We start from the raw sequence: 114,388 nt of genomic DNA, 5'->3' as shown, positions 1-114,388 counted from the left end.
AGATCTCTCCGACGACCGCGTCAAGACCCTCGCCATCCTTTCCGGGATGGTGGAAGGGGTTCTGGTTCTGGACGACAAAGGGAAGATCGTCCTGACCAACACCTCTTTCGAGAAGATGTTCGGTCTTGCGGGCGAGCCGTGGATCGGCCGGTACCATTACGAGCGCCTGCGCCATCATCCGCTCAATGCTTTGATCAAGGAGGTCATTCAGACCGGTCGGTCCCTCTCGCAGGAGCTCCGGCTCGAAACGGCTTACCGGCCCCATCTCCAGGTCCAAGCCTCCGTGACGGAGCAACCCCCCCGATCAGTCGTTCTCGTCTTTCACGATATCACCGAGATCAAGCGGCTGGAGCGGATGCGGAAGGATTTCGTCGCCAACGTCTCGCACGAGCTGCGCACTCCGCTGGCGGCGATCAAAGGCTATCTGGAAACCCTGGCCGACGGTGGACTGGAGAATCGGGAAGAAGCGAGGGAGTTTCTCGCCATCCTTCAGAAGAATACCGACCGGATGGCCAACATCGTCCGCGATCTGCTCCAGCTCTCCCGGATCGAATCGGGACTCGATCCGATCCGGCCGGCCCGGATCGACCTTCGCGAGGCGGTCGATAAAAATCTCTTGTTGCTCAAGCCGCTTGCGGAGAAGAAAGGACAGACGCTCGCCGTCTCTATCGAACCGGGGCTCTCGCTTTCGGCCGATCCCGAAAAATTAAACCAGGTCTTCATCAACCTGTTGGACAATGCGATCAAATATACGCCGGAGAAGGGGACGATCGCCGTGACCGCTTCCGGGACCGGCGAGGGGGTCGCGATTGAGATCCGGGACAGCGGCATCGGCATCCCGCGGGAAGATCTCGGCCGGATCTTCGAGCGCTTCTACCGGGTCGATCGGACCCGCTCGCGGGAGCTCGGCGGGACCGGCCTGGGGCTCTCGATCGTGAAACATATTGTCGAAGCGCACGGCGGGAAAATCACGGTCGAAAGCGAGATCGGAAAGGGGTCGCGGTTCATCTTGTTCCTCCCGAACCAGACCCCGGCCGGCGCGGTCGGGGCCGGTCTCTAACGGCCTCGACGATTGTCATTTCCGGGCGGCTGTGGTATATAAGCCCTGTCAGCCTTCTTGAGAGCAAGCATGCGCCGCCCAGGAAAACATCTCATTCTTTTAACGACCCTCCTCCTGATCATCTTCTCGATCGGGACGGTCTACGATCCTTGCGCTGCAGAGTGGCGGTTGGAAAGCGTCTCGCCTTCCGGCCCCTTCTCCCTCTCGGAAGGTTCTGCGGACTCCTCCCGTTCCTCCGATGTGGAGACGGCCGACTGCCACTGTCTTTGTCACTTTTCCTTCCGGCCGGCAATGGAGATCGGCTTTGAAAGATCGATCGCCAACCAACCCCTCCTTTCAACGTTCAAGGAATTCGCCAAAGCGCCGCCGATCGACGGTCTCCTCAGACCGCCCATCCTCCGTCTTTAGAATCCAATCCGATAGAATAATCGCTTCTTTTCATTTTTTTACCCTGTAGGGGCGTATTGCAATACGCCCCTACAACGCCCCGATGTGTGGTCAATGCGACGCAACCGGGCCGTAAAACATATTTGCGGAGAAATTTTATGAACCGAAAGACGGCCCTCTTTTGGGGGATGCTGGTGTTCGGACTGATCGGATGCGCCGCTTCCCGCCCGGATCGGACCTTTCCGGCGCCTCGTCCCCTTGGAAGCGACCTTCCCACATTCCGCGCCCACGCCGAGCCGACGACGGGACCGGAACCGTCGGCCATTGAGGAACCGGCCGATACGTTGACCCTACGGCAGGCCCTCGCGCTGGCCCTGATGAAAAATCCGGAGCTGTCGGCCTTCTCCTCGGAGATCCGCGCGCGGGAGGCGGCCGCCCTTCAGGCGGGGCGGCTCCCCAATCCGCATCTCGGGGCCGAGATGGAAGATATCGGCGTTGGAACCGAAACGACCCTCCGGCTCAGCCGGCTGATTGAAACGGGTGGAAAACGCGCTGCAAGAATCGAGGCGGCCTCCCTGAATCGCGACCTGGCGGGGTGGGATTATGAAACCAAACGGATCGATGTTTTGACGCGGGTGTCGCAAACCTTTATCGAAGTGTTGAGCGACCAGCAAAACATCACCCTCGCCGAAGAGCGCGGGCGCCTTGCGGAAGAGGTGGCGCGGGTGGTTTCGGAAAGGGTGCGCGCGGGGAAGGTCTCCCCGATTGAAGAGACCCGGGCGAACGTAGGGCTTTCTTCCGCCAAAATCGAGCTGGAGCGGGCCGGACGAAGTCTGGATCTCTCACGTAAGCGCCTGGCCGCCGCCTGGGGAAGCACGATCCCTCAATTTGAAAAGGTGGAGGGGAACCTCGGTTCTCTCCCTGCGATTCCTCCGGTGGAGCAACTGGCTCAACGCCTCTCCCAAAATCCGGACCTCGCCCGTTGGGCGACGGAAATTTCTCAGCGCCGGGCGGTCATCGATCTGGAAAGATCCCGAACGCTTCCGGACATCACCCTCAGCGGCGGCGTTCGGCGATTCGACGAAACAGAGGAGACCGCGTTTGTCGTCGGTGTAACGATCCCGCTGCCGATCTTCGATCGAAATCAAGGCGCCATTCAGGAAGCGCAACATCGACTGCAGCGGGCGAAACAGGAGCGCCGGGCCGCCGAAGTCCGCGTCGCCACCGCATTGAGCGAAGCCTACGGGGCCCTCTCTCGTGCGCACAGCGAGGCGCAGGCCCTTCGGGATCATCTGCTTCCCGGCGCAGAGAGCGCCTTCGAGGCGGCGAACGAAGGATATCGGCTCGGCAAGTTCGGCCTGCTGGATGTGCTCGATGCGCAGCGGACCTTCTTCAGCGCCCGCGCGCAACATCTGCGCGCGCTGGCCGACTACCACCAGGCGGCGGCCGAAGTCGAACGGTTGATCGGGGCGCCGCTGGATAGCGTCGAAAACAGCCCCCTTCAAAAAGAGACCGGTCAAAACAACGGAGTCCTCAAATGAAAGTGAAAAATATCATCGCCGTCGGCGCCATTCTCCTGGTGGGAATCGTCCTGGCGTTGGCGATCGTGCGAACGGAGAAAAAGTCACAGGGGGGCGAATTCCATGAAGAGGAAAAGGGGGATCCCGGTGAGGGGATGAAAGGGCCTCACGGAGGGAGGCTTTTGTCGGACGGCGATTTTCAAATCGAGCTGACCCTCTATGAGCGCGGTGTGCCGCCGCAATTTCGGGCCTATGCCTATGAAAAGGGAAAGCAGATCGATCCGAGCGAAGTGCATCTGACGGCGGCGCTGCACCGGCTCGGGGGACGGGTGGAAGAGATCGGCTTTCAAAAGGAGGGGGACTTCCTTCGCGGCGATAAAACCATCGAAGAGCCGCACTCGTTCGACGTGAAAGTCGCCGCGGAGCGCCACGGCCGGACCCATCGCTGGGAATACGCGCAGGTCGAAGGGCGGGTGGAGATGGCCCCGGAGGTCGCGGAGGCGGCCGGAATCGAAATCGGGACCGCCGGCCCGATCCGGATGAAGACGATTCTCGAACTTCCCGGCGAGATCCGGCTCAACCAAAACAAGGTGGCTCATGTTGTCCCACGGCTATCCGGGGTTGTCACGGAGGTCCGTAAAAACCTGGGAGAGAACGTCAAGAAGGGGGAGGTCATCGCAACACTCGACAGCCGGGAATTGGCGGAGGCAAAAACGGAGTACATCGAATCGGTGCACCGTTTAGAATTTGCGCAGGCCGCTTTTGTTCGGGAGGAAAGTCTCTGGAAAAAGAAGATCTCGCCCGAACAGGATTATCTCGCCAGCCGTCACGCGCTGGAAGAGGCCGAAATTGCCAGGCAATCCTCGGAGCAGAAACTGTTGGCCTTGGGACTTTCGCATGCGGACCTCACGTCATTGGCGATTGAGCCGGAAGGGGCGGTGGTGGAGCGGGAGGTCCGGGCCCCCTTCGTTTCGAAAGCGCTGACACGCTATGAAGTCAAATCGCCGCTCGACGGAATGATCATCGAAAAACGGATTTCAACCGGTGAGGCCGTGAAAGGGGACGCCGAACTCTTCGTCATCGCCGATCTCTCGACCGTTTGGGGAGAGATGACGGTCTATCCGAAGGATCTGCGCGCCGTCCGGGTGGGACAAAAAGTGACAGTGCGATCGAAGGAGCTTGAATTGGAAACAACAGGGAAGGTCTCCTTCATCGGATCCCTCGTCGGGGAGCAGACACGGACCGCTTCGGCCCATGTCGACATCCCGAACCCAAACGGACTCTGGCGGCCGGGCCTCTTCGTAACGGTCGAACTGGTTCAAGAAGAGGCGCCTGTTCCGGTTGCGGTTTCATCCGAGGCAATCCAGACCTTTCGGGACTGGAGCGTCGTCTTCATACAGCATGGAGATCAGTTCGAAGCACGGCCTCTGGAATTAGGGCGAAGCGACGGGAATTGGGTGGAAGTGATCTCGGGCCTCTCTCCGGGAGAGAAATATGCCGCGAAGAACAGCTTTGTCCTGAAGGCCGAACTTGGTAAGACGGGGGCGTCCCACGATCATTAAGGAGATGGAACATGCTTGAAGGAATCTTAAAATTTTCCATCCGCCGGCGGTGGGGCATTCTGATGGCGACCTTGGCCGTCGCCGCCCTCGGCGTCTATCATTATCAGCAGCTCCCGATCGACGCCGTCCCCGACATCACCAACGTCCAGGTCCAGATCAACACCGAGGCCCCCGGCTTCTCCCCGCTGGAAGCCGAGCAGCGGATCACCTTCCCGGTCGAAACGGTCATGGCGGGGCTCCCCCATCTGAAAGAGACCCGCTCCCTCTCCCGGTATGGACTCTCCCAGGTGACCGTTATTTTCGAAGACGGCACCGACATTTATTTCGCCCGGCAACTGGTGAACGAGCGGATTCAAGAAGCGAAGGGAAAGTTGCCTCCGGGAATCGAACCGACGATGGGGCCGATCGCCACCGGCCTCGGCGAGATTTACATGTGGACCGTCGAAGCGGAGGAAGGGGCAAAAAGACCCGACGGCGGCGCCTATACGCCGACCGACTTGAGAACGATCCAGGACTGGGTCGTCAAACCGCAGCTTCGGAACGTGAAGGGGGTGACCGAGGTCAACACCATCGGCGGCTATGAGAAGCAGTTTCATGTCACCCCCCATCCGGAAAAATTGATCGCCTATGGACTCACCTTCCAGGACATTCTGGAGGCGCTCGCCCGGAACAACAACAATATCGGCGCAGGCTATATCGAGCACCGGGGAGAGCAATACCTGATTCGGGCCCCCGGGCAGGTGGCCGACCCGGAAGAGATCGGGCAGATCGCGGTGGGAAATCATCACGGCGTTTCGGTTTACATCAAAGATGTGGCGGAAGTTCTCCTGGGGAAAGAGCTGCGGACCGGCGCGGCCACGGAAAACGGCAATGAAGTTGTTCTCGGCACCGTCTTCATGTTGATGGGAGAGAACAGCCGCGTGGTTTCCCGAAAAGTCGCCGATCAACTGGTCGAGATCAACCGGACCCTTCCGGAGGGGGTCGTCGCGAAGACGGTTTATGATCGAACCACGCTCGTCGATGCAACGATTGAAACGGTTCAGAAGAACCTGATGGAAGGGGCCCTTCTGGTCATTGCGACCCTGTTTCTTTTTCTCGGAAACATCAAAGCCGCCCTGATTACCGCGCTGGTCATTCCCCTGTCGATGCTCTTCACCATCACCGGGATGGTCCAAAACAAAATCAGCGCAAACTTGATGAGCCTCGGCGCGCTCGATTTCGGGCTGATCGTCGACGGCGCCGTGATCATCGTCGAGAACTGCATCCGCAGACTGGCCGAAGAACAACATCGCGCAGGAAGGCTTCTCACCCGCGCCGAACGCTTCAAAACGGTTTTCGACGCCTCGAAAGAGGTCCGGCGGGCGACGATGTTCGGGGAGCTGATCATCATGATCGTCTACCTCCCGATCCTGACACTGAGCGGCGTCGAAGGAAAGATGTTCATCCCGATGGCGTTCACCGTCATCGCCGCGCTGCTCGGCGCGATGATCCTCTCTGTGACGTTTGTTCCCGCGGCGGTGGCGCTCCTTCTTTCCGGACCGATCTCCGAGAAAGAGATTTTTCTCGTCCGATGGGCCAAGAAAATGTATACCCCCTTGCTGAATCACGCCCTCGCAAACAGGGTTCCGGTGGTCGTCGCGGCCGCGGTTCTCGTGATCTTGAGCGGGCTGCTCGCCACCCGGATGGGAAGCGAATTCATTCCAAGCCTCGACGAGGGGGACATCGCCCTGCACGCCCTCCGTATTCCGGGGACCAGTCTGACCCAGGCGATTGAAATGCAGCACCTGCTGGAAACCAGGATCAAAGCATTTCCGGAGGTGGAGACGGTCTTTGCCAAGCTTGGAACGGCGGAGATCGCCACCGACCCGATGCCCCCCAGCGTCGCCGACAATTTCGTGATGCTCAAGCCGAGATCGGAGTGGCCCGACCCCAAGCGCCCCAAAGCCGACCTGGTTCATGCGATTGAAGCAGCGGTCAAGAAAATCCCCGGAAACAACTATGAGTTCACACAGCCGATCCAGATGCGCTTCAACGAGTTGATCGCCGGGGTGAGAAGCGACGTGGCGGTGAAGGTCTTCGGCGACGACATGGACGTTCTTTTTGAGACCGGCGAAAAGATCTCGGAGGTGATGGAGAAGATTCCCGGCGCGTCGGATGTGAAGGTGGAGCAGGTGACCGGCCTTCCGATGCTGACGATTCAGATCAACCGGAAAGAGATCGCGCGATACGGCCTCAACGTCTCCGATGTTCAGGAAGCGATCGAAATCGCCGTCGGGGGGAAAAGCGCGGGCCGGATTTTTGAGGGGGACCGGCGGTTCGAATTAATTGTGCGCCTCCCCGAGGAGATTCGAGGCAACCTTCAAGCGATCAAGCGCATCCCGATTCCCCTTCCCCCGGCCGAACCAAACACCCGGGCCGTTCGGGCCGAGTCGCGGCCCCATTTTCTCCCCCTCGCCGCCGTCGCCGAATTCAACATCGCCCCCGGACCCAATCAGATCAGCCGGGAGAACGGCAAGCGGCGGGTCGTTGTGACGGCGAATGTCCGGGGCCGCGACATCGGATCATTCGTGGAAGAGACGGAGCGGACCCTCAAAGAGCGGGTCAAGATTCCGGCGGGCTACTGGACCGCCTGGGGCGGACAGTTCGAGCAGATGATCTCCGCCGCCAACCGGCTGAAGAGGGTCGTTCCGGTCGCGCTCCTTCTGGTTTTTCTCCTTCTGCTCGTCACCTTCGGAAATCTGAAAGACTCCCTCCTGGTCTTCACCGGCGTCCCGCTGGCGCTCACCGGCGGAATCGGGGCCCTCTGGTTAAGAGGGATCCCGCTGTCGATCTCGGCGGGGGTCGGATTTATCGCCCTTTCCGGCGTCGCGGTCCTCAACGGGCTGGTGATGATTACGTTCATCAATAAGCTCCGCTCCGAGGGGCAAGCGTTAGATGAAGCGATCTTCCACGGCGCGATCACGCGCCTTCGGCCGGTCTTGATGACCGCTTTGGTCGCGTCATTGGGATTCGTTCCGATGGCGCTGGCGATCGGGCGGGGAGCGGAGGTCCAACGTCCGCTGGCAACCGTTGTCATCGGGGGAATTCTCTCCTCCACCGCGCTGACGCTGCTGGTCCTTCCGGTGCTTTATCGGATCTTTCATGCAAAGGAAACGGCGGAAGAGGCCGCAGAGGAGACGAAACCGGCCGATAAAGCTGAAATGCCGGAGCGGGCGTGAAGAGCGATTAGTTATCTGAAGGAATGTTATGATGAATGACTATCTGATTACGCTCGCCTTGGCCGCCCTCCCCGCGCTCGGCAATTTCTTGGGGGGGCTGCTCGCCGAGTTCTTCCGGACCTCTCAGCGGACGCTCAGCATCGCCTTGCATGGGGCGGCCGGCGTCGTCCTCGCCGTCGTGGCGGTGGAGCTGATGCCTCAGGCGTTAAAGGCGGCGGCGCCCTGGATCATCATTCTGGCTTTTCTCGCCGGGGGAGGTCTCTTCATGGTCGTCGATGCACTGCTCGATGTCGTCGGCAGCCGCTACGGCGGTGAAAAAGGCCAAGCGGGTCCCTGGATGATCTTCTTCGGCGTCTCGGTCGATCTCTTCAGCGACGGGATCATGATCGGCGCAGGCTCCACCCTGAGCTTCGGTTTGGGACTGCTCCTGGCACTGGGCCAGGTGCCGGCCGACATCCCCGAGGGATTCGCGACCATCGCCGCATTCAAAGCACGGGGCGTTCCGAGGCGGACCCGCCTTTTGGCCGCCGCCGCCTTTGCCCTGCCGATTTTCCTCGGCACCACGATCGGCTACTTTGGGGTGCGCGGCCGGCCGGAAGTGGTGAAGCTGGCGCTGCTGGCGTTTACGGCGGGGATGTTGACCACGGTGACGGTCGAGGAGATCGTCCCCCAGGCGCATCAGGGAAAGGAGACGAAGCAGGCGACCTTCGCCTTTATCATCGGTTTTGCGCTCTTTACCTTCCTCTCCGTCTATCTCGATTAAAGGCACCTGGTTTAAGCGCCACGCCGGGAGAGTGGACCAACAAAGGAAAAGAGAAAGGGATGAAAGAATGGATTCAACACTTCAGCAGAGAGCGTTGCGGCTGTCCTATTTTACGGTGGGATATAACCTGATCGAAGGAATCGTCTCGATCGCAGCCGGGCTTCTTGCCGGAAGCGTCGCCCTGGTGGGGTTCGGCCTCGACAGCTTTGTAGAGTCTTTGTCCGGGGCGGTCATGATTTGGCGGTTCAGCAACCATCAGACGCTCAGCCCGGAAGAACAGGAGCGGCGCGAAGCAAAGGCTGTTCGGCTAGTCGGCTGTTCGTTCCTGATCCTCGGCGCGTATGTGACGTATGAGTCGATTGAGAAATTGGTCCGCCGTGAGGCGCCTGATCCGAGTTTTCCAGGCCTGATCATCGCCCTCTTGTCGATCGTCATGATGCCGATCCTCTTTTATCTCAAGTACAAAACCGGCAAGGCGCTCGGCAGCCGCAGCGCGGTCGCCGACTCCAAACAGACGCTCGCCTGCGTTTTCTTATCGGTCGCGTTGCTGATCGGGTTGGGGCTCAACTATCTCTATGGACTCTGGTGGGCCGATCCGATCGCCGGCTTGGTGATCGTCCTCTTTGTGGTTCGAGAGGGCTATGAGGCCTTGAGAGAAGAAAAATTATGCTGTTGAAACCAATCTGAATGGGAGGAAAACCGTTTCTGGATTTCAAACGCCTTCAAGGTTCCTGTGAACTCTTTCAGACGGATTAGTCCCTGTGAGGAATAGACACGTCCGAATTCAGGCGATAGATTAGAGATAAGAGACGCGGATACTTTTGCTATGAAGGGGATCAATGTCTATTCGAGAGGGCATCAACAACGTCTCGACATGGGACCTGCTCAAAGGGGCCGGAATCGGCGTGATCAATGCCGTTCTGTTATCGGCGATCATGGTTCCGCTCTTTCGAGCCGGCGTTTCGCCGCTGCCGGAACCGCTCGGCCTGGCTTTCGCCGAGACCCTCCTCAACCGGCCGCTTCCCCTTCCGATCGGCCTTCTCTTCCACATCGCATGGGTCACCCTCTGGTCGATGGTTTATGTTGCGCTCTTCCGGGATCGGCTCACCTTCGGCAACGCCCTGCTCGTGGCGTTGATTCTCTGGGCGTCGGTCCTCTTCTTCTTTTTCCCGTTCGTCGGGTGGGGGTTCCTCGGCCTCAAGATCGGCCCGATGTTGATCGCGGCCTCGGCCGTCCCCCACTTTCTCTTCGCCCTCTTTCTCTGGGCGTTGTCGAAGTTTTCCTTCGGAAAACCGACGGAGGAGGAGCGGGCGGCGCGGCGGCGCCAGGCCTATGCCTAGCATAGAGGCCGCGCATCCTGGAGGCTCTTGAGTAAAATCTCCGATCACTCTTTGACGGTTCCCGATAATATGACCGAACTCTCCTCGGGTCGCTCTCTGCGCTCTCTTCCGAGCCCCGGTTTTCTCCAGAGGAGATAAATCACCGGCAACACCAGAAGCTCCAGGATCGCGGCGCTGACCATCCCCCCGACCATCGGGGCGGCGATCCGCTTCATCACATCGGCACCGGTGCCGGTGCTCCAGAGGATCGGAACCAAACCTGCGATCGTGGTGGAGATCGTCATCAGCTTCGGGCGGACCCGCTGAACCGCCCCGTCCATGACAGCTGCATAAAGATCCGAGAGGGTTGTCATCTTCCCCTCCTTTCTTCTTCGGTCAAAAGCCTCATCCAGATAGAGGACCATCACCACGCCGGTCTCGGCATCGACCCCCGCGAGCGCGATGATCCCGACCCAGACCGCGACGCTCATGTTGTATCCGAGCAGATAGACGATCCAGGTGGCGCCGATCAATGAGAAGGGGATCGCCAGGAAGATGATCAGGCTCTTTTGGACCGACTTGAAGTGAAAATAGAGGAGCAAAAAAACAATGAGGAGGGTCAGCGGCACGACATACATCAACTGCGCCTTGGCCCGCTCCAGGTACTCGTACTGTCCGGCCCAGACCAGGGCATATCCCGGCGGCATCTTTACCTTTTCCGAGACGACCTTTTTGGCCTCTTGAACAAAACCGCCGAGGTCCCTCCCCGCCACATCGACAAAGACAGTGCCGGAGAGCATCCCGTTTTCATTCTTGATCATCGGCGGCCCTTCCGTATACCCGATCTCGGCCACCTGCGCCAGCGGGATCTGCGCGCCAGATGGCGCGGCGACGAAGACCCGCTTGAGCTTCTCCAGATCATCCCGGTATTCTCTGGAATAGCGGACATTGATCGGATAACGCGCGCGGCCTGCGATCACCTGCGAGATGTTTTTTCCGCCGACGGCCGATTCGATCACCTCTTCGATCTCTTCCACAGTCAGCCCATATCGGGCCGCCTGCCGGCGATCGATTTTAAAATCGAGGTAATATCCGCCGGTGACCCGTTCGAAGAAGGCGGAGCGGGTTCCGGGGACCGTTCCCATGATCCCCTCGATCTGCAGACCGATCTCTTCGATCTCGTTTAAATCGGATCCGAGGATCTTGACGCCGACGCTGCTCCGGACCCCGGTCGCCAACATCTCGGTCCTCGTCTGGATCGGCATCCACCAGATGTTCGGCATCCCGGGGAACTGAAGTTTTTTGTCCATCTCGTCAATCAGCTTCTCCCAGGTCATGCCGGGCCGCCACTGCTCTTTCGGCTTTAAGGTGACGGTGGTCTCCGTCATCGACAGCGGCGCGGGGTCGGTCGGGGTCTGCGCCTGGCCGATCTTGCCGAAGACGCGCTCCACTTCCGGGATCTCTTTGAGCATCCGATCCTGAAGGCTCAAGATCCGCGTCGCCTCGGTGATCGAAATCCCGGGGAGGGTCGTCGGCATATAGAGAATCGATCCTTCATTCAAAGGGGGCATAAATTCAGACCCTAATTTTAGAAAGATCGGAATCGTGGAGAGAAGAAGCAATACCGTCAGCGCCAGCATCGTCTTCGGCCATCGGAGGGCCGACCGGAGAGCCGGATCGTAAACCGCAATTAAAAAGCGGCTGATCGGATTTTGCGCCTCCGGCCGGATCTTTCCCCGAACGAACAGAACCATCAATGCCGGGGTGAGGGTGATCGCCAGGAACGCGGCAAAGAGCATGGCGAAGATCTTGGTATAGGCGAGCGGGCTGAAGAGCCTCCCTTCCTGCCCCTGCAGGACAAAGATCGGAAGAAAAGCGACGGAGATGATCAGGAGGGCGAAGAAAAGCGCCGGCCCGACCTCTTTGGCCGCGGAGACGATCACCTCGTTCCGGCTTCCGACGCTTCCCTCGGCTTCCCACCGCTCCAGCCTCTTATGGGCATTCTCGACCATTACGATCGAGGAGTCGACCATTGCCCCAATGGCGATGGCGATCCCTCCGAGCGACATGATGTTGGAGGTGATCCCGAGGTAATACATCAAAATAAAAGAGATCAGGATCGCCACCGGCAGGGTGATGATTGCGACAAAGGCGCTAGGAAGGTGAAACAGGAAGACCGCCGTCACCACGCTGACGACAGCGGCCAGCTTGATCAATTCCTCTTTCAATGTATCGATCGAAGCACGGATCAGCTCCGAGCGGTCATACGTCGGGATAATTTTCATCCCCTCCGGCAGGGACGGTTCGATCTCGCGGAGCTTCGCCTTGACCCCTTCGATCACCTCCAGGGCATTGGCGCCGTAGCGCATCACGACGATTCCGCCGACCGCCTCTCCTTTTCCATTCAATTCGACCACCCCTCTGCGGATGTCGGGGCCGAAGCTCACCCGCGCCACATCGGACACACGAATGGGGGTTCCTTGCGGGTTGGTCCCCAACACAACGCTTCGGAGGTCGTCCAGAGACTGAATGTATCCTCGGCCGCGGACCATATACTCCCGGCCCGCCTGCTCGATGACCCGTCCTCCCACATCGTCGTTGCTCATCCGGATCTTTTCGGTCACCTCGCGAAGGGAGAGATTGTAGGCCGACAGCTTGTTTGGGTCGATGTTCACCTGGTATTGCTTCACGAAACCGCCGATCGACGCGATTTCGGCCACGCCCGGCACCGACTGAAGCCAATAGCGAAGGGTCCAGTCCTGAAAGGATCGGAGGTCGGCGAGATCGTGCCGGCCGGTCTCGTCGATCAGGGCATATTGATAGACCCAGCCGACGCCGGTGGCATCGGGACCGAGCCTCGGCGTGACCCCCTCCGGGAGCTTGTCGGCGACCCCCTGCAGATACTCCAGCACTCGGCTTCGCGCCCAGTACAGATCGGTGTCGTCCTCGAAAATAACGTAGACGAACGAAAAACCGAGCATCGACTGTCCCCGGACATCTTTGACCTTTGGGGCGGCGATCATGGAGGTGACCACCGGATAGGTGATCTGGTCTTCGACCAGATCGGGGCTTCGTCCGGGCCATTCAGTATAGATGATCACCTGAACATCGGAGAGATCGGGAATCGCATCGAGCGGAACCTTTCGCATTGCCCAGATCCCCCAGGCCGAGAGAAAGAAGATCATTAATAAGACGAGGAATTTATTCTTTGCGCTGTATTCGATGATTTTTGCAAGCATCGTTGTCTCTCGGGTTGGAATAGCCTATAGGGCAGGTTTACCCCCCCCTACCCTCCATTACATTCATTTACATTCCTTCCATGTCGCTGCCGACCTCCAGGATGAACTTTTCCTGAACCTCCGGTTTTCCCGGCTGGCTGATCAACGCGGTGACCTCCCAGATCCCGGCCATCCCAAAGTTGACCTTCGATTCATAGTGACCCTCCTTAAACGAGGCTGTCCTTCTCGCCACCTTCATTCCCGGCATCGGCATCGTGTAGACAAAGGTGACCTTCGCATTCTCCACCGGCTTTCCCGAAGCGTCGACAATCTTCAAACGGAGGAGGCTCTCCCCCTCCTTTGGAGAGGCGGGCTCGGTCGATAAGGTCAGGGTGAGACCGCCTGCCTTTCTGGTCTGAGGTCCTGCGGGCGCTTTTTCTCCTTCCATCCCTTCCATGTTCATCTCCATCTCGCCCATCCGGGCCTGCTCCATTTTGATGCCGGCCATCCCGAGCGCCCCCATCATATTGGCCGAGGCCATCAGCTTGCTCTCCGAGTCGATCAGAAAGTTGGCCGAGGTGACGATCCGCTCGCCGGGGTTCAATCCCTCCTGGATGAGGTAGGCCCCATCGATCCGGCGCGCCTTGACCTCCTTCGGCACATACATCTGCATCCCCCGATCGATGAAGACGATCTGTCGCAGGCCCGAGTCGAGGAGAGCCGACTCCGGAACCAGGAGTCCCCTCCCGAGGCGGGATTTCAGTTCGACCTCAGCGAACATCTCCGGTTTGAGCCGACGACCCGGATTGGGAAGCGCCAGCCGCACCCGGACGGTCCGGGTCTGAGGATTGAGGAAGGGATCGACATAGGCGACCTTTCCGTGAAAGGTCTCGGCGGGATAGGCGTCCACGGTGACGGCGGCCTCCTGTCCCTCTTTGACATACGAAAGATCCGATTCGTAGACTTCTGCGATTACCCAGACGGTCGAGAGGTCGGCGATTTCATAGAGGGTCTCCTCCGGCGTGATCCGCATCCCTTGGGTCCCTTCTCGACGGGTGACGACGCCGTTGATCGGGGAGGTGATTGTGATCGCCGTCTGCGGCTTCCCCCGCTCCTCCAGCGCTTGAATCTGCTCTTCGGTAATGCCGAAGAGAAGCAGTCTTCTTCGCGCCGAGGCGAGAAGCGTGCTTCCGGTCTCCCGCACCTCGGCGATCGGACTGGCCCCCAACTTTTCCTGTCCACGCAGGGCCAGCAGGTACTCCTGCTGGGTGGAGAGAAGATTGGGTGAGTAGAGGGTCAGAAGCGGCTCTCCTTTCCTCACTTCCTGGCCGGTAAAATTGACGAAGAGATCCTGAATCCAACCGTCGACCCTCAAGTTGATTCGGGCGAGCTTTCGTTCGTCATACGCCACCCGTCCGGCGGCCCGGATCACCTTCTCGATCTCTTTTTCCTGAACCTCGGCCACTTTCACCCCGATCCGCTCTTTTTTCTCCGATGTCAGCATCGCCGTCGCCTGACCCGTTTCATCCACCCTCATTCTCATCCCTTCCATTCCGGACATGTCGGCGGTTTCTTCGACCGTCTCCGTGACGCTCATCGCCTGATAGTAAGTGATCTGTAAGGCCCGGAGCGCAATCCCCGCAATGAAGACGATCAGGAAAACGCCCTTGATGCCGATCCCTGTTTTTTTAATATTTTTCATGTCGATTCTCCTCAATTATGTTTTAAAATTCTCTTCCGACCATCTCTTCGAGTTCGGCCAAGCGCTTGTCTGCATCGGCCAGAGCGCGGAAGTAGGTCGTCTCCGCCTCTTTTAAATTCCTCTGTGCATCAATGAGCGTTAAAAAATCGTTTTTTCCGGTCTGATAGCCGATCAGCGCACTCTCCAATGACTGCTCCGCCAACGGCAGAATCCCATCTTGATAGAGATCGGCGAGGCGCTTTGATGCTTCAAATCGGGTCCAAAGGTCTTTGATCTTGAAGCGGCTCTCGTTGACGGCGGACCGATAGGCCGCCTCCGCGCGGGATTGCTCCGCCTCGTTTTCGCGAATTCGGGCGTCATACTTTTTCCTGTTGACCCACGGAATGTTGATCCGGACGGTCGCCATCCAGGCATTGTGTTCTCGGTCATGCATGTCCATAAATCCCACCTCCGCCGTCAGATCGGGGAACCGATCCCGCTTGGCCAGCTTGATCGCCTCCTCTCCTCGCTGGACGGCCAGCGCTCCGATTCGATTTTCAGAGCGGGTTTCTTCCGCGTCGCCTTGCAGCGCTTCCATCTCCGGAATCGAGGAAGGAAGGGTCGGCGCCTGCGGGACGCCGAGTAAACCGGAAACGGGACGATTCATGAGGATGTTCAGCCGCGCAGCGGCGCTCTCCCGCTCTTGCTCCAACGTGATCACGGCATTGGAGAGGTTGAGCAGCTCCATCCGGGCGCGGAGGAGATCCTGCTGGCCAGCCTCGCCGACCGCGAATTTCTCCTGGGCGATTTGAGAGAATTTCCGGGCCAGATCTACCTGGTCGTGGTGGATTTCCAAAAGCTTGCGGGCGAGGAAGAGATCATCATAGGCCTGTTTGGCCAGGCGGACGGTTCTCAGAGAGACGGCGCGAAATTCCTCATCGGCTGCGGCGCGCTCCAGATCGGCCATCTTTCCGCGTAGCCCCCTTTTCCCGAAAAAGGGGAACTGTTGGGAGAGGGTATACCAGGTCTCGTTCGCCTTCAGAATGTTGAAGTTGGCCGGGAACTCCCATCGGGTGATCCCGAATTGCGGATCATCCAGGGCCCAGGCCTGCGGAATCCGCTCCCGTGCGGCAAGGCTCCGCCCTTTGGCGGCTAAGATTTCGGGGTTTTGCGCGACGACCTCTCTTAGAACTTCTTCCAAGAGCAAAGCATCGGCGCTCTCTTCGGCTGCAGAGAATCCCATCGACATTCCGACGGCGCCAAAGATGAAAACAAAAACGAAGAGAAGGCGTTTCATAAGGAACTCCCTTCGGTATATTTGGATGTATGGGCAAAATAAGATGTGCAATCGCCCTATTGGGTTTTCAGGAGCGCGGGCGATTGCATGTAATCGACGTTTGGAGAGAAAATTTAAAGCAGAAGGGTGCGGTGGAGGATATAGAGATCCCCTTGGGGCTGTAGTGAGGAACAATCCAGGTCAAATTGGGATGAAAAAACGAGCGGAGGGGCCTTGAGCGACTGGGCGATCAGCGCCAGCCCATCTTCCACAAGAACCGCCGGCGCGGGAAGTTGAGGGCCGGCATGCAGGGAGCGCTGCTGCGTGGAAAGATGACAGAAGCTTTTTGCAAGCTCCGGAGAAGAGACGTTTCGGCAGGGAATGGCGCAGCAATCGTCGGCTTTCGGCGCCCAATCGGGAATCATACAGGCGCTGGCGAGTGAGAGGGTGAGGAACGAAAGGCCTAAGATGATTAAGACGAGCCACTTGCATTTTCGATGAAATCGCATCGGTCTCTCCGCGTATGGGTAAAATACAGGCTCCGCTTCAAAAAGTCAAACAGGACGATCCCGACCGGCTTTTCGCAACAACGCAACGCTCCGTCTCGATTTTTAAATGACGCTCAATCCTGCCGGATCGGATTGTACGCATAGGGCCCGCGTGGTATCATTATCGCCATGTACACTGATCGAGGCTTCTGAATGTTTGATGAATCCAAAAATCCGCCGCCGCGCAATCGGCTTGACCGGTTCATCCGTCAGTTTCGATATCCGGCCTATTTCATTGCGCTGATCACCCTTTACACGATCGCCTCAACCGCCATCGGCCTGGCGCTCGCCCCTGCCCTCTGGATTTTGAGCCACTGGGTTCCCTGGTCCGCATCCTTCCCCGGTTGGCTCCGCTGGCCGCTCCTCGGCACCGGCCTGGGGTTTTCCTTCTTTCTCTCCGGCTTTACCCTCCTGGTCGTGATTCCGATTTACAACCGGTTGCTGCCGACCCGAATCAAGCCGTTCAAGGGGACCTACTTCACCCTGGCGGCCCTTCCCTGGTTTCTTCACAACGGCCTTTTCTACCTTGTCCGATATACCTTTCTTCAATACGTGACCCTCACCCCGCCCGGCCTCTGGTTTCTCCGGGCGATGGGGATGAAGATCGGCGAGCGGGCCTTTATCAATACCTACCTTATCTCCGATCCCTGCATGCTTACCGTCGAGGACGACGTCGTTTTGGGGGGAAGCGTTCGGATCTTCGCCCACTACGGCGGCGGGGGAAAACTCGTGATTGCGCCTACCTTTATCGGCAACAAAGCGACCATCGGCTTGAACGCGACGGTCATGGGAGATGTGCAGGTCGGCGCCGGCGCGACGATCCTGGCCCACTCGGTTCTCCTCCCCGGCTCCCGTGTCGGCGAGGGAGAAACCTGGGGAGGCGTTCCGGCCCGGCGGATCTCCCGGGAAGAGATGGACCGAATCAAGCAGGAGATCCAGGGACTCCCGGCAGACGGCGTCTCCCCCAAATCTCAGAGCGTTCGTTAGTTTAGAAACCCTCCCTTTTCCCCTCCTCGGTTCCGGCTCTCATCCGGAGAACTTTCTCTCCATCCGCCGGTCATCGACTCAAACCCGAAAGCGGTATCCCCCTAGAACAAACTCGTTAACAGATTTTTTACATCACTTTTATTTCCCCGCAACAACGTTCTGTTTTAATAAATCGGGTAGACTAAAACAGTTGATCTTTACAGTCGATGAGGAGAAAAGAGCATGACCGACCGATTTCAGCCGTCCGATCTCTGCGGAATCATTCTTGCCGCCGGCGAGGGAAAACGCCTTCAGCCGCTGATCCGCCGATGGCGGGGAGATGACCTCCCCAAACAGTATGTTCAATTTACGGAGAGCCGCTCCCTGTTGCAGCAAACGATCGACCGCGCCCGGCGGCTGATCCCTTCCGACCGTCTTTTTACCATTGTGGATCGGAAGCACTTGGGGTACGCCGAAGTCTGGCGCCAGATCGAAAACCGCCCCCGCGGCACCGTCATCCTCCAGCCTGAGAATAAAGAGACCGGGCCCGGCGTGCTCCTGCCGCTGATGCGGATCTATAAATACCACCCGAATTCCACCGTCGTCATCTTTCCGTCGGACCATTTTATCCGCCAGGAGAATCTCTTCATCGATCATGTCGATCTGGCCTGCCGTCTCGTCGCGGAAGACCCCTCTCGCCTGATCCTGCTCGGAATGCAGCCGACCGGCCCCGACCCCGAATATGGTTACATCTTGCCGGGAGGGGAGATCGGCCATCTGAACCCGTCGGGAGTGCTGGAGGCGATTCGTTTTATCGAAAAACCGGAGGCGCGGGCCGCATCGGAACTGGTTCGGCGGGGCGGACTTTGGAACACCATGGTCATGGTGGTCAAGACGAAACGGCTTTTGGCGTTGGCGAGAGCGGTCGCCCCCGAGCTTCTCGGTTCTTTCGATACGCTTTTAGACGCCATCGGGACACCCGAAGAGGTAGAAGCCGCCCAAGCGATTTATCAAAATATTCCATCCATCAATTTTTCGAAGGACCTTCTGGAGCGGTTTCCGCTCCGGGACCCCTCCTCCCTCGCCGTCCTCCCGGTTCGGGGGGTCTACTGGAGCGATTGGGGATCGGTCCACCGGGTGGTGAGCGACCTTCGAAAAATGGGCCAGATCAGCCCGCTGCTGTCGATGGAAACGGACGAATCGTTGCTGGTCGGTCAGAGCCGGTAATCTCCTGGGACGACAAAACCCGGTTGGGTCAAACCTCCCGATGCAATCTTCATTTGACGAATCGGGCAGGTTGCAAGTACAATCGAACCGGGAGGTTTTGTTCTCGGCATGATGGATCTGCTCAACGCGGCCATTCTCGGCATCGTGGAGGGGGTGACCGAATTTCTACCGGTCTCTTCGACCGGTCATCTGATCATCGCCGGACACCTCCTCGGCTTCGTGGGAGACAAAGCCTCGACATTTGAAGTCTTCATCCAACTCGGCGCGATCCTCGCCGTCGTCGTCCTCTACAAAGAACGCTTCTTCCACCTCTTCGATTTCTCTCGGACCCGCGGCTTCGCCGGATTCAACGGGATGGTCCTTCTGGGGCTGACGACCGTTCCGGCGCTGCTCTTCGGCTTTCTCGCCCACGGTTTTATCAAAGAACATCTCTTCAACACCACGACGGTGGCGATCGGGCTGGGAATCGGCGGGATCGGCATTCTCCTCGCCGAGCGCTTCCTCCCCAAGGCGGATAAACACGGTCTCGATTCGCTGGGGCCGAAAGACGCCCTGCTGATCGGCCTCTTCCAATGCCTCGCCCTCTGGCCCGGCATCTCCCGCGCCGGCGCGACGATCCTGGGGGGAATGATCATCGGGACCGAACGGAAAACGGCGGCCGAATATTCCTTCCTCGCCGCCGTCCCGGTGATGTTCGCCGCCACCGGCTACGACCTTCTCAAAAGCCGCTCCTTCCTTGAGGCCGCCGATATCCCTTTTTTTGCCATGGGATTCGTCGTCTCCTTCATCGCCGCTTGGCTCGCCGTAAAAACCTTCATTCAGCTCCTCTCCCGCTACACCCTGAGCCCCTTCGGGTGGTATCGCATTGCGGCGGCGATTTTGTTATTGCTGATTTTGGGATAGCGGCTTCGTATCATTCTTCCACAAGTTCACTTCTCATTAGGCTCCATACCATTTTGATCTTGCAAAAACCGACCAAAATGTCTATCTTCTGCCTGCCACTTCTTGCGCCGGCCATTTGCGCCGGCCATTCCGGCGCAACATCAGGTTAATAAATCTCGTAACACTGTTTTCAAAACGTACGATCCCGTGATTTTACAGACAGGGGATTTCCTATTTATCCACATCAACAGCGGCCAAAAAACATGCGAAAGGAGACAAAAACAGATGCGACGATTCATGGTAATTGGGTTCATCGCGTTGGGGATTCTGAGTGCATCGAACAACCTGCTTTTCGCGGAAGAGCCCAAAACACTCGAGGAACTCTTGATTGAAAAAGGAACGATTACAAAAGAGGAAGCCGCCTCCGTTCAGGAGACCAAACTTTCAAAGTGGGTGGATCGATTCTCCTTTGCAGGAGATCTTCGCCTCCGGCACGACTCAACCATTAGAGAAGCTCCCAACCGCGACCGGCATCGTCAACGACTTCGCCTGCGGCTGGGAAGTACGCTTAAGATCGACAATTTTCTCGTCGGCATCCAGCTCGCATCCGGAGACGGCAGCCAGACGTCGAACAATCAGAGCTTCGATAGTCTTTTCAGCCAAAAACCGATCTGGATCCGACAGGCATACCTGCAATGGAAAGCAGCCTCGTGGCTGGCGCTGACCGGAGGGAAGATGCCGAACCCCTTTTTCCGGGTCACGGAACTGGTTTGGGACGATGACTTGGCCCCGGAGGGATTTGCCGAGAACGTCACCTTTAAGGTCACAGAAATGATCGTTCTCTTCATCAACGCCGGGCAGTTGGTCCTCGACGAAGATTCCACCGACAATAACGACCAATGGCTCTTCGCCGAGCAGGTGGGAACCCGGATCGGTCTTGGAAAGGACACGTCGGTCACCCTGGCCGGCGCATTTTACAATTTCAAAAATGCGACGGAGGGGAGTTTTGGTCAGGTGACCGTCCAAGATGGAAACACCCGGGTCCCGGTCGCCACCGGAACCCCGACCGCCCTGGTGAATAACTACCGGGTTCTTAATATCACGGCCCAGTTCGGCATCAAGGTGGCCGACCTTCCCCTGGCCCTCTATGGAGATTACATCAAAAACCTCGCCGATACGACCACCGATCAGGATACGGGATATCAAGCCGGTCTCCAAATCGGCAAAGCCTCTAATCCTCGGACATGGGAAGTGGCTTACTTCTACAGGATCACCGAAACGGATGCCACTGTTGCCGATATCGCCGATTCGGACTTTGGCCCCAACGGCGGGACAAACCACAGAGGACATGTCGCCTGGATCGGTTATAGCCCGACGAAAGCACTCCAGCTGAAAGCCAAATACGTGGTGACCGAGGTGGAGGACGAAACCCTCCCACCGGGAGAGGACGATACCAAACGGCTTTTCTTGGACATGGTCGTGAAGTTCTAAGCAATTTCCAAAAAAACACAAAGAGCGCCCCCTCCGTTGTCGAGTTTGAGCAATGAGAGGGGGCGCTCGCGTCTTGGAGGGAAGTTGTAACAAAAATTTAACATTGTATTAACACCGGCGAAACTTGGTTCCTTCATTAATAGGTGAGGAGAAATTTATATGAAGAAATGGATTTTCGTGGGCCTTCTGGGGATCGGAATTGCTTCTGCCCAGACGGCTTGGGCCAAATCGACCCTTATCAAGATCGACGGCTCCAGTACCGTTTTCCCGATCACCGAAGCGGTGGCCGAGGAATTTCAGGCAGCCCACCGGGGAGAAAGGGTCACGGTCGGCATCTCAGGCACCGGCGGCGGCTTCAAGAAATTCTGCACCGGGGAAACCGACATCTCCGACGCCTCCCGCCCCATCAAGCGCTCCGAAGTGGAAATGTGCGTCGATAACAAGATCCAATATATCGAGCTGCCGGTGGCGTACGACGGCATTGCCGTCATCGTCAACTTAAAAAACGACTGGGTCGATTACCTGACGGTAAAAGAGCTAAAAAAGATCTGGGAGCCGGCCGCTCAGGGCAAAATCAAAAAGTGGAACCAGATCCGGCCGAACTGGCCCGACAAGGAAATCCATCTCTACGGCGCGGGGGCCGATTCCGGAACGTACGACTACTTTACCGAAGCGATCGTCGGGAAAGAGCACGCCAGCCGGGGCGACTTCACAGCGAGTGAAGACGACAACGTTCTCGTTCAGGGAGTCGCTTCCGATCAATATGCCCTCGGTTTCTTCGGGGTGGCATATTACCAGGAAAACAAAGAGCGTCTCAAACTGGTTCCGATCGATGATGAAAACGACGCCAACGGCAAGGGCCCGATTTTCCCGGAGTACGATAACGTCGTCAAAGGAACTTATCAGCCGCTCGCCCGGCCGGTCTTCATCTATGTCAGCCTCAAATCGGCCGACAGGCCTGAAGTGCGAAACTTCATCGATTTCTACATGAAGAATGGAGCCACCCTTACCAAAGAAGTCGGGTACATCGCTCTGCCGGATCGGGCTTATGCGCTCGGCGCCGGCCGGTTCCAAAAAAGGATGACCGGTTCGGTCTTTGAAGGAAAATCACAGGTCGGCGTCAGTATCGAAGATCTTTTACAAAAAGAAGGGAAGTAACCGCTGTACGCAAGACGTCTCCAGAAAGCAGGCGAAAGTGTGATCGAAGGGGCGCTCCTCTTGAGCGCCCTCTTGTCGGTTTTCATCACCCTCGGGATTATCGGTGTCCTCCTCTTCGAGACCCTCTCCTTTTTCGGCGAAGTTTCGATTATCGATTTCCTCACCGACACGCAGTGGACCCCCCTCTTCGCCGAAAAACACTTCGGCATTCTTCCCCTTTTTGCAGGGACGTTCTTGACAACATTCATCGCGATGGCGGTTTCCCTCCCGATCGGGTTGATCAGCGCCATTTATTTAAGCGAGTACGCCTCCGACCGGGTCCGGACAACGATCAAGCCCTTCTTGGAGATCCTGGCCGCGGTTCCGACCGTCGTGTACGGTTATTTCGCCCTCCTCTTCGTCACGCCGTTGCTTCAGAAATTTTTCCCGGAGATCTCCGGCTTTAATGCCTTGAGCCCCGGAATCGTCATGGGAATTATGATTATCCCGATTATCTCCTCTCTCAGCGAAGATGCGATGCACGCGGTCCCGATCGGACTGCGGGAGGGGGGATATGCCCTCGGCTCCACCCGGCTTCAGGTCGCGCTTCGCGTGGTGCTTCCCGCCGCCTTCTCCGGGGTCGCCGCGTCGTTCATCCTCGGCATTTCGCGCGCGGTGGGGGAGACGATGATCGTGGCGGTCGCCGCCGGCTTGCAGCCGAGGCTGACCCTCAACCCCTTCGTTCCGATCGAAACGGTCACCGCCTACATCGTTCAGGTCAGCCTGGGAGACACCCCCTACGGAACCATCGAATACAGGACCATCTTCGCCGCGGGGATGAGCCTTTTTGTCGTGACCTTTGTCTTGAATATGATCAGTTATTCGCTCCGAAAACGGTTTAGGGAAGTCTACGAATGAGTGTGCCGGAAGCAGCACGACCCGAAGCGGTACGAATCGAAATCAGCAATCGGAAACGAGGCCGGCTTGCCGATCGGGCCTTCTCGATCCTCGGCCTCTTTGCAACGACCATCGGTCTGCTCGTTCTCCTTGTTCTGCTGATCGACGTCATGATCGACGGCCTCCCGAGGCTCGGCTGGGATTTTCTGACGAGCTATCCGTCGCGAAAACCGGAGCGGGCCGGCATTCTCTCCGCCTGGGTCGGGACCGCCTGGCTGATGGTGTTGACGGCGCTGATCACCTTTCCGCTCGGGGTCGCCTCCGCCACCTACCTGGAAGAATACAGCCGGAAGAGCTGGCTGACCGGATTCATCGAGATCAACATTGCGAATCTCGCCGGCGTCCCTTCGATCATATACGGTCTCTTGGGGCTGGGGCTCTTTGTCCGCTGGATGAATCTCGACCGGAGCGTCCTGGCGGGGGCAATGACATTGGCGATTCTGGTCCTTCCGATCGTCATCCTCGCCTCCCGCGAGTCGATCCGGGCGATCCCCGCCTCGATTCGAGAAGCCTCTTACGCCCTCGGAGCGAGCAAGTGGCAGACGATCCGGCATCAGGTTTTGCCGGCGGCGATGCCGGGGATTCTCACCGGGACCATCCTCGCCATGTCGCGGGCGATCGGGGAGACCGCCCCGCTGATCACAATCGGGGCGTTGACCTATGTCGCCTTCGTTCCGACCCTGCCGATCTCGCCGGAGCCTCCTTTCATCAACCCGCAGGGTCTTTTCGATCCCTTCACCGCGCTGCCGATTCAGATTTTCAACTGGGTCTCGCGCCCTCAAAGGGGCTTTTCGATCAATGCGGCGGCGGGGATTTTGGTTCTGTTGTTCATCACCTTTGTCATGAACGGGATTGCCGTTTATTTAAGACACCGCTATCAAAAACAGATCAGGTGGTAATCATGGATGCCGCGATTCACGTTCAAAAACTGAATGTCTTTTACGGAAAAAAACAGGCGCTGCGGGACGTCAACATGGAGATCCCCTATAAAGGGGTCACGGCGCTGATCGGTCCTTCCGGCTGCGGCAAGAGCACTTTTATCCGCTGCCTGAATCGGATGAACGACCTGGTCCCGGGATTCCGAGCGGAGGGGACCGTTCTCTACCAGGGCAAGAACATCTATTCCAGAGGGATGGACGTGATCGATGTTCGAAGAAAGATCGGGATGGTCTTTCAAAAACCGAACCCCTTCCCCAAGAGCATCTATGAAAATATCGCCTACGGATTGCGGATCCAAGGGATTAAGGACAAGACAAAAATCGATGCAATCGTGGAAGAGAGCCTGAAGAAAGCGGCGATTTGGGAAGAGGTCAAAGATCGCCTCCCGCAATCGGCCCTTTCCCTCTCGGGAGGCCAGCAGCAGCGGCTCTGCATCGCGCGGGCCCTCGCCGTGGCGCCCGATGTGCTCCTGCTCGACGAGCCGACCTCGGCCATCGATCCGATCGCCACCGGACGGATCGAGGAGTTATTGCGGGAATTGAAAGAAAGTTATACCATTGCGATTGTAACGCACAACATGCAGCAGGCGGCCCGGATTTCGGATAAAACCGGGTTCTTCCTGCTCGGAGAGTTGGTGGAATTCGATTCCACCTCTCGGATTTTCACCAACCCGAAAGATTCCCGAACGGAAGATTACATCACGGGAAGATTCGGATAATGTCCGCTATTCTCTTATAAGTAGTAGTAGAAGATAAAGAAAGGAAGGTATCATGATGAGACTCCGTCATATCGGAAGGTATGTAAAACAAGCGGTGAAGATTTATCGGCTCGCGCTGAAGAACGCGCGAATCCCCCTTCGCGCCAAGTTGTTTCTGACCCTGGCGCTCGGCTACCTCTTGCTCCCCTTCGATCTCATTCCCGATTTTCTGCTGGGAATCGGGCAGGTGGATGATCTCCTCATCGTCCTCTCTTTACTGATGTCGGCCATGCGGTTGATCCCCAAAGACATTTTTGATCAATATCGCAGACAGGCCACTGAGATTGACGTCACCCCTTAAAGGAGAACCATGCACCGCCATTTTGAAGAAGAGCTCACCCGGTTAAAAGAAAAGATCCTGAAGATGGGAGCGTTGGTAGAAACACAGATCGCCGCCTCCATCAAAGCCCTTGTCGAACGGGATGGTCCGCTGGCCAAACAGACGATCCAGAACGATCACCTCGTCAACGCGATGGACGTCGAGATCGACGAAGAATGTATCCGCCTGCTCGCCCTCTACCAGCCGGCGGCCCGCGACCTTCGCTTCATCACCACCGCCATGAAGATCACAACCGACCTGGAACGGATGAGCGATCTTGCCGAAGATATCTGCGAGCGGTCGATCGAGCTGGCGGAGGAGCCGCTCCTCAAACCGTACATCGACATCCCGCGCATGGCAGACGCGGCGCAGAAGATGGTCCGGGAGGCGCTCGACGCCTTCGTCAACAAAGACGCCAAGCTCGCCCGGAAGGTCTGCTCCGAAGATCAGTTCATCGACGAGCTGACCCACCAGATCTTCCGAGAGCTCCTCTCCTTCATGGTCGAAGACCCCACGACCATCACCCGCGCCGTCCGGGTCAGCTTCATCGCCAAATACATCGAACGAATCGGCGACCACGCCACCAACATCGCCGAGATGGTGGTCTACCTGGTGGAAGGGAAGATCATTCGACACACGAAGGTGTGAACGGGGAGAATCTTGACAGCTTCCCCATCCTCCGCTACGATTAATCCCAGTCCCTTCCAAACCCACCAGCGAGGTCACGCCCGATGCGCCCCGTTTACATGATTACCGGCGGAATCACCAAATTCAAGAAAGCCAATCCCGAAAAAGATTTCCGCTACATGGTCAAAGAGGCGTTCGACTACGCCCTGGATGATCTGCCGAAATTAAAAATGGAGATGATCGACGGCGCCGTCGGATCTTATTTCTCCGACCACTTCACCCGGCAATTGAAAGCCGCCAGCATGGTCCAGGACTATCTCGGTCTCTGCCCCAAGCCGTCGAAGCGGATCGAGGGGGGAGGGGCCACCGGCGGCCTCTGCTTCCAGAGCGCCTGGGAGGCGGTCTCCTCGGGCCGGATGAACGTCTGCCTCGCCTTCGGCTTTGAGACGATGTCGCGGGTCAACACCTGGAAAGGAAATGAATTCATCGCGCTCGCCTCGGACACCAATTTCGACTTCCCCGTCGGCGGCTTCTACACCGGCTACTACGCCATGATGGTTCAGCGGCACATGCACGAGTTCGGGACCACCCCGGAGCAGCTGGCGTTGGTTTCGATTAAAAACCACGCCAACGCCCTCTACAATCCCTACGCCCAACGTCCCGGAAAGCTGACCGTCGCCGACGTCCGGAGTTCCCAGATGGTCGCCACCCCATTGACAATGCTCGACATCTGCACCATGTCGGACGGCGCCGCGGTCTGCGTTCTCGCCTCGGAGGAGGTCGCCCACAAACTCTCCCCGAATCCGGTGAAGATCACCGGGGTCGGCTCGGGAAGCGACGCCATGCGGATGGCCGACCGGCCGCACGGAAAGGTCTTGCTCCTGCCGCACGAAAAAGCGAGCGACTACCGGAATCTCAAATATCCCGGTGTCCACTCCTTCCGGGGAGGACGCGCGGCGGCGAAGCAGGCGTATGAGATGGCGGGGGTTCGAAAGCCGATCGACGATTTCGATTTTATCGAGCTCCACGACGCCTACACCTCTTCGGAAGTCCAGACCTACGAAGATCTCGGCCTCTGCAAATACGGCGAAGGGGGGCGATTCGCCGAGGAGGGAAACCCCTTCATGCCGGGAATCGACTACGGCCTGAACCTTCCGAAGCAGGGACGCATCCCGGTCAACCCGAGCGGCGGGCTGCTCGCCTGCGGCCATCCGGTCGGCGCCACCGGCCTGATGCAGGCGGTTTTTGCCTTTTGGCAGTTGCAGGGGACGATCAAAAAACACCTTGGAAGCGGAAAACTTCAGATTAAAAACCCGAAACGCGGATTGATCCACAGCCACGCCGGCACCGGCACCTACATCACCGTCAGCATCCTGGAACGAACCTAAGGAGCGGTTCTCAGTTCAAGATCGCCGCGTAATGAAAAAAATGATTGCCTCTCCCCTTTTTTTTCTTTTATAATAGGCTCATCAAATTAACCCTCTCACCCGATCATTCTATGTTGCCTGAAGAGCCAGATTTGAGCGGCATTCATCCCGGCGTCTTCATCGCCGCGATGGTGGCGATTATGATCATCCTCGTCGTCGTTATTTTGGCGCTTTAGATAAATTCCCCCCGAAAAGCGCCTCCTCATTCCCGATAGTCGCATCCGACCGTCTATTTCAGATATGATAGTCGTATCTGGGAAGCATTTGCTCCCGAACCGTAAAGAGGGACGAGCCCATGAGAGGAGCGCGATACGTCGGAGCGGCGGAGAAATATCCGCCCAATCCTCCGTCGCCGAAATTTGACCCCGGCACTTTCACAAAAAAGACACTCATTGCCGTCGGCATCACGGCGGCCGTCGCCGTTCTGCTGTTGCTGGTCGCGGTTTCCGCCGACGTCCTCCTCCTCGTCTTTGCCGGCGTCCTCTTGACCGTTCTCCTCCGAAGCCTGAGCGACCGGCTTGCAGCGCATACCCCCCTCTCGGAGGGCTGGTCGCTCGCGATCGTCATCCTCCTCCTGACCGGAATGTTGGGGTTGGGGGGCTGGCTCCTCGCCCCCGAAGTCGCCAGACAGGCCGACCAACTCATTCAAAGCTTGCCGCGGATGGTTGACCAGCTCACACAGCGCCTCGAGCAGTACGAGTGGGGACGCAGAATCCTGGCGCAGACCCCGCAGGCGGCGGAACAGTTCGCCAGACCGGGGGGAATCATCAGCCGGGTGACCGGCTTCTTCTCCACCGCCCTCGGAATGATCGCAAATCTTGTCATCGTCCTCTTCATCGGCCTCTACATGGCGATCAACCCTTCGCTCTATAAACGGGGGGTGATCCGCCTGGTCCCCAAAGAAAAGCGCGGCCGCGCCGAGACGGTGTTGAATCGGGTCGGCTACATCCTCCAGTGGTGGCTGATCGGGCGGGTGATCGCCATGATCGTCATCGGCCTCCTCACCGCCGTCGGCCTCGGGTTGATCGGTATTCAGCCCGCGATGGCCCTCGGCATCCTGGCCGGCATTTTGAACTTCATTCCCTACATCGGCCCGATCCTCTCGATTATTCCTCCCCTTCTGATCGCCGTCGGCCAAGGCCTCATGCCGACGCTTTATGTAGCGATCCTCTATTCGATTATCCAAGGGTTCGAGAGCTATCTTCTCACCCCTGTGATCGAGCGGCAGGTCGTCCTCCTTCCGCCGGCGTTGACAATCGCGGTGCAGGTTCTCCTCGGCATCCTCCTCGGCATCCCGGGGATCATGCTCGCCTCCCCGCTCACCGCGACGATCATGGTTCTCGTCCAAATGCTCTATGTTGAAGATATTCTTGGGGATCGGGGGGAATCCGGCGCCTAACGTCGGCGCTTCAATCGAATCTTCAGGCGGCCATTTTTCTTGTTCAATCGGCCTCATTCTGGTATATTTCCGGTACTGTACTTTGTGTGCGACCTGAACACCCCAACCGGAGGAGTAAGTGCAGGGACTACGGGATGCGATCGGGAACCTTGCCGGGATTCTCATCGGTCTTCTGGAAGTCATCGGCGCCGCCCTGGCGCTCCTGGCCGTCGTCCTTCTCGCCGCCGTAATATTGCGGTCGGTCGGGCGCGCCGTCTGGGGCCGGGCAACACTGGTCCTCCCCTTTCGCGGGGCCGACAAGGCGGGCCTTTGCCTGAACGAGATCCTGGCCCAACAGCTCGGCGAGATCGAAACGGCCTGGCAGGGGCTGAGCCGGCAGGTCCGGGAGGCGCAGGCGGCAGCCAAGGCGGGGAACATGGCGATGCTGGTCGATCTCGGCCGGAGCGAGCCTGACGCCTTTCTCGACTCCCAGCAGGAGCTCTTGATCCTCTCCGACCCGATGGAGGGACAGGCGATCGGCGCCATCGGCTTCGGCTCCTTCAGCTTCTCGCCGGACAGCCTCTTTGCCCTCTCTTATAAAACGCGAACCCTCCTGGCGCGCCGGACCATCCGGGGGGGGATCGATCAGGTCGGCGACACCGTCCGGCTCTCCACCACGCTGACGACCGATCGGGACGGGCCGACCACGATGGTCCTGGTCCGGTCGATCGAGCGGCCCGATCAGCTCCTGGAGCTGGTCGACGACATGGCCTTTGAAATCGTCAAACGCCGCTGGGGACTGTCGAGCGAAGCGAAGACCTGGCGCGGATATCGGGCCTTCATGCAGGGGTACACCCACCATATCCGTTATATCCGGACCGGAAACACCGCCGAGCGGGAGGCGGCGATCGACAAGTACCGGCAGTCGGTCACGATTGAGCCCGGTTACGCCCTTGCCCACTACAATCTTGGAACCCTGCTCTACAACCGGTTCACCGCGACCGACAATGACCGGGCGATCGAGCACCTGCGGAAAGCGGCCGAGGCGAGTGAAGCGACCCTCAAGGCGCTCTCCCTCGGCGTTCTCTCACGCGCCTATTGCCAGCAGGTTCACCGCTACGGACATGAGAAGATGCCCTGGATGGCGTGGGCCGAAGAGGCGAGCGCCATGGCGGTTCAACTGGGACCCGACCTCGAAGAGACCTGGCTGGCGCACGGCTTTGCCCTTCAGTTCCTTGGAAAGCCGCGCGAGGCGATTGAAGCTTATTGGCGCGTCATGGCCCTTCCCGGCGACTCTCCTGAGGAGCTCCGCTTGAAATCATCCGCCGAGAACAACCGGGCGTATATCGCGATGACCGAGTTCAACGACCTCAAGGAGGCCGAAGTTCTCTTCAAACATGCGTTGGCCCTCGACCCCCATAACAAGTTTTGCTATGCGAACCTCGGCGAGATCTACAAGCGTCAGAACAACTACTCCGCCGCGCTGGTGGCGTTCGAGCAGGCGGTCCGTCTCGATCCGCGTTACACCAACGGAACCAACGAATTGGGGATGCTCTACATCGCCATCGCGGCCGACGCCCGCGATTCCGGAAAGCAGAAAGAGATGGCGGAAGCCCTCCAAACGGCGGCGCACTGGCACGAGCGCGCCCTCTCCATCGTCCCTGAAGAAGAAGCGCGCCACCGCGCCGAGATCCGAAAGCGTTTTGCGAAGGCCTATCGAGAGAAGGGGTTTCATCAGGAAGCGGAGTGGGTCGCGACGCCGGGCGACGGCAAACACTTCGCCCGTCAAAACGGAGATTAAAAATAATACCGGGCTGGAAAGATTCCCTTTGGCCGGGGGGTTGAAACAAGAAGTCGGAAACGACCCTCAGAAATCGACGCGAATCAGATCGGCCGACCAGCGCGGTTGAAAATCGTTGCCGACCGGCTCCAGATCGAAGCGGAGGGTCGGCATCTGGACGGTGAGCCTGCCGTCTTCAATCTCGGCGAAGGCGCGCGCCGCCCTCCCGATGCCATAGAGCGTTCCGGCGATCACCCCGACCCCCGCCCCGATGGCAATGTCGTCCAGATGATCCCCCGGATTCTCTTTGAAGGCCATAAAGGCCGCCCCCACGAGCGCTCCCGCCAGCCCGCCGTAGAAACCGTCGATGAGGACCTCCTCCATGGCATTCTCCCGTCTCGCTTCCGCTACTCCCGGAACAAGGGAGACCAGCATGAGCAGCAGAAGAACGGTTCCAATCGCTCTTTTCATTGATCCTCCTCTGTTGATTAGGAATCCCGATCGAATAGCTGTCAAAACGGGGCGATGGTACACCAGACCGCCGCAGAATGCAACAAAATGGCGCATGACCCGCCGCGCGGCGTCCCGAACTGGAATCAGCCCCCTTGACAACACTCCCCGCCAAGGGCGACATTAGAAAAAAACTTCTCCTTTCCAAGGGATGTCTTTTCATGAAACCGGTTGTCGTCCTCAGCAAATGTCTTGAATTTGCGCCCTGCCGATATAACGGCGCGATGATTGCCGATCGCTTCGTGAAGCGGTTGGAGCCGCATGTGACCTTTTTGCCGATCTGCCCGGAGGTTGAGATCGGATTGGGCGTTCCCCGCGATCCGATCCGGCTCGTTTCGGAGGACGGGGAGTTGCATCTCCTCCAGCCGGCCACCGGCAAAGCTCTCTCGGAGAAGATGCGGCGTTTCTCGAATTCGTTTTTGACCTCTTTGAACGAGGTCGATGGGTTCATTCTAAAGAACCGCTCCCCTTCCTGCGGCATCAAGGATGTGAAGCGCTTCCCGAAAATGGAAGCCGAGGCTCCCGCCGGCAAAGGGGCCGGGTTCTTTGCGGGAGAGGTCCTCGAACGTTTTCCCGGTCTCGCGATCGAAGATGAGGGACGGCTGAATCATCCCAAGATCCGGGACCACTTTCTGACGAAGCTCTTCACCTTGGCCCGTTTTCGAGAAGCAAAGAAGACAAACCGCCTGGACACCCTGGTCCACTTTCACGCCACCCACAAGCTCCTCCTGATGGCCTACAACCAGAAGCTGATGCGCCTACTCGGACGGATTGTCGGCAATGCGGAGAGACGGACGGCCGCCGATCTCTTCAACGAATACGCGCCTCACCTCCAGCAAGCGCTCTCCCGCCCTCCCCGATCCGCCTCCAACATCAACGTTCTGATGCACGCCCTCGGCTATTTTTCCGACGATCTCTCCAAAAAGGAAAAGGCCCTTTTTCTCCGGACCTTGGAGAGCTACCGGAAAGGATACCTCCCGCGGAGCGCAGCCTTGAGCATCCTCAAAGCCTGGGTCGTCCGATTCCGAAACGGGTATCTCGAAGATCAGACCTTCTTCGAACCCTATCCGGAATCGCTGATTGAAACAGAGGAAAGAGATCGAACGGAAAGGAAGTAGGGGTTCAACACGTCGAACCCCGATGAAGAAGGGAAAAATCCCCCTTGACCCGGTTTTCCGAAACGGTTATTCTCGCCGAGAAACCCTTTCCCTTCATCCGGAGGTCCGTATGCTCGGCACCCCCCTTTCGAAGAATGCCTTCCGGCTGATGCTCCTCGGCTCGGGCGAGCTGGGCAAAGAGGTCGCCATCGAAGCCCAGCGGCTCGGCGTCGAGGTGATCGCCGTCGACCGCTATCCGAACGCCCCCGCCATGCAGGTGGCCCATCGCCACTATATTATCGACATGCTCGATCCGCGCGCCGTCGATCAGGTGGTTCACCGGGAGCGGCCCGATCTGATCGTTCCGGAGATCGAAGCGATCGCCACCGATTATCTGGTCAAGGCGGAAAAACATTTTACCGTCATCCCGACCGCCCGCGCCGCGCGGCTGACGATGAACCGGGAAGGGATCCGGCGCCTTGCGGCGGAGGAATTGAAACTTCCGACGAGCCAATTCCGGTTCATCGACCGGCCCGAGCAGTTGAAAGAGGCGGCCGGCGCCGTCGGATACCCCTGCGTGATGAAGCCGATTATGTCATCGTCCGGGAAGGGGCAGTCGGTCGTCCGCTCCGAAGCGGATCTTCTGAAAGCATGGGAGTACGCGATGACGGCCGCTCGGGCCAAGGGAGGCCGTGTCATCCTCGAATCGTTCATCGCGTTTGACTATGAAATCACCCTCCTGACGGTCCGCGCCGTCAACGGCACCTTCTTCTGTCCCCCCATCGGCCACATCCAGATCGACGGCGACTACCGCCAGTCGTGGCAGCCGCATCCGATGTCGGAGACCGCTCTCAAACGCTCCAAGGAGATCGCGGCGGCGGTGACGGAGAATCTCGGCGGGCGGGGCATCTTCGGCGTGGAGCTGTTTGTGAAGGGGGAGGAAGTTTATTTTTCCGAAGTCTCCCCCCGGCCCCACGACACCGGATTGGTCACGCTGATCAGCCAGGATCTCTCCGAGTTCGCCCTCCATGTCCGGGCGATCCTCGGCTTCCCGGTCCATCCCCCCGTGATCCGCACCCCCGGCGCTTCCGCCGTGATTCTGGCCGAAAAAGAGGCGATCGCTCCGACATTCGAGATCGGCCCGGCGCTGTCGGAGCCGGAGATCCAGATCCGCCTTTTCGGAAAACCCGACTGCCGGAAAAATCGGCGGATGGGGGTGGTCCTCGCCGCCGCGAAAGAGCCGTTCGAAGCCCGCGACCGCGCCGTAAAAGCGGCATCGCAGGTGAAAGTAAATTACACCGGTTAGGCACGTCCCTTTCACTGAGATCGACCTGGATCACGCGGGAATGACAGCCCCTTATTCATGCTGGAGTCTCGATGAGCGGCCTTCTTGAAAATCAAGTCGCTCTGATCACCGGCGCAAGCCGGGGGATCGGCTATGCCGTGGCCGAGGCCTATCTCCGCGAAGGGGCCAAGGTCGTCATCTGCGGGCGGGATGAAGCGCAGTTGAAGAAGGCGGAGACCGATCTGGCCCCTCTCGGCGAGGTGATGGCGGTGCATTGCGACGTTTCGGATCTCGACCAGGTCGATGCCATGGTCGAGCGGGTCATCGCCCGCTTCGGCCGGATCGACATCCTCATCAACAACGCCGGAATCAGCATGACCTTCGGCCGTGTCGGCGACATCGACCCGAAGCGATGGGCCTACGTCATCGCCGTCAACCTGGTCGGCACCTTCAACTGCTGCCACGCCGTCATTCCCCACATGATGAAACAAGGAAAGGGGAAAATCTTCAACCTGAAAGGGTACGGCGCCGATTTCCCCTCCCCGCGCGTCACCGCCTACGGCGCGACGAAGGCGGCGCTCGTCGCCTTCACCCGCTCTCTCGCCCGCGAATACAAGGGAACCGGGATCACCGCCAACATCTTCTCCCCCGGGATGGTGAGGACCGATCTGCTGATGAGCGGCGAAGCCACCGAGGAGGGGCGCCCCCACCGGGAAAAGGTCGGCTGGTTCATCGACATGTTGGCCAACCCGGTCGAAGTACCGGCGGCGCTGGCGGTGAAAATGGTCTCCCCCGAAAACGAAGGGGCCACCGGAAAACTCTTCCAGGTCATGACGAAGCGGAAATTTATCTTCCGGGCGATGACGTACGGCCTGAAGCGGCTGATCGGCCGTTCGGCCCCTTCCTGACCCCCGGCCCCTTTCCTTCAGACAGATCTCCCGAAACAACCGCTCAAAAAAGCGCTTGACAAGATTTTCTTATTTCTATATATTTGGAAATATGAAATCAAAAAACAAACATTCCTTGCAAGCCGAACAGGCCCACGTCGAAGCGCTCAAAGCCTTGGCCCACCTCGATCGCCTTCGTCTTTTCTTTTTTCTGGTTCAAGCCGGCGGAGAGGTCTCCGCCGGGGAGATTCAGAAAGGGCTCGACCTGCCGGGGCCGACCCTGTCGCATCATCTGAACCTGCTCCGCCGGGCCGGCCTCATTCAAAGCCGGCGGGAAGCACGGTTCATTTATTATTCCATCCAGCGGGAGATGGTCTCGGAGCTGATCCGGCTTCTGAGCGCCTGCTGCTGAAAATCCAAGGAGGACGACATGACCGACACCGACATCAAAAAAATCGTGAAAGAAAAATATGGCCGGGCCGCGTTGCAGGCGGGAAGCGGCAAGAGCTCCTGCTGCGGCGGCACCGCCGAGTGGAACCCGATCACGTCGAACCTTTACGGCGATCAGGAAACCGCCGAACTTCCGACCGAAGCGCTCCTCGCCTCGCTCGGCTGCGGCAACCCGACGGCGCTCGCCGAGCTTCACCCCGGCGAGAAGGTCCTCGATTTGGGCTCCGGCGGCGGGATCGACGTCCTCCTCTCGGCCCGGCGGGTCGGCCCGGCCGGCCACGCCTACGGCCTCGATATGACCGACGAGATGCTCGCCCTGGCGCGGGAGAATCAGAAAAAAGCGGGGGCTGAAAATGTCACCTTCTTGAAGGGGGAGATCGAACAGATCCCCCTCCCCGACCGGTCGGTCGATGTCATCATCTCCAACTGCGTCATCAATCTCTCCGCCGACAAGGAGCAGACCCTCGCGGAGGCCTTCCGCGTCTTGAAACCGGGCGGCCGTTTCGCCGTCTCGGACATTGTCGTCCGGGGGGCCGTTCCCGACGAGATCCGCCGCAACGTGGAGCTTTGGATCGGCTGTGTGGCGGGGGCGCTGGAAGAAGAGCGGTATCGTTCGATCTTGAAAAAGGTCGGATTTGAAGCGATCGAAATCGTTCCGACCCGGATCTACACGATGAAGGAGGCCCGGGAGCTATTGGTCGACTCGTGCGTCACGCCGGAAGCGATTGAATCGATCGCCGCGGCGACGGGGGGGAAATTCATGAGCGCCTTCGTCCGGGCGCGAAAGCCGAACGGGTAACGTCTTGCGCCCCTGGAGTGAATCGGTTTAAAATCGACTCACTCAAATCCCATCGATCCAGTCAACCGTAGAGAGGAGGGCGCCATGTACGTGATCACAGGAGCCACCGGACATACCGGAAGAGTGATTGTCGAAAAACTGCTGGCCGAGGGGAAACCGGTCCGGGCGGTCGCGCGGAGCGCCGAGCATCTGAAGCCGTTGGCGGCGAAGGGGGCCGAGCCGTTCGTCGGCTCTTTGGAAGAGACGGCGATGGCCCGGGCCTTCTCCGGCGCCGAGGCGGTCTATACGCTGGTCCCGACGCCCCTGACCGCGCCGAATGTCCGGGCCTCCCAGAACCGCATCGGCGAGGCGCTGGCGACGGCGATTGCGAAGGCACGCGTCCCTTTTGTCGTGAATCTCAGCAGCGTCGGCGCGCAGCTCTCGGAAAAAGTCGGGCCGGTGACGGGGCTTCACGACGTGGAGCAGCGGTTGAACCGGCTGGAGGGGGTGAATGTCCTCCATCTTCGGCCCGCCTTCTTCATGGAAAATCTGATGATGAACATTCCGATGATCAAGAACATGGGGATCAACGGCACCCCGATGAAGGGGGACGTTGCTACCCCGATGATCGCCACGAAAGATATCGCCGCCGAAGCGGCCGAACGGCTCCTCCGTCTCGACTTCAAGGGCAAATCGGTGAAGGAGCTGCTGGGGCCGCGCGAGTTGACGATGACCGAGGCGACGGCGATCTTGGGACGCGCGATCGGCAAGCCGTCGCTCCCCTACGTCCAATTTCCGTATGGGGAGGCCGAGAAGGCGATGATCGGGATGGGGCTCTCTCCCGACGTGGCGCGCGGCTATATCGAGATGTACCGTGCCTTCAACGACGGGATCATGAAGCCGACCGAGCAACGCTCCGCAAAGAACACGACGCCGACCTCGTTCGAAGCCTTCGCGGAGGAGTTCGCGGCGGTTTACAAACAATGATCATGCTGATATGACGTGGAACCCCTCCCGCTACGATGAGAAGCATGCCTATGTCTGGAATCTTGCCGCCGACCTGATCGATCTCCTCTCGCCGAAGCCGGGGGAGCGGATTCTCGACCTCGGCTGCGGGACGGGGCATCTCACCGGCCGGATCGCCGCGCTGGGAGCGGAGGGGGTCGGGATCGACGCCTCCGCGGAGATGATCGCGCAGGCGCGGAAGAATTATCCCGATCTCCGGTTTGAGATCCAAGACGCCAGAGTGTTCCGATTCAACCTCCCCTTCGACGCCGTCTTCTCCAACGCTGCGCTGCACTGGGTGAAAGAACCGGAGCGGGTGATCGCCTGCATCGATCGGGCGTTGAAACCGGGCGGGCGCTTTGTGGCGGAGTTCGGCGGCAAAGGGAATATCGCGCGGATCGTCGGCGCGATCAAAGCGGCCTGCCAAGCGGTTGGTTCTCCCCTGAAAGAGGAAAGCATCCCCTGGTACTTCCCAAGCCTCGGCGAATATGCCGCCTTGCTGGAAAGAAACGGTCTTGCGGTCAACGAAGCCTTTCTCTTCGAGCGTCCCACCCCGCTCGAAGGGGGAGAAGCCGGTCTGCGCGATTGGATCGAGACCTTTGCTACAAACCTTCTACAACACGTCCCTTCCGATCGGCGGCCCGCCGTCATTCAAAAAACTGAAGAGATCCTTCGTCCCGCCCTGTTCCAAAACGGGGTCTGGCAAGCCGATTACAAGCGGCTTCGTCTGAAGGCGATCAAGGAGGGAAAGCCGGTATGATTTCATATCAAGTCGAACGGGAGATCGATCCTGCCGCGGTCGCCGATCTGTTCCGACGGTCCGGCATCCGCCGCCCGGTGGAGGACCTTGATCGAATCGGCCGGATGATTCATCATGCCAATCTGATCCTCTGTGCCTGGGACGGTGAAAAGCTGGTGGCGATTGCACGCGCCCTCACCGACTTCAGCTACTGCTGTTATCTCTCCGATCTCGCCGTCGACCGCGCCTATCAAAAACAGGGAATCGGGAAAGGGCTGGTCGATCGAATCAAAGACATCGTCGGCGAAGAGGTGATGATTCTTCTTCTGTCGGCCCCGGAGGCGGAGAGCTATTATCCCCATCTTGGCTTCGAGAAGGCGGAGAACGCTTGGCGCATTCCGCGCAGGCGGTGATTCTTTCTCGGATGACCGAACCGTCTCGTTGAGGGGTCCGAACCGAGGGAGAACCCTCCCTACGGTATTGCTTTTAATGTCCCTCCTGTGGTATACCCGTTTCGTTTCATATTTCAAAACATAAAATTTCCTGTCAATCCCCGAGCCGGTCTTTGACCGGTTCATTTTTTCAATTGCTTGGGATGATGTACAGGAGATAGACAGAAAAAGTCTGTAAAAAAAGGCGGAAATATTTCTGCCTATTTAGATGCTGGGTGGTATTGGCATTCTCTGCTTAAAATTCAATGTGGGCTAAAACAGGAGTGGGGCAGATGTCGAGAGGCATTGTGGCAATCGCATTAATGGGGTTTCTGTCTCTTGTTCAAACAGGCTGTGCAGGTAAGGTCACTTCCATTCTCCCATTTTCAGCCCAAGGCAGCGGCGGTTCAGGTTCCGAAACTCAATGCCCCGGCCACAGCTGAGGTGGGTGAAGCAATGATTGCTACGGAAAATATTTATACACGGCCCGCAATCGAACTGGCCGAACCTGTAATCCACAGTGTGATGTTGACTCCGCTTGATCCACGCACGCTGAAAATTCCAGTTGGAAAACTAGTGGCAGCAGGTTACACAGAGGATGGTTCCGGCGTGTTCTACCAATCACTTACGCCTCCTACATTGGAAAATACAGGAGATATTCGAGAGCTCTTCTCAAAACAAAAACCCATCATTCGTGGCGGGATATTGGTCCAGGGGCAGGATAAACCTCCTGCGTATTATTATCACTCGCCGTTCTCGGATCTGCCAGTAGCAGAGCCGGATCCTTCAATCAAGTACATCACTGCAACCAAAGTTGAATGGGAACAAGGCAGTTTCAGAAAGGAATTGATCTACAATGGACGATCAGGCAACTCTATCAAGTTGCTATATCGGGAGTTCAAGGACGATTTTGCACGGCCGGCCTATTCACAAGAGGTAACCTACGACTTCTCAGAAGGAGAGACCTTTGGATTCAAGGGGGCGCGCTTCAAGGTCACCGATGCGAGTAATATCGGTATTTCCTATGTCGTTCTCAAACATCTTGATTGAGATATTATTCAACGGTGAGTCGGCGATTGAGACAGGCTGAAAGTAGTATCAGCCAAGAGGGTAGAAACCGTACGAGGTAAAAAAGAGACAAAATGGGACACCCATTAAGGAGATACAAAGAAAATGGCTTCTTCGATCGAGTTTGTTCGTCCCGTTAGTTCAGCTCCCTCAGAACTTAGAGCAGCTTGTGAGCAAATCGGCATAGTCATTACGGGCGAAGAGGAAGTGAACCAGGGCACAGGCCTCAAACTTCATGGCACAGCGGACAACCAAGCGATAGCAATCGTGTTGTACTATAACCGTAAGAGGGGTCTATCGTCGAAGATCGTTATTGAAAAAATGCCCGAGGATAAGAAAACATCTCTTATGAAGCTTCTTTCATCGACCAAGAGCCCCAGCGCGAAACTCATTCCAATCCACGCATCAATTACAGTAGCGGACAAGAACGCACGACAAGCAATTAAGGATTCTCTCAACGTAGAAAAATTTACTTTGACGGAATATCCCAAGCAAAGCCATATGGATTATCTCGTAAAAATCCTCTTTGACGGAAATGAGCTCACGATTACTCAATTTTCCACAGGTACTTTATTACTGCAAGGCGGCTATTCTGATCTGGTAGATCGAGTTGTTGACATTATCGATGAGATAAAACCGCTTTCTCCCGAAGAGCGAGCATTGCTTTACGTACCCGAAGGCAGCCAGGAAATGGTTCAGAACGAAATCATCAAAGATAGCGGTGTACTCGAAAAGGCGCTCGCTGCCGCAGAAGCAAAACCTAATGAATACTTTCATTACCTTTCTAAGAATGATCAACAATCGTTTATTACTGGAGATGCCCTTACAGAGATTTTAGAGGGTCAGTCCAAAACGCTTCCAGAATACAACTTTCTTGTTGCGATCTATGCGAAAGTTTTTGAAGGTTTTGTAATTAAACTGATGATTGAAAAAAAGTTCTTTACACTAGAAGAATATAGAGACGATCCGAATATATCAAAAATAGGAAATGCTCTCCGGAATAGGAAATTTGAGAAATATATTAAAGACAAACTCCGATCCGGGTACGTGATAGAGAAACTAATTTCGATATGGGATGGCATCAGGTGCAAGGAAATGCACTCCGATCCTGTTGCTGAGCAGGGCATCATCTCTGTCCGCTCATTAAGTGATGCAAAAAATAGGATCGGTGAAATTAAGTCCTGCATGAAGGATGCTTATAACATTCTCGTCAAATATGGCTATACAGACCAGAATCTTCCCCAAAAGCCATCCACCAAACAATCTATATCGAGTGCCGTTCATGTAGAGGCAAAGAGCCCGGAACACAACGGCTACATAGGAACGGATGAATCTGGCAAGGGAGACTACTTTGGTCCACTAGTTGTCGCAGGTGTGTTTCTTGACCCAGTTACCGAGAAAAAACTTGCTGATGCCGGCGTTCGAGATAGCAAAAAAATCTCCGATAATCGCATTCACGAGTTCGCCGAAATGATTCGGTCTTATCTTAGCAAGACACAGTATTCCGTGGTGACGGTTGGCCCTGAGAAATACAATGAGCTATATGCGAAGATCGGCAACTTGAACAAACTGCTTGCATGGGGACACGCTCGATCAATCGAGAATATACTCCATGGGGTAGACTGCACAAAAGCTATCGCTGACCAATTCGGAGATGAATCCTATATCAAGAAAGCACTGTTGGACAAGGGAAAAGGTATTGAACTACTCCAAATGCCTAAGGCGGAGCAGTACACTGCCGTAGCAGCTGCATCCGTTCTCGCGCGTGAAGCATTCCTATTGCGCTTGGCGGAACTAAGTAGAGAATTTGGTATCACTTTTCCTAAAGGCGCTTCAGCTGAAGTTGAGGCTGTGGGTAAGCGCTTTATTGAAAAATACGGAACGACCACCCTAGCTAAATGCGCAAAGCTGCATTTTAAAACTACGGAGAAGCTGCAAAAGTAATCGTGATAAACCTAAAGTTGACGATCCTATGAGTCATCATTTTGATAAAAGTCGGGAAGCAAATGAACTCAGGAAGAGCGGGCAGTACCAAGAGGCGCTTGTCCTATATCGAGAATTGTCCAAGGACTATTTCGACTCATTTACCGCGGCAGGTCTGCTCCATTGTTTAAGAAAATTAGGCTTGTTTGAGGAAGCCTTACCACTTTGCACTGAAACACTACAGCGGCACAGAGCATTCGATTGGTGCAGAAATGAGGTGATCTGGACTCTGATTCAGGGCAAGCTCGAAAAACTTGACGAATCAGCATCAATAGAAGAAACAGTGTCGGTTGCAGAATCCATTCTCGCACTGAAGCCCAAGGAGAACGCAACAAAATGGCGCATAGCACGTCAGGTCCTAAAAGCAGCAAAGTCTTACAGTAGGTGGGAGATCATTTCGCAATGGCTTGACAGAGTGAATCCGGATGAATTGTCTATGGAACCGATGAAGGATGCTCAGGGTAAGGAAGGCTGGTGCGATCAGGCCATATGGAATAATTATCGGATCCGCTCCATGGTAGAGACCGGCGACAAAGAGCAAGCGATTTCACTCGCCCAAGTTGCGATTAGTCGTTTTCCCCGCCAAAGCAAGTTCTTCAAACGCCTAGAAGCTCTTGCTACTGTCCGCTTAACAAGATTAGCCGACGCTGAAAAAATTTACAGCGCCATTTGTAGTACCGGGAAGCCAGATTGGTGGATCCTTCATGAACATGCCCAAGTCATGCGAGAACTCGGAAAACTTGAAGACGCTCTGCGCCTGATGTGTAGAGCCGCTGTCTCCCATAAAAAGCTTGAGTCGCTTGTTTCTCTCTTTTCCGACATCGGATTTCTTTGTAGTGAGTTGAAGCTAAGAGAAGATGCAAGAAATCACCTGCTCTTGTGCAAGTACGTTAGGGAGGAACAGGGATGGTCAATACCTCGTTCAATTGAAATAGCTCTTTCAAATTTAGGCAACGAAGGGTCGGAACAGATTTCTCCTACTAACCTTAAAGATTCTCTAAGGAAATGCAGGACTTTCTGGTTTCGTACAATTGGGGTACAGGATGATCCTCGCGCACAATCCATCAGAAGCAAAAAAATTAAGCAGACACTCCAAGGCAAACTTATATTAGGTCATTCTGAAAGACCATTCAGCTTTATTTCTTCAGCTAATGGCAACTCGTATTTCTGTTTAAAGAGCGACTTGCCCAAAGGCATCACCGATGGAGCGAGCCTTGTCTTTGATGCAATCCCTTCTCTTGATAAGAAGAAGCAAAAGGAATCATGGAAAGCTGTCAATATCCGATCCGCATAAGAAAGCCGTTCCACATTATCAGATGGAAGTGCTTCGCCTTCATGAGCGGACAGGGCAACCTCTGAGGGCCGAAGGATTTGTAGCCAAGCTTGAAAAGGGATTGGGCCGTATTTTTACCGGGACCGAAGCAAAAACTGAATTGAGTATGGTGTCCCCGGAATTGAGGCATACGTGAATAGACAATGCGGACGAATCTTCTGAAACTTGCCGTGGTTGCCATGGTTCTCTCCTTCTTTGGATGTGCCTTGCTGCTGAAGGATCCTCCTAATAAAGAGCTGTTTTCCTGGAGATATCCTAAGGCTGATGTGAATTCCATCAAAGCGTTGATTTTGAACGAGGGCTACGTCGCATGGGGCGAAGAAAAGGTTCATTGCGTTGACTACTCCACATTTGTTGACTGCTATACACTGAACCGATATGTAAGGGAAGCTATAGATACGGAAAAGAATACGTACCTGACCATACTCTTCAGTTTTAAAGAAACCACTCCTCCCAGCGATTACTATCGGAATTTGGCCATTAATATAGGCGCTCCAGTTGATTCCCCTGGAATCAAAACGGAAATTGAGAGAATCGAAAACATACTATATGTAAAGCTTGTTGAAATTGCAGGCACTGCCAACGTTGTGAGGGGAAAGAGGTGAAACCTTATACCCCATCATTGCACCGGACGTGGCAGGATTTCGGGCTAGGTTCATCCTGTTTCCCGGTTTCGATTCCCATACGAAAACCGGGAGGTCCTTGGGTGGCGAGGCATTCGTGAAGATAGTGGAAAAGATGTTGGAGCGAAGTCTTCCCTTAAGGCCCCGTAGCCGGCCGCGAAAGAGCCGTTGATTATTTGGGATGTGTCCCGGTTTTATCCGTGGGACAAGAGGAAAGGAGATGGATTTTTTTTCTTTTTTGATTTAAGGAGGGACAGATGAACTTAATCGTTGGCGCCTCGATAGGAGTAGCTCTTTTTTCGATAGGTTTCTCAATGCGGTTTTTTCTTGCAAATCAAGCCCTCAAGAATCGCTTCGCTAAAATAATAGATATAGAATCTGAAGTAGAAGCCCAAAAAGCATCTCTTGCACAACTTAAAAAGAATGAGGAGGACGCACGCACGAAGCACGAGCATACTCGGCTAGCTCTTGCCGAGGAATACAGTAGAGCAAAGCAAATTTTTGACCGACTAAAGAAGGAACTCTCTTTACTTGAAGAGCATGCTGAGGACATCTCGTTTGGAGTTTACAACCCTCACTTTAGCTTTCAAACTTCAGAAGGATACAGAACCCGTCTAGAGGCTGCACGTGCTGAGCGGAAACGCCTAATTAAGGAAGGAAAGGCTACAGACTGTTTGGTCGAATGGAATGTGGGCGGTAGCAAAAAGGAAGGTGCCCGCATGACTAAACAGTACACTAAACTGATGCTTCGTGCTTTCAACGGCGAAACAGAGGCTGCAATTGCAAGGGTTCGATGGAATAATGTTACCAAAATGGAGGAAAGAATAAAAAAGGCCTTTGAAGCAATCAATGATCTCGGATCTATCATGAAGATGTCTATCACGTCAGAGTATTTAAAAGTGTGCCTCGATGAACTTCGCCTTGAATACGAACTAGAAGAGAAAAAATATCAGGAGCAAGAAGAACAACGTGCTATTCGGGAGCGCTTGAGAGAAGAGGAAAAGGCACAGTGGGAGTTCGAGAAAGCGCAACGGGAAGCAGAGCAAGACGAACTCCGATATCAGAAGTCGCTCGATAAGGCACGCGCTGAAGTTGCTTCCGCTACAGGAAAAGAGCTGGCAGATCTTAATGAGAAAATACTTCTCTTAGAAAAACAGATCGAGAAAGCAGAAGAAACCAAACAAAGAGCGATGTCTATGGCTCAGCAAACTCGTTGTGGCTATTTGTATGTTATCTCAAATATGGGCTCGCTTGGTGAAGAAATTCTCAAGATCGGAATGACAAGGCGCCTTGATCCGATGGAAAGAGTGCGTGAATTAGGTGATGCCTCTGTACCCTTTGGATTCGATGTGCACGCCATGGTTTACACGGAGGATGCTCCGGCTCTGGAGGCAGAAATTCACTCCATCTTCGCCAATAAAAGAGTAAATCGCATAAATCTAAAAAGAGAGTTTTTTAGAGTTTCTCTTTCAGAGGTTGAGAAATTTATTCTAAGCAAGGGACTTAAAATTGAGATGGTCAGTCTTGCCGAAGCTAAGGAGTACCGAGAAACTCTTGCCTTACTTAAAAGCCTCGAAACAGCTCCAACCCCAACAGTGGACAAGACACCTGAGTTCCCGGATTCCCTTAACTTATTACAAAAAGCAATATAAACCCTAAACGTGAAACAATGGGGGTCAGCCCTTAACATGTGACCATAGACGGTTGTGAGTCGTGGGTATGGATTGAGCCGGGGAGAATGGCGCAGCCATCGAGGGTCAATAATCCGAATACCTTTGCAAGTGAGCTGAAGTGCAACGAGCAGAAGCGACGCTGCAGGGCAGCCGAAGATCAAAGAAACCGCAAGAAAGGTGAAGCGATTCCGTGGAAGTCAAAAGTAAATATGCGACACCATAACGACAGGCTGCGCACGTCACAGGTAGGAATAGGCGAGAACGTCGCGCGGGACACGCGGACAATTTGGTCAATTCGAGCTGAGCTGAGGTAACCGCAATGTTGGATCACGTTTTTGTGTCAGTCAGCGATCTGGACCGATCGATCGAGTTCTACGAGAGGGCCCTGGCCCCACTCGGCATTCGCCATGCCGTCGACTACGACGGCGCCAACGGCCCCGAGGGCCATCCGGACCTGAAGGGCTTCGGTCGCGACGGCCGTGTGTTTTTCTGGCTGCGGCACGGCAGCGCCGATGCCCGGGCGGTTCATGTCGGGTTTGTCGCCAAGAGCGAGGCGGAGGTGGATGCGTTCTACGCCGCGGCTATCTCGGCCGGCGCCACCGACAACGGTAAGCCGGGCGCCCGTCTCTACTACGACCCGCGCTACTACGCTGCCAACGTTTTGGATCCCGATAGCTACAGCATCGAGGTAGTCTACAAGAGCTGGCAGCATCCGCAGCCCTAGCAGGATGTTGAAAAACTCATTTTATGTATTCTAATAAAGTATTCCGCGTGGTATCTTGTCGAGAAACAATCCTGGAGGATTCACGACCATAAAACAGAAAAACAGGGACAGACACTATTTGTTTGGTTTTCATTAGCCTCTCAGTTGATAAATAGTGTCTGTCCCTGTTTTCGAACACGGCGCTGAACTCGGACGCGCGAACAGCGTTCGCCGGTTAGCTGTAGCGTTAGCTCGCATGGACACGCAGCGGTGAAGAGAACAACACACATCCGGAGTGAAACGGAATCGCTCGATGACATCGCATCCGCGCTTGAAGGCCGCGTCTTTCACGTCACGAAGCTGCTGTATCTGGACACCATCCTGGCTGACGCTGAAATAAGGCCGAATCCCGACGGCCATCTGTCAACAACCTTCGGGCACGTGCCTAATGCGTTCTTCCGCAAGCGCAACTGCGTCTCCGTTTTCGACTACCGCGCTGCGCCGACCGACCAGATCAGAGATTTTCGAAATCGCTGCTCTCCGTTTCAGCCAGCTCGCCCGCCGAGCGAAGGGATCGCTATTCTTCTGTTGAAGCCGTACATCCACGCTTCCCTCATCGACTGGACGCAATGGAAAGAGGAGAAGATGTGGCGTGATATGGTGGTGCCATACGTGGAAGCGGGTTATCCGGGGCCAATCCCAATTGATGCGATTGAGGAAGTGATCTGTCTGAAACTCAACGAAGACCCCAATTCATTCACGGCTCGTATTCGTAACATAAAGAAACAAACAGGGCCAGATCTACAAATTTGACTATAAGCGACGCTTGGGGCCCATCTCATCTCCCGCCTTGCAGAAAGATTGAATCCAAAGTAAACTATTTCCTATCGATCACTTCAACCGCCCCGCTTTTGGAGAGACCCATGGCCAAAAAAGTCCGGCTTCCGGAAACAGACGAAGGAACCATCCTCTACAAAACCGATCCAATTATCATGAAGTGGCACTACGAAATCGACTACATCCACTCCTATGCCCAAGACTCCCCCTTCTTCGACGGACTTTCGAAAGGAAAGCTCCTCGGGAGCGCCTGCAAAAAATGCAAGAGGAAATACGCCACCCCCCGCGCCCACTGCATGGAGTGCGGCGCCAAGACCGATTGGATTGCGCTGCCGCTCGAAGGGAAAGTCCACACCCACACCACCTGCTACTTCGGCGGCGAGGCCTTTTTGAAAGAGACGCCGTTCACGCTGATCCTGGTGGAGTTTCGCGGGATCGACACCCTCTTCCTCTCCCGGCTGGTCGGCGTGGAGCCCGATCAGGCGCGGATCGGCATGCCGGTGCAGGCGCAGTTTCTTCGGAACAGCAAATTTAAAGCGACCGACGTTTACTTCGTCCCGAAGGAGTAAGTTCGAGGGAGGAAAAACCCATTCATAAAGTGATCCTATTTTTAGAAAAACGATCGACTTCCTTTCTACTGACGCTCGGATTTCTCCTCGTTGTCCTCTTTGGGTTCCTCGATCATCTCACCGGCCCTGAGGTCGCCTTTTCGATTTTTTACTTGATCCCCATCTCGATGATCGCTTGGTTCCTGGGCAGGTGGAAGGGGGCCCTCTTTTCGATTGCAAGCGCGATTACCTGGCTGATCGCGGATACAAGCGCCGGCCACCTCTATTCTCATCCGCTGATCCCCTACTGGAACATGCTCGCCCGCCTCGGCTTTTTCTTGATCGTCTCGCATATTCTGGGTGTGTTAAAAACCGCGCTCGAATATGAAAAAGAGCTCTCCAGGACCGACCCCCTGACCCAGGCCGCCAACCGGAGGAGTTTTCACGAAAAGCTTGAGCACGAAGTGAATCGAGCCCGGCGCTACCGCCGCCCTTTGACGGTCGGCTTTATGGATCTGGACCATTTCAAAGAGGTCAATGATCGCTTCGGACATGATGTCGGCGACCTGGTCTTGCAAAAGGTAGCCGAGGCGACCCGGAAGCATCTGCGCGCAACCGACCAGGTCGCGCGGATGGGGGGAGACGAATTCGCCATTCTCCTGCCTGAGACCACCCCTGCGTCGGCCCAAGGGGTCATTGAAAAGATCCGAAGAGAGCTTCTTAAATTGATGCAAGAGAACAACTGGCCGGTGACCTTCAGCATCGGGGTCATCACCTTTCTTCTCCTACCGGACAAAGTGGAAGAAATCATCAAAAGGGCCGATCGTTTAATGTACTCGGTCAAAAAGAGCGGAAAAAATGCGGTCAAGTATGAGGTCCTCGAAGCCGGCGTTCTGTTTGGCTAACATCGGCCGACCGGATCGGTAAGGATGAAAGATGATCGATTTTGATTTGACCGAAGAGCAAAAACTTCTTCAGCAGACGATCCGGGAGTTCGCCGCCGTCGAGATCGCGCCGGGCGCGGCGGAGCGGGATGAATCGTGCGCGTTCCCGCACGAGCTGATCCCGAAGCTGGCGGCGCTCAAACTCCTTGGGATCGCCATCCCGGAAGAGTACGGCGGGGCGGGCCTCGGCGCCATGGAGGTGGCGATCATTCTGGAAGAGATCGCTCGCATCGATGGGGCGACGGCGCTGATCGTCGCCTCGCACAACTCCCTCTGCACGATGCACCTCTACCGCTTCGGGAATGAAGCGCAGCGGCAGAAATATGTCGTTCCGCTGGCCAAAGGGGAGAAACTCGGCGCCTGGGCTCTGACCGAGCCGGGATCGGGCTCCGACGCGGCGGCGATGCAGACGAGGGCGACCCTGGAGGGGGATCACTGGGTGATCAACGGAAGCAAGCTTTTTATCACACAGGGGTCGGTCGCGGGTGTTTATGTGATCATGGCCTCGACCGATCCAGGCAAGGGGGCGGAGGGGATCTCCGCCTTCGTCGTTGAGAGGGGAACCCCCGGCCTGGTCGTTGGAAAAGTTGAAAAGAAGCTCGGCGTTCGGGCCTCCGACACGGCGGCGCTTCATTTCGATCAGCTCAAAATTCCGAAAGAGAACCTGATCGGGACCCTCCATCACGGCTTCCAAGACGTTATCCAGATTCTCGACGGGGGCCGGATCGGCATCGGCGGGTTGTCGGTGGGTCTCGCGCGCGCCGCGCTGGAAGATTCGATCAAATATGCCAAAGAGCGAGAGCAGTTCGGCCGGCCGATCGGCGACTTCCAATCGATCCAGTGGAAGCTCTCCGACATGGCGACCGAGATCGACGCCGCGCGGCTTCTCGTCTATCGGGCCGCGCTTCTCAAAGACGCGGGGGAAGAGCACAAGCAGGCCGCCTCGGAGGCGAAGCTCTTCGCGTCCGAAGTCGCCATGCGGGCGACGACCGAGGCGATCCAGATCCACGGCGGCTCCGGCTATCTGAAAGATTATCCGGTGGAGCGCTACTTCCGCGATGCCAAGCTCTGCGAGATCGGCGAAGGAACCTCTGAGATTCAGAGGAGGGTCATTGCAAAAACCCTCCTCCAGTGACGCCCCAAGGAGCAGGCTCCTTGGGGACCCCGGAGTTCGAGTGAAAAATCGAGAGGCCTGGGTTCGGAAGATCTTAGAGGGGGATGTCCGATCGGCCTCCCGTCTTCTCACCCTCGTTGAGAATCAAGATCCCACCGCGATTCCCCTTTTGAAGACTCTCTTCCGTCATACCGGAAATGCCAACCTCATCGGGATCACCGGTCCGGCCGGGGCCGGAAAGAGCACCCTGATCAACCAATTGATTACCGCGCTCCGTAAAGAGAAGCGATCGGTCGGCGTCTTGGCGGTCGATCCGACCAGCCCCTTCTCCGGCGGAGCGATTCTGGGCGACCGCCTCCGGATGCATCCTCATTTCCTCGACCGCGAGGTTTTTATTCGAAGTCTCGCCACCCGCGGCGCCTGGGGCGGAATCAGCCCCGCTCTCTTTAACGCGATTCATATTCTCGATGCGATGGGTAAAGAGCGGATTCTGATTGAGACGGTCGGCGTCGGCCAAGACGAGGTGGAGATCGCCGATCTGGCCGATGTGGTGGTCCTGGTCCTCTCCCCCGGCATGGGGGACGAGGTGCAGCTGATGAAGGCGGGTCTTCTCGAAATTGGGGACATCCTTGTTGTGAACAAAGGGGACTTGAAGGAATCGCAGCAACTCTACTATCAGCTCAAGGAGATGATCCCCGATCGGCCGATTTTGAAGATCGCCGCGGAAAAAGGAGAAGGCCTTCCGGCCCTCCTTTCCGAGATCGGAAAACAGCTCTCTAAAATAGAGACGCACGGTGCAAAGCGCAAAAGCTTCATCATGGAGGAGCTTCGCACCCTGCTGAGAGAAGAAATCGGGCAGACGGTTCTGCAGGCTTCTTTTGACGAGCGGGCGGTCGAGGCCGTTCTTCTTCGAAAGCGGGATCCGTATCGGTTGATTCAGTCGTGGTTGAAACGGAGAGGCTAGGCCTTCTTCTTTAATTCCATGATGACCAGCTTGGCAAGCTCTTTGAGCGTGTCGAACACCCCTTTTCCGGTGGCGGCGACCGCTTCGTAGGAGGGAACGTTCCGGGGATTGAGAACGCGATTGAGCTCTTCGATGGGGACCACATTCGGGAGATCGCGCTTATTGTATTGGATGATAAAGGGCATGGCATCCAGATTCAGCCCCTGGTCCTTTAGATTCTTCCGAAGATTTTCCATGCTCTCGATGTTCGCTTCCATCCGTTCCACCTGAGAATCGGCGACGAAGATGACCCCGTCGACCCCCCGCAAAATCAGCTTTCTGCTTGCATCGTAAAAGACCTGCCCGGGAACGGTATAGAGGTGGAACCGGACCTTGAAGCCTTTAATGTTTCCCAGCGCCAACGGGAGAAAATCGAAGAAGAGGGTCCGCTCGGTTTCGGTGGCAAGCGAGATCATCTTTCCTTTGCTGTCGGGATTCGTCTTTTTGTAGATGTAGATCAGATTGGTGGTCTTTCCGCACAGACCGGGGCCGTAGTAGACGATCTTGCAGTTGATCTCACGGGCCGAGTAATTAATAAACGACATGCTGAGTCCTTAACGAATGATCAGTCATGATGCAGCGCGTTGGAAGATCGATAACACACCGCGAGGAGCCGACGGCGCTCACGGGAAAATCACCCGAACAACCGGTCAATGTCATCTTCCGTAATTTCCGCAAAGGGAGATCTGCTGTTTTTGGTTTCTTTTTCTTTCTCTACTTTATCGATAATTTTCGAGAAGATTTGCGTGAAGACTTCGGAGCTCTTCTTCACCCGCAAACGAACCAGACCCAATGAGGAACGTTGATCGAAGACAACCACCAAAATCACCCGATCGCCGATCAGGGAGATATGGACATTATCTCTCTCCCCTTCATGGAAGAGGATGGAGAATTCTTTCTCGCCGAGGAGCTTTGCCATTCCCCCCGTCGCGGCGATATTTCCCGCCGTGAGAGAGGCAAGCGACGTCGTATCGAGATTTTGGGTCTCTCCGACGCTTGCGATGAGTTGTCCATTTTTATCTACAAGGAAGGTGACTTTGGCGTTCGCCAGTTGATGCAGCTTTGAGAGCTCCGCATCAACCTGCTTAAACTCTTCCTCGTACATGACCAAACCGGAATCGGGCATCGACCTATCCTGGGCGGGGTGCGCTTCTCCGAACACATTATTTTATACCACGGAGTCCACTTTTGCGCAATGTTGGCAGGCGATTTTTGATGGGAAAGAGCGAAGGCTGATCAAATTCCTTAAGGAAAGTTTATTCCTCGACGATGATCGATTCCTCGTCTTCCGGCTCCAGTCCCTCCGTTTGGACAAGCCGCTCGATAAAATGGTTGGCCCAGGAGAGGTAGATTCCGCTGGCATCTTTCATCGCCATGGCGCCTTTGACGAGCTTCTGCAGCTCTTCCTCATCTTTGCCGTTCTGCCGAAGCGTTTCTATTTGATCCTCGAAATTTTTATTCAAAAGCTCCATCGCCCCGATTACATTGGCCAACGATTCCTTGACTTTGCTCGACATAGTTCCTCCTGATTCGTTTAAAAGGCTGAAAGGCGCATTATAACAAAATATAACAAAAAACCCCATCGCTGAGAAACGATGGGGTTTTTAAAACGAGGTCAAGCGTTATCGATGAACAAGTCGGATGGCATTGTGTTTTGCCGCAGAACAGACGACCACGCAGAGCTCACACCCCTTGCAACGCTGCTCGACAACCACCGCGACCTTTTTTGTTTTATCAAAGAGAATCGTATCGGCCTCCGGGCAGTACATAATACACAACCGGCATCCCTTGTGGGCGACACACGCTTCGTCAACTACTTCGGCAACTGCATACATCGAGTCACTTCCTCCGTTGTACCTTAGACCAACATGGGGGTCTTGATTGTTTCAGCCCAGGCGACACCGAGATCAAAACCCTTTCGGATCGTTTCCATATTCTTCGCCAAAAGCTGCTCTTTCTTGGCGAACTTCTTCTTGATTGCCTCATCCAACGTGGCCGTTCCTCCGGATGCGACATACTTCTTACCGAACCGATCTTGCAGCGCCGCTTCCATCGCTTCCATCGCGACGATCCGGGTCGCTCCCATCAACGCGCCGAGCATCGCCATGTTTGTGGCCAACTCCGTCCCCGCAATTTCGACCGCCAAGGTCGTCGCCGGAACGGTGAAAATGGGAACGTTCTGTTTGTCCAAGAAGGAGAGATCATCATCAGACAGGGGAATCGGCTCATCCGAGTTGATCATCAAAATACCGCCCGCCTTGATTCCCGAGTAGAACGGCATCGTGTAGCACTTTCCGAGGGTGATCACCTGGGGATGGAAGACCATGATCACGTCGGGATAAACCAACTCGCCCCGATCATAGATCCGCTCGCCGGCGATCCGGACATAACTTTCGGCCGGAGCCATTCTCTTTTCAGCGCCAAAGAAGGGATTTGAAATCGCATGTTTTCCCTCTTTGGAAGCCGCCGTCGCCAAGACATGGGCGGAGGTCACCACTCCCTGACCCCCCAAACCGGACATCCGAATATTAACGCGCTTTCTCATGGCTGACTCCTTATGCTTGGGTCGACGAGATCGCCGCGGGTTTCTTTTCCTTCTCCAAACTTGCCAAGTAGGCTTTCGCTTCCTCGGAGATATACTCTTTGAAGGCGAACCGCTCATTGGGGCCTTCGGAGTCTCTCATCTCCTGGAGTCCTTCCATCGCCTGCTTTCCGATCTCAAGGATACATGGCGTGTAGAGCTGGATATAGGTCGGGCCGACTTCGCGGGCAATCAGGACCGCTTGGCGAATCGCCTTCTCCACGCGGTTCGGCTTGCTGACCGTGAGTGTCGCAACATAGTGACAGCCCGACTCCTGGGCAATCTCCGGGAGTTTGACCTTGTCAAACTTCTTTCCGGCGGGGGCCATCTTGGAGACAAACCCCTTCTGCATCAATCCGCTCTCCTGACCGCCGGTATTGGCGTAGAGCTCGTTGTCGAAGCAGATCGTCACGAACTTCTCCTGACGGAACCATGACTGAAGGGTCATATCGAGCCCGATGTCGACCGTGGCGCCGTCACCGGCCAGAACCACCACATCCTTTATCTTTCCGGGAAAGCGGTGAGCGAGGGCGCGCTTTAGACCTGAGGCGACGGCGTTTTGGTTTCCAAACAAGGAGTGAATATTGTGAACGGCCACATGGGGGAAGACCAGGCTGGTGCAACCGGTGGAGCCGACCATCACAGTATCTTCCGGGTTCGGGAGACAGGCCAAAACATACCGGAAGGCGATCGATTCGGGACATCCCGCACATAGCGAATGCTCCTCGATCAGCTCCTTGGCAACCCCGACATCTTTCCAGCCGCGTCCCTCTTTGCCATACGTCGCGCTGTCAACCAGCTCGCGATACTCGGGAGGCATGATGTCATAAAATTCATCGCAAATTTTAATCTTCTCTTTACCCACGGACCACCTCCTTTTTACCGGCCAGCACTTTTTTAATCTCTTCCACGATCACTTCAGGGGGCATCGTCATACCGCCGGCCACATGCGGCCCTTCGATAACGCGGTGGTTATCAGGAATAACCGCTTTGATCTCGCGCGCCATCCACCCGACCACGTTGAACTCCGGCACAAAAATCAATTTGGCATTCTTTGTCGCCTGACGAATCTCTTCATGGGGGAACGGACGCAGGGTCTTCACTTTCACGATCCCAACGCGGATTCCCTCCTCCGCCAAGAGACGAATCGCCTCCCGCCCTTGCGCTACGGCGGTCCCCGACGAAACAATCAAGATATCCGCATCGCTGTTTTCTTCCTCGATCAATCCCCCGATTAGACGGATGGTGTGCTTCCTGGACCGTTCGATGGCGGCGCGGATCTCCTGCTGCCAGCTTGCATGCGTCGCATAGCTGATGTAGTTGCTCTTCATCACGAAGGGATCCCGCATCATCCGGACCGGCGGAACTTCCATATCCATGCAAGGCACCGGGGAGCGGTATGGGTTGTAGGGAGGAAGCGCCAAATCGGCCGAAGGGATCATGACCATATCTTTGGTATGGCTGACGAAAAATCCGTCGATGACAACAGCGATCGGGAGATGAACATCGGGCTCTTCTGCAACGATATAACCTTTGAGGAGATAATCCAAAAGCTCCTGAGCGGTCTCCGCGTGCCAGATGAGCATCCCGGTATCGAGAATCATCCCGAGCTCGAGCGTGTCCGGCTGAATGTTGAGGGGAGAGTTGATCCCCCGGACCATCACGTTGATCAGGATCGGGAGACGGGAGCCAGCCCACATCGGGAAATTCTCATAAGCACGGAGGGTTCCCGGTCCCGAGGTAGTCGTGAAGACGCGCGCTCCACCGAAGGAGGCGCCGGCGCACTGCGACATCACGGCGAATTCGCTCTCTCCTCGGAAATAATCCCCGACATAACCTTCCACATAGAGATCGCCGACCATCGCCGCCGCCTCGCTCTGAGGGGTGATCGGATAGGCCACAGAGATATCGACGCTTGCCCGACGGATCGCCTCTCGAACGACCTCGCTCCCTGTCATGAAATACTGCTGCCGAGGGGCTTCAAAAAAGAGGTACTCCGGCTCAACAATTTTCTGGCCCTTCTTATTTACGGTACCGATGATCGTATTCGCTTCCATTGGGTCCCCTCCTTATAGGATTTAGGGTCTTACCACTTTTAAGCTTTTGAAACGGCCACCCCGCCCCGGCTTGCGTAAACACCGGATGCCTTCGCCTTCCGAACCACCTCCACCAACTTCCAGATTTTATCGGGCGTCGCATCACGGAAGGAGAGCATTGCATCTTCATGGCCTGCTTGGGCGCACATCGCAATCGTATAACAATTGGTTCCCCCCCGGATAATCTTCAGGGAGAGATTTGCCTGGTGACAGTGGACGCCGACAAACATGCATGCATCGATTTTATTATGCCAGATGGTCAGATTTGGATGGTTGGGGTTAATTTCGACTTCAGGATTAATCTTGGGGTACTTCGGCCGGTAGTCGGGCATCGGAATCAGCAACGCCCCGGCGTTATGAGATTTGAGTTCATCATAGAGGGCCTTGATCGCGGTCGCTTTTTTGGCCGCCTTCTCATTCCAGTTCCAAAGAACCAGCGGACCGGGAAAGATCGTCGGCACCTTCGCCGTCAAGAGCTGCTTAGCGGCCTCCTCCATTGCGATATCTTCGTGGACAATCTCTCCATGAATGTGGCCCTGGCCCGGGTCGGGAAGGACGACACCCGCGCAGGCAGCTGAAGGGGGCAAGAAAGCTTCCGGACCCGGTAAGACGCGATATTTTGGCATCAGTAGAACTCCCTTTGAGAATCTGATAAACCGGCGAATAGAAAGAGCCTATTTGCCCATTCGGGCCGAAGAGGCCTGCAGTTTTCTGCAGGCCTCTTCAAAATCCTAAAAACTTCTGAAAATACAAATAATAACGCCAGAAGGTATTTTTAAAAGATAACATACCCCTATTTAACTCGTCAAGGGAATTTTATCCGATCTCGCGCCGGCCTTCGAGCGATTTGGCGAGGGTCACTTCGTCGGCATATTCCAGATCGACACCGACGGGAATACCGCAGGCAATCCGGGTGACCTTGATGTGGAGCGGCTTGATGAGGCGGGTCAGGTAAATGGCGGTCGCTTCCCCTTCGATGTTGGGGTTGGTGGCGATAATGACCTCCGAAATCCCTCCCTTTTCAAGCCGTTCGATGAGATTTTTGATGGTGAGCTCCGTGCCGTTCGTCTCCGATAAAGGAGAAAGGGCACCGAGCAAGACGTGGTAGAGCCCTTTATATTCTCCCGTTCTCTCGATCGCATAAAGGGTGCTCGGCTCTTCCACAACAACCACCCTTTGACTGTCCCGATTGGGGCTGGCGCAGATGGCACAGATTTCCCCTTCTGAAATATTATTGCAGATCTTACAAAAGGAGAGCATGTCTTTGACGTCGATAATCGCCTGGCCGATTTTTTTTGCCGATTCGGCCGGCATCTTTAAGATGTAAAAAGCCATCCGCTGCGCCGATTTCCTTCCGACGCCGGGGAGTTCCATCAGCTGTTCAATTAAATATGCGAATCTTCCCTTCTGGTCCATCTATTTTTTATGCGGGCCCGCGTCCGGAAGAACTCTGTCGATTCCAGCTCTTCACACCAGGTGCGCGATGCCCCACACCCTATCTCTCCTAAATTTAAAACAATCCCGGAATGTTTAACCCCCCGGTCATTCCTTTCATTTCTTCTGCCATCAGCTCTTGGCTCTTTCGAAGCCCTTCGTTGACGGCGGCCATGATGAGGTCTTGAAGCATCTCGACATCCCCCGACTTGATGATCTCGGGGTCGATCGCGACCGACAGAACCTGTTGTCTCCCGCTCACCTTCACCGTCACCATCCCCCCTCCGGAAGAGGCCTCGACCGTCTTCTTCGCCGCCTCTTCCTGAAGCTTCGCCATCCGCTCCTGGAGCGCCTGCGCCTGCTTCATGATATCCCCGAGCATTTTTTTATTCGACATGATCACTCCTCATCAGAATATCTTCCCTTGCTTGGTCTCGATCACCTCTCCCCCCAGCACCCGCAGCGCCTCTTGGACGAAGGGATGCGGTGTCGGTAAATGCTGCGTGGTGTCCTTCCCGGAAGGAGGGGAGGAGACCGCCGCCCCATGCAAATCAACCAGCTCCAAGGCCATTTCCCTTTGGAAATGGGTCTTGAACAAAGCGCTCATTAATTTCTGATTCTCTTCTTTTTGAATCAGCGGGATTAAAAACGACTCCGAATAGCCTATCTTAACCCTTTGCTCTGTGATTTCCAAGAGGGTTCCCTGCTCTAAAAACGATCCGAGACTCGGCCGCTTTTCCTTAATTTCCGAGATCACCTGCAGCCATACCTTCTTTTTATCGGAGGGGGTCGGAGAAGACGCAGGCCTTGGGACCTCCTGAGCTCTTTGAATGGAAGGGGACGCAGGGGCTCCTTTTTCCGGCACTTTCGACGGAACGACGTTTACCGGAGGGGCTGGAGAACCTCCCCCTCCCAACGTTTCCAGCCGCTCCAGAATTTTCTCCACCGGCTGAAGATGGGCCAGTGAAATCCCCTTCATCAAGGCAACCTCGAAGAGAAGATGCGGATGCGGCGCGGTGCGAATCTCACCCTGAAGGCGGGCAAAGAGGGAGAAAAGGCGTTGCAGCTCTTCATCGGTAAAGAGGGCCGCTTCCGCGCGGATCTCATCGATCTCCTCTTTTGGAAGATCGATCCAGGCCTCGGCTCCTTCTACATTGCGCGCGACGATCAGGTGCCGCAGATGCTCCAGCCAGTCGGCCAGGAACTGCCGGAGGTCATATCCCTGATCGGCGATCTCTCTCGCCAACCCCAGCGCCGCGGAGGCATTCCGATCGTGGATCGCCCGAACCAAGGAGTGAAACCGCGCCTCCCCCATCCGTCCAAGAAGGGTAAAGAGATCCTCTTCGCTGACCTCTTGACCGCCATAAGAGATCGCCTGATCGAGAAGACTCAATGCATCCCGCATGCTCCCCTCGGCCGCTTTTGCGATGAGGACCAAGCCCCGCTCGGCGAAGCGGACCTTCCGCTCATCCGCCACGCGCTGCAGCTGTGCGATGATCTCTTGTCGCGAGATCCGGCGGAAAACAAAATGCTGACAGCGGGAGAGAATCGTCGCCGGAATTTTGTGGGATTCGGTCGTGGCGAAAATAAAGACCAAATGAAGCGGCGGCTCTTCGAGCGTTTTTAGCAGCGCATTAAAGGCGGCATTCGAGAGCATATGCACTTCATCGATGATGTAAATTTTCAATTTCCCGCGAAGCGGAAGGTACTTCACCTTCTCGCGCAGTTCGCGGACATCATCCACCCCGGTGTTCGACGCGCCGTCGATCTCAACCACATCGACCGAACGCCCCTCGGTGATCTCCCGGCACGAATCGCACTGATTGCAAGGGCTCGCCCCCTGCGGTGTGGCGCAGTTCAGCGCCTTGGCAAGCAGCCGGGCCATGGTCGTTTTGCCGACCCCCCTGATTCCGGAGAAGAGATAGGCCTGCGCAACCTTCCCCCGGGAAACGGCATTGATCAGGGTGGTCGCCACATGGCGCTGACCGATGACCTCTTCAAAGGTCTGCGGTCGCCACTTTCTTGCCGATACCTGATAATCGCTCGCCATGTGACCGATGATCCCCCGACGATCTGGACGTTGAAGTAGGGGCGTATTGCAATACGCCCCTACGCATATAAATCTGCGCCGTAAAGATGTGTTTGATGGAGAGACCAGGTGAACCTGCGGCACATAGGAGGGCCTATTTACCGTTGCTTCCTTCCGGACCTGGCGGGGTTCATAGGTTCCTATTGCACAGGGCCCGGTCCCTCCATCAAGCACATCTTTGTGGAATAAATTGGCGGAGAGAGGGGGATTTGAACCCCCGAGGCGACTTTTGGCCGCCTACACGATTTCCAGTCGTGCTCCTTCAGCCGCTCGGACATCTCTCCGGAGATTAAAACTTTGAATTATCCGCGGTCAGCACTTATTTTTAATATGACGCTGCGTGCTGACCGCGATTGAACTGGCGGAGAGAGAGGGATTCGAACCCCCGGTGGAGTTACCCCCACATCTGATTTCGAGTCAGACGCCTTCAACCGAACTCGGCCATCTCTCCGTTATTCGTTACGCGTTAAACGTTATTCGTCAAACGGTCGGCAGAACCACATTAACGAATAACGACTAACGTTTAACGATCTCTCGGCCCCGCAGACGATCGAAAAAACGCTGGAGCAGATGTTCCGACTCACCCGAGAGAACCCCGCCGAGCACCTCCATCCGATGGTTGAACCGAGGCTCCCGCGCCACTTCGATCACCGACCCGCAGGCGCCGGCCTTGGGATCGGCCGCGCCGTAGACCAGGCGATCGATCCGGGCCTGGATCAAGGCCCCGGCACACATGGCGCAGGGCTCCAACGTCACATAAAGGGTCCCGCCCAACCGCCAGCGCCCCCACATCTCTCCCCCTTTCCGGAGGACCAGCATCTCGGCATGTGCCGTCGGATCATGCCGGCGCTCTTTCAGGTTGTAAGCGGTTATGGTTGCATCCTTGCCGACCAGGACGGCGCCGACCGGAACTTCCCCTTCGGCGAAGGCCGCTTCCGCAGCCTTCAGGGCCAGCCGCATGTACAGCTCATCCTGATCAGTGGGGCGCATGCAAGTGAGGTTGAATTGTGAGGACCATCCGGTGGATTCTAGGGAATTCGACCCGAATTGTCAAGGTGAACTCCCTTCCATTTTCACTCTGCCGCGGGCTTCGATCGGATGCACGCCGGATCGCTAAGCGTTCACGATGATCTCCCGCCCGATCCGGCTCAAAGACTTGCCCGATTTCGATGATTCCTGTATAGTACGGACGAATTCTCTAACGATGGGAGAAAACCTTGGGCTGGCTTGATGCCTTATTCCAGCGTAAACCGACCGCCAATCCCGCCGTAAAATCACTCCGTCGAAACCAAGGAACACTCGACCCCAAAATCGAAGAGATCATCACCCTTCTTCCCAAGATGGGGGAGACGGTCCGCCAAGGAGCCGATTACCTCTTTATGAAAGTCCTTCAGGAGCAGATCCGCAATTACGATGCCCGGTTTGGAAGCAAGGTCGTCGATCAGATCGACGATTCAAAGAAGTCGGCAATCCTACGCAAGCTGACGGGCCTCATGCTCGTCGCTTTATTTAATGAGCTTTCCGAACAGTATCCCGACTCCCCCATTCCATCGGCGCTCACCGATGCCGTTCATTACGAGATCTACCGGGCCCTTCCTTCCAAAGACAGCTTCATCGACTATCTCACCTATCGCAATCCCAACTTCGAGGATCCGCGATTGGCGCCCGCGTTCAAGTTCGGCAACGACATCGCGGAGATCATGCAGACGCTCGATCTTTCTTTTTCTTTCACGATCTCTCAGCAAACGATGATCATCTCCGATATTTCTCGAAAACTCATCCGGCTGGTCCTCTTCGATGAACCGATCGAGACCGCCCCTCAATCGCCATGAAATATTTCCTCGGCCCGATGCTTTGGATGGGGTTGATGTTCCTCTTCTCCACCGATGTCGGATCGATGGACAATACCAACGCCTTTATCGCTCCCTTCATTAAAATTTTTGCTCCCGAGATCTCCCGAAGAAACCTGGTCATCACGTTGATCGCCATCCGAAAGTTGGCGCATGTGGTGGAATACGCCATTCTCTCGATCTTATGGCTTTATGCCCTCAAACAAGGTAAACAGGGCTGGTCGTGGCGGGCGGCTCTCGGCGCCGTCGGCATCTGCGTCGTTTATGCCGGGATCGACGAGTTTCACCAGGGATTTGTCCTCTCCCGCACCGGCACCTTTCAAGATGTCGGCATCGATACCTTCGGCGCGGCCTTGGGAGTCGGGCTCTGGAGTCTTTTCCGCGGCGAAATCTCAGCCCTTCGGGCCAAATTTTTCGGCTGGTGGTTCGCCTGGGGTGTTTTCTCCGCAATCATGGTGCTGATCGTTTTAAAGGGAGGAACCCTCTCTTTTTGGAAGATGCTGCTGATCATTCTGAGCACCGGCGTCCTCTCCGGCGCCGCGGGGGTGATTTATTATGCCCGGCATCGCTGACCGTCGGTCCCGTTTTTTGAGGAAGCTCCTCGATTTAATTTATCCCCGCGCCTGCAGTCATTGCGATCTCCCGATTTCAGATGAAAGATCGGACCTCCCTTATTGCCCCGGCTGCTGGGAAACGATCCGGCCGTTGACAGGGCCCCAATGCCCCGTTTGCGCGACCCCATTCCCTTCGTCCTCGGCCCTTTCACACAGCCCCGACCACTATTGCGCGGAGTGCCGGGAAGATCTCCCGGCCTTCTCGCGCGCCTTTACCCCCTACCCCTATGAAGGAATCCTCGCCGATGCGATACAACGCTTCAAATACCAAAAGCAGACTTCCCTGGCCGCCCCATTGGCAGATCTGATCATGGAAAGGCTGACACCCGTTCAGTTTGATCTGGTGGCGGCCGTCCCGCTGCATCCGGCCCGACTTCGAACGCGGGAGTTCAACCAATCGCTCCTGCTGGCGCAGAGAATCGCCTGTCTCACCCGGGTTCCGCTCCTGATCGACGCGTTGAACCGCTCCCGGGACACCCTCCCCCAGGTCGGTCTTTCGCGGAGAGAGCGGGCGCAGAACGTCCGGCGGGCTTTTCATCTATCGGATCCGGCGCCGATCGAAGGAAAGCGCATCCTGCTGGTGGATGACGTCTACACCACCGGCGCCACCCTGCGGGAAGGGTCAAAGATCCTCCTGAAGGGCGGGGCGCGGGAGGTGATCGTCGCTACGGTGGCACGGATGGTATAGATGAGACAACCCCTTGTTTTTTTCTCCAGACCCCGTTATGATATGTCTCCACATTCACTTAATAACCCAGGAAAATAACTATGCAACAACATGTGGAGCAACAAATTCAGGTTCCAACCCGGGAAGCGGTCGTTGATAAAAAAGATCTGGGCGCTCTCTGGGCGGTCGGGGTCGTTCTCTCTCTGATTCTTGCCCTCGCCGGATACGCCTGGAACCCGCCCCGGTATGAAGCCCTCGTCAGCAGCAGCGTCGATCCCACCGAGGCGCAGGTTGAAAACAGCCAGAACAAAATCGTCACGGACGCCCTCAACGAGGGGAGAATCGAATACCATCCGAGCATGGTCAAACTGGTCCGCCTCCGCGCCGGCTACGAAATCTTCTTCATCGACCTCGTCCGGGTTCTTCTCTTCCCCGCCGCTCCCATCATTATCATCGGGAGTCTGACCCGAAAGAGCATCCAACAAGCAAAAGAGAGGAGATAAGAACCGAATCCTCCTGCCCGCCGTTGATCCGATTCGATAAAGGCTCGCCCCGTGCAGATTCAAAGCAATCCTTCTCTCCGCCGCATCCTCGGTTTTACCCGCCCGCATTGGGGGACGATGGCGCTGGCGACCTTCTTTCTCCTCTTATCCTCACTCATCAGCCTGGGCCTTCCCTGGATCGTTCGCCGACAGGTCGATTCGATCTTGGTCGACCGCCAAATGGTGACGCTGACCCTCTTGCTCGGCCTGATCTCCCTCTTTCTGATCCAAGCCTTCTTTTCGTTCGGCCATAACTATCTTCTCGGAGCGGTCGGCCAACGGGTCTTGGCGGAGCTTCGAGCCTCCCTCTTCTCGCACCTTCAAACCCTCTCCCTCTCCTTCTTCACCCGACGGAGGACGGGAGAACTCCTCTCTCGATTAACCAATGATCTGGCGGTCATTCAGACCCTCTCGACGGAGATGCCGGTGAACCTCACCCGGCAGGCATTGACCTTGATCGGCGGCGTCGCCATTCTCCTCTATATGAACTGGCGGCTTACATTCCTGGTTCTCCTTTTAATTCCGATCGTGGTCGCGATCGCCCGATGGATGGGGAAGCGGTTGAAGCAATTTTCAATCTCGGTGCAGGACCATCTGGCCGACACCACCACCCTGATGGAGGAGATGATCTCCGGCATCCGGACGATCAAATCATTCGGCCGAGAGTCGTATGAGCAGATCCGATTTTCACGGCAGATCGAAAAGACACTGGCCGTCACCCTGGCGCGGCTCCGGATCTCGGCCGCTTTCGGCCCGGTCATGATTTTTTTGGGGTTCAGCGCGGCGGCCGGAATCCTCTGGTACGGCGCGCGGGAGATTCTTCTCGGAAAAATCACGCCGGGGGAAATCATCGCCTTTATCATTTATGCGATGATCATCACCGGACCAATCGGGAGTTTTGCCCGCCTCTTCTCGCAGCTGCAGGAAGGATTAGGGTCGAGCCAACGGGTCTTCGAAATTCTCGATACCAAACCGCTGGTGACCGACGCCCCGAACGCCCGGCCGCTTCCGCCGATTCGGGGGGAGGTCCGGTTCAGGGAGGTCTCATTCCATTATCTAGCCGATCAACCGGTGTTGCAGGAAATTTCCTTTGCCGTTCAACCGGGAGAAAAAGTCGCCCTCATCGGCCCCAGCGGCGCCGGCAAGAGCACCCTGATCCACCTCCTTCACCGCTTCTACGATCCGGTCTCCGGATCAATCGAGGTGGACGGCCGTCCGCTGAAGGAGGTCACAATCAAAAGTTATTACGACCAGATCGCCTTCGTTCCGCAGGAGGTCATCCTCTTCGGGGGGACGCTGCGCGAGAATATCCTCTACGGAAAACCGGACGCGACCGAGGCGGAGCTGCTCGCCGCCTCCCGCGCCGCGCACGCGCACGATTTCATCACCGCTTTCCCTCACGGATACCAGACGCAGGTCGGCGAGAAGGGCCTGACCCTCTCGGGAGGCCAACGCCAGCGGATCGCGATTGCCCGCGCCTTTTTGAAAAATCCCCGGCTGCTGATCTTGGACGAGGCGACCGCCTATCTCGATAATGAATCGGAGTTGTTCGTTCAAGAGGCATTGGAAAGACTGATGGCGGGAAAAACAACCTTTGTGATCGCCCATCGGCTGACGACCATCCAAAAGGCCGACCGGATCTTGGTCTTGAACAAAGGATGCCTGGCCGAACAGGGGACCCATCCGGAGCTGATCGAGCGGCGGGGGCTCTATTATCACCTCTACACGCTCAAAATAGTCGGGGCGGAAGCCTCCCTCCCGGAACAAGAGACCTCCTAATTTGCTTCGTCTTCATCCTCCTCAGATTCTTATTTTCCTCATCGCCCTTTAACGATGCTTGAATCACCCAAAACGGATTGGCTAGAATAAAAAAAGGAGGTGATTATCTATGAGCCCGACATTAAAGAACTACTTGGATGAGAATCAGGTTCCCTATGAGGTGACGGCCCATCCGGAGGCGTACACTTCTCAAGAAATTGCGGCGACACTCCACAAGACGGGAAAACGGCTCGGGAAGGTCGTGATGGTGAAGGCGGGAGATCGGTTGGTGATGTGCGTCCTGCCGGCCCATGAACTGATCGACATCGGCCGACTGGAGACGATACTCGGGAGCAAACAGGTCCGCCTCGCGACGGAGGAGGAGTTTAAAAACATCTTTCCCGATTGTGACGTCGGCGCCATGCCCCCCTTCGGCAATCTCTATCACGTTCCCGTCTACCTCGATGAACGGCTTGCCCAGTACGACAAATTCTATTTTGAGGCGGGAAGCCACACAGAGATCGTCACGATGTCGATAGACGACTACCGCCGGCTGGTCTCTCCCCAGGTCGCCCTGTTCGGGAAGTTCTCGAGACCCAAGGCGGCCTAGGCCGCTTCGTAGAGATCTGCGGCGAGCGCGCTGATGGCCGGACCAGGGCCGCTTACTTCTTTCCGAAGGGATACCATCGCGCCAACCTTCCGGGGGAAACGCCTCCGAAATAGAGAGCCAACAAAACAAGATTGCGAAGAGTGACGTAATAAATCCCCTCCCGGAGCCACCGCCGGGGAGAGGTCGCGATCTCCTCCGCGAGCAGGACGACTTCCCCCTCCCTCTTCAAACGGCGGATGAAATCGACATCTTCCATGAGAGGCAACTCTGCATATCCCCCCAAACGTTCGAAGAGATCCCTTCGAACAAAGATCCCCTGGTCGCCATAAGGGAGTTTGAGAAACCGGGACCTCAGATTCGCCAGCTTCTCGACGATTCTTAAAAAGAAAGCCTCGGAATCGATCTTCAATCGAAATGCGCCGCCGGCCACGGCAGGCGAGCGGACCGCTTCCGCAACCGCATCGATCGCTCCTGCAGGAAGGAGGGAGTCGGCATGGAGAAAAAGGAGGATCTCTCCCGTGGCCCGCTCCGCCCCGGCGTTCATCTGCCGCGCCCGGCCTCGTTCACCATAAAGGACACTCCGCGTTTGGGTGGAATGCCGATCAGACCAGGCTTGAAGGAGGGGCACCGTTTCATCGGTGCTCCCTCCATCGACGACGATCATCTCGACCTCTGTGAATTGCTCCAATCGATCGAGCGTCCGGCGGAGCGCCTCTTCTTCGTTAAGCACCGGGATGACGATGGAAGTTTTTTTCATTGAAGGAAATACGAGAAGAAAAACACGATCGGGAAGCGATCAGTGATCTCTTCGGACAACGTAGTCGGCGACGGTGCAGAGGGCTTGGCGATGGAGGGAGTCGCTAAAAATAGAAAGATCGCTCTTCGCGCGGTTGGCATAATCTTGCGCTTTTTTACGGGCATACGCGATGGAGCCGTATTGCTCCATCAATCCGGTCACGAAAGAGAGATCTCTCTTGAGAAGGGCGGCCTTCTTGATAACCTTCTTGAGCTCTCTTTTGTCTTTTGAAGAACAATGTTGAAGCAGATGAAGGAGCGGGAGGGTCACCTTTCCTTCTTTGATATCTTTCCCCGGAGATTTTCCGAGGCGCGCCCGATCGGCGACATAATCGAGGGTATCATCCGCCACTTGGAAGGCGATTCCCAAATTCCGGCCATACCGGGAAAGCGCCTCCTTTTTCTCATCCGATTCATTCCCGATAATCCCCCCCAATTTGCAAGCGGCGGACAGGAGCGCCGCCGTTTTGTATTCGATGATCTGGAGATAAGTCGCTTCGGTCAAATCAAGATCGCGGCTGTGAACCAATTGAAGCGTTTCCCCTTCGGACATTCTCCGGCAGGTGGTGGAGAGAAGATAGTTGATCTCAAAATTCTCCATCTTCACCGCCTGGCAGACGGCCAGGGTATAGAGATAATCTCCGACCAGAATACTCGCTTGGTTTCCCCAGAGAAGGCGGGCGGCGGGGATACCGCGGCGGACCTCCGCATTGTCCAAAACATCGTCGTGCAAAAGTGTCGCCGTGTGGATGAACTCGACCATCCCGGCCAGGTGGATATGGCGTTTATCGACCGATTGGCAAAGCTGGGCGCTGATGATTAAGAGGAGGGGGCGAATCCGCTTGCCGCCGCTGCTCAAGATATGGTAGGCGACTTTGTTGATGAGCGTGACCTCGGAATCGAGGCCCTTTTTGATCTGCTCTTCGACCTCGTCGAGGGCTTCTTTATAATTGGACCAGACCTGATCCATCTCCACCGCATCTGACCTAAAGAGGAATAAAGTTGAGTGTAAAAAAATAGTAGGCTAAGCCACAACCTAAGTCAAGCTAAAAACGATTTTAGGTCCGAAACCGGGAGAATTGCATCTCAAGAAAGCTTATGTTATTTTCAGATCATGATCACGGCCGATTCCATTCATCCGATCATGGCGATCCTGAAAAAAGAGGTGCGCCGGTTGAAAACGCCGGCGGTCGGCCTGATCGCGCAGCGGACCCAAGATCCCTTTCGGGTCTTAATCTCCTGTCTTCTGAGCCTGCGAACGCGGGATGAAACGACCGAGGCCGCCTCGGCCCGTCTCTTCCAATTGGCCGCGACACCCGGCCGGATGCGCTGCCTGCGGGCCGCTCAGATTGAGTCGGCGATCTATCCCGTCTCTTTTTACAGGAACAAAACCCAGCAAATTCTCGGGATTTGCCGCGACCTGATGGAGAAATTCGACGGCCATGTTCCCGATTCCATCGATGCCCTGCTCACCCTCCCCGGCGTCGGGAGGAAAACGGCCAATCTCGTCGTGACCGCGGCCTTTCGGAAGCCGGGGATCTGCGTCGATACACATGTTCATCGGATCTCAAACCGGATCGGCTATATCCGGACGAAGAGTCCTGAAGAGAGCGAAACGGCCCTCCGGGAAAAACTTCCCAAGCGTTACTGGATCATTTATAACGATCTCCTCGTCCCCTATGGGCAGTTCATCTGCAAACCGATCTCGCCGATCTGCAGCCGATGCGAGATTTCTCCCTATTGCAAGCAGGTGGGCGTCGAGAAAAAGCGTTGAGTCTTTACTTTCTCTCATTCTATGATAGACTCGAAGAACGTATGGAACCGACCCCCTCCCCTCAAAGCGGCCCCGTGACACTACAGATAACCCTTCAAGGAAAAGTTTGTCATGTCCAGGAGGACAACCTCATCTGGATCTTCCAGGAGATGGGACTGATTCGCTTTTCCAATAAATTTTGCTGGAATGGGGAATGCAAAAATTGTACGGTGAGCTTCAAGTTGGGTCCGGAGGGAGAAACGGTGACCGAACGGGCCTGCAGAACGCCGGCGCAAGAAGGAATGATCATTACCGAAATGCCGTCGCCGTTCTATAAAAAGCTCTAGGCTTTAGGAACGGCGCGCCATCTGAACCGGCCGGTCCTTTTCAGGAACATTTTTTCCACTCCCCCCTAAATTCAAAAACTTTTGATAGTAGTCGAGCACTTTTTCCGAATAATTCGTCGGTATTTTTTGGCCTGCTTTCAACCACCGGACCACCTTTCCGGGACCATAATTGTACGCGGTCAGGGCAATATGGATGTCTCCAAATTTTAGATAGAGCATCCATAAATAGTGAATACCGAGGCGAATATTCAAGAACGGATCGAATAAAAGATCTTTCCCGTGCCAGACGATATCGTTTCTCTCCGCGACTTCTTTCCCGGTCGTCGGAATCAGCTGCATCAATCCGACGGCCCCCTTGGGAGAGATCGCCCAATTATAAAATGAACTTTCCGTAGAGATCACGGCGACGATCAGCTCGGGATCAAACCCGTACCGGCGGCTTTCCTGATGAATGAAGCTCGCCAGCTTCTTCTCCTGATGTTTATCGAGCCCGGTTTCAAATCCGGAGAGAATCTCGAAGATTTTCTTCTCTTTCCGGAAATGTCCGCCCTCAGAATGGGGAGAACCTTGCTTTGCTGAACCTTCATGAGGAACAGGATCCGCCGGCAGGTGGAGCGGCATGTTGTGCGGGTCCGACAGGGAGACGTCGGATGAGAAAGGGTGAAAAAGAAAGAACCCGAGTGTTCCGGTTAATATCCAATATCGCCTGTACCTTTGCTTTACCGACATCGGATCCGCCCCAATCATTCCAACAACGGAACGCTTTTTTTGCAAATCCGAGACCGTCTTGAAAGAACAATTTAAATGACTCCTTTCGGCGGCAGACATAGAGTTTCCGTGGGATATTCCACGAAATGATGCAACCCGATTGCATACGATTGCACAAAAGATTCCTTTCGGAATCGTTGCCGTCGACTGATTTATACTATTGTCCGGGCTGGAGTGTGACTTCTTGAATCGGCGACTGAAGCTGCATCAGGTTGATTCGGGGGAGGTCCCACTGGGGACGGAACCGTAATGCCAGCTGGTATTCAAGGCGGGCGAGATCAACAAGACCTTTCTGCTGATAAAGATAGCCGAGGTTATTATGGGCCTCGGCCAATTCCGGCTGAAGCCGCATCGCTTCGAGAAAGGCCTTCATAGAGAATTCGAGCTGATTCTCCTTCTGATAATCGACCCCGAGGTTGATGTATGCCTCCACCATTTTGGGATTTAGCTCTATGGCCTTTTGATAGGCCCGAATGGCCTCTCTCCACTCTTTTTTCTGATCCAAAACCGTCCCGAGTTGATAGTAGGTCGTGGGGCTCGGGGCAAGCTGGGCCGCTTTTTCAAACTCCCGCAGCGCCAGATCGAACAGTTTCTGTTTTTTATAGAGGGAGCCCATTACGCGATGGATGGCAGGGTCCTCCGGTCGGATCCGGGCGGCCTCCTGATAATGGTGCAGCGCCTCGCCGATCTGCTCTTCCTGGAGATATAGCGCCGCAAGGTTCTTGTGGCTTTCAACCAGATCATTTTCTTGTCGGATCGCTTCCAAATATTCGTGAATGGCCTCCTGACGCATCCCCTTTCGATTCAACGCGTACGCGAGATTATGTCGAATCATCGTCTTGTCTGGAAGGATCTCGATCGCTTTTTCGTAAGCCTCGATCGCGTCATCCCATCTTTCCCGGTCGGTAAAAATATTGGCCAAGTTGTAATAGGCCAGTGCGTCCCGTTTGTTGATTTCAATCGCCCTTTTTAATTCCGAAATCGCCTGTTCTATTTTTCCCTTCTTGTAATAAGCGACCCCCAAATTGGTATGGACCTTGGCATCCTTTTCGTTCAACCGCAACGCTGTCAGGAAAACCTGAATGGCCTCATCGAACCGCCCTTGTTCGGCGAAGGCCGCTCCGAGCGCCTCATAGGGGCGGGCTTTCCGGGGAGATTTCGATATGGTATCTTGCCAGAGGGTGATCTCCTCTCTCCAGACCTGGTTCCGTTCAAACGTCCAGAATGCCTGAACGGAAATCAGACCGGCCAGGAGAAGGGAAATAAAAATGGAGACCCATTCCGGAGCGGGAGCCGATGCCCATCGGAGTAATCCGAGGGTGATGCAGACAAAAAAAGCGACGGACGGAAGATAAAGACGGTGCTCGAACACCAAATCGAGCTGTAAAACAGTCGATTCGAGCAGAAGATTTCCAAAATACCAAAAAACGAAAAAAACGAGAAGGGGCTTTTTCTTCCAGGAAACAGCGGCGAAGAAGAGGAGCCCGATCAATACAACGGCCGAAAGGAGGGTGGTCGGCGGATTCAAGAGTGAATAGGAGAGCGGAAAATCATAGTCCAAATTCAGGCGGGACGGATGCGGGAAAAAAAGCAGGGAAAGATAATAGACCAGGACCCGCGCGCCGGTCATTAACCGAAGATCCCAAGGGATATAATCGACACCATACTGCTTCGAAACCCCTTCTTGAAGCGCGCCGAACGCGCCTGTCGCCCCCCAAAGATAAAGGAGTGCGATCAGACCTGTTCCAATCCACAGCGCCAGATAAATTGGAACGGCCTTTTTAACCCTCTTCCGATCTTCGCCGGTGAAAAAAAGAAAGTCATAAAGGACGATCATCATCGGAAGGGTAATCGCCGTCTCTTTGCTCCCGAAACTCAACAAGGCGGCCAGTCCGGAGCCGAGATACCAATAACCGGACCGCGATTGGAAACCGGAAAGCCGCTTCGCTTCCATCCCCTTTCTACCTTGTAGATAGAGGACAAAGGCAAGCAGGTAAAAAAAAGCGGAGAGGCTGGTCATCCGTTGTACAATATACGTTACCGACTGAGTCTGAATGGGATGGATCGCCCAAAGAAGGGCGGCGACGGCCGCCGCCTCGCCGGGAAAGGAGATCGATCGGCGCAGCCGTTGGAGCAAAAAGGTCTGATAAAGGAAAAAATAGAGCAGCAAAGCCGCGCCGAGATGGATCAGCGTGTTGATCCAGTGGTATCCGAAAACGTGAAGTCCCCCAAAATAATAGTTCAATGCAAACGACATGTTCGCGACAAATCGGTTCGGCAAAGGACTTCGGAATCCCGCCTGGATCAAGCTTGAGAGATCGAGGCTTTTGATCCGGATCGCCCGGTTCTCGACGATGTTGATATCATCATCCAGATGAAAACTCGCATCCCATGTGTTTGAATAAATCAGGAGGGTAAAAACGGGAAGCAGCCAAAGAAGCCACCGTCTAAAAACAAAACCGGAAAATGTCGGGAGAGAGAGTGTGAAATGCCGCGCCATGCTAGTGTTCCCTACGTCATGTAATTTAGGGATACCCCAACTCTGGTTACTTGTCAAGGAAGAGAAAATAAAGGAAAACCATGGAAGAGGAAAAGAAAATTGCAATAGTAGGAGCCTCCCGCCACCGCGCAAAATTTGGGAATAAGGCGGTTCGGGCCTTTATGGAGAAGGGATATCACGTCTTCCCGGTCCATCCTTCTGAAAAAGAGATCGAAGGACGACCGGTCTATCGATCGGTTCTAGAGATTCCCGACCAGGTTGCGCTTGCCAGCTTTTATATTCCCTCATCGATCGGGCTGAAGGTCATCGAAGAGGTGGGGCAAAAAGAGGGAATGCGGATCGTTTATCTGAATCCCGGCTCTGAAAGCGAGGAATTGATTCGGAAAGGACGCGCTCTAGGACTTGAAATTCGGGACACCTGCAGCATCGTCGCGATTGGAGCCGATCCAAGCAGGTATTAGGCGGTCGGGTGGTGGTTATACGAAGGTCAGCCATTCCGGATGGGCCTTCTCTTTGCCGCGGACGATATCAAAGAAGGCCTTTTGAAGCTCAAGCGTCACCGGTCCCGGCTCCCCCTTGCCGATCGTTCGACCGTCCACTTCACGGATCGGCGTCACCTCGGCGGCTGTTCCCGTAAAAAATGCTTCGTCGGCCAAGTAGAGGTCGTCGCGCGTGAACCGCTCTTGAACGACTTTGATCTTCCGTTCATGGGCCAATTGCATGATCGTGTCCCGTGTGATTCCTTCAAGGATCGAAGTCAGCGGCGTCGTCTTCAAAACCCCTTTTCGAACGATGAAGATATTCTCCCCCGGCCCCTCTGCAACGAACCCTTCGGTGTCGAGAAGAACCGCTTCATCATAACCGGCTTCCTTCGCTTCTCGTTTCGCCAGTTGAGAATTGACGTAATAACCGGCGACCTTCGCGCGGGTCATGCTGATGTTCACATGGTGCCTTGCAAAGGAAGAGACGGCGACCCGAATGCCGCGTCGGATCCCCTCTTCCCCAAGATACGTCCCCCAGGGCCAGGCGGCGATCGAGAGACGAATGGGATTTTCCTTCACATAAAGCCCCATCTCCCCGTAGCCGATATAGGCCAGCGGACGGATATAACCTTCTTCCAAACGATTGACACGAACGGTTTCAACAATCGCCTGCTCAATCTCCTTTTGGGCAAAAGGGATCTTCATCCGAACGATGTGAGCCGATCCGAAAAGACGCTCGACATGTTCCGCCAATCGGAACACGGCCGTGCCCGAGTTCCCCTTGTAGCAACGGATCCCTTCAAAAACGGCCAGACCGTAATGAAGGCTGTGGGTCAGCACATGGACGGTCGCCTCTTTCCAGGGAACCAGTTTTCCATCCATCCAAATAAAGGGGGTCTCTTTCAGCACACCTTCTCCTTTCGTCAAATCAGATCTTTTTACCTGATGGAGTATATAGAACAAAATCCGGGCCTGTCAATGTCTTTGTCATCGACAAGCCGCTCATCATCTGTTGGTTTATACTGGGGATTTTTGAAAGAATCGGCCGCTCATCGCGGCAAGCGGATGACCTTCCGCAGAGGCGGAAGAAGATTATTCTGGAATCGGGGAGAATTGTCCGAACCGTCGTAGATCGCTCAAATTCAAGGTCGATCCGCCTCGGCGGTTTTCGATCCGAGGCGGATCGACCGTAAGCAGGCTGACAGAAGTTGCGCGGAAGAAGAGCTACTTTCTCTTGGCCTGACGCAGGCTCCGAGCTCCTCGGGCCGCCTGGGGAGGCGTCGCGCGCCCCGCGCCCTTCTTTCCGGTGAGCAGCCAGTCGATGCTCACCCTTCCCATCTCGGCGATACGGACCAAAAGATCCGGAGAGGGAATGCGTCCTCGTTCATATCGACTGATGTAGTTTTGTTTCTTCACCCCGAGCGCTTTTGCAAACTCGGTTTGAGTTCTGTTGCCGCGCACCGCTCTGATCCGCTCGCCGACTTTTTGCGGAGATACTTTTTCCATTGTTGACCCCCTTCTCATGATCGATGATCTCTTTATGGTTGAATAAATACTATGGATGGTTCTACATCCAGAGGCGGGATACCACTTTCTATTTTCTAAAAGTATACGTGAGTTAAAATTTAAAAGTCAAGCACCTTGCGATGAAAAACTTCCGATGGAGATATATATGTCTGGTAGATGACATTGGGGCGCGCGCTTCCACGCCCAGGCGCATCCTCTATTGACTCTGCCACCACCAGTCGACGCTGAAGAGGACCGGCCGCGTCGATCGTTCCAGATAAATCACCGAATAATTTTTATTCTCCGCTTCAAAAATAAAATATTTCTGGTCGATTCGAAACCGCCGAACCATCATCCCCCCTTTCGCCGGCCAGAGGACCACCAGTTTCCCCTCCCATTTTTTCGACGGCGTCGAAATTGGAATCGCGCCGACCAGGGCTCCCTGCCGCAGAAGCGGCGACATGGCGTCGTCGCGAAGGTAGAAACAGAACATCCCCTTCTGAAAGATCGTCCCCCACACCGGAAGATAAGCGGCAATGTCGGCCTCGGAGATCGGATGAGGAGAACCCGAGACGGCGCGATCATCGAGGAGCGGGACGGTGGGATAGGCGCTCTGCTTCTCCGGGGGAGAAGCGTATCCGGAAGCGGACTCCACGGCGACAAACTCGGCCGGCCGCTCCCCGGCCGCGCCGATCAGGAGCCAATGCGGATCGATCTGAAAGCGGGTCACGATCCCGATCAGCGCCTCGACGGACGGCTTGACCTTTCCCGCCTCGATTTCCGAGAGAAAGCTGCGGGAAACCCCGATTTGCGCCGCGAACTCCTTTTGAGTCAGCCCGATCCGCTCTCGGATCTGCTTCACGCGCTTGTTGATCTCTGTCGCCTTAGCGAATTTTCTCATTGACAATGTCGCTTTAACGAATTAAACTAAGGATGATTCTACAATCTTAATCGGGAGAGCACTAATATTCATAAGTCCTTTTCTCAAAAAAAGAGAGAACGCGGCCTGAAAATCTGTTTTGAGCTGAAACGGCGGGGCTGGACACAGACGCGCATTGCCCGCTCGCTCGGCGTCACCCAGTCGGCCGTGCACCAAATTATTTTTAACCGGGCCCGTTCGAAACGGATTCGAAACTTCATTGCATCCATTCTTCAGAAAGAGGTAACTGAAATTTGGCGCGATCGCGCGAAACATTTTTATCATTAGCATAGCTCTGTAGAAAAGACAATCCCTTTTATGGATGGAACCCCGATTAAACGCCACGAGAGATCGTTGTTGTTTTTCGAATCGTCGCCGAATCTCCTCCCGATCAAGGGGGAGCTTCGGAAGAGCGGCTTTCTGATTTTCGAATGCCGGACGCCGGCGGAGGTGCGCTTCGCGGTCGCTTGGTTTCCGATCAACTTAATTCTGATCGATCTGTTGATTCCGGGAGAGCCAAGCGGCTACGAGGTATGCAGACAATTGCGGGAGGAGCGTCGGATCGGATCGGTCCCCGTTTTTCTTTTCTGTGATCATCCGCTCCCGGTGCAGGTGACCCGGAGTTACTGCCATGAATTAAAGGCGGAGCGTCTCATCCTTCCGCCGCTTGATCCGGTTTACATCGCGCGGCAGATCGATCTCACCCTCCAGCGCCGCGACGACCCTTCCCACCCGCCCCGCTCATCCCGGTAGAAGAAGCCCCCTGGCTCTCCTTCTCTGCGCGAAGCGCTAAGAGGAGGGCCTGCATATCGGCCGGCATCGATGCGGTGAAAATCATCGGCTCGCCGGTCGTCGGATGAACAAAACCGAGCCGCTCCGCATGGAGCATCTGCCGCTCCACGTTGATCTCGAACATCCGCGCCGTCCGGCCGCCGTAAATTTTATCCCCCACCACAGGATGCCCGAGATGGGCCATGTGGACCCGAATCTGATGCGTCCGCCCCGTCTGAGGATAGACCTCCAACAGCGTGGCGATTCGGAAGCGCTCCCGAACGGCGTAGTGCGTCTCCGCCTCGCGCGGGCGGGCGGTTCGGGCGGAGATTTTTTTTCGATCGATCCGATCCCGGCCGATCGAAAGCTGAATCTTGCCGGAATTCTTCGCCACTTTCCCGGAAACAATCGTCAAATAACGCCGATCAATCGTATGCTGCTTGAATTGTTTCGAGAGGCGTTGATGCGCTTGGTCGGTCTTTGCGACGACCAACACGCCGGAGGTCTCTTTATCCAACCGGTGAACGATTCCAGGTCTTTCCCTCCCCCCGATTCCCGGAAGGGCCCGACAGTGATGGAGGAGGGCATGAACCAGCGTTCCCCGATCGTGACCGGGGGCGGGATGAACCACCATCCCCGCTTCTTTATTAATGACGAGGAGCACGTCATCCTCATAGAGAACATCGAGCGGAACTTCTTCCGGGATCAGCTCCAACGGAGCGGGGGGGGGAATCTGTAAATCGATCCGGTCCCCTTCGCGAACCCGATAGCTGGCCCGGATCGGATGGCCGTTGACAAGAATCTGACCCTCCTCGATCAGCTTTTGAATCCGGGATCGGGAAAGAGAAATACCCCTTCTGATCAGATAGAGATCGATCCGTTCGGGGGGGGTCTGGGATGAGACCACCAAAGAGGGGGGAGGGGAAAAGGACATGCAGTGCGACTCCAAACGGCTCCTCAAAAGGTGCTTTGGGGAGTCACCGTTCTCCTTTTTTCTCCTGTTTCATTTTTTTCTCGTACAGGCGGGCTTGGGACAAAAACTTGTGGATGAGTTTATTGTTCGGATCATATTGGCGAACCCACTCCCACTCGGCAATCGCCTCTTTAAATTGCATCTGCCCCATGAAGACGGCGCCGAGATCGATCCGGGCCTGAATATTCTGCGGGTTGACTTCAAGCGCTTTCCGAAGGAAGCTGACCGCCTCTTCCTCCTCGCCGATCATGTTGAACGCCCAGCCGAGCTCGCGCATCGCCTCGTCCGTTTCGGGCGCCAAATTGAGGACCGTCTTCCACTCGCCGATCGCGTCGTCCCATTTCAATTCTTTTGAATAGATGATGCCGAGCATGTGGTGCGCATTCAGATGCCCCGGATCGATATCGATGATCTTCTCGAACGCCTGTTTGGCGCCGGGCAGATCCTTCCGCTCAAAGAGGATCTTCCCCATCAGCTCATACGCTTCCGTATAGGCGGTATCTTCATCAAGCGCCTGTCGAAGGTACCGAAGGGCCCGGGCCATTTGGTTCTTCGCGTGATACGCTAAGGCGATGTTGAAGAAGAGATCGGTCACCTCCTGCTCGTCACACCGGAGCTTCTCCAGCCGCCGATAGATGCCGAGCGCTTGATCCGGTTTGTTCTGCACGAGGAGAATGTTGGCGAGAATAAAGCTGCTCTGATAGTCTTGCGGGAAGACTTGGACCGCTCTTTGAATCACTTCCAGCGCGGCGTCGAAATGACCGAGGTGGAGATAGATATCGGCCAGCTCGTGATAGGCCGGGAGGTGGTTTGGATCGGCGGCGAGGACCTTCTTGAGGAATTGCACGGCCAACAGCCAGTTTCCCCGGTCCAACGCCATGACCGCCTTATTTACGAACTTCTCTGATTCTTTCCGCATACGGATCGAACTCCCTCGAAAACCTCCTGGCGCTTTTTCATTCGATCGGCCCCCTCGCTTCGAGGAATCTGGGCGGCATCTTTCTTTTCGATCGATCTGACCCTATCGCTTCTCTTCTCTATTTCCGACCGGCGAGGCCGCCGGTCCGTCCTTCATTCACAACCTCTGAGATTGGCCGTCGGAATCTCTTTTTTGAGCCAAAAGAGATTGAACATCAGCAGTGAGATTCCGATTGTAATCGCCGAATCTGCGACATTAAACGCAGGCCAGTGGAATTGGCCGACATAAAAATCGAGAAAGTCGACCACCTCTCCCATCCGAACGCGATCGATCAGGTTGCCGATCGCCCCGCCGAACAAAAGGGAGATTGCAACCAAGCTCGATTTATCTTCTTTGGGGGTCTGCGCGAGAAAATAAAGGAGAATGGAAAGGGCCACAATGGAGACGACAAGGAAGAAGATCGATCGGAAGCCGGCACTCTGATCCGCGAATAAACCGAAGGCGGCTCCCGGATTTCGGATGTAGGTCAGAGAAAAAAAGTCTTGAATCACAACCACGGATTCATGAAGACGAAAGGCATTTTGAATAAGAAGCTTGGTAATTTGATCCAGAATGATAGTCCCGCCCCCGATCAATGTCAAGAAAATAAGCTTAATTTGGCCCAGCAGCATCGGCACCCACCACTCCGGCACATCGCCCGCAGAGGGTCGGATAACCGGCATCGGCCCCGACGTCCTCTCGATAGATCCAACAGCGTTCACATTTTGCTCCCCGAGCCGGTTGAACCTGAATTGCAAGGGACGCTTCCTTCATTTGAACGGTCGATACACCTTCCGGCTTTCTCTCCCACGGGAGAAGATCGACCTGCGAGACGATAAAAAGGGTTGAGAGAAACGCTTTCTTCTCCTGGAGAAGCGGATAAAGCGGCTCCCCCTCTTTTGCGAAGAGGGTGACGCCGGCTTCAAGCGAGCTTCCGATTTTCTTTTCTCTGCGTTGTTGTTCCAGGAGACGGGATACTTCTTCTCTAACTTCGATAAGTTTACCCCATGTTTCTAAAAATGTCTTATTACTTTCCTCTTTTTCAGAAAATTTTTGTTCCGGCGGCCGCCCCATTTTTAAGGCCGTCGGGAAGGTCGTCAGAAGAACACTCTCCTTCTCTTTCAAATCGGCCGGCATATACCCCCAAATCTCCTCCGCCGTAAACGACAGAACCGGCGCCATCAAACGAACCAGCGTCGTGAGCGTTTCCAGCAGCACCGATTGGGCCGCGCGCCGCTCGGGCGATTTGGCCGCAGAGGCATAGAGTCGATCCTTCAAGATATCGAGATAAAAAGAGGAGAGATCGACGGCGCAAAAATTATTCAACGCATGGAAGATCGTGTGGAACTCCGCCTCGCGATAGGCCCGCTGCACTTTCTCGTTGAGGATCTGAAGGCGATAGAGCGCCCATCGATCGATCTCCTGCAGATCGGCTTCGCCCACCGGTCCGTCGGAAGGATGAAAATCATAGAGATTGCTGAGAAGGAACCGGCAGGTGTTCCGGATCTTTCGATACGCTTCGACCAGCTGAACGAGGATATCCTGTGAGATCCGGACATCTTCCCTGAAGTCGGTCGCCGAGACCCAAAGGCGCAAAATCTCCGCGCCGTATTTGTTGATGACCTCTTGCGGCGCGACGACATTCCCCGCCGACTTCGACATCTTCTTTCCGGCGCCGTCGACGACGAACCCGTGGGTGAGGACCGCCTTATATGGGGGACGGCCGTCGGTTTCGAGCGCCGCGAGCAGACTGCTGTGAAACCAGCCGCGGTGCTGGTCGGAGCCTTCGAGATAAAGATCGGCCGGCCAGGTCAGCTCCGGCCACCTTCTCGTATTTTTCAAAACGGCGGCGTGGCTCACCCCCGACTCGAACCAGACGTCGAGAATATCGTTCTCTTGCTGGAGGCGGCTCCCGCCGCATTTTTTGCAGGCGGTCCCCTTCGGAAGGAGTTCGGCGGCGGCCCTGGAAAACCAGACGTCGCTCCCCCCCTCTTTCTCCATCAGATCGGCGACAAAATCGGCGATCTCCTTCGAGACCAAAATCTCGTTGCAGTCGAGGCAGGCGAAGGCGACGATCGGCACCCCCCAGACCCGCTGGCGCGAGATGCACCAATCGGGACGGCTCTGCATCATCCCCAAGATCCGGTCTTTTCCCCACTTCGGAATCCACTGGATCTCCTGCTCGATCGCCTTGATCGCCCGCTCGCGCAGGTGGTGTTTCTCCATCGAGATGAACCACTGCTCGGTGGCGCGGAAGATCACCGGATTCTTGCAGCGCCAGCAGTGCGGATAGGAGTGGCTGATCGTCTCCTTCTTCAGGAGCGTCCCGCGCTGATTCAGAAGGGCGATGATCGCCTCGTTGGCCTCGAAGACTTTTTGTCCGGCGAACTCCCCCGCCTCATTCGTGAAGCGGCCCCGATGATCGACCGGCGCATAGACCGGCAGTCCGTAGCGGAGACCGACCTCGTAGTCTTCCTGTCCGTGACCGGGGGCGGTGTGAACGCAGCCGGTCCCCTGCTCCAGGGTGACATGCTCGCCGAGAATGATCGGCGCGTCGCGATCGAGCCATGGATGACGGCAGACGATTCCTTCAAGCTCGCTCCCGGTCCAGCCCCCGGGAGCCACTTCATAGGAACCGGGGGCGAAACCGAACGCCTTCATGCAAGCTTCGATCAGGTTCTGCGCCAAGATCAGATCCCCGGCGGGTGTCTTCACAAGACGATAGTGAAAATGCGGATGGACCGCAATCGCCTGGTTGGCGACGAGGGTCCAGGGGGTCGTCGTCCAGATCGCAACAGACGTCTGTCCATCCGGGCGGATGGAAAACTTTTCCTTCGGATCTTTGACCGGGAATTTGACATAGATCGACGGCGAGGCATGATCGGCATATTCGACCTCCGCCTCGGCGAGCGCCGTCTCATCGTTCGGGCACCAGAGGACCGGCTTCTTTCCTTTATAGACGTCCCCGGTCGCAACAACCTTCCCGAACTCACGGACGATCGCCGCCTCGTAGTCGGGGGTCATCGTCAGGTAGGGATGCTCCCAGTCGCCGAGGACGCCGAGCCGCTTGAACTCGTCGCGCTGGATGTTGACGAACTTGTCGGCGTAGTCCCGGCAGCGCTTTCGGATCTCCCCCTTGCTCATCCCCTGCTTCTTCGGACCGAGGTCCTTCAACACCTGATGCTCGATCGGAAGGCCATGACAGTCCCAGCCGGGGACGTAGGGGGCGGCATCGCCGCTCATCGATCTTGATTTGACGACGAAGTCTTTCAGGATTTTATTGAGGGCATGCCCGATGTGGATATGACCGTTTGCGTAGGGGGGCCCATCATGAAGGATGTACTTCTCCCGGCCCCCACGCTCATGGAGCACTTTCTGGTAGAGTCCGCTCTCTTCCCATCGCGCCAGCTGTTCCACTTCACGCTGGGTGAGGTTGGCCCGCATCGGGAAATCGGTCTTCGGAAGATTCAGGGTCTGCTTATAATCGGCTTTATTTTCCATAAGAAAGATGATCGATAGTAACATTCGACTTTTCGGATGTCAACGATTCTTCTCCCGGAAAGACGGGCCATTCCGCAGGAATTTCAGGGCCTCCGGCGCTCATGCCGGCCCGGTCCGCTGCTTCTTCAGGAAGGCGATCGCTCCCTCTCGATCGGTCAACCGACCGGAGAGTTGTTCTTCCCGAACCAGAGCGAGAACGCTTCCCACCTCCGGCCCCGGGGGGATCCCCAAAAGCGCCATCACCTCTTCTCCGGAGAGAAGCGGCGCCGGAATGCGCGCGCGCGACGCGGCCATCGCTTCCATCCCGGTGATCCGCTCCCGCAGCCGGCGATACGAAACCAATTGCGGGCTCCCGGAGGGCGGAACCGTGGCGCTCCCGTCACAGAAGATCAGATGTAGAAGTTTGTGTCCGGGCCGCTGCGGATTGAGAAAGTGTTTCTCGATCGTGGCGGCGCGCATCTGATCGACCTCTCCCTGGACCAGGATCAGATGTTTCTCGATCAGCCAGGCGAGCGCCTCCTCGTTCACATGATAGCGGCTCCCTTTCGTAAAGGTCGAGAGCTTGAGACGGGCCGCGATCTCGCGCGCGAGACGCGCCCCGATTTGATCATGCCCGTTGAAGCGGATCCGATCGACCCCGTCCCGCTCCGGCGTCTGGAGGGTATACGGCTTTCCGATGTCGTGGAAGAGGACCGCCAGCGCCGTCTCCGCATCGTACGGCTGCTGAAACTCCGCCTGGAAAACGGGCGAGGCAAGAACGGAGAGGGCCAAACGGGTGTGGATCCAGACGTCTCCTTCGGTGTGATAGATCTCCGGCTGGGGACATCCCTTCATCCGGAGCAGCTCCGGAATCAGCTCGGCGAAGGCGCCGCTCTCGTCCCAGAGATCGAACGCCCGGACCGGATCGGAGACGATCGCCTTGATGAGCTCCTTCGCGATGATCTCGCGTGGGACGATCTCGCTCCCATCCTCCCGTTTGGCATTGAGCGCGCCGATGGCGGCGCGCAGCGCCGTCCAGGTTTTCTCCTCGAAGCGAAATTGAAACTGGCAGGCAAAGCGCAGGGCGCGTAAGAGTCTCGATGAATCTTCGGCAAACCGTTGCGCCGGATCGCCGACCGCCCGGAGCAGGCCCGCTTTGAGATCGTTCCCCCCGCCGAAGGGGTCGACCAGCGACTTTTTCCTCAGATCGGCGGCGATGGCGTTGACGGTGAAATCGCGCCGGCGGAGGTCCTCCTCGACGGGAAGGGCGGCATCGCTTTGCACTTCAAAGTCGCGGCGCCCTCCTCCCCCCTTCAAGAAAGCGCGCTCCGTTCTGGGAAGGGCGATGTCGATCTGCTCTTCCAGGACCGCCCCGTGCGGCGCGAATTTGTAGACCCCGAAATTCTTTCCGACCCAGTTGACCTTGCCGTGCAGCTTCAAAAAATCTCTCAGCTTCTCGGCGGGAATCCCCCGGACCAAAAAGTCGAAATCTTTCGTCTCGCGCCCCAGGAGAAGGTCCCGGACCGCCCCCCCGACGAGGTAAATTTCCCCTTCCGGAAAACGCGTTTCCAGCGCGGCCAGGAAGGGAAACGCCGCCCGGCTCTGATCGATTTTACGCCACAGATGATCGACGAAAAGCGCCATGCCTTTCACTATAGAGGCCTCTTCTTTTTTGCGCAAGCTGATTTCGTCTCTCGGAATTAAACTCTTTTATTTCACCGAATCTCTGTGTTATAATCCGATCGTTTTTCATGGTGAGTGGTGGGTGTAGCTCAAGGGTAGAGCACTGGATTGTGGATCCAGGGGTTGGGGGTTCGAAACCCCTCATCCACCCCAACCAAAACTGCATTTATCGATATATTCCCCGCTTTATTCAAGCCCCAAGATAGCAGCAACTCTCCAGGATGCGTCCGATTCAGATAAGGAGGAGATCACAATGCAGACAGAAACCATCCATCCCAAGGTAACGGCGCTTCTCGCATTGGAAGCGATGATGATTGAAAATCAGCCCGACGTTTACCGGATCGAGAGTTATATCTATCAAACCTTCAACCAAATCGAAAAGATCCTCTCCGCGGAACAACCGGAGCGTCTTTTGAACCGGGACGAGCTGAAGACCTTTCAAGACCTCGTCCTCGGCTATAACGGAGGAGAGCGGCGGCGGGGAGACCGCCGGCGCGAGCAGCTCCCCACTTCAACGGACCGGCGGAGAAACGATCGCCGCTGGGCGGCTTAATGGTTTGTGATGGAAGTTAATAATCGATGACGGCTGAAATCAAAGCAGACAAGGTGCTCGATTGCAAAGGGATGAAGTGCCCCATGCCGGTTTTGAAAACCAAATTGGCGATGGAAACGCTCCAGGTGGGACAGGTCTTGGAAATGATCGCCACCGATAAAGGATCGAAACCCGATATGGCCGCCTTCGCCCAGCAGACAGGCCACACGTTGCTCTCGATGAAAGAGAGCGACGGGATCTATACCTATTACATCCGGAAAACAAAATAATAAGGAACAGATGGAACAGAAGTTAAAAGAAGGGATCGACCCGGCGCTGGAAGAACGGCTTCGATCGTTGATTGACGAGCGGATCGAGGCAAAACTGGGGTCGATTCTTGAGAAGCAACCCGCGCGGAAGAAAAAGCTGGCGGTGATCGTTTCGAAAGGGACGCTGGAGGCGGCCTATCCGCCGCTGATCCTGGCGACCACGGCGATCGCCCTCGACATGGAGGCGGCCCTCTTCTTCACCTTCTTCGGCTTGCATATTTTAAAGAAGGGGGCCGCCGAGTCGCTTCGGTTCGTCCCGCTGGGAAATCCGGCGACCCCGATGCCGATGCCGAATATCATCTCGGCCCTTCCCGGCATGACGGCGCTTGCGACAATCATGATGAAGCAGACCATTGCCAATAAACAGATCGTTTCGATTCCGGAGCTGCTTGATCTTGCGCGGGAGAGCGGCGTGAAGCTCTGGCCCTGTCAAATGACAATGGACATGATGGGAATCGAGCGGAAAGGATTGATCGACGGATTGGCGGAGCCGGTCGGCGCCGCGACCTTTCTAAGCTACGCCGCCGACGCCGACATCACCCTATTCATATAAAAAGGGGCGACCCAACGGGTCGCCCCTACATGAACATCACCCCCCGAGGAAAGCCCTTGCTTCTCTCCCCCACATCTGGTAAATAGATCTTCTTTGCGCCCATAGCTCAGCTGGATAGAGCACTTGGCTTCGAACCAAGGGGTCGGGAGTTCGAATCTCTCTGGGCGCACCAACTCCGCTAGGTTTTCGGCAGGATCTCGATTGTTCCCCGCATCCTGGGATGAAGATGACAGAAGAAGTCATACATCCCCGGCTTTGCATCTTCTTCGACCGGAATCATTTTCGACTCCCCCGGCCGGATCACGTTGATTTGTGATAAGGCCGGGATGACGAGGCCGTGGATATTGCCCCCTTTGTTTACCAGGGAAATCTCATTCCCGGCCACGACCCTGACCTGTAAAAACCGTGGAGAATAATAATCGTCCCGCGCAACCAGTTTCGGCGCATCGGGACGTTGATCGACGAGCTTCGGATATTTGGGGACATGTTTTTTATTGATGTTCGCCTCAACCAAGGCGGTTGTTCCGATAAGAGATATAAGAGCGAAAAGAAAAATGAAACGACGCACTTGAACCCTCCTTCTGTAAGCTCGCTTATGGTCACCAAGCTTACAGTTCCAATATAAGTCCGATCTTTGTATCTGACAATAGCTCGAAAGAAGGAGATGATTGATATCGATTTACTTTTGTGGTAGGATTCCGGTTTCCCTGCGCCTGTAGCTCAATTGGATAGAGCGTCGGCCTCCGGAGCCGTAGGTTAGGGGTTCAAATCCCTTCAGGCGCACCATCCAATTTGAAGCAGATACGAGCGTTCGAAATAGAATAAAGGCGAGGATCAAGCTGAGCTTGTCCGAGCCGCGGGGCGTGGGGGCATTGGAGGACCTTTTCTCTTCCTTTGCCGCACAGGCCCCCACATATAATAGGGCCGTTAGCTCAGTTGGTAGAGCAGCTGACTCTTAATCAGCGGGTCGAAGGTTCAAGTCCTTCACGGCTCACCATTTAATTTCAATAAGTTACACCGCAAAGCGCAAAGAGGAAAAGGGGGAGGGTTAAGCAGAGGGTTAACCTCTCCTCCTTTTCCTCTTCTCCTTCTCTAACCATTCCCTCAGCCGCTTTTTCCTCACGAACGCAACGGGGCACCCTTCCAGGTGGTTATAGTATTCCCCATGCTTGAGGCAGGATCGACACATCTGATTGAGGATAGTGTGATAAGAAAAAAAGTGGAACTGACAGCAGCGGCATTTGATTTTAACTTTCGGTTTTTTTATCAGCCGGCCGTTGTCATCGATCATCATTGAAGCCCATCGCCGCCCTGCATTCTGGATTGCTCGATCCGGCCGATCCGTTTCGTCAAATCAAGGTGGCGCTCATCGTCTTGCTTATCGTGAGATTCGGTCCACTGTCCAAACTGTGACATTTGCTTGTCAAGGCCAAGAAGAAGCTTTATTCCATAGGCCAACAAGACGACAAGCACACCACTTAAAATCGTTCCAATGTTGAGCGACACCTCCATCCCTTTCCCCTCCCCTTAATCCGACAGCGCTTCCCTTGCTGTTTGCCCCACCTGAGCAGCCCCAGGAATCCCGGCCACCCGCCCCGCTCCTTCTACCGCCGTGACGAGGCCGCGCGCCTTCGTCTCCGGCTCTTTGCCGAACAACATTCTTCCAATCCCTTTCGGGATTCGCATCAACGTAGAAACAACCGGGATCGGCACATCCTGATACACGATCGCTGAAACCAAATGAGAGAGGAAGGGAACCTTGTTCAATGCTTCTTGGACCATTTCTTTTTCGACTGGATCATCATCATCCATTCCCGTCAGGAACCCGGCCAGATCCCGAAGTCCGACCTCGGCGAGGGTCGCCAGGGTCAACCAGGTGAAGATTCGGACCGCTTTGGCGGGATTACGCTCCCGGATGCCGGCGCGCCAAAGATCATGGCGAATCAGGCTCCAGTTATTCAGCGCGAAGTTTTGAAACTGGAAGAGCACTTTATCGAGTGATCGGTTTCCCGTCAGCGCGCCGCGGGAGATCGCCAGAGGGGTATCCTTGAAGAACATCGAGGCCTGGGTGCGCCGCAGCATCAATTCGGCATAGGCAATGGCGTCCTTGTTCGGCTTCTCGAAATCCAGGGTTTGTCCGTGCTCATTGAGGTATTTCCGGTAGGCGCCGGCGGTGATCGCAGAGGCGGCGTACAGGTCCAGCTTTTTGAGGGGTCCGAGTCCGATCTTCGTCATCCGGGCCAACCATTTCCGGTCGGACAGCTCCATAAAGGCCGGATCGTCGGCTTCTCTGTCTCTAATCTCCGGGAAATTCTTTGTGAGAAATTCACGCCACCGCTTCGACGTCGCCACGTCCATACTGCCGGTGAAGGCGTAGCGGCCGATCATCGACGCCCCGGTGACGATCGAGGAGGGCTGCACCAGCGCCGAGGAGACCTTAAACGACATGGTCGCCACCCCCACGTTGCGACGAAGAATGTCGAGAATGGCAATCTGCCGGTCCCCCTGAATGCCTCCCTTCCGCGCAATCAGATCCAACCACTGAACCATCAGCGATTGCCCCCGATCGCCGGCGGCCGCTCCGTACTCCTTGGAGTTGGCGACCTCGTAGAGCATTTTCACGGTCGGTCCCATATTGAGAAGGTATTCGGCGTTCTCGGTATGGCGGAGGAAGATCTCCATGGCGTTTAATTTGATCCTCTGCTTTCCGGCTCCGATCCTGGATTTTGTAAAGCTCATTTCAGGGTGTTTCGTCCGAGGGGCATACTCCGGCGCTTCGATCAACCGGGAAACCACCTCCATCTCGGTCAGCTTTTCCCAATCGGTCATGAAGCTGAAATAGTTCTTCACCTTCCCAAAGGGTTTTCCGTAAACGTCGGCCATGATCTTTGCGATCCGCGGCCACAGCAGATCGAGCTTCTTCCTCATCCACTGGTAGAATTCCATTTCGGAAGGACGGAGCTGAATCGCGTCGATCTCCTCTTCGGTTAACCCGTTGTTTAAAAGCTTCTCCCGGCCCCCTTCCTGTTGATCCGCGGCGTAGATCCCGATCCGCTCGAAATCCTCGTTCGTCAGCTGCAGCTTTCCCGCTTTCTCCCAGGCCTGTTTTTTGATCGGGTCGATCGCATCGAGGAATTTCCCCCAGGCGGAATCGATCGGCTTTTTGAAATAGGTCATGTTGGCGCCGTCATACGACCCCTTTCCCCCGTCCAACCGGTCAATGAGGGCATCCATCGGAGTGACAGCCAAATCGATGTGCTGGGCGGCGGCAAGGGCTTTTCCTTCGGGCTTCTCGATCGGGACCGTCCCGGAAACCACCGCTTCCTTAATCGCCTCTTTACGGGCTTCCCAAAGCTCTTTTCTGGTAATTTCGGCCTGCCGGCCCAGCTCTTCCAGCAGAACGATTTCTTCCAGCATCGCCCGGATTTCATCATTCGATAAATCGGAGAGCGGCCGGCGCGCAAGAACGGACATCGCTTCCATCATCGCTTCGGTGGCCGGATCCATTTCGCCGTCGATCATCAGCGCTTTCGCGCGCCGGTATCGGCCCTCTGAAAATTCGAGGCTCGAGAGAAGATCCCGGATTCGATTCCGGTAGGGAACGGCGATCGTGTTGCTCTCCGAGATTCGCTGCAGAACGTCTTTGAATTCGGCAATGAGCCCCTTTCTCTCCACCTGTTCGGCGATTTTATCGATCCGAGCGAACGCGCGAACCAGGTCGGCGTGAGTTTTCGCCTTCGCCACGTTCGAGAGCATCGCCCCGCGGGCTTCCATCGGAAGGTGCTTCTTGGCGTAGTCGGCGATTTCCTGCTTGATCGATTCGACGTTTCGGGTAAGAATGTCGGCTTTCAGGTCTTTCAACTCCTGGACCCGGCCGATTTCCTCCAACTTTTCAGCGAAGGTGTTTTTCAGGCGATTGACAATGGCCGTCCGGTCCCGCTTCATCTCGGCGATTTTGGCATTGGCTTTGGCGCGCTCCTCCGAGACACCCGCGCGGAAGCCTTCTTTCGATGCTTTCTCCGCGGCGCGCAGCTTGATTTTGAGGTTGCGCTTTTCCTCTTTCTCCTTCCGCGCTTCGAGGGTCGCCTGTTTCGCCTCTTCGGGGGTTTTGTACTTTTTGACAGAGAAACTCTCTCCCCCAACTTGGCCGCGTGTCGTTCGATCCCGCAGCTCCCCAGCGAAGGCTTTTTCAAAGAGGACTTCGACAGAATTAAACCCACGGCCGCGGAGCGCGTTTCTCAGCTTCTCGAAGAAGGTCCGGATTTTCAGGAAGAGCAGCCGCACCCGGCCCGGGGCTTCGATCTTCTTCTTCGCCACCCAATCGGCGAAGGCGTCCGCGGTGCGCTCGGTCGACGCTACCCAATCTTTTTCGGGGAAGGCAGCGCGCAGGGTCTCAATCTCTTTGTCGGAGAGAAGAAGGTTTTCGACGGAGTGCCACGCTTCATGATAGGGGGTACCCTCGTTCATGTCGCGCAGGGAGAGTTGAATCAGGGAGGCCAGTTGACCATTGTCCAACCGGACGGTCCGGTGAAGGCCGGCCAGCCTGATATCGCCGGTAGTATCACCCATCCCCCAGGAGGCAAGGGCTTTCTCGTTTCCTTCGGCATTGGCCGTGATTTGACCTTTCAGAACGACCCGGCTTCCGGGAGCGATGATCCGTTGAAGGTCGGCGACGATCTTCCGGTATTGATCGTTTGTCAGGCGAAAAGCGCCGCGGGCAACCGAAAACTCTGCCTCCCCCTCTTCGGCCGGCGCTTGCGGTTCATCGGTCTTCGGTGCTTCCGGAACGGGAGTTTTTAAAATCTTTTCGATTTCGGCCGATCGCGCAACCAGATTGTTAAGCCGATCCTCTTGCTCGAAGGGCTTTCCGATTTCTTTCTTAACTTCCTCGACGTCTTTTTCGTTTTTATCAATCCTGCGCTCGATCTTTTCCTGGGCTGCTTCCATTCCGCGGAGAGTGGCGTCAATGCTGGCAATGGTCCCCTGAAAGGTATCCGTTACGTTGGCATAATGATACATCCCGCCCGGCCGGCTCATCCGGATGGAAATATCAAGAGCATAGGCCCCAACCTCTAGATTAAACCCGTTGTACCGTCCGATCGGTTGCCACTGATCATACTTCTTATCGGCCTGCAACCCGGCGCCGATCCGGACGATTTGCTCGCCGGCATCCTTTCGTTCGGTATAAACCTTCCCGCCGACCTCCATCTTGAACTTTTCGGATTTGTTTTTGTCCCGATGGGCGATATCCGCTTTGAGCAATTCAAGGTTCCGCTTATCCCTGGGGATATCGCTTCCCATTTCAGAAAGCCGGCGGCGCAGCCGGAATTGCGCGTCATCGTGCTGGGATTTCAGCAGAGAGAGTTTTCGGATTTCAAAATCGGCTTCCACCTTTTCTTTAAGAAGGGGATTTCCGGAGGTCGCCGCTTTCATCTCCTCGATCGACCGAATCGACTGATCCCCGATGTCTTCGATTTCCCGAATGTCGGTGCGGCCACTCATGACCTGAGCGATCATCTTCGCTTTCGATTCAAGTTGCTGCCACATATACAGGTCGAAAGAAGGCGCTTCGGTCGCATAGCGGAAGATTTGAATCTGAAAATTCTCGGGGTCGGCCTCGTAGAGTTTATTCCCCTGCCGGATGATCCGGCCTTCTCTCTGTTCAAGGTCGCGCGGTCGCCACGGCGCATCCAGGTGATGAAGAGCGACAAGACGCTCCTGAACGTTGGTGCCGGCCCCCATCTTCTCGGTTGATCCCATCAGAATCCGGACCTTGCCGGAATTCACATTCTTGAAGAGTTGCTCTTTCTTTGCGTCTGTATCGGCATCGTGGATGAAGGCGATTTCATTCTCCGGGATTCCCTGCAGAATCAGTTTTCGCTTTATATCGTTGTAGACCGATCCGCGAAGCGACGCTTCCTCAGCGGTTTCTACCGCCCGATCCGCCTCTCCTTCGTCTTTCAGTGGAGCCTCTTCAACCCCTTCCGACGCGGGAGGTTTCGGCGCTTCTTTATCGCCAGCCTCCTTTTGACCTTTCGGGGTGGAGAGATCCAGGAAGACCAATTGCGCTCCCCTCACGTTGGCCGTCTTTTCCCAAATATCGACCACGTTTCGAATTGCAAGGTTGACCTTTCCGGATTTTGCTTCCGGCGCCATCGGCTGAACCAGGCGAATATCGAGCGAGGCCTTCCTGCCGTCACCCGTAATCTTGAGCATGTTGTCTTCTTCCGGCTTAACCTTCCTTTCCTTGATCGCCTGTCCACGTTTTTCCAGAATTTCGACAAACCGCCTCAATTCGTTCGTCGCCTTGGCGATGACCATCTCCGGTTTCCCACCCTTGATCTTGGGGGTCGGAAGGTTCAGCATCTCCCGGTTTTTCAGGTCCATCGTCTGCATGAACATCGACATGAGCTCGGGCACGTTGGTAAACTTGGCAAACCGGGTATTCATGCGGAAAGTGGCGCCAGTTGGGGATTGCTCCAAAGCGGTGACCGTATCGCCGAATTGAGACGCCCAGGCATCGAAATGAGAGAGCCCCTGCCCTTCCAGGGTTTGAGGCTGCAGATACCGTTGCATTGTGAACACCTCAGCCATGGTGTTACTGACCGGTGTTCCGGTGGCGAAGACGATCCCGCGGCCGTTTGTGAGTTTATTGATCAGCTGCGTCTTAATATACATATCAAAGGCGCGTTCACTCTCCGATCGAGCGAGTCCGGCCACGCGCGTCATTTTGGTGGGAAAGAAAAGATTTTTAAAAAGGTCGGCTTCGTCGACCAACAACATGTCGATCCCGGTTTCTTCGAAACTCACCCCGCGATCGGCCCGTGCTTTAATGGCGTCATGGCGCGCATCTATTTTTGCCTCAAGACGCTTTTTCGCTTTCTCCAACTCCTTGACGATCTGGTTTCCGCTCTTACCGGCTTCTCGCTTTGCCTCTTCGAGGAAATCTCTCAATACAGTCAATTCCCGTTCGAGGAATTCGATTACTGTTTCATCGCTGACGGGAAGCTTCGTAAAGGCGCTATGGGCGACGATCACCCCGTCCCAATCACCGGTTGCGATCTTCCCCATCAGCCGTTGACGGTTCTTCTTCTCGAAGTCGGCTTTGGTCGTAACCAAAATGTTGGCGGCGGGATAGAGACGAAGGAATTGATTTCCCCACTCACCGACAAGATGGTTCGGAACGACAAAAACCGGCTTTTTAACGATCCCCAGCCGGCGCAGCTCCATCGCCCCACCGATCATCGTGAAGGTCTTTCCAGCGCCAACAACGTGCGCCAGGAGGGTATTTCCGGATTGAACGATTCTCCAGATTCCGTCTTTCTGATGGGGGCGAAGCTGGATAATAGGAGAAGCGCCAGGAAGGGTTAAATGGCTGCCGTCATACTGCCGAGTCCGAATGGAATTAAACCGCTCGTTGTAAATCTTCACCAGCCGTTCGGCCCGTTCCTGATCCTCAAACGCCCACTTCTTAAACGCTTGCTTGATCGCTTCCTGTTTTTCCTGTGCGGCTAGGGTTTCTTTTTCGTTAAGGACGGATCTCTCCCCGCCACCCGGTTCCCGGAAGGTGTCATAGACTCGCGCGGTTTTCAGATTGAGCGTATCCTGAATCAGAGAAAGTCCGGAATAGCGAGAGGTACCGTATTGGGTTTGGTTGGCGGTTGAGTCAAGATTTCCGCGGACAAAATTAGCCGACCACGTTGCCATCCCCGCCGAATAGCCGACCCTGGTATCGATCCCAAGAAGGTGTTTTATAAAATCGCGCACATCAGACGGCGGCACCCAGGAAGCACCGAGGCGAAGATCGATCTTTCCGGCGGTCAATTCTTCCGGCTGAACCGCTTTGAGAGCTTCGACATTTTCTTTAAACCGTGGATCTGCAGCAGCAGCCCCCTCCGCGGCCTTAAGTTTCTCCCGCACATTGCCGGAAAGGTACTCGTCGGCGGACTCCCAACTTCCTTCCGGATTGAGAAAGATCAATCCCTTTAACTCGGATTGAAGATCGGCGTCGCTCTTTCCGGTCAACTCCCGCATTCGGTCAAAATCAAGCCGGCCCATCTCGTTTAAAGAAGCGAGCATCGCCTCTTTTGAGGTATCGACCCGGCTGGCACGGAGGTTTCTTTCGATGGTCCGCTTGCTGAATATGTCCGCCTTGGTCGCGGTCTTCGCTTCTTTGTCCCACTTCTCGAGCGCGGCCAGGGTGTAGTAATCCGGATCGTTTCGGAAAACCACGTTATTCGGCTGTGAATTGATATAGCCGTATTTTTTAACGAATCGATCGTAGGTTTGATTTAACTGCTTCCGTGTGCGAAGAATATTTTCTTCGGAAGACTCCATCATCTGAGTGCGGATCACTTCACGAACCGCATCCCGAATTGCGATCATCCCTTTAACGCGTTCGGCGGCCACCCCCTCAATCGGCCGATCGGTCGCCGTCATGGGGGCGACGAGCTGCCCGCCCTTCTCCATGTAAAGTTTTCCGTCCTGGAGGGTAAACGCGCCGGGTTTGACATCCTCCGGAGCCGGAAGCCTTTCGAGAATTTCCTGAACGGTCTTCTTTGGAGCATCCCTAAAAACGTTCTCAGGAAGACGGGAAACCGCCTCCTCAATGGCCTGCGTTAAATCGCGGCCGTCCGGCGCCAACCCCATCCGGCCCGGATGTAATTTGTCGTCAGTCACCTTCCCCAGCATCATCTCGGGATGAGCGATGAAGTATTCGTTGTTTCTAAGAGGTACCCCGCCCTCTCCCTTGAAATCGCTGTCCTTCGATTCAATCCAGGCGGGTCCGGTCGGCTTCTCCCCAGGAAGAAGCTTTCGAAGAAAGATCACATCGGTTGTGACTTCGGTGTTGGCGATCTTTTTGAACGCCGAGGAGGGGAGACGAATCGCGCCGATGAATTCTGTTTGTTCAGCCATCAACCGGCGCATCTTCTCAGATCGGCCGCTGTTCATGCTGCCGGAGGAGGTGATAAAGGCGAGCACACCACCCGGACGAACCTTGTCGAGTGACTTCACGAAAAAGTAATCGTGGATGAAGAGATTATGTTTGTTATAAGGAAGGTCGTTTACTTTAAAATCGCCGAAAGGAACATTACCCACGGCGACATCGAAAAAGTTGTTCGGAAGCTTCGTGTCTTCAAAACCCTGAATGCGAATGTCGGCGGTCTGGTAGAGTTGGCGAGCAATCCGGCCAGTGAGAGAGTCGATTTCAACGCCGGTCCGGGTCGATCGCGCCGCCATCTCTTGCGGCATCAATCCGAAGAAGTGACCGACCCCCATGGACGGCTCAATGACGCGCCCCCCATTGAATCCGAAACGCTGCAGCGCCTTATAGATCCCCGCGATAACTGCCGGAGAGGTATAGTGCGCGTTCGGTGTGGTTGCGCGCGCTTGCTCGTATTCCTGCTCGGTAAGGACTTCTTTTAAACGGCGGTTCTCGTCCGACCAGTCGCCCCATTCGTTGAAGGCGGCCGGCATCCCGCCCCAACCGACATATTTGACAAGAACGGCCTGTTCTTCCGGGGTGGCAAGACGTCCTTCCGCTTCGATGTTTTTAAGGAGTTTGAGCGCGTCGAGGTTTCGCTTGAACTTACCTTTGGGCCCGCCCTCTTCGAGGTTGTCGATCTCCGGACGGATAATGTAGTCGTACCCGGCGGGCTTCCCTTGGTGGGATTGGTTTCGGGCTACCCCTTCTCCGGTGGAAGGAGAAGATATTTCTCCCTCGTCAGCTCCCAGGCCTCGTCGAACGTCAACCCCTGTGTCATCAGACGGTTGATCTCGTCGTGCGTCTTCTCTTGGGCTTCGAGAAGTTCCTTCTCCAGCGTCCCCGCTGCTGAGAGTTGACGATACTTCTTCGGAAGGTGTTCCTTCCAGTGGGCTTTGGCTTGTTGGCCGAACTGATCCAGGCTCATCGGCTGTCTCCTGTGGCGACGCAATTATCTTACTCTCTTCCGCTTGTTGAATGGAAGCGCTTTTTTCTTCCCGCGCTTTTCTCTCCGCATCGGTTTCAATCATTCCACCGCGGCCTGAGAGAAGGTTTTTCAACCGCTCCCGGTTTCCCGTCTGCTTCTTTTTCTCCCCCTCATCGTAAAGCCGCTTTCGAAGCTTGATTACCTCCGCCGGTTCAATCAATTTCCCCCCGCCATTTATCCGCGCCTTGAAATCCTCCATACTCACTTCGACCATTGACCCGAAAAAGGCAGGATTGTCGTACTGTTTCAGGTAGGCGGTTTTGGCCTCTTCCGGGGAAGAGAATCCGAGCATGACCTTTTGCTCATCAAATTTGTTCTTATCGGGATCGACCTGGTTGACGACAAAGATCTTTTCCGATTCCAGGTTGGGCCCGAGGTAAACGTCGATATGCTCTTTGTCGGCGCCGGTCGTTCCCTTGATATACCCATAGTCGAAGTTCATCTTGAAGGATTTCCCGCCGACGTTCCGCGTGGAACCCTTCGGGTTTTCTATTGAGATATCAAGACCATTGATTCGGAGGTGTCCCTTTTGGTAGTTTCCGGCTTCAATTTGGGCTTCGGAGGGGGAGGTGTCAACCTGTTCGCGTGCTTCTTCGAGTTTTTGATCGAGGAGGGAAGGCTGTTCAATTTCCGGCTCAAGCGGTTTGAAAAATTCCCCGGTTTCTTCGGCGATGATCGGACGGGTGCCCGTCTGCATCGTCTCAGATCCAGGAAACATTTCACCCTGCTGGGCGGTAGGCGCTTTAGGTTGCTCTTCGGGGGGTGCTTCGGGAGAAGTTAATCGGAAGTCTTCGGTTTCGGTTTCAGATCCACCACGGTCTTGCGGCCCAGGAGTTCCACGGTTATCCGCACCGGATTCGGGGGGAGTGATTTCAACCAGGGAAGGAGGCGGTTCGGTGGACGTTTTTGCCCGCTCCCCGGATTCCCTTCGCCTTGCTTTGTCGGAGTAGAGGGCGGTGTCTGCTGCGGTTCTTTCCGATCCGACGCCATAGGAAAACTCCAATCCTTTAAACTGACGAGAAGACCCGTCAGCATACTCAACGGTTACAATACCATTTCTGAGAACGTCGCGCAATATTTCCATCTTCGCATAAGCGTCCACTTCCCGATCGAATTGCGCGGCAAACTCATCCCCGCTTAAATGGTATCCCTCGATTTCAGATTCTTTAATCGCATCGCCGATCGCGCGAAGAAAAGCGTCTCCGGCTTCATGGCCCAAATTATCGTTGACCCATTTCAGCCCGTCCATGTCGATCATAGCCTGAACGTCGCGGCGATGTGGACGGCCCTTGTCGGTCGTATTGTCGATCGCCTCTTCGTAGGCACGATCATTCGGAATTCCAGTCTTCGCGCTCGTCAGGAGTTCCTTTCTCATCTCCTCCGGCGTCATTCGATTGACAATCTTTCTTTTCTTGATATCGGTCCGGCGCTCGAACGCCTTGGCTTCCGGCGAGTCAAACCCAGGAAGGTCCGGCGAGTAGTAGCGTGAGAAAACGGATCCCTTCCCCAGCGCTTTAAGGGAGTCGGCGTCCCGACGAAGCGCTTCAAGAAAGTCGGCCGGGGTGGAGTCTTCCGGAACGAACCCATGTTGCGCCGCCATTTGCCGAAGCCGATCGAGGGGAAGGCCTGTTTTTCGGTTGACCAGGTTGAATCCTTCCCGGATCGAGAAGCGTTGACGCACATCCCCCGCCATCTGCGTTTCGTTGATGCCACCTGCAGCACGAACAAAGGCGGCGAGCGAGGTATTCTTGTCGGTCCCCTTCAATCCGAGCGGGCTCTTTTCGTCCATCTCCTTCGGCTGGGGAATGTCCTCCGCTTCCTCATCAAGAACTTCGACCTCCTGACGAATCGAGGGAATGGTTTGCTGTGGCCTGGGGCGCTCGATTTCAGGGGAGATAGGACCGGTCGGAGCGTCCGGAACAACCTGCGGCGTCTCAACCGGTGTCGGTCGGACGGCTTCGGGCTGCTCGATCACCTGCCCGGTCGTCAAATCGGCTTCGACCCTGGGAGCCAGCGCCTCAGGCGTCTCCAGGGAAAGGCCCCGCCCAGGAGGCGGTATCGGCTGATCGGTCGGCACCAGAAGGTCGACGTCTGTCGGCGCTTCAACCGGGCTTGCAGCTGCAACCGGTTCAACCGGCAAACCCCTTCCGATCGGCGTCTCACCTGGTATTTCTGACAGGTCGCGCGCGCGGAAGCTGGTATCCGGCGGTCTTCGTTGTCCCGGCGTCGGGGTGGCGTCCTCTTCGGAATAAAGGTTTCCTTGGCGGTCGACCACCACCCCCTCTTCAACCTTTTGGGTCACCGTGCCGTCCGGAAGGATGTGCGTCGGGGTGAAGGTTGGAGGTTCGGTCGGAGACGCGGGCGGTTTTCCGGTTGGGGGAGGGGTCGCTTTGGGTGCCTCAACCGGAAGGCCCCTTCGTCCAGCCATCCGATTTCCAACCGTGGAGATCCCACCTTGAACACCGGCGGAAATCATTGTCGACCCGGTTGTCAGCTTCATCCGCTCGATCAATTCCCCGCCGGTTAGATTCGGATCCAATCCGTTGACGTAGGCATTGAGGGATTGACTTAAGGTGGCGATGTTCTCACCGGGGAGTTCCGCGGCGTAGAGATTCAGCAATCTTTTAAAAGGGCCTGTACCTGATTTAAAAAGCACTTTCGCCGGAAGATACTCGGTCCCCGCTTCGATCACACCATTTAATTGAGCGTACAGAGCCGCTTGACCCTCCGGGAGTCCCTTGGACCGTGCCTCACTGTAACTCTGCCCTGCCTCTTGTGCAGCGAAGGAGCCCACCAATGGCGCAGGGTTTCCGGCAATGATCGACGCGATAGTCCCAGGAATCATGCTCCCAAGCGAAATACCGGCCTGTGTGGTTGCTTTCTGCCAGAAGGTCTGATTCTTCGGCGTGATTTCTTCCGATCGCGCCCTTGCTTCCGCACCCAGGCGCTCGCCGAACTGGGAAATCGCTTCATCCCGAGGAGGGGGAGGGGTTTTAAGGCCCGGCATTAACTCCTCGGCGATCTTTAGCACAATCCCGCCCATTGGATCGGGAGTCGATCGGCCCTCGCCGACCATTTGGGCAATCCCGCCAACCGCCTCTTTTCCAGCCTGGTAGGTCAATTCCGGAATCGCTTTTAACGTCTCGCCCCAAGTCGCTGGCTGATCCCGCATTGTCTCTGCGTCGGCCCCTGGAAGCGTTTCGTGGGCCGGTTTCAGGCCGATGCCGGGACGCCCCGCTCCGGCGACGGAAAGCCCCTTTCCCTGGGCCGGTTCATCATCGAAACGGATTTGGTCAGGCTTGTAGATTTGGCCGCCAGGAGGCGACGCTGAGGCATCCGTTTCGTCAAATTGGATTTGATCCTTGGGGATGATCGGCATCAGGGCACCCAGTAGTTTCCGTCAGGAAGTTGATAAACCTTCTTTCCGCCAGAGGTGCGGCCGGTATCCTTCGCGCCGGCCGGGGGAGATACCCACTGACCAGGCTCCCGGCCTTTAAAGGGCCAGAATCCAGTTTCCTCCCCCGGAATGAACTGATCACCCATCCCCATGCGAAAGAGGGAGTTGTAAACGCTGAATCCGGCCGCGATCGCGCCGTCCTCGTCCTCAGGATGTTCCTTTTTGTACGCAAGATAGGCTTTCGTAAATCCGTCTTGCGCCTTCTCTTCGAGGTAATCGCGTTGAGACTTCGGCATTTTGGCCGCTTCCGCGCGAAGCTTACCGATCTCTGCTTTCGCCTTCTCGATCCCAAGGCGCTTCTCTTCCAGTGTCAACTTGAAGATCTCTCCGCCTGTTTCGGAAAGCAGCTTGTCGGTCACCGCGTTTCGATACCGGATATCGGCCTCCCGCGCACGATACCCCTGACCGGGCTCTTTTCCCGGGGTGACCACCAACCCTCTCTCCGGCCGGGTCGCCCCGGAAGACGCCTCCGGCGCTCCGAGATTCAACCCAAGCGCTCGAGGTCCAGCCCCCTCGCCGCGGGTCGCTACCGGCCGCTCCTGAACCCCTCCGGTATTGAGTTGAAGCGACGTCGGCCGCTCCGAGTATCCGACCGTCCCAGGCGTTCCAGGGCTTTCGAATTCGGCCTTCCTCATCGCCTCATCAACCGCCAGGCGAAGCCGCGCTTCTTCTGTAGCGACCTGACGCTCCCGCAATCCAAGTTGCGTCCGGCGATCCGCTGCTTCGCCAGCTTGCGCCATGGTTCGATCGTAAACGGCAAGCCCCGTCAGCCCCGCCTCTCCGACCTGAGAGACAGTCGAAACCGGATACCGGGAGGGTCGCTGAGACGCCATCAAAGAAAGCCCGGTCGCCAGAAGAGACCGTTGAAGCGCCGTCCGCTGATCCGGCGTCATGTTCTTAAACCATTTGGCGGTTGCGCTTTCCGGCGCAGGGGGGCCCATTCCTTCAGGCGTCTTGAGCCCTTGCGGCTGTCCGGGAGAAGCGACCACATCAGGCGTCGACACATCCGAATCAACGGCAGGGATGGTAGGAATACCGCGGCGCTCCCATGTGGGGGGAGACACGGCAGACGCCGCGGTATTTGGCCACTCGGGAAGTGGCGGCGAGGTCATTCCGGGACGCGGGGAAACCCGCTCCTCGGCGATGTTCTTCGGACCGTAAATCGGTCCAGTAATCGCATTCGAAACAGGGGTGACGGCACTTCGATTCGGATTGCCGGGTTCGATGCGGCTTCCTTCGTCCCGATAGATACTCTCTGCTATATTCGGCTTTGACGGAGGATCTTCGAATAAAACACGATCCCCGAAATTGATCCTCAAGCCGTTCCCTTTCCGGATATCATCGTGTGCCATGCCGTCTCCTATTGTGATCCCGCATATCCCAAGATTCCACCGATCACGGCACCGCCGGCCGCTCCCCACGGACCCAGCACAGACCCGGCCTGTGCCCCCACCAACGCACCACCGAGGATCGACCCCGCCGGATTCGGCTTGTAATATGGTGTGGTATGTGCCTGCTGCGCCCCCACCATCGAACGAAGCGCGTTCCCAAAAACCTCCTCAGCCCGGATTCTGTTCGCGGTGTACTCCATTTGCGCCCGGTAAGCATCATCGAGCTTTGTTTGCTCGTATTCACGCTGATAGATTCCGGCCCGGCGAACGGCTTCCGCATCGTAAACGTCTTGAATCGCGTAATCCTTTCCAGGATAAAGCGTGTCATGCTGATGCCTTCGTTCAACCCCATAATTGTCGGCATAGGCGCGGTCGACCAGCCGGTCCCGATATTTCTGAGAAGTTCCGGAGGTTAATTCTTCCGCCAGGTTGTCCGGCGCCGGATCTCCCATCAAATAAAGGGAGCCTCCCACTTTCGAGCGAATATCGTCTTCAAAGGCATCGTCCGACTTCTGATTGATATCGGTAAGGACTTCCTGAAACTCGGATCTGGATCCATCCAGGTAATCCCCACCGATCACATCGGTGACGAGCGCCTTTGCCTTTGTGACCGTGGTATTTCCGTTTCTTCCGCGGGTGTTTAGCTTTGCAATCCCTTCGGCCTCTTCAACCGCTTGAGCGACGATGATCTTGGCGAAGTTCGTAAAGACAGAAACACCGCCAAGAAAAACGCTCTCATAGTAATCGCTGACCTCTCTTGAAGCATCGAGGTATAAATTCAAAATTCCGGGAACGGAATAAGGGTTTGCCGTATCTTCAAGAAATGCAGGCCATTTCTCGACAGTGACCGTGCTTTGTCCCTTTGATCCACCCATGATTTACCCCACCTGGTAGCTTGGAACGGCCGACCCGGGAGAATAAGAGGGCGTCGGCCCACTTGACGGGCTTCCGGCTTGACCCGTCGAAGGACTTCCGAACCCGCCGTTTCCGTAGATCGATCCAGCCAAGCTCATTCCGGCCAGAGCGATTCCGGCAATCTCCCCAAACTTACTCGGATAGAAAAGTTGCTCCGTCCGGGTGACGTATGACCCCATCACGGTCCGAATAGCGTTACCCAGCACTTCCAGCCGGGTGATCTCCATGTCAATTTCGGCCATCGATCGCTTGTAGGCGTCCTCCCTCGCTCCCTGGGAATACTCCCGCTTGTAGAGTCCCACCTGACGAAGCATCTCCGCGTCTTTAATATCCTGGGTGCCGTACTCGATTCCGAGCCCGAGCGCCGCCTGCTGAATCGCCCGCTCCGCGAAATAATTCTGACCGTAAATCTCGTAGGCGATTTGAACCAGCCGCTTCATGACCTTCTCGGCTTCTTTCGCCTGCATCACATGATGACCGGAAGAACCGAACCCGCCGTTGAGATTGGCAATCGAATGAATCCTGGGAAGGATCTCTTCCTCCCACTCCTGAATCACTTCTTCTTTTCGCCGCGTCCAAAGCGCATCCAGCTTCGGATTATTGGTAAGGTTCAGACCGTCGAATGTGTTTCGAAGCACGGTTTCGCCGGCAGAGATGATCGGGCTTCCATCTCTGGATCGTGTTGCCAGCCGGGAGATGCCTTCCAGCTCGTTCGCGTCTTGAAGCGCGTAGGTCTGTGCCGGGATGGTAAACAGGGGAGGGCGAAACTGCGGCTTTGTCGTCGTTGTCGAATAATTGACCAAATCGCGCATGGCCTTGAGGTATTCTGAAACCTCCGGCTCAAACCCAACAAATAGATTCGTCACCTGCTGTGAAGATCCGGACCCGGAAGATCCCATTAAAGCGACTTCCTCCAAATCGTGTAGGTGCGGGTGAAGCCCATTTTCTCGATGACTTCGCCCCACTCCCGCGTGGCGGAAAAGGTAATCTGCTTGGCGCCCATCTTTTTAAACTCTCGCTCGATGTAATCGGCCCCCATCTGGAAAACGTTCGTCTTCCTAAACTCGGGAGCGATGTACGCCTGCCAGATGTGACAAGATTGCGGTTCATACCGGATCAGCAGATAACCGACGAAGGTCCGCGCGGGATTCGTCAACCGGCCAACGTAGAGGTGGGCAGTGCCGAAAAGAAGCGCATGAGCGACGGAATAGGCGTCGTACTCGCCGGCGGACGCCGCCGCCAGCTCTTCGACAAATGGCTTGATCTCACTCCAAATCGCATCGAATTTATCCTTCGGGAACGTCACCGCGAGCTCGATGTGAAGCTGGGGAGATTCAGGCGGAACAACTTCCGCCATTCTGATCATACCGACCTGGTTTTCCATTTCTCATTCTCCAAAATAAAAAAGGCCCCCTGAAAGCAGATAAACCGCTTCCAAGGGGCCTTTGTGAGGGTGCCCTTTTTTCTAGATTATGGCAGGACGCAAGGCGATGGACAACATTTAAAAGGGTGATCCACCATCAATCCTGAACCTTTGGCCGCCCGCATAAAAGATTATGTTTCGATCCCCCGCTCCGGCATCTTCAATCAAAACAGACCCATCCTCAGCCGCTCCGGCTGCCGGAAGGCTTCCGGTTGCTACCACAGGAATGTGTAACTTATTCTGTATTTTTACTCGCCCGGTAGTTTTCTCGATTTCTAACCGGAGACCGATAGCCGTCTCGTTAAGCTCAAGGTTTCCGTCAGAATCAATTGTCCATCCATACCTTGCCGGGTTAGAAACTGCGCTTGACCTTTCAATGCGAAGGCCGGACGCCTCATCACCGCCATTGGCAATGAGGTGCATCGTTGCGCCAGGAGCCGGAGCGGAATCCGGACCGAGGCGAAAAAAGGCATGACCGACCCCTAACGGGTTCGGAACGATCCTAAGCACTTCGACGGAATCTCCAGACCCGGCCAATGCCATTTCAAACCGGGCGTCTGTCGTTGCAGCGCCCTGCCAGGCAAATCCGTAATATCCCTGCTGCGCGCCAGAAGCATAGTGAGTCACCACGCTCCCAACATCCAGCGCCGCGGCGTCTATGTTCTCAAACCTCAGTACGCCTGGACGGGTCGCGCCCGAACTCTTAAAATCGATATTGAAGTACCGTGATTGCGTACCGATGACATAGAACCCATAGGGCGAGTTATGAAGGTCTAAGATTTTTCCGGTCGCCGTAACATCTGTCGTCGTATAATTCACTCCTCTCGGAACGACGACAAGCGCATTTGCGCCTGCGGCTGAAACCGCCGTATTAACGTAAGTCGCATTGTTTCCTGCTGTCTCTGCCGATGAAGCCCCGAACCAGTTTGCAAAAACAAGTTCTTGTCTCCCGCTTCCAAACGTCACATCTCCAGCCGAAAACCCGGAAAACACCTGCTTAAGCGGGGCCTCGAACGGGGCGTTGAAGGTGAGCGTACAACCGGTAGATTTCGTGATCTTGCCGGACCCAGTAACCTCCACTGTCAACGTAGATGGAAAGGTAATCGCCGTCGAACAAGCCTGATTCGACGGAATAAGCAATGTCTTTGTCGCCGATCCAATGTCGGTCACCGCCGCCGCAAGCGAAGCATACTTCTCCACGTTCACCGTGTCGGTATAAGGGGTGACCAGCTTTCCAGTCAGAAGATCAAACGTGTCATCGAAGAAATCCCGAAGCTCCTGCCCCCACGTTCCCCGGCTACAGTTCGTCGGATTCGTCGCACTGCAGGGGGTCGGAAAGACCGCCGCGCCCACCGTGGAGGCAACCAGCAGAAGACCAATCAGAGTTAAAGTTTTTAATCGTCTCATCGGATCTCCTCCTCATTTGAATATAAAAGCTCGTACCCTTCAAGCTCCCATGGACTATCCATTTGATCACTGTAAAACCGAATCCGCATCCACTTTCCGCGCGCGGTGATATCCGCCTGTTCATCGATGCCGGCCGCAAACGGTTTCGGAATCGACCATTTCAGAGGCTTCGAAAGCGAATCCCTTACCCCGATCTGAATCATCAACGGCTCAGTCGTTCCGCTTTGCTCTTTCAAATAAACGGCTACGGAATGAGTGACCTTTGAGACAAACGCGGAATCCCCTTCCATGTCGCCCGACTCGATATAGCCGGTAATCGGCTCCCCGTTGTCGTTGAAACCCTCATCGAATTTGAGGATCTGGCCGTGGATATTCCCGACCACGGTGTAGGGAAGAAGATTGACGTCATTGGCCCCACCAAACGCCCCCTCTCCAAATCCGCCGCCGCCGAACGCGCCACCGTAATTCGGATCTTGCCGGGAGTCATTCACGCAGAGAAAGTTGCAGCTCAACGGTGTCCATTTTTTCAATTCGAGGTGGTAGAGATAAATCGTATCCGGCTCAGTGGCATTCTTCGACGGCACGGCAAAGCCGATCTCCTGGGTTTCAGGAAGCACGAACCCGAACGCCGTATTGATCACACCAACTTCTTTGTTCAAGTTGTTAAAGCAAAGCGGCCGAATATCGAAGCCGAACGGAACCGGCGCACCCGATCCCATCATGTAAAAATCGTCCGGGCCCATGATGTAATCGATCCCCTTCCAGGATACGAGCGCTTTCGGCGCCAGCAGCCCCAGGCCGGGAACAATGATTTCAGGCCGGTAGTCCAGGGGGAACTCAACCGGATCCAGCGCCCAAATGTTTCTCTCGGTGTAAATGATGGTCCGCTTTCCGCGATGGGTCGCCGCCTTCGGGATCTCGATCGCGTCCGACTTCCCGTTGGGATCGAGCAGGTCATGACGGCCTCCCTTCCCGGTTTTGTCGATCGTGAAGATTTCCGGCTTTCCGATCTGAGACCACTTCACCCGAGCCGGATAAGCGTTCCCCCCATCGGTGATATTTCCGACGATCAACCGGTTGTTCGAAACGGTCATCATTCCGAATTTCTCAGGCGCGCCGGTCATAGCCTGCAACGGCGCCGCATAATTCGGCCACTTCCAGCGAGAAAACCCGTTCGAGACGATCAACATCCCCCCGATCAATTCGAAATGCCACACGTAGGACGTTCCGGTCGGCGCCGGCGTCGGCGTGATCTCTACATGCTCTGTGAACCCGCCTGTGTAAGAAAATATCTTGTTGTCGCATGCTACAACCGTTCTGACCACGCCGTCATGGCCCTTGAAGGTTTTCATCGCCCGGATCGACAAGGCCGCAGGAACGGTCGTAAGGAGGGTTTTTCCAGGTGTTTTGTAAACGCTTCCAGGCCGGAAACGCACATTCCGCCCGCGCGACCAGACCACCTTGCTCGCCGAACTGTTCGAGACAATGCCTGTATCGACCCTTTTGACGGCGATTCTCTTCATCGTTCCTTCGTTATCATCGTGACCTGCTTTGCGTATTTGTAGCCCATGGCCGTCACAACTCGCATTTCCAGTAGGTGATATTCTCCGTCGAAAGAAGAAAAAACTCCGACATGGAGATGAACTTGGGTGTCGGCAAGGCCGTCCCCTTTGATCACCGTCGCCGTGGCGTCAGATCCGTCGGCTTCCTTTGTTGCCAAGGTAGAGTGGGAGACAATGGAATCGCCGGGTTCGAGCTCGTCGGCGAAATTGTTTCCGATCGAATATTCTTCGCTGGGTTGCTTCTCGAATCTGTCTTGATCGACTGGATTTCTTCGAATATAAAGAATAAGTTCTTGCTCTAAAACGTTATCAAGGGTGGTATGAATCTTCGTTTCTATTTTGTGAGCCTGACCGAGCACCCCATCCCTCAAAACGACTTTGATGTTTTGCCCGGATAACTCCTCGCTGGAAATAACCTCCGCCTTCGTATCAACACCGGTCTCCACATTGATGCAGGTAACAACGGTATCCTCTTCAATGATTTCCTCATCGGGAACCATGTCGGAAGAAAACCGGAAGTAGATCGGGAATTCCTCATATGGAAGCTTCGAGATGTCATCCAGTCTCACTCAAAAGTCCTCACGTTGGGGAGGTGGCCGTCGGAACACCTTTTTCCGCTTGATCGATCTAAAAACACGAAGCGCCAAAGAGCTTGTATAAAACCGGATGATCCGCCAAGAGTACGGGAGCGGCTTTTCAATACCCTGGTAAATCGTCCATGAATAAGAAAGCGCCTTCTCTAGAGTGGCGATGACATGCCAGGAGTACGGAAGCGTTTTCTCGACGCTCTGATAAACCGTCCAGGAATAAGGGAGCGTTTTTTCTACCGCGCCGCCGACATCCCAACTGTAGGGAAGCTGTTTTTCGACTGAAAATTCACCGTCAAGTAAAAGAAGGCTCAATCTTTACCCTCCAATTAAGGACCAGTATCCCAATACGCGCTCAAGCTGCCGGAGTCGTTCGCAGGCACAGCCCCCGCGGTAACTGTTCGCCTTACCCATATCCGGCGAGTCGCCCCAGGAGCGATGTTCCCCAGCGCAATCCCAGCCGGCTTTGTAAGCGGCGTACTGAACGTTACCGCGGTCGGTGCGGTCGATTCATTGACCACGCTCTGAGTCCCGGTCGAATCGTAAGCCAGCGCCACGGTCGTGTGAACCGAAACCGTCTCTTGCGAGATGTAAACCCCGGCCGCAACCATCGTCTCGCTGCCGTGATTGTTTTTGATGTCGATCGCTCGATATTCGGTATCCCCCGCCGCTCCCTCAGCCGAAGACACCGCATCGAAAAGGGAATGAAGCGAGGTGCCGACCTGGGTGTTCGAGGTGACCCCACCGAGAGAAAGATTCGGATCGGCGTTGGCCGCCCCCCCTGTGAGGAAGTACAGTAAATCGCTCGGTGTAATCGCCATGTCTCACTCCAAATAAAAAGGCCCCTTGATTCCGGATCTCTCGGTCTCAAGGGGCCTTGGTGGGGGTGCCCTTTTTATCGGTCTATCGAATTACTCGTTTACGATGTCGAACGGGTCTCCATTCGCCGGAATGCCGGTAAACGATGAACTCACATTGAAAAACTTGGTCGCGCCGATATAACTCAAAATCCGCGCGTGTTGCCCAGCCAACGCAGAAGGTGGTTTAAATTTCACATACCCTCGCCAGAAGTTGTCGGTTCCCTCCGTCCGGTCACTCTTAAACGCGAGCGCCGTGTTTCCAGCGTCGGCGACCACCGTTCCGGTCGGAAACTGCTGGACCGATTTCACGTTGTTCGAAGCATCGTATTGAAGCGGTCCAACCTTCGCATAAACATCAACGAGGGGGTTCACCTCCGGATAGATCGTTCTAACCAGCGGCTCCCACTCGGAAGGACTGGTTTGATCTTTGATCTCAACCACAACCCGATCCCCGTTCATCTCAGCGGCCGAAAGAATGATCTTCACGTCGATTGACCCGGCCGGCTCCACGGTCGGGAGGTTTGTCAGGTTCGTTCGCGCGCCGCCGTCCGTTGACACCTTGAAATCCCCCGCCGCGATCGTCGGGTTCGCCTTAAACTGGCCGGGATTGTTCGAGTCTTCCAACTGGACGATGAAGGTGAAGGTCTGATTTTTTTTAGGTTGAGGCATCTATTTATCTCCAGTGAAAATACGATACTTGTCTTCAATAAACCGATCCCAATCGCCGTGATAGGTAAACTTCGCTGCAATGGGAAGACGCGCATTTATTTTCTCGCCACGGAATAACCTCGCGTTCTGATCCGTCACCATTTCCCCCATCATCTTCGCTGAATCCGCCACAGACGATTTCACCCAATCCGGCGCTTCCATCAGGCCAAGATATGCCGGAGAGAGAACCGCAGCCCTCAGCGCGAAAAAAGTATTGATCTTTTCCTTGCTTGGGTTGGGGCCGAGCGCTGGATTAATTTCTTCAAATCCCCTTCGTTCGAGAGAAAGCGTTTGCAGCCGATCACGATTCAACGTCTTCAGCATGGAAAAATAATTCGTATAATATCCAGGAAAGTTCTGTTCTTCTTCGGTCCTGAATTCGATTTTTGGAGTCGCGTTAAGGTCTTCCATGATTATTCCCTCCCTGGGATTCTCTCTTTAATTCGATCAAGCATAAGATACACAGTTACCGCAATAGGATCGGGCTGATAAACCGATACGATAGATCGAAGGCCCACGGTCGGGATGTTTGTCGTGTGCGTTGCAACCAAAACACCCCCCTTGTAATAATTTACTTCTGTGGGGGTTGGAGCCACCTCGTAATCATCCCATTCACCTTCAAATGCAGATCCCAAGTCGGTGGTCGTTTCCGTGGCAGCGCCGTTTTTTGTCACCGCAAAAACATTCCCAGTCGTTGCCCGCCGAAAGAAACACCCTTTCGCCGCCCCGCCGGAATCAAGCGCTCCGCTCGCCGGGTCTGCCGTATCGGATAATCCCCAGTATTTATTCCCACCGCTTGCACCGGTGACGGGGGCAACCCTGCACGACATCCTTCTTCCGGAGGCGGGAATATATGGGGCAGCGTTCTGAAAAGCGCTTTTCGTGACCCACAGAGAACCTGAAGTCGAACCAACCGACTGAAAAATCCATATACCCCCCGCTGCGGTCGCTGACCGTGACAAGTCAAGCGTTCCGTTGACATTGCAAAAATATCCGAAGCTGTCGATGGAATTGAGAGAGACCGGATGATGGAAATCATTTTTCATCACCGTAACATCGGCCGAAAATCCATCAAAACTTGCCGATATTGCAAGATACCGATCCCCTGTCTGATCCCGGATGACTTGGTAGATACCGCCTACAAGTAGATCTCGAGGGGCCAGCGCAACAATATACGCACCCTGAATCTTCATTAAATTCTTGGCGCCGGTTCCGTTGGCGTTTAACGTCGAGGCTCCGGTATTTGTCGCATGAATTCTCAGGTAGCCGACAAAATCGGACGCCAGGACATGCGCCGGGACAAAGGTCGCGGTGTAGGCGTTCGCACTCCCCCCGGTTGTTACAAAATTCGCCGAGTTATCGAAAAGCTTCTTCAAAAGACTGTGCGCCGGACGACTTTCCTGCATCATCGCTGTCTCCCTCCGATCGGCACCGGCGAGGCCGCCGTGTCAATCGCTGAATTTCGCTTCAACTGATCACCTTTGATCCAATTGATCACCCCGCGCCATTCCGCGCGCCGCTCCCCGGCCTTTTGCGCGTTGATCATGTTCCCATGCCGTTGCTTCTCGTAGGCCCGGTAGATCACCCCCGGAAAGAGCCGACGATGGTAAATCGCCGGGATCTCCGGCGACGCATTCAACTTTGTGTGCGTCAGGCTGGTTAAAGGAAGACGAGAGACTTTCAATGTCACCGTGTCGGCCGCTTCCGGAATCGGCACGATTCGAACGGCACCAGTGGCAGAAACCCAATGCCGAGGCGGTCCCTCCGACGCTTCCCAATTCGGCCAGCACATATCAAGAATGTCTTCGGTTTGCTTCGAAATAGGATGGGTCAGAAGGGCCGGCTTCACCCGCTGCACCTGGATCACCCTGGGATCAAGCGAGTACCAGACCACCCCGGGAAGAAGGTAGATTTGACAAAGAGAGGTTCCCCCGGCCATATCGGTGACCGTCGCCGTCATCCCGGAAATCGAGACGGTCACCGCGAAGCCGTTGGGATTCGCACCCGTTCCAGCCTTCGCTTTGATCGTCACAGTCGCCCCGCTCGCTTCGGCCGTGTAATCCGGGCTGGAAGTATGCGCGTTGATGTTCGCCGCCAGCGCCGCTGCAGTAACCGACAAGCTGGTATCGTAGGCCACCGCCCCGGAAGTGATCGTGATCCCGTTGACCTTCACATGGGCGATGGACCCGCCGGCGGCCGCCAAGGTGATCGCCCCGGAAGATAGAACTTCCCCGACCGTTCGAGAATCGGTGATTAGCTCCGCCTCCCGGCACAACTCCTCGATCGCTTCGTTGAGGTATCCGACCATTTCCTCATCGGACCAGGTGGATTGCTCCGCGTCATCGATCTTTCCCCGGCATTCACCGACGATTTCAGAAAGCAGCATCGACGCTCCTTTAGGCGGCCTTCATTGCCTCTAAGGCGATATCACGCTCTCCGGGCTCCAATTTAAACCCGGTCAACCGCTCAATCGATTCCACCCGAGGCATGGCCTCCCGCTGCGGGGTCTTCTTGGTATAATCCTTTTTCGGATCAAGTTTTCCGATCGCTTCGACAATCGCCTTGATTCGATTCGGATCGACGGTCATCGTATTAAGCTCGTCTTCTGGAGAGAGCTTCACGCTATCACCCGGCTGAAAATCAGACGGATCGATAACGATTGCATTCTCCTGACTCGGAGGCTGCAACCCAACAGGAGACACCGAAACCTGACCAGGCACGTAAACCTCCATGTCTTCCCGCTCTGCCAAGATGGGATTCCAAATATAGAGATCTTCGACCGGAATGATCGGCCGCGGATCACTCTTTTTCTTAAGATAAGTTGCTTCCGCCATACCACCCTCCTATTCAGGCGGGGAGCGCGAAGCCCCCCGCCCATTTGACTAGATGAGATACACGATGGTAACTCTTGCCTTTCCTGTGGTCGCCGCCCCACCGGTTTGGGTGTAATTTGCAAGATACTCGGTGTCGGCGGCAAGCGCCGCGATATTCTTCGCAACCCTTTGAAGCGTTGCAGACGCTTCGTTGACATCCCCCTCGGCCACCAGCTCATTCGCGGTCCCGGCTTTGCCAACAACCAAGACGTTCGTGGTCCCGGCGTTGAAGACCGTGATAACATTGACGATCGTCTCGATGATGATCGCGCCCTTGGGAATGACCCCCAAGGACACGTCGAACGGAGAGGCGACGTTGAAATTAATCTCTCCGGTCACCGCCTTGACCACTTTCTCCCCGGTTAAGAGGTTGAACTTATTCAGTTCAGCCGCATCCGGGGTCAACTCCACCCCGCGAATCAGGGGCTTCTCCAAATCTATTTCATGGGTTACACGTCCTGACATGGGATTCTCCTTTTCTGAATTGGGTTAACTGTTCACTCCTCCCGCATCAAAAACGGATCAACCGACCCGGGTGTAGAGCGCCGAGACCAGGACTTTTCCGACCGTGATTGGGCCAGAGGTCACCGTCACCGTCAGATCAATCGTGTCGTCCGCGCTGTAAAGCTTCCCGTCATCTGTCACGAATTGATCTGTTCCACCGAGACCCTTTGTTCGAGTGCCGGCAGCCGCCGCAAGGTCAATCTGATTGTCGAACCCGTTCGGGTCCGCGCCGTCTCCGACGTCGGCCGTGGTGACCTTATCGGAGGCGGTCACGATCTTGGTCGTAACGTTGTGGACAAGAAACCCGTCCTTAACCTTGAGACACTGAAGAACGTCCCCGGTCGCCACTCCGGCAAGGTCGATCTCTTTTTCGATGACACCATACCGGTCTTTCCCATCCCAGGGCTGTGCCGCCGATACGGAAGCCCCGCCAGTCTTATCGAGTGTTGCCATTTTGGTATCTCCTTTTCCTCTGATGGTCCCCGCCCCATGAACGAGGCGGGGACACGTTTTTAATCAGCTCTCACGCAGTCGGGACTATCCCTTCTTCGCGTAGAAATGGCCCAGGGCTTCCGGTTTGACCACCTTGTAGCCGTAGACTTTCAGGCCTCGAACGAGCTGCCCGAAGGTCGATTCCACTTTCAAGGTGTCCATCTCAGTCATCTGAGCCGCGAAGGTGGTCGCCAGTTTGTGCCCGAAGAGGATGTTGTAGCAGGTCGATCCACCATCGGAGGCGGTGCTCAGGTTGTTCGAGAGGTAAACCGTGAAGCGGTCGACCATGCCGACCTTACCGTTTCGCATCGGAGAGATGGTGTCCCCGGTCAGAGAAGCATCCCGGATATCGGACTTCTTGAGCATTCCGATCGCCCAGGCCGGAAGAATGACAAACCGACCCTGCTCAGGGATATTCTGCTCATCGAGCACGGTCCCCATGTCGACCAAATAATCGACGATGTTGACCTTGGTGAGGGTGACAGGAGATCCGGTGGCGCCCAGGTTAAAGCTCGCGGACTTTCTCCCGGCCGTTAACCCCTTGTTCGACGCATGGACGTCGACATAGATGTTTCCGAGCACATCGGTATCGACCACGATTTTCATCTGCTCGGAAGCGTCTTCCGCCCACCGATCCATCAGAGGGATATCGCTCTGATACTTGTCCACGTTGTCGATGACAATGGCGAAATACTGCCCCTTGTCGATCAGCAGGGAGAGCGCCGGGCTCTCAGGCCGCTCGGTCTGGAGAATCTGACCCTTCTTATAGGGCCGGATGGTCATGTTGGGAATGGTCCGGATGTTTACGGTATCCCCATGCTTTTTGATCTCGCCTTCGTAATCGGTGTTGCTGATATCGGCGAGAACGCAGGCGTCGTAGAACTTCACAACGAGCTTTCCGGACCAAATCTCCGGGATAAATTTACTCGTCCCTGTGGGAGAGTAGTTGGGCATTCCTGTCGCTGCTGGAAACATCTTTTATTCCTCCTCATCGGTTGTCACCCGACGATTCGGCCCTCCTTAGAAGCAAGCGCGATATCTGCATCTTTCGCAGCACGTTCCTTTTCCCTGGTTCGCCATAAACCGCGCCGCACCTCGTCATAGAAGATCCGAATCTGATCTTGGGTGTAAGTTGGCTTCGTTTGACCTGTCGGTTGTGTGTTCGGACGAGACGGACCCGGGTCGATCAACGACTCAACCTGCGGATTCAAAGCGGGTGCAGCCGGTGGAGCCGCATAAACGGCATATCCCGGCCACCCTTTAACGATCCGCGCGGCCCGTTGTGCGTCCAATGCGGAGTAGGCGTCTTCCAGCAACGCTTGGTAGGTTTTCCCGGCATACGGTTCAAAGGAACCAAGCCAGGTGAGAAATTCAGGATGACCGTCCCCATTTCCAGTTCCGTTCAACTGATCGAATTTGGGAACCTCTTTCCGGAGATCCTCAAAAAATCGTTGGCCAGCCGACTTGACCTGACGTGTCTCGACGGTATTGACCCGCTCCGCGATCGGAGCGAATTCCTGCCGGATCTTCGCGGCCTTCTCTTCGGATTTCGACTCGATTAAGGCGAGCAAGCCGTCGGCGAGCTCATCCCCAAACTCATCTCGAACCTTCTTGAGAACGTCGCTATCACCTGTTTTTCCCTGAACCTGATTGGAAGGGGGCTGGTTTTGCAGCGCGGAAATTTGCGCCTGGGCTGCGGCCAAAAGAGCGCGTACCTCCCTTAACTCCGCGTGAAGCCTTGGCACCTCAGCGTTATACTTCCCCTGCAACACCTCGAATTTCTGTTTGTGGTCTTCACCTGCTGGTCCGGTCGGAAGTCCCCCAGCCTGTGGCGCCTGGGGAGCCGCGGGCGCGGTATTCCCTGGAACATGAGGCGGTGCCGGCGGTGTCGCCGTCGGGGTTTCGACCTGGGCCGGTTGAGGATCAGCCGGCTTTTGATAGGCCTCTCGGTGAGCCTGTATTGCCCTCTCTTCCTGTGCTCTTACTGCTGCTGGTATCGCCATGGATCTCTCCTTTGTGCGAGCGCCGAAGCGTCTTCGCGTGACAGAGCCGCCGATGAAGCGGTGTTCTGTGCGTTTGTAATTGCCGAGCCGTTCCGGTCTTCGGCCAAAATAAAAAAGCCCCTTGGAAGCCGATTTCTCGGTGTTTCCAAGGGGCCGTTGTGTGGGTACCCTGTTAAATTATCGAATTACTGTAATGCGATAATTACCTGATTAACGTATAGCCTTCCTCAAAAGCTTTTGCCGGAGAATACGAATGATAGCCATCCTCGTAAACCACGAAATAACCACCGATCTGAGGATTGTGTTTCTGAATAAATTCATCAGGCACAACAAAAGAGGCATAACCACTTTCTTCCGGCGTAATTCTGTTTCCCTCAACTGAACGGATTTTCAACGCCCATACCTTCTTATGGCATTGATACCTTGGCATCCCCATGGCACCAACGCCACCCAATGGGTTCACAAATGGACCATTTCCAACAATCTGAGACTTCACAGAAGAGCCTTTTTCAAGAGAACCCATGTAATATCCCTCCGTTAGTAAACACTCGGAACAACGCGCGGAGCATGCTTCTCCGGCTGTCCTTCCAAAGCTTTCAAAATCGTTTCCGCCTTGTCGATATAATTAATCATCTCTTCAAGCGTTTGCGCTGCGCCCTGACTCTGCAAAAGGAGCTCGCCCTTCGCCCGACGATTCAACTCGTCCGTCAACCGAAGGCTTTCTTTCAGCCAGGTAATCAAGTTGGGTGCAATCCTGGGGTCGGCTTTTAAGGTCGCCATCGCCCGCAAAACGCTTTGTGACGGTTCCATCAACATCACTTCCCTCCCGCCGCTACAACCTGGGTCTCTTTCCCGCCTGCCGGCTGTCCAGCCGGATTCAACTTCTGCTGCTTTTTATCGCCCCCAGGCCCAGGACCGACCGGAGCAACCGCCGTTGTCATCGCCGGACCTTCCGGAACAACTTTGTCGACCTCGACGCCATCAAGCGCCTTGATCGACTCTTTCAAAAGCTCCTTGCGGCCGTCCGGCCCCATGAGCGCGAAGTCGATCGGGTTGTTCGTTTTCTCGAGCGTTTCGTTGACCCGAAGCGTCCGCTGTTCTTTCGCCATCAGAGAAGACACCCCGCGGGCAACCACCCGAGCATCCCCCTTCATCGACTGATCCAGATCGAACCGCATGTTGAATTCATAAACTCGCTCAATCGTCGGAGAAATCAGATCCATGTCAATGGAGCCGACCAGATCCTTAATCCCGCGCGCCGCCGCCGTCATCAGCATTGAAAGCCCCGAGGCGGTGTTCCCCGCGCCCTCGATATTTGGGTCACCATGAGCGTACCGCGGAATGCCTGTTTCTTCGTCCGCCTGACGCTCATACTTGTCGCAAACTTCGATCAAATCCCGCGCGATCAAACGCGGCTGGTAAAAGTTGACCGCCTTGCCTTCTTTCATCACGGTGCTTGTGACTTTGAAGGTCCGCCATGGCCAGATCACCTCGCCGTTCTCGCCGGGAGCCAACCGGTCAATATCAATCTCCGTCAGGGGCCCGCTCGCCATCGCCACGTTCTGAACCAGAGCGCGGGAAGCGGCATTGATCGCCTCCTGGGAATCGGCCATGACTTCGGGAACACCCTTCCCCCACCAAGAACCGTCGATCTTCTCGTAGGAGGTGACCGAATAGGGGTGACTTCCTGTTTGATCCGGATTGACCACCGCCTTGATCACATGGCCGCCGATCATCCAGGCGTTTATTTCGTATTCCAGAATCGGGTCCGGGATAAACTTCTCCGGAACGCCATGCTCTAAAAGCAGCCGCCCCTGACACGATCCCCAAAATTCCAGCGCTTCGATCTTAGTCGAAGACCATTCAGACGATGAATCACGATTCTCCTGCATCGCCCGATCGGAGTCGGGAACCAACCACTCTTTGAGGCCGCCTTTTCCGAACTCTTCGAGGACGATCCGGATTTCCGCCTCGTTGTAGCCGGGAACGCCGATTAAAGCGACGATATCCTTCCGGCTCATCCGGTGCCGCTGGAAGAAATAACCGTCGTTCGGCCCGGTCGAATCGCCTTCCGGATATGCGTCAAGCGGGTGGACCCGCTCGAATTCGAGCACCAACTCTTCGGACGATTGATACTTCCATCCGTCCGGACCGGCGACCCACTTTTTGACCTTCCGCCGGCGAATGATCGGCCCTTTTAGAATCCCGGCCGGAAACTTGATGACGTCGCCGATTACCGCGTCAAACGCCTTCTGCCACTTTCCTTCCACCAATTGATCGGCGATCTTATCGGACATGCGCTTGAGCGCTTCCTTGGCTTTCTCGGTCAGCGCCCTTCGAATGACATCCTTGATCTCGGCCGCTTTCTCCTCGATCATGCCGATGACCATCGAAACATCGACCGGGGAGCCCGTCTCTGCAGCAGCCATCGCCGCGTTTTGAATGATCTGCTCTTTAAGCCCCTGCCGAATCTCCTCCTCAACTTCCGGGGGCATCTCGGGAACCGGTGTTGGCTCCAAGGACCAGGGACGATCCCCGGCCGGCTTGAGGATGTCGGAAACCCAGGCTTTCGCCGCCCGACACTTCGCAGCCGTGAGCATGGCGTAGATTTCAGGCCCCCGGATCGAACGAATCGCCGCCAGCTTATCGGGCTCATACTGCCCGTTTACTTGACGCATGTTCTTTAGAATCTGCGTCTCGATCGGCTGTTTCGCCCGTTTTGCCTCTTCCCATAAACCGTAGAGGTATCCGGACAGCCCGGTCAACTGAGGCCGCGCCGAGAGCAGCGCCGCAGTATTCGCCGAGGCCTGCTCTTCGGCAGCCAGCTCGTTATTGGTTTTGACTACAAGGAGCCCACGTCCGGCCACTTTACCCCTGCTTTTTCACCGCTGCCGCCGCATCGACCACGGCTTGACCACCGATGTAAATCATGATGAGGTTCACGACCGTATCGACCGAATCGGCCGGGATAAACTCCAATTGCGAATTCATCGCCACGATCACCGAGGTCAAAACCGTCGCCCACAGCTTCCGGCTTTTGAGTTTTTCGGCCATCAGAAACTCACCACAGCAGAAAGCGTCGTCATCCCGCCGCGCACCGCTCGATTATTGGCGAGGTCGTACCCGATAAATGTCTTCGCCATTCCACCGAAGAGGGAGAGCGGGGAGATCCCCACGGCGCCGCCGAACTTGGCATCTCCGCCGTCGTCGTAAGTGCCGGAGAGAATCGCGCACAGAGAAAGCGCGTCGATGCTGAACGTGTCGGCCACGTTGATTCCGTAGGCGTATCCTGTGCAGACGCCGCCGCCGACGAAGGCCCGACCCCCGGAGCGCCCGACAAACTGAACGTCGGAGGTTTTGGTAAACGATTCACCGACGGAGATTTTCAGCCCGCCGAGAGAGAAATCAGCTGCATGAGCATGAAAAACCGGGAGCAAGAGAAACGCTCCGAAGAGAAAGAGCATGGCGGTGAACATCGAAAACTGCTTTTTGAAATCATTCATTTTATTGACCCTCCTTTAGTTGTTTTACTTCGGCTTCCAAGTGCGTGATTCTCATTTCTAAAATCGTGATCTTGTCCAACACATCGACCGTATCGAGACGGTGCGCCGCCACTTGGCTTACAACAGCACTGAGGGTCAATCCAAGGATTAGAATGGCAAACGACTTCTCTAAGCTCCCCCAATCGCGCTTCATTGAATCGGGCTCCGAGTTGCTCCGCTTCTTGGGGCCGTGATTACGCTTCGTGAGACACCAGAGCGGGGAGAGGTGATCACTGAGCGGCTCCCTCCTTCCTCTGAAGCAGACAAGGCAAATCCGTTTGAGTTACATGAATTATCCGAATCGCAAACATAGAGATAGTCACCAGCCAACGCGCCGAGATCGCCCTGATTCGTCACGATAGTCACCTCTGTGTCGGACCAGGCCGTAGGACGCTGAATCTCGCAATGCGTCCGCGCAGCCCATGTGGAAGCATTGCAAATTTCAACTCTGGCACGGGTATTATCAAAATATATGTCATCAACATACACTCGCCCCTTCGCTCCCGCAGGGTCGTCGTTCGTAAAGTAGGAGCCAAAATGCCATTGATTCCATGTACGATCCTGTGTTCGCATTTTCTGAGTTGTGGAGCAGGCTTCTTCTACAAATGATGGTGTGCCTAAATAAGACCTGTAGGTCCAGTAACAAAACGTGC

Annotated in this window: 111 protein-coding genes, 6 tRNA genes and 1 other RNA gene (2 of these 118 cut by a window edge); 58 read left to right on the top strand and 60 right to left on the bottom strand. The window is 55.7% G+C overall.

What is annotated here, in order from left to right:
* The 8 genes from pnpS to MNODULE_RS04470 all read left to right on the top strand — a co-directional run.
* Positions 1-1,060, top strand: partial view of a two-component system histidine kinase PnpS gene (gene pnpS / locus MNODULE_RS04505; protein ID WP_168058267.1) — the 3' portion only. 389 nt of this gene lie to the left of the window's left edge; only the last 1,060 of its 1,449 coding nucleotides appear in the window; its start codon lies beyond the left edge, outside the window; its stop codon occupies positions 1,058-1,060.
* A 69-nt stretch (positions 1,061-1,129) separates the two neighbouring features.
* Positions 1,130-1,468 (top strand): hypothetical protein, encoded by a 339-nt coding sequence (locus tag MNODULE_RS04500; protein ID WP_168058266.1) that lies wholly within the window; start codon positions 1,130-1,132, stop codon positions 1,466-1,468.
* A 137-nt stretch (positions 1,469-1,605) separates the two neighbouring features.
* Entirely contained in the window at positions 1,606-2,988 is a 1,383-nt protein-coding gene (locus tag MNODULE_RS04495; RefSeq protein WP_168058265.1) for a TolC family protein, read from the top strand.
* Positions 2,985-4,529 carry an efflux RND transporter periplasmic adaptor subunit gene (locus MNODULE_RS04490; protein WP_168058264.1) on the top strand — a complete coding sequence of 515 codons (1,545 nt, stop codon included), beginning with the start codon at positions 2,985-2,987 and terminating at the stop codon, positions 4,527-4,529. The genes MNODULE_RS04495 and MNODULE_RS04490 overlap by 4 nt, the downstream gene beginning before the upstream one ends.
* A gap of 11 nt (positions 4,530-4,540) precedes the next feature.
* Positions 4,541-7,747 (top strand): efflux RND transporter permease subunit, encoded by a 3,207-nt coding sequence (locus MNODULE_RS04485; protein ID WP_168058263.1) that lies wholly within the window; start codon positions 4,541-4,543, stop codon positions 7,745-7,747.
* 28 nt (positions 7,748-7,775) lie between these two features.
* Positions 7,776-8,510, top strand: coding sequence for a ZIP family metal transporter (locus MNODULE_RS04480; protein WP_202882110.1), 735 nt, complete (start codon positions 7,776-7,778; stop codon positions 8,508-8,510).
* 67 nt (positions 8,511-8,577) lie between these two features.
* On the top strand, positions 8,578-9,186 hold the full coding sequence (locus MNODULE_RS04475; protein WP_168058262.1) for a cation diffusion facilitator family transporter: 609 nt from the start codon (positions 8,578-8,580) through the stop codon (positions 9,184-9,186).
* 163 nt (positions 9,187-9,349) lie between these two features.
* Positions 9,350-9,850 (top strand): hypothetical protein, encoded by a 501-nt coding sequence (locus tag MNODULE_RS04470; RefSeq protein ID WP_168058261.1) that lies wholly within the window; start codon positions 9,350-9,352, stop codon positions 9,848-9,850.
* A gap of 44 nt (positions 9,851-9,894) precedes the next feature.
* Here the strand turns inward: MNODULE_RS04470 and MNODULE_RS04465 are convergent, their stop codons facing one another.
* From MNODULE_RS04465 to MNODULE_RS04450, 4 genes are all read right to left on the bottom strand, one after another.
* Positions 9,895-13,068: an efflux RND transporter permease subunit gene (locus tag MNODULE_RS04465; protein WP_168058260.1), complete on the bottom strand. Its 3,174-nt coding sequence runs from the start codon at positions 13,066-13,068 to the stop codon at positions 9,895-9,897.
* 67 nt (positions 13,069-13,135) lie between these two features.
* Entirely contained in the window at positions 13,136-14,749 is a 1,614-nt protein-coding gene (locus tag MNODULE_RS04460; RefSeq protein WP_168058259.1) for an efflux RND transporter periplasmic adaptor subunit, read from the bottom strand.
* A 22-nt stretch (positions 14,750-14,771) separates the two neighbouring features.
* Positions 14,772-16,025: a TolC family protein gene (locus tag MNODULE_RS04455; protein ID WP_168058258.1), complete on the bottom strand. Its 1,254-nt coding sequence runs from the start codon at positions 16,023-16,025 to the stop codon at positions 14,772-14,774.
* A gap of 113 nt (positions 16,026-16,138) precedes the next feature.
* A complete protein-coding gene (locus MNODULE_RS04450) occupies positions 16,139-16,513 on the bottom strand; it encodes a hypothetical protein (protein WP_168058257.1) in 375 nt (124 codons plus the stop codon).
* A gap of 192 nt (positions 16,514-16,705) precedes the next feature.
* On the opposite strand from MNODULE_RS04450, the gene MNODULE_RS04445 reads away from it, so the two are divergent.
* From MNODULE_RS04445 to MNODULE_RS25225, 13 genes are all read left to right on the top strand, one after another.
* Positions 16,706-17,539 (top strand): hypothetical protein, encoded by an 834-nt coding sequence (locus MNODULE_RS04445; RefSeq protein ID WP_168058256.1) that lies wholly within the window; start codon positions 16,706-16,708, stop codon positions 17,537-17,539.
* A 222-nt stretch (positions 17,540-17,761) separates the two neighbouring features.
* Positions 17,762-18,745, top strand: a complete 984-nt coding sequence (locus MNODULE_RS04440; protein ID WP_168058255.1) for a sugar phosphate nucleotidyltransferase — start codon at positions 17,762-17,764, stop codon at positions 18,743-18,745.
* 108 nt (positions 18,746-18,853) lie between these two features.
* The gene (locus MNODULE_RS04435; RefSeq protein ID WP_168058254.1) at positions 18,854-19,648 is read left to right on the top strand and encodes an undecaprenyl-diphosphate phosphatase; all 795 of its coding nucleotides are present in this window, start codon (positions 18,854-18,856) and stop codon (positions 19,646-19,648) included.
* 264 nt (positions 19,649-19,912) lie between these two features.
* Positions 19,913-21,118: a putative porin gene (locus MNODULE_RS04430; protein ID WP_168058253.1), complete on the top strand. Its 1,206-nt coding sequence runs from the start codon at positions 19,913-19,915 to the stop codon at positions 21,116-21,118.
* A 159-nt stretch (positions 21,119-21,277) separates the two neighbouring features.
* Complete coding sequence (locus MNODULE_RS04425; protein WP_168058252.1) at positions 21,278-22,276, top strand: PstS family phosphate ABC transporter substrate-binding protein; 999 nt, start codon at positions 21,278-21,280, stop codon at positions 22,274-22,276.
* A 39-nt stretch (positions 22,277-22,315) separates the two neighbouring features.
* Positions 22,316-23,173 carry a phosphate ABC transporter permease subunit PstC gene (gene pstC / locus MNODULE_RS04420; RefSeq protein ID WP_202882109.1) on the top strand — a complete coding sequence of 286 codons (858 nt, stop codon included), beginning with the start codon at positions 22,316-22,318 and terminating at the stop codon, positions 23,171-23,173.
* Positions 23,170-24,111, top strand: coding sequence for a phosphate ABC transporter permease PstA (gene pstA, locus MNODULE_RS04415; protein WP_168058251.1), 942 nt, complete (start codon positions 23,170-23,172; stop codon positions 24,109-24,111). Before pstC ends, pstA begins: the two co-directional genes overlap by 4 nt.
* Positions 24,112-24,113: 2 nt before the next feature.
* Positions 24,114-24,869, top strand: a complete 756-nt coding sequence (pstB, locus tag MNODULE_RS04410) for a phosphate ABC transporter ATP-binding protein PstB (RefSeq protein ID WP_181070928.1) — start codon at positions 24,114-24,116, stop codon at positions 24,867-24,869.
* Between the two features lie 52 nt (positions 24,870-24,921).
* Positions 24,922-25,209, top strand: coding sequence for a YkvA family protein (locus MNODULE_RS04405; protein WP_181070926.1), 288 nt, complete (start codon positions 24,922-24,924; stop codon positions 25,207-25,209).
* A 9-nt stretch (positions 25,210-25,218) separates the two neighbouring features.
* A complete protein-coding gene (phoU, locus tag MNODULE_RS04400) occupies positions 25,219-25,875 on the top strand; it encodes a phosphate signaling complex protein PhoU (RefSeq protein ID WP_168058250.1) in 657 nt (218 codons plus the stop codon).
* Positions 25,876-25,958: 83 nt separating this feature from the next.
* Positions 25,959-27,242, top strand: coding sequence for a thiolase C-terminal domain-containing protein (locus tag MNODULE_RS04395; protein WP_168058249.1), 1,284 nt, complete (start codon positions 25,959-25,961; stop codon positions 27,240-27,242).
* 334 nt (positions 27,243-27,576) lie between these two features.
* Complete coding sequence (locus MNODULE_RS04390) at positions 27,577-28,680, top strand: AI-2E family transporter (protein WP_168058248.1); 1,104 nt, start codon at positions 27,577-27,579, stop codon at positions 28,678-28,680.
* Positions 28,681-28,798: 118 nt separating this feature from the next.
* On the top strand, positions 28,799-30,460 hold the full coding sequence (locus MNODULE_RS25225) for a tetratricopeptide repeat protein (protein WP_168058247.1): 1,662 nt from the start codon (positions 28,799-28,801) through the stop codon (positions 30,458-30,460).
* Between the two features lie 66 nt (positions 30,461-30,526).
* Here MNODULE_RS25225 and MNODULE_RS04380 read toward each other — a convergent pair whose 3' ends face one another.
* A complete protein-coding gene (locus tag MNODULE_RS04380) occupies positions 30,527-30,910 on the bottom strand; it encodes a hypothetical protein (protein ID WP_168058246.1) in 384 nt (127 codons plus the stop codon).
* Between the two features lie 200 nt (positions 30,911-31,110).
* Here MNODULE_RS04380 and MNODULE_RS04375 point away from each other — a divergent pair, with 200 nt between their 5' ends.
* The 19 genes from MNODULE_RS04375 to meaB all read left to right on the top strand — a co-directional run bounded on the left by MNODULE_RS04375 (position 31,111) and on the right by meaB (position 49,411).
* Positions 31,111-32,067: a YbgA family protein gene (locus tag MNODULE_RS04375; protein ID WP_168058245.1), complete on the top strand. Its 957-nt coding sequence runs from the start codon at positions 31,111-31,113 to the stop codon at positions 32,065-32,067.
* 109 nt (positions 32,068-32,176) lie between these two features.
* On the top strand, positions 32,177-33,352 hold the full coding sequence (gene purT, locus MNODULE_RS04370) for a formate-dependent phosphoribosylglycinamide formyltransferase (RefSeq protein ID WP_422666746.1): 1,176 nt from the start codon (positions 32,177-32,179) through the stop codon (positions 33,350-33,352).
* 71 nt (positions 33,353-33,423) lie between these two features.
* Positions 33,424-34,239: an SDR family NAD(P)-dependent oxidoreductase gene (locus MNODULE_RS04365; protein ID WP_168058243.1), complete on the top strand. Its 816-nt coding sequence runs from the start codon at positions 33,424-33,426 to the stop codon at positions 34,237-34,239.
* A 91-nt stretch (positions 34,240-34,330) separates the two neighbouring features.
* A complete protein-coding gene (locus tag MNODULE_RS04360) occupies positions 34,331-34,630 on the top strand; it encodes an ArsR/SmtB family transcription factor (RefSeq protein WP_168058242.1) in 300 nt (99 codons plus the stop codon).
* A gap of 18 nt (positions 34,631-34,648) precedes the next feature.
* Complete coding sequence (locus tag MNODULE_RS04355) at positions 34,649-35,467, top strand: arsenite methyltransferase (protein WP_168058241.1); 819 nt, start codon at positions 34,649-34,651, stop codon at positions 35,465-35,467.
* An 84-nt stretch (positions 35,468-35,551) separates the two neighbouring features.
* Positions 35,552-36,433, top strand: coding sequence for an NmrA family NAD(P)-binding protein (locus MNODULE_RS04350; protein WP_168058240.1), 882 nt, complete (start codon positions 35,552-35,554; stop codon positions 36,431-36,433).
* A 10-nt stretch (positions 36,434-36,443) separates the two neighbouring features.
* On the top strand, positions 36,444-37,211 hold the full coding sequence (locus MNODULE_RS04345) for a class I SAM-dependent methyltransferase (RefSeq protein ID WP_168058239.1): 768 nt from the start codon (positions 36,444-36,446) through the stop codon (positions 37,209-37,211).
* Positions 37,208-37,603, top strand: a complete 396-nt coding sequence (locus tag MNODULE_RS04340) for a GNAT family N-acetyltransferase (protein WP_168058238.1) — start codon at positions 37,208-37,210, stop codon at positions 37,601-37,603. The genes MNODULE_RS04345 and MNODULE_RS04340 overlap by 4 nt, the downstream gene beginning before the upstream one ends.
* Positions 37,604-37,960: 357 nt before the next feature.
* Positions 37,961-38,671: a hypothetical protein gene (locus MNODULE_RS04335; RefSeq protein ID WP_168058237.1), complete on the top strand. Its 711-nt coding sequence runs from the start codon at positions 37,961-37,963 to the stop codon at positions 38,669-38,671.
* Between the two features lie 123 nt (positions 38,672-38,794).
* Positions 38,795-40,633, top strand: a complete 1,839-nt coding sequence (gene rnhC, locus MNODULE_RS04330) for a ribonuclease HIII (RefSeq protein ID WP_168058236.1) — start codon at positions 38,795-38,797, stop codon at positions 40,631-40,633.
* Between the two features lie 28 nt (positions 40,634-40,661).
* Positions 40,662-41,966 carry a hypothetical protein gene (locus MNODULE_RS04325; protein WP_168058235.1) on the top strand — a complete coding sequence of 435 codons (1,305 nt, stop codon included), beginning with the start codon at positions 40,662-40,664 and terminating at the stop codon, positions 41,964-41,966.
* A 182-nt stretch (positions 41,967-42,148) separates the two neighbouring features.
* Positions 42,149-42,610 (top strand): hypothetical protein, encoded by a 462-nt coding sequence (locus tag MNODULE_RS04320; RefSeq protein ID WP_168058234.1) that lies wholly within the window; start codon positions 42,149-42,151, stop codon positions 42,608-42,610.
* Between the two features lie 275 nt (positions 42,611-42,885).
* Positions 42,886-44,280 (top strand): SNIPE associated domain-containing protein, encoded by a 1,395-nt coding sequence (locus tag MNODULE_RS04315; protein WP_168058233.1) that lies wholly within the window; start codon positions 42,886-42,888, stop codon positions 44,278-44,280.
* 340 nt (positions 44,281-44,620) lie between these two features.
* Positions 44,621-45,025, top strand: coding sequence for a VOC family protein (locus tag MNODULE_RS04310; RefSeq protein WP_168058232.1), 405 nt, complete (start codon positions 44,621-44,623; stop codon positions 45,023-45,025).
* Positions 45,026-45,274: 249 nt separating this feature from the next.
* Complete coding sequence (locus MNODULE_RS04305) at positions 45,275-45,817, top strand: hypothetical protein (RefSeq protein ID WP_168058231.1); 543 nt, start codon at positions 45,275-45,277, stop codon at positions 45,815-45,817.
* Positions 45,818-45,927: 110 nt separating this feature from the next.
* Positions 45,928-46,410, top strand: coding sequence for a Zn-ribbon domain-containing OB-fold protein (locus tag MNODULE_RS04300; protein WP_168058230.1), 483 nt, complete (start codon positions 45,928-45,930; stop codon positions 46,408-46,410).
* Positions 46,411-46,439: 29 nt separating this feature from the next.
* Positions 46,440-47,294 (top strand): diguanylate cyclase, encoded by an 855-nt coding sequence (locus MNODULE_RS04295; RefSeq protein ID WP_168058229.1) that lies wholly within the window; start codon positions 46,440-46,442, stop codon positions 47,292-47,294.
* A 34-nt stretch (positions 47,295-47,328) separates the two neighbouring features.
* Positions 47,329-48,468 (top strand): acyl-CoA dehydrogenase family protein, encoded by a 1,140-nt coding sequence (locus MNODULE_RS04290; RefSeq protein WP_168059201.1) that lies wholly within the window; start codon positions 47,329-47,331, stop codon positions 48,466-48,468.
* A gap of 40 nt (positions 48,469-48,508) precedes the next feature.
* Positions 48,509-49,411: a methylmalonyl Co-A mutase-associated GTPase MeaB gene (meaB, locus tag MNODULE_RS04285; RefSeq protein ID WP_168058228.1), complete on the top strand. Its 903-nt coding sequence runs from the start codon at positions 48,509-48,511 to the stop codon at positions 49,409-49,411.
* Here meaB and MNODULE_RS04280 read toward each other — a convergent pair.
* The 15 genes from MNODULE_RS04280 to tadA all read right to left on the bottom strand — a co-directional run bounded on the left by MNODULE_RS04280 (position 49,408) and on the right by tadA (position 58,640).
* Positions 49,408-49,995, bottom strand: a complete 588-nt coding sequence (locus MNODULE_RS04280; RefSeq protein ID WP_168058227.1) for a GTP-binding protein — start codon at positions 49,993-49,995, stop codon at positions 49,408-49,410. The two genes, meaB and MNODULE_RS04280, sit on opposite strands and share 4 nt — an antisense overlap.
* An 89-nt stretch (positions 49,996-50,084) precedes the next feature.
* The gene (locus MNODULE_RS04275; RefSeq protein ID WP_168058226.1) at positions 50,085-50,576 is read right to left on the bottom strand and encodes a roadblock/LC7 domain-containing protein; all 492 of its coding nucleotides are present in this window, start codon (positions 50,574-50,576) and stop codon (positions 50,085-50,087) included.
* Between the two features lie 130 nt (positions 50,577-50,706).
* Complete coding sequence (locus MNODULE_RS04270; protein ID WP_168058225.1) at positions 50,707-50,967, bottom strand: hypothetical protein; 261 nt, start codon at positions 50,965-50,967, stop codon at positions 50,707-50,709.
* Positions 50,968-51,072: 105 nt separating this feature from the next.
* Positions 51,073-51,285, bottom strand: coding sequence for a 4Fe-4S dicluster domain-containing protein (locus tag MNODULE_RS04265; RefSeq protein WP_168058224.1), 213 nt, complete (start codon positions 51,283-51,285; stop codon positions 51,073-51,075).
* Positions 51,286-51,308: 23 nt separating this feature from the next.
* A complete protein-coding gene (locus MNODULE_RS04260; protein WP_168058223.1) occupies positions 51,309-51,995 on the bottom strand; it encodes a 2-oxoacid:acceptor oxidoreductase family protein in 687 nt (228 codons plus the stop codon).
* Between the two features lie 10 nt (positions 51,996-52,005).
* The gene (locus MNODULE_RS04255) at positions 52,006-52,896 is read right to left on the bottom strand and encodes a thiamine pyrophosphate-dependent enzyme (RefSeq protein WP_168058222.1); all 891 of its coding nucleotides are present in this window, start codon (positions 52,894-52,896) and stop codon (positions 52,006-52,008) included.
* Entirely contained in the window at positions 52,889-54,088 is a 1,200-nt protein-coding gene (locus MNODULE_RS04250; protein WP_168058221.1) for a transketolase C-terminal domain-containing protein, read from the bottom strand. Before MNODULE_RS04250 ends, MNODULE_RS04255 begins: the two co-directional genes overlap by 8 nt.
* Positions 54,089-54,126: 38 nt before the next feature.
* Positions 54,127-54,753 (bottom strand): carbon monoxide dehydrogenase beta subunit family protein, encoded by a 627-nt coding sequence (locus MNODULE_RS04245; RefSeq protein WP_168058220.1) that lies wholly within the window; start codon positions 54,751-54,753, stop codon positions 54,127-54,129.
* Positions 54,754-54,943: 190 nt separating this feature from the next.
* On the bottom strand, positions 54,944-55,543 hold the full coding sequence (gene recR / locus MNODULE_RS04240; protein WP_168058219.1) for a recombination mediator RecR: 600 nt from the start codon (positions 55,541-55,543) through the stop codon (positions 54,944-54,946).
* Between the two features lie 94 nt (positions 55,544-55,637).
* Positions 55,638-55,958 carry a YbaB/EbfC family nucleoid-associated protein gene (locus MNODULE_RS04235; protein WP_168058218.1) on the bottom strand — a complete coding sequence of 107 codons (321 nt, stop codon included), beginning with the start codon at positions 55,956-55,958 and terminating at the stop codon, positions 55,638-55,640.
* A gap of 12 nt (positions 55,959-55,970) precedes the next feature.
* Positions 55,971-57,611 carry a DNA polymerase III subunit gamma/tau gene (dnaX, locus tag MNODULE_RS04230; RefSeq protein ID WP_168058217.1) on the bottom strand — a complete coding sequence of 547 codons (1,641 nt, stop codon included), beginning with the start codon at positions 57,609-57,611 and terminating at the stop codon, positions 55,971-55,973.
* Between the two features lie 99 nt (positions 57,612-57,710).
* Positions 57,711-57,810: signal recognition particle sRNA small type (ffs, locus tag MNODULE_RS04225), an RNA gene on the bottom strand.
* Positions 57,811-57,841: 31 nt separating this feature from the next.
* Positions 57,842-57,934 (bottom strand) — tRNA-Ser (locus MNODULE_RS04220).
* A 75-nt stretch (positions 57,935-58,009) separates the two neighbouring features.
* Positions 58,010-58,101, bottom strand: a tRNA-Ser gene (locus MNODULE_RS04215).
* A 65-nt stretch (positions 58,102-58,166) separates the two neighbouring features.
* The gene (gene tadA / locus MNODULE_RS04210; protein ID WP_168058216.1) at positions 58,167-58,640 is read right to left on the bottom strand and encodes a tRNA adenosine(34) deaminase TadA; all 474 of its coding nucleotides are present in this window, start codon (positions 58,638-58,640) and stop codon (positions 58,167-58,169) included.
* 227 nt (positions 58,641-58,867) lie between these two features.
* On the opposite strand from tadA, the gene MNODULE_RS04205 reads away from it, so the two are divergent.
* The 6 genes from MNODULE_RS04205 to MNODULE_RS04180 all read left to right on the top strand — a co-directional run bounded on the left by MNODULE_RS04205 (position 58,868) and on the right by MNODULE_RS04180 (position 63,691).
* Positions 58,868-59,482 carry a hypothetical protein gene (locus MNODULE_RS04205; RefSeq protein ID WP_168058215.1) on the top strand — a complete coding sequence of 205 codons (615 nt, stop codon included), beginning with the start codon at positions 58,868-58,870 and terminating at the stop codon, positions 59,480-59,482.
* Between the two features lie 26 nt (positions 59,483-59,508).
* Positions 59,509-60,072, top strand: coding sequence for a VanZ family protein (locus tag MNODULE_RS04200; RefSeq protein ID WP_168058214.1), 564 nt, complete (start codon positions 59,509-59,511; stop codon positions 60,070-60,072).
* Positions 60,056-60,802 carry a ComF family protein gene (locus MNODULE_RS04195; protein WP_168058213.1) on the top strand — a complete coding sequence of 249 codons (747 nt, stop codon included), beginning with the start codon at positions 60,056-60,058 and terminating at the stop codon, positions 60,800-60,802. The genes MNODULE_RS04200 and MNODULE_RS04195 overlap by 17 nt, the downstream gene beginning before the upstream one ends.
* A gap of 80 nt (positions 60,803-60,882) precedes the next feature.
* Positions 60,883-61,284, top strand: a complete 402-nt coding sequence (locus MNODULE_RS04190) for a hypothetical protein (RefSeq protein WP_168058212.1) — start codon at positions 60,883-60,885, stop codon at positions 61,282-61,284.
* Positions 61,285-61,335: 51 nt separating this feature from the next.
* Positions 61,336-63,102, top strand: coding sequence for an ABC transporter transmembrane domain-containing protein (locus tag MNODULE_RS04185; RefSeq protein ID WP_202882107.1), 1,767 nt, complete (start codon positions 61,336-61,338; stop codon positions 63,100-63,102).
* A 109-nt stretch (positions 63,103-63,211) separates the two neighbouring features.
* Positions 63,212-63,691: an aminoacyl-tRNA deacylase gene (locus MNODULE_RS04180; protein WP_168058211.1), complete on the top strand. Its 480-nt coding sequence runs from the start codon at positions 63,212-63,214 to the stop codon at positions 63,689-63,691.
* 52 nt (positions 63,692-63,743) lie between these two features.
* Here the strand turns inward: MNODULE_RS04180 and MNODULE_RS04175 are convergent, their stop codons facing one another.
* Positions 63,744-64,448 carry a TIGR04283 family arsenosugar biosynthesis glycosyltransferase gene (locus MNODULE_RS04175; protein WP_168058210.1) on the bottom strand — a complete coding sequence of 235 codons (705 nt, stop codon included), beginning with the start codon at positions 64,446-64,448 and terminating at the stop codon, positions 63,744-63,746.
* Between the two features lie 39 nt (positions 64,449-64,487).
* A complete protein-coding gene (locus MNODULE_RS04170) occupies positions 64,488-65,456 on the bottom strand; it encodes a polyprenyl synthetase family protein (RefSeq protein WP_168058209.1) in 969 nt (322 codons plus the stop codon).
* Positions 65,457-65,600: 144 nt separating this feature from the next.
* Here MNODULE_RS04170 and MNODULE_RS04165 point away from each other — a divergent pair, with 144 nt between their 5' ends.
* Together MNODULE_RS04165 and MNODULE_RS04160 are read left to right on the top strand one after the other, a co-directional pair.
* Positions 65,601-66,260, top strand: a complete 660-nt coding sequence (locus tag MNODULE_RS04165) for an endonuclease III domain-containing protein (RefSeq protein ID WP_168058208.1) — start codon at positions 65,601-65,603, stop codon at positions 66,258-66,260.
* A 41-nt stretch (positions 66,261-66,301) separates the two neighbouring features.
* Positions 66,302-66,586 carry a 2Fe-2S iron-sulfur cluster-binding protein gene (locus tag MNODULE_RS04160; RefSeq protein WP_168058207.1) on the top strand — a complete coding sequence of 95 codons (285 nt, stop codon included), beginning with the start codon at positions 66,302-66,304 and terminating at the stop codon, positions 66,584-66,586.
* A gap of 3 nt (positions 66,587-66,589) precedes the next feature.
* Here MNODULE_RS04160 and MNODULE_RS04155 read toward each other — a convergent pair whose 3' ends face one another.
* Positions 66,590-67,315, bottom strand: a complete 726-nt coding sequence (locus MNODULE_RS04155) for a lytic transglycosylase domain-containing protein (protein WP_168058206.1) — start codon at positions 67,313-67,315, stop codon at positions 66,590-66,592.
* 196 nt (positions 67,316-67,511) lie between these two features.
* A complete protein-coding gene (locus MNODULE_RS04150; protein ID WP_168058205.1) occupies positions 67,512-69,854 on the bottom strand; it encodes a tetratricopeptide repeat protein in 2,343 nt (780 codons plus the stop codon).
* 80 nt (positions 69,855-69,934) lie between these two features.
* Between MNODULE_RS04150 and MNODULE_RS04145 the strand changes: the two genes are divergently transcribed.
* The gene (locus MNODULE_RS04145; protein ID WP_168058204.1) at positions 69,935-70,315 is read left to right on the top strand and encodes a CoA-binding protein; all 381 of its coding nucleotides are present in this window, start codon (positions 69,935-69,937) and stop codon (positions 70,313-70,315) included.
* 15 nt (positions 70,316-70,330) lie between these two features.
* On the opposite strand, the gene MNODULE_RS04140 is transcribed toward MNODULE_RS04145, so the two are convergent.
* The 3 genes from MNODULE_RS04140 to MNODULE_RS04130 form a co-directional block, all read right to left on the bottom strand.
* The gene (locus MNODULE_RS04140; RefSeq protein ID WP_168058203.1) at positions 70,331-71,245 is read right to left on the bottom strand and encodes a branched-chain amino acid transaminase; all 915 of its coding nucleotides are present in this window, start codon (positions 71,243-71,245) and stop codon (positions 70,331-70,333) included.
* A gap of 315 nt (positions 71,246-71,560) precedes the next feature.
* Positions 71,561-71,842 carry a helix-turn-helix domain-containing protein gene (locus tag MNODULE_RS04135; RefSeq protein WP_168058202.1) on the bottom strand — a complete coding sequence of 94 codons (282 nt, stop codon included), beginning with the start codon at positions 71,840-71,842 and terminating at the stop codon, positions 71,561-71,563.
* 217 nt (positions 71,843-72,059) lie between these two features.
* Positions 72,060-72,743 (bottom strand): XRE family transcriptional regulator, encoded by a 684-nt coding sequence (locus MNODULE_RS04130; protein WP_181070922.1) that lies wholly within the window; start codon positions 72,741-72,743, stop codon positions 72,060-72,062.
* 66 nt (positions 72,744-72,809) lie between these two features.
* Here MNODULE_RS04130 and MNODULE_RS25405 point away from each other — a divergent pair, with 66 nt between their 5' ends.
* On the top strand, positions 72,810-73,049 hold the full coding sequence (locus MNODULE_RS25405) for a helix-turn-helix domain-containing protein (protein ID WP_168059198.1): 240 nt from the start codon (positions 72,810-72,812) through the stop codon (positions 73,047-73,049).
* 66 nt (positions 73,050-73,115) lie between these two features.
* Positions 73,116-73,514: a PleD family two-component system response regulator gene (locus tag MNODULE_RS04120; RefSeq protein ID WP_168058201.1), complete on the top strand. Its 399-nt coding sequence runs from the start codon at positions 73,116-73,118 to the stop codon at positions 73,512-73,514.
* On the opposite strand, the gene MNODULE_RS04115 is transcribed toward MNODULE_RS04120, so the two are convergent.
* The 5 genes from MNODULE_RS04115 to MNODULE_RS04095 all read right to left on the bottom strand — a co-directional run bounded on the left by MNODULE_RS04115 (position 73,462) and on the right by MNODULE_RS04095 (position 80,587).
* Positions 73,462-74,466, bottom strand: coding sequence for an RluA family pseudouridine synthase (locus tag MNODULE_RS04115; protein WP_168058200.1), 1,005 nt, complete (start codon positions 74,464-74,466; stop codon positions 73,462-73,464). The genes MNODULE_RS04120 and MNODULE_RS04115 overlap by 53 nt on opposite strands.
* A gap of 43 nt (positions 74,467-74,509) precedes the next feature.
* A complete protein-coding gene (locus tag MNODULE_RS04110) occupies positions 74,510-75,424 on the bottom strand; it encodes a tetratricopeptide repeat protein (protein WP_168058199.1) in 915 nt (304 codons plus the stop codon).
* 152 nt (positions 75,425-75,576) lie between these two features.
* Complete coding sequence (gene lspA / locus MNODULE_RS04105) at positions 75,577-76,146, bottom strand: signal peptidase II (protein ID WP_238339198.1); 570 nt, start codon at positions 76,144-76,146, stop codon at positions 75,577-75,579.
* Positions 76,076-78,964, bottom strand: a complete 2,889-nt coding sequence (ileS, locus tag MNODULE_RS04100) for an isoleucine--tRNA ligase (RefSeq protein ID WP_168058198.1) — start codon at positions 78,962-78,964, stop codon at positions 76,076-76,078. The genes lspA and ileS overlap by 71 nt, the downstream gene beginning before the upstream one ends.
* Before the next feature lie 99 nt (positions 78,965-79,063).
* On the bottom strand, positions 79,064-80,587 hold the full coding sequence (locus MNODULE_RS04095; RefSeq protein ID WP_238339326.1) for a CCA tRNA nucleotidyltransferase: 1,524 nt from the start codon (positions 80,585-80,587) through the stop codon (positions 79,064-79,066).
* A gap of 117 nt (positions 80,588-80,704) precedes the next feature.
* On the opposite strand from MNODULE_RS04095, the gene MNODULE_RS04090 reads away from it, so the two are divergent.
* The 5 genes from MNODULE_RS04090 to MNODULE_RS04070 all read left to right on the top strand — a co-directional run bounded on the left by MNODULE_RS04090 (position 80,705) and on the right by MNODULE_RS04070 (position 82,212).
* A tRNA-His gene (locus MNODULE_RS04090) sits at positions 80,705-80,779 on the top strand.
* 100 nt (positions 80,780-80,879) lie between these two features.
* Complete coding sequence (locus tag MNODULE_RS04085) at positions 80,880-81,179, top strand: hypothetical protein (protein ID WP_168058196.1); 300 nt, start codon at positions 80,880-80,882, stop codon at positions 81,177-81,179.
* Between the two features lie 26 nt (positions 81,180-81,205).
* Positions 81,206-81,448 (top strand): sulfurtransferase TusA family protein, encoded by a 243-nt coding sequence (locus MNODULE_RS04080; protein ID WP_181070920.1) that lies wholly within the window; start codon positions 81,206-81,208, stop codon positions 81,446-81,448.
* Positions 81,449-81,458: 10 nt separating this feature from the next.
* The gene (locus MNODULE_RS04075) at positions 81,459-82,040 is read left to right on the top strand and encodes a DsrE/DsrF/DrsH-like family protein (protein ID WP_168058195.1); all 582 of its coding nucleotides are present in this window, start codon (positions 81,459-81,461) and stop codon (positions 82,038-82,040) included.
* A 95-nt stretch (positions 82,041-82,135) separates the two neighbouring features.
* A tRNA-Arg gene (locus MNODULE_RS04070) sits at positions 82,136-82,212 on the top strand.
* A 6-nt stretch (positions 82,213-82,218) separates the two neighbouring features.
* On the opposite strand, the gene MNODULE_RS04065 is transcribed toward MNODULE_RS04070, so the two are convergent.
* Positions 82,219-82,608, bottom strand: a complete 390-nt coding sequence (locus tag MNODULE_RS04065; protein WP_168058194.1) for a cupredoxin domain-containing protein — start codon at positions 82,606-82,608, stop codon at positions 82,219-82,221.
* A 141-nt stretch (positions 82,609-82,749) separates the two neighbouring features.
* On the opposite strand from MNODULE_RS04065, the gene MNODULE_RS04060 reads away from it, so the two are divergent.
* Positions 82,750-82,826 (top strand) — tRNA-Arg (locus MNODULE_RS04060).
* Between the two features lie 135 nt (positions 82,827-82,961).
* Positions 82,962-83,037: transfer RNA gene (locus MNODULE_RS04055), tRNA-Lys, on the top strand.
* A gap of 293 nt (positions 83,038-83,330) precedes the next feature.
* Here the strand turns inward: MNODULE_RS04055 and MNODULE_RS04050 are convergent.
* The 27 genes from MNODULE_RS04050 to MNODULE_RS03920 form a co-directional block, all read right to left on the bottom strand.
* A complete protein-coding gene (locus MNODULE_RS04050; protein WP_168058193.1) occupies positions 83,331-83,552 on the bottom strand; it encodes a hypothetical protein in 222 nt (73 codons plus the stop codon).
* 15 nt (positions 83,553-83,567) lie between these two features.
* Positions 83,568-95,390: a diguanylate cyclase gene (locus MNODULE_RS04045; protein ID WP_168058192.1), complete on the bottom strand. Its 11,823-nt coding sequence runs from the start codon at positions 95,388-95,390 to the stop codon at positions 83,568-83,570.
* On the bottom strand, positions 95,390-96,820 hold the full coding sequence (locus tag MNODULE_RS04040; protein ID WP_168058191.1) for a hypothetical protein: 1,431 nt from the start codon (positions 96,818-96,820) through the stop codon (positions 95,390-95,392). The genes MNODULE_RS04045 and MNODULE_RS04040 overlap by 1 nt, the downstream gene beginning before the upstream one ends.
* An 8-nt stretch (positions 96,821-96,828) precedes the next feature.
* Positions 96,829-97,734 (bottom strand): hypothetical protein, encoded by a 906-nt coding sequence (locus MNODULE_RS04035; RefSeq protein WP_168058190.1) that lies wholly within the window; start codon positions 97,732-97,734, stop codon positions 96,829-96,831.
* 3 nt (positions 97,735-97,737) lie between these two features.
* Entirely contained in the window at positions 97,738-98,673 is a 936-nt protein-coding gene (locus tag MNODULE_RS04030) for a hypothetical protein (protein WP_168058189.1), read from the bottom strand.
* The gene (locus MNODULE_RS04025) at positions 98,673-99,158 is read right to left on the bottom strand and encodes a hypothetical protein (RefSeq protein WP_168058188.1); all 486 of its coding nucleotides are present in this window, start codon (positions 99,156-99,158) and stop codon (positions 98,673-98,675) included. The genes MNODULE_RS04030 and MNODULE_RS04025 overlap by 1 nt, the downstream gene beginning before the upstream one ends.
* A 117-nt stretch (positions 99,159-99,275) precedes the next feature.
* Positions 99,276-100,604, bottom strand: a complete 1,329-nt coding sequence (locus MNODULE_RS04020; protein WP_168058187.1) for a hypothetical protein — start codon at positions 100,602-100,604, stop codon at positions 99,276-99,278.
* Complete coding sequence (locus MNODULE_RS04015) at positions 100,601-102,127, bottom strand: hypothetical protein (RefSeq protein WP_168058186.1); 1,527 nt, start codon at positions 102,125-102,127, stop codon at positions 100,601-100,603. Before MNODULE_RS04015 ends, MNODULE_RS04020 begins: the two co-directional genes overlap by 4 nt.
* Positions 102,124-102,666, bottom strand: coding sequence for a hypothetical protein (locus tag MNODULE_RS04010; RefSeq protein WP_168058185.1), 543 nt, complete (start codon positions 102,664-102,666; stop codon positions 102,124-102,126). The genes MNODULE_RS04015 and MNODULE_RS04010 overlap by 4 nt, the downstream gene beginning before the upstream one ends.
* A gap of 69 nt (positions 102,667-102,735) precedes the next feature.
* Positions 102,736-103,068 (bottom strand): hypothetical protein, encoded by a 333-nt coding sequence (locus MNODULE_RS04005; protein WP_168058184.1) that lies wholly within the window; start codon positions 103,066-103,068, stop codon positions 102,736-102,738.
* 14 nt (positions 103,069-103,082) lie between these two features.
* Positions 103,083-103,574 (bottom strand): hypothetical protein, encoded by a 492-nt coding sequence (locus tag MNODULE_RS04000; protein WP_168058183.1) that lies wholly within the window; start codon positions 103,572-103,574, stop codon positions 103,083-103,085.
* Positions 103,575-103,664: 90 nt separating this feature from the next.
* On the bottom strand, positions 103,665-104,282 hold the full coding sequence (locus MNODULE_RS03995; RefSeq protein ID WP_168058182.1) for a hypothetical protein: 618 nt from the start codon (positions 104,280-104,282) through the stop codon (positions 103,665-103,667).
* Entirely contained in the window at positions 104,283-104,732 is a 450-nt protein-coding gene (locus tag MNODULE_RS03990; protein WP_168058181.1) for a hypothetical protein, read from the bottom strand.
* Between the two features lie 2 nt (positions 104,733-104,734).
* Positions 104,735-105,730, bottom strand: coding sequence for a hypothetical protein (locus tag MNODULE_RS03985; protein ID WP_168058180.1), 996 nt, complete (start codon positions 105,728-105,730; stop codon positions 104,735-104,737).
* A complete protein-coding gene (locus MNODULE_RS03980) occupies positions 105,727-106,707 on the bottom strand; it encodes a phage adaptor protein (RefSeq protein WP_168058179.1) in 981 nt (326 codons plus the stop codon). The genes MNODULE_RS03985 and MNODULE_RS03980 overlap by 4 nt, the downstream gene beginning before the upstream one ends.
* A gap of 10 nt (positions 106,708-106,717) precedes the next feature.
* Entirely contained in the window at positions 106,718-107,155 is a 438-nt protein-coding gene (locus MNODULE_RS03975; protein ID WP_168058178.1) for a hypothetical protein, read from the bottom strand.
* Positions 107,156-107,203: 48 nt separating this feature from the next.
* Positions 107,204-107,659: a hypothetical protein gene (locus MNODULE_RS03970; RefSeq protein WP_168058177.1), complete on the bottom strand. Its 456-nt coding sequence runs from the start codon at positions 107,657-107,659 to the stop codon at positions 107,204-107,206.
* 57 nt (positions 107,660-107,716) lie between these two features.
* Positions 107,717-108,151: a hypothetical protein gene (locus tag MNODULE_RS03965; RefSeq protein WP_168058176.1), complete on the bottom strand. Its 435-nt coding sequence runs from the start codon at positions 108,149-108,151 to the stop codon at positions 107,717-107,719.
* A gap of 84 nt (positions 108,152-108,235) precedes the next feature.
* Positions 108,236-109,165, bottom strand: coding sequence for a phage major capsid protein (locus MNODULE_RS03960; RefSeq protein WP_168058175.1), 930 nt, complete (start codon positions 109,163-109,165; stop codon positions 108,236-108,238).
* A 23-nt stretch (positions 109,166-109,188) separates the two neighbouring features.
* Positions 109,189-110,193 (bottom strand): hypothetical protein, encoded by a 1,005-nt coding sequence (locus tag MNODULE_RS03955; protein WP_168058174.1) that lies wholly within the window; start codon positions 110,191-110,193, stop codon positions 109,189-109,191.
* Positions 110,194-110,395: 202 nt separating this feature from the next.
* Positions 110,396-110,716, bottom strand: a complete 321-nt coding sequence (locus MNODULE_RS03950) for a hypothetical protein (RefSeq protein WP_202882106.1) — start codon at positions 110,714-110,716, stop codon at positions 110,396-110,398.
* Between the two features lie 14 nt (positions 110,717-110,730).
* Complete coding sequence (locus MNODULE_RS03945) at positions 110,731-111,009, bottom strand: hypothetical protein (protein ID WP_168058173.1); 279 nt, start codon at positions 111,007-111,009, stop codon at positions 110,731-110,733.
* Positions 111,009-113,060: a portal protein gene (locus tag MNODULE_RS03940; RefSeq protein ID WP_168058172.1), complete on the bottom strand. Its 2,052-nt coding sequence runs from the start codon at positions 113,058-113,060 to the stop codon at positions 111,009-111,011. The genes MNODULE_RS03945 and MNODULE_RS03940 overlap by 1 nt, the downstream gene beginning before the upstream one ends.
* 1 nt (position 113,061) lies before the next feature.
* Positions 113,062-113,247 carry a hypothetical protein gene (locus MNODULE_RS03935; RefSeq protein ID WP_168058171.1) on the bottom strand — a complete coding sequence of 62 codons (186 nt, stop codon included), beginning with the start codon at positions 113,245-113,247 and terminating at the stop codon, positions 113,062-113,064.
* Positions 113,247-113,696, bottom strand: coding sequence for a hypothetical protein (locus MNODULE_RS03930; protein ID WP_168058170.1), 450 nt, complete (start codon positions 113,694-113,696; stop codon positions 113,247-113,249). Before MNODULE_RS03930 ends, MNODULE_RS03935 begins: the two co-directional genes overlap by 1 nt.
* A 1-nt stretch (position 113,697) precedes the next feature.
* Positions 113,698-113,889: a hypothetical protein gene (locus MNODULE_RS03925; RefSeq protein ID WP_168058169.1), complete on the bottom strand. Its 192-nt coding sequence runs from the start codon at positions 113,887-113,889 to the stop codon at positions 113,698-113,700.
* Positions 113,886-114,388 carry the final stretch of a hypothetical protein gene (locus tag MNODULE_RS03920; RefSeq protein WP_168058168.1) on the bottom strand. 655 nt of this gene lie beyond the right edge of the window, so 503 of the gene's 1,158 nt are visible here — the last part of the coding sequence; its start codon lies off the right edge, out of view; its stop codon occupies positions 113,886-113,888. Before MNODULE_RS03920 ends, MNODULE_RS03925 begins: the two co-directional genes overlap by 4 nt.

This window comes from Candidatus Manganitrophus noduliformans (assembly GCF_012184425.1).
GTDB lineage: Bacteria > Nitrospirota > Nitrospiria > SBBL01 > Manganitrophaceae > Manganitrophus > Manganitrophus noduliformans.
This window is presented reverse-complemented; position numbering and strand designations above follow the sequence as displayed.

What these genes read in the sequence shown, in the direction of transcription:
- MNODULE_RS04500 (WP_168058266.1), top strand. Translation starts at nt 1,130, where the DNA reads ATGCGCCGCCCAGGAAAACATCTCATTCTTTTAACGACCCTCCTCCTG.
- MNODULE_RS04495 (WP_168058265.1), top strand. Translation starts at nt 1,606, where the DNA reads ATGAACCGAAAGACGGCCCTCTTTTGGGGGATGCTGGTGTTCGGACTG.
- MNODULE_RS04490 (WP_168058264.1), top strand. Translation starts at nt 2,985, where the DNA reads ATGAAAGTGAAAAATATCATCGCCGTCGGCGCCATTCTCCTGGTGGGA.
- MNODULE_RS04485 (WP_168058263.1), top strand. Translation starts at nt 4,541, where the DNA reads ATGCTTGAAGGAATCTTAAAATTTTCCATCCGCCGGCGGTGGGGCATT.
- MNODULE_RS04480 (WP_202882110.1), top strand. Translation starts at nt 7,776, where the DNA reads ATGATGAATGACTATCTGATTACGCTCGCCTTGGCCGCCCTCCCCGCG.
- MNODULE_RS04475 (WP_168058262.1), top strand. Translation starts at nt 8,578, where the DNA reads ATGGATTCAACACTTCAGCAGAGAGCGTTGCGGCTGTCCTATTTTACG.
- MNODULE_RS04470 (WP_168058261.1), top strand. Translation starts at nt 9,350, where the DNA reads ATGTCTATTCGAGAGGGCATCAACAACGTCTCGACATGGGACCTGCTC.
- MNODULE_RS04465 (WP_168058260.1), bottom strand. Translation starts at nt 13,068, where the DNA reads ATGCTTGCAAAAATCATCGAATACAGCGCAAAGAATAAATTCCTCGTC.
- MNODULE_RS04460 (WP_168058259.1), bottom strand. Translation starts at nt 14,749, where the DNA reads ATGAAAAATATTAAAAAAACAGGGATCGGCATCAAGGGCGTTTTCCTG.
- MNODULE_RS04455 (WP_168058258.1), bottom strand. Translation starts at nt 16,025, where the DNA reads ATGAAACGCCTTCTCTTCGTTTTTGTTTTCATCTTTGGCGCCGTCGGA.
- MNODULE_RS04450 (WP_168058257.1), bottom strand. Translation starts at nt 16,513, where the DNA reads ATGCGATTTCATCGAAAATGCAAGTGGCTCGTCTTAATCATCTTAGGC.
- MNODULE_RS04445 (WP_168058256.1), top strand. Translation starts at nt 16,706, where the DNA reads ATGTTTGATGAATCCAAAAATCCGCCGCCGCGCAATCGGCTTGACCGG.
- MNODULE_RS04440 (WP_168058255.1), top strand. Translation starts at nt 17,762, where the DNA reads ATGACCGACCGATTTCAGCCGTCCGATCTCTGCGGAATCATTCTTGCC.
- MNODULE_RS04435 (WP_168058254.1), top strand. Translation starts at nt 18,854, where the DNA reads ATGATGGATCTGCTCAACGCGGCCATTCTCGGCATCGTGGAGGGGGTG.
- MNODULE_RS04430 (WP_168058253.1), top strand. Translation starts at nt 19,913, where the DNA reads ATGCGACGATTCATGGTAATTGGGTTCATCGCGTTGGGGATTCTGAGT.
- MNODULE_RS04425 (WP_168058252.1), top strand. Translation starts at nt 21,278, where the DNA reads ATGAAGAAATGGATTTTCGTGGGCCTTCTGGGGATCGGAATTGCTTCT.
- pstA (WP_168058251.1), top strand. Translation starts at nt 23,170, where the DNA reads ATGAGTGTGCCGGAAGCAGCACGACCCGAAGCGGTACGAATCGAAATC.
- pstB (WP_181070928.1), top strand. Translation starts at nt 24,114, where the DNA reads ATGGATGCCGCGATTCACGTTCAAAAACTGAATGTCTTTTACGGAAAA.
- MNODULE_RS04405 (WP_181070926.1), top strand. Translation starts at nt 24,922, where the DNA reads ATGATGAGACTCCGTCATATCGGAAGGTATGTAAAACAAGCGGTGAAG.
- phoU (WP_168058250.1), top strand. Translation starts at nt 25,219, where the DNA reads ATGCACCGCCATTTTGAAGAAGAGCTCACCCGGTTAAAAGAAAAGATC.
- MNODULE_RS04395 (WP_168058249.1), top strand. Translation starts at nt 25,959, where the DNA reads ATGCGCCCCGTTTACATGATTACCGGCGGAATCACCAAATTCAAGAAA.
- MNODULE_RS04390 (WP_168058248.1), top strand. Translation starts at nt 27,577, where the DNA reads ATGAGAGGAGCGCGATACGTCGGAGCGGCGGAGAAATATCCGCCCAAT.
- MNODULE_RS04380 (WP_168058246.1), bottom strand. Translation starts at nt 30,910, where the DNA reads ATGAAAAGAGCGATTGGAACCGTTCTTCTGCTGCTCATGCTGGTCTCC.
- MNODULE_RS04375 (WP_168058245.1), top strand. Translation starts at nt 31,111, where the DNA reads ATGAAACCGGTTGTCGTCCTCAGCAAATGTCTTGAATTTGCGCCCTGC.
- purT (WP_422666746.1), top strand. Translation starts at nt 32,177, where the DNA reads ATGCTCGGCACCCCCCTTTCGAAGAATGCCTTCCGGCTGATGCTCCTC.
- MNODULE_RS04365 (WP_168058243.1), top strand. Translation starts at nt 33,424, where the DNA reads ATGAGCGGCCTTCTTGAAAATCAAGTCGCTCTGATCACCGGCGCAAGC.
- MNODULE_RS04360 (WP_168058242.1), top strand. Translation starts at nt 34,331, where the DNA reads ATGAAATCAAAAAACAAACATTCCTTGCAAGCCGAACAGGCCCACGTC.
- MNODULE_RS04355 (WP_168058241.1), top strand. Translation starts at nt 34,649, where the DNA reads ATGACCGACACCGACATCAAAAAAATCGTGAAAGAAAAATATGGCCGG.
- MNODULE_RS04350 (WP_168058240.1), top strand. Translation starts at nt 35,552, where the DNA reads ATGTACGTGATCACAGGAGCCACCGGACATACCGGAAGAGTGATTGTC.
- MNODULE_RS04345 (WP_168058239.1), top strand. Translation starts at nt 36,444, where the DNA reads ATGACGTGGAACCCCTCCCGCTACGATGAGAAGCATGCCTATGTCTGG.
- MNODULE_RS04340 (WP_168058238.1), top strand. Translation starts at nt 37,208, where the DNA reads ATGATTTCATATCAAGTCGAACGGGAGATCGATCCTGCCGCGGTCGCC.
- rnhC (WP_168058236.1), top strand. Translation starts at nt 38,795, where the DNA reads ATGGCTTCTTCGATCGAGTTTGTTCGTCCCGTTAGTTCAGCTCCCTCA.
- MNODULE_RS04325 (WP_168058235.1), top strand. Translation starts at nt 40,662, where the DNA reads ATGAGTCATCATTTTGATAAAAGTCGGGAAGCAAATGAACTCAGGAAG.
- MNODULE_RS04320 (WP_168058234.1), top strand. Translation starts at nt 42,149, where the DNA reads ATGCGGACGAATCTTCTGAAACTTGCCGTGGTTGCCATGGTTCTCTCC.
- MNODULE_RS04315 (WP_168058233.1), top strand. Translation starts at nt 42,886, where the DNA reads ATGAACTTAATCGTTGGCGCCTCGATAGGAGTAGCTCTTTTTTCGATA.
- MNODULE_RS04310 (WP_168058232.1), top strand. Translation starts at nt 44,621, where the DNA reads ATGTTGGATCACGTTTTTGTGTCAGTCAGCGATCTGGACCGATCGATC.
- MNODULE_RS04300 (WP_168058230.1), top strand. Translation starts at nt 45,928, where the DNA reads ATGGCCAAAAAAGTCCGGCTTCCGGAAACAGACGAAGGAACCATCCTC.
- MNODULE_RS04280 (WP_168058227.1), bottom strand. Translation starts at nt 49,995, where the DNA reads ATGTCGTTTATTAATTACTCGGCCCGTGAGATCAACTGCAAGATCGTC.
- MNODULE_RS04275 (WP_168058226.1), bottom strand. Translation starts at nt 50,576, where the DNA reads ATGCCCGATTCCGGTTTGGTCATGTACGAGGAAGAGTTTAAGCAGGTT.
- MNODULE_RS04270 (WP_168058225.1), bottom strand. Translation starts at nt 50,967, where the DNA reads ATGTCGAGCAAAGTCAAGGAATCGTTGGCCAATGTAATCGGGGCGATG.
- MNODULE_RS04265 (WP_168058224.1), bottom strand. Translation starts at nt 51,285, where the DNA reads ATGTATGCAGTTGCCGAAGTAGTTGACGAAGCGTGTGTCGCCCACAAG.
- MNODULE_RS04260 (WP_168058223.1), bottom strand. Translation starts at nt 51,995, where the DNA reads ATGAGAAAGCGCGTTAATATTCGGATGTCCGGTTTGGGGGGTCAGGGA.
- MNODULE_RS04250 (WP_168058221.1), bottom strand. Translation starts at nt 54,088, where the DNA reads ATGGAAGCGAATACGATCATCGGTACCGTAAATAAGAAGGGCCAGAAA.
- MNODULE_RS04245 (WP_168058220.1), bottom strand. Translation starts at nt 54,753, where the DNA reads ATGCCAAAATATCGCGTCTTACCGGGTCCGGAAGCTTTCTTGCCCCCT.
- recR (WP_168058219.1), bottom strand. Translation starts at nt 55,543, where the DNA reads ATGGACCAGAAGGGAAGATTCGCATATTTAATTGAACAGCTGATGGAA.
- MNODULE_RS04235 (WP_168058218.1), bottom strand. Translation starts at nt 55,958, where the DNA reads ATGTCGAATAAAAAAATGCTCGGGGATATCATGAAGCAGGCGCAGGCG.
- dnaX (WP_168058217.1), bottom strand. Translation starts at nt 57,611, where the DNA reads ATGGCGAGCGATTATCAGGTATCGGCAAGAAAGTGGCGACCGCAGACC.
- tadA (WP_168058216.1), bottom strand. Translation starts at nt 58,640, where the DNA reads ATGCGCCCCACTGATCAGGATGAGCTGTACATGCGGCTGGCCCTGAAG.
- MNODULE_RS04200 (WP_168058214.1), top strand. Translation starts at nt 59,509, where the DNA reads ATGGGGTTGATGTTCCTCTTCTCCACCGATGTCGGATCGATGGACAAT.
- MNODULE_RS04195 (WP_168058213.1), top strand. Translation starts at nt 60,056, where the DNA reads ATGCCCGGCATCGCTGACCGTCGGTCCCGTTTTTTGAGGAAGCTCCTC.
- MNODULE_RS04190 (WP_168058212.1), top strand. Translation starts at nt 60,883, where the DNA reads ATGCAACAACATGTGGAGCAACAAATTCAGGTTCCAACCCGGGAAGCG.
- MNODULE_RS04180 (WP_168058211.1), top strand. Translation starts at nt 63,212, where the DNA reads ATGAGCCCGACATTAAAGAACTACTTGGATGAGAATCAGGTTCCCTAT.
- MNODULE_RS04175 (WP_168058210.1), bottom strand. Translation starts at nt 64,448, where the DNA reads ATGAAAAAAACTTCCATCGTCATCCCGGTGCTTAACGAAGAAGAGGCG.
- MNODULE_RS04170 (WP_168058209.1), bottom strand. Translation starts at nt 65,456, where the DNA reads ATGGATCAGGTCTGGTCCAATTATAAAGAAGCCCTCGACGAGGTCGAA.
- MNODULE_RS04165 (WP_168058208.1), top strand. Translation starts at nt 65,601, where the DNA reads ATGATCACGGCCGATTCCATTCATCCGATCATGGCGATCCTGAAAAAA.
- MNODULE_RS04160 (WP_168058207.1), top strand. Translation starts at nt 66,302, where the DNA reads ATGGAACCGACCCCCTCCCCTCAAAGCGGCCCCGTGACACTACAGATA.
- MNODULE_RS04155 (WP_168058206.1), bottom strand. Translation starts at nt 67,315, where the DNA reads ATGTCGGTAAAGCAAAGGTACAGGCGATATTGGATATTAACCGGAACA.
- MNODULE_RS04150 (WP_168058205.1), bottom strand. Translation starts at nt 69,854, where the DNA reads ATGGCGCGGCATTTCACACTCTCTCTCCCGACATTTTCCGGTTTTGTT.
- MNODULE_RS04145 (WP_168058204.1), top strand. Translation starts at nt 69,935, where the DNA reads ATGGAAGAGGAAAAGAAAATTGCAATAGTAGGAGCCTCCCGCCACCGC.
- MNODULE_RS04135 (WP_168058202.1), bottom strand. Translation starts at nt 71,842, where the DNA reads ATGGAAAAAGTATCTCCGCAAAAAGTCGGCGAGCGGATCAGAGCGGTG.
- MNODULE_RS04130 (WP_181070922.1), bottom strand. Translation starts at nt 72,743, where the DNA reads ATGAGAAAATTCGCTAAGGCGACAGAGATCAACAAGCGCGTGAAGCAG.
- MNODULE_RS04115 (WP_168058200.1), bottom strand. Translation starts at nt 74,466, where the DNA reads ATGTCCTTTTCCCCTCCCCCCTCTTTGGTGGTCTCATCCCAGACCCCC.
- MNODULE_RS04110 (WP_168058199.1), bottom strand. Translation starts at nt 75,424, where the DNA reads ATGCGGAAAGAATCAGAGAAGTTCGTAAATAAGGCGGTCATGGCGTTG.
- lspA (WP_238339198.1), bottom strand. Translation starts at nt 76,146, where the DNA reads ATGCCGGTTATCCGACCCTCTGCGGGCGATGTGCCGGAGTGGTGGGTG.
- ileS (WP_168058198.1), bottom strand. Translation starts at nt 78,964, where the DNA reads ATGGAAAATAAAGCCGATTATAAGCAGACCCTGAATCTTCCGAAGACC.
- MNODULE_RS04095 (WP_238339326.1), bottom strand. Translation starts at nt 80,587, where the DNA reads ATGGCGCTTTTCGTCGATCATCTGTGGCGTAAAATCGATCAGAGCCGG.
- MNODULE_RS04085 (WP_168058196.1), top strand. Translation starts at nt 80,880, where the DNA reads ATGCAGACAGAAACCATCCATCCCAAGGTAACGGCGCTTCTCGCATTG.
- MNODULE_RS04080 (WP_181070920.1), top strand. Translation starts at nt 81,206, where the DNA reads ATGACGGCTGAAATCAAAGCAGACAAGGTGCTCGATTGCAAAGGGATG.
- MNODULE_RS04075 (WP_168058195.1), top strand. Translation starts at nt 81,459, where the DNA reads ATGGAACAGAAGTTAAAAGAAGGGATCGACCCGGCGCTGGAAGAACGG.
- MNODULE_RS04050 (WP_168058193.1), bottom strand. Translation starts at nt 83,552, where the DNA reads ATGGAGGTGTCGCTCAACATTGGAACGATTTTAAGTGGTGTGCTTGTC.
- MNODULE_RS04045 (WP_168058192.1), bottom strand. Translation starts at nt 95,390, where the DNA reads ATGCCGATCATCCCCAAGGATCAAATCCAATTTGACGAAACGGATGCC.
- MNODULE_RS04040 (WP_168058191.1), bottom strand. Translation starts at nt 96,820, where the DNA reads ATGGCACACGATGATATCCGGAAAGGGAACGGCTTGAGGATCAATTTC.
- MNODULE_RS04035 (WP_168058190.1), bottom strand. Translation starts at nt 97,734, where the DNA reads ATGGGTGGATCAAAGGGACAAAGCACGGTCACTGTCGAGAAATGGCCT.
- MNODULE_RS04030 (WP_168058189.1), bottom strand. Translation starts at nt 98,673, where the DNA reads ATGGGATCTTCCGGGTCCGGATCTTCACAGCAGGTGACGAATCTATTT.
- MNODULE_RS04025 (WP_168058188.1), bottom strand. Translation starts at nt 99,158, where the DNA reads ATGGAAAACCAGGTCGGTATGATCAGAATGGCGGAAGTTGTTCCGCCT.
- MNODULE_RS04020 (WP_168058187.1), bottom strand. Translation starts at nt 100,604, where the DNA reads ATGAGACGATTAAAAACTTTAACTCTGATTGGTCTTCTGCTGGTTGCC.
- MNODULE_RS04015 (WP_168058186.1), bottom strand. Translation starts at nt 102,127, where the DNA reads ATGAAGAGAATCGCCGTCAAAAGGGTCGATACAGGCATTGTCTCGAAC.
- MNODULE_RS04010 (WP_168058185.1), bottom strand. Translation starts at nt 102,666, where the DNA reads ATGGTTCCCGATGAGGAAATCATTGAAGAGGATACCGTTGTTACCTGC.
- MNODULE_RS04000 (WP_168058183.1), bottom strand. Translation starts at nt 103,574, where the DNA reads ATGGCGATTACACCGAGCGATTTACTGTACTTCCTCACAGGGGGGGCG.
- MNODULE_RS03995 (WP_168058182.1), bottom strand. Translation starts at nt 104,282, where the DNA reads ATGCCTCAACCTAAAAAAAATCAGACCTTCACCTTCATCGTCCAGTTG.
- MNODULE_RS03990 (WP_168058181.1), bottom strand. Translation starts at nt 104,732, where the DNA reads ATGGAAGACCTTAACGCGACTCCAAAAATCGAATTCAGGACCGAAGAA.
- MNODULE_RS03985 (WP_168058180.1), bottom strand. Translation starts at nt 105,730, where the DNA reads ATGATGCAGGAAAGTCGTCCGGCGCACAGTCTTTTGAAGAAGCTTTTC.
- MNODULE_RS03980 (WP_168058179.1), bottom strand. Translation starts at nt 106,707, where the DNA reads ATGCTGCTTTCTGAAATCGTCGGTGAATGCCGGGGAAAGATCGATGAC.
- MNODULE_RS03975 (WP_168058178.1), bottom strand. Translation starts at nt 107,155, where the DNA reads ATGGCGGAAGCAACTTATCTTAAGAAAAAGAGTGATCCGCGGCCGATC.
- MNODULE_RS03970 (WP_168058177.1), bottom strand. Translation starts at nt 107,659, where the DNA reads ATGTCAGGACGTGTAACCCATGAAATAGATTTGGAGAAGCCCCTGATT.
- MNODULE_RS03965 (WP_168058176.1), bottom strand. Translation starts at nt 108,151, where the DNA reads ATGGCAACACTCGATAAGACTGGCGGGGCTTCCGTATCGGCGGCACAG.
- MNODULE_RS03960 (WP_168058175.1), bottom strand. Translation starts at nt 109,165, where the DNA reads ATGTTTCCAGCAGCGACAGGAATGCCCAACTACTCTCCCACAGGGACG.
- MNODULE_RS03955 (WP_168058174.1), bottom strand. Translation starts at nt 110,193, where the DNA reads ATGGCGATACCAGCAGCAGTAAGAGCACAGGAAGAGAGGGCAATACAG.
- MNODULE_RS03950 (WP_202882106.1), bottom strand. Translation starts at nt 110,716, where the DNA reads ATGGGTTCTCTTGAAAAAGGCTCTTCTGTGAAGTCTCAGATTGTTGGA.
- MNODULE_RS03945 (WP_168058173.1), bottom strand. Translation starts at nt 111,009, where the DNA reads ATGTTGATGGAACCGTCACAAAGCGTTTTGCGGGCGATGGCGACCTTA.
- MNODULE_RS03935 (WP_168058171.1), bottom strand. Translation starts at nt 113,247, where the DNA reads ATGGCCGAAAAACTCAAAAGCCGGAAGCTGTGGGCGACGGTTTTGACC.
- MNODULE_RS03930 (WP_168058170.1), bottom strand. Translation starts at nt 113,696, where the DNA reads ATGAATGATTTCAAAAAGCAGTTTTCGATGTTCACCGCCATGCTCTTT.
- MNODULE_RS03925 (WP_168058169.1), bottom strand. Translation starts at nt 113,889, where the DNA reads ATGAAGCGCGATTGGGGGAGCTTAGAGAAGTCGTTTGCCATTCTAATC.